Source organism: Streptomyces sp. NPDC001927, assembly GCF_053594455.1.
Genome location: NZ_JBSFEN010000006.1, coordinates 443,886 through 559,228 on the forward strand (window position 1 = coordinate 443,886; position 115,343 = coordinate 559,228).

Consider the following 115,343-nt stretch of genomic DNA (forward strand, 5'->3'; position numbering starts at 1 on the left):
TGCTCGGCCCCGACCACCCCAACGCCCTCGCTGCACGACACAACCTGGCCACTTCGTATTGGCAGGCGGACCGCATCCGCGAAGCCATCGACCTGCTGGAGCGCGTAGTCACGGACTGTGAGCGGCTGCTCGGCCCCGACCACCCCAACACTCTCACCGCCCAGAACAGCCTCGCCATCGCAGGACAACGGCGGCAGCCCGACCTTTAGGCAGAATGAGGCCAACTACCCCCGTAACCCAGGCACATGTTCAGGCAGACGCGGAAGCCCGGGCTCCGGGAACGGCGTGATCGGCACCTCCCTGAGCAAGTTCCAAAGCGCGTTGCCGGCCAAGGTGCTCTTCATCCGCAGTCTGGCGACGTGGCCCACCTCCTGTTGTCCAGTCCCTCGGCCGCCCTCGGGTGGTCCCTCCAGAACGGCAGCTGGCCCCGAGCTCGCCGACGTCCTCGCCACGATGATCCGCCGCGTCCGCGACCTCAAGACCGGCAAACGGCCTAGGTGGGGGTGCGGTATTCCTCGGCTGGGCCCAGATGGTCGGCCCTAGTAGAGCCAGGCTCGGTGGACCTGACCGAGCAGGAGCTCGCCGAGGCGATGACGCTGATGGATGTGCTCTCCGTAGACAGCCTCGACGAGCTGGAGCTGACCAACCAGTATCGGGAGGCGCTGGTCGAGGTGATCGAGGCGAAGGCCGAGCATCGCGCCCCGGCCGCCCCCGAGGGCGCGGAGGCCGCACCAGCCGGGCAGGTCGTCGACCTCATGGCCGCGCTGGAGGATACCGTCGCCAGGGCGAAGCAGGCACGGAGCGAGAGTGGTGGGCCCGCGACCCTGCACGAGATGCCAACGAAGAAGACCACGGCGAAGAAGGCGTCCGCGAAGGAGACGGCCGCCAAGGAGGCCACGGCCCAGAAGACGGCCCCGAAGGCGGCGACCTCGCGGCGCCGGAAGTCTGCCTTACCCGACGGCCGGGGGCACACGCTCTTAGCCGCGCATCCCCTGCCTGCGGAATATGTCGGGATTCGGCTGCGGGGCTCCCGCCCGGTTCCGCATCGTGAGGGCAGAGGCCCCGGCCGAGGGCCTCACGAGACGATGCGGGGCAGGGGTGGCTCGGTGAGCTGGCAACGTGAGGGGTTCGAGTCGCACGAGGGCGAAGTCGGCGCGCTGCTGGCCGACGGGAGCGAGCCGGGCCCGGTCTACTTCGACACGGGCAGCAGGGCCGACTTCCACGAGTCGACGTCGTGGTACCACTACGACGGCGAGATGCGCCGGCCGACGGCGGTGTCCCTGCGGGCGCGGTGCGCGTGTGGCTGGCGCGGCGAGGAGATTTACGTCCTCGACTGGGAGAAGGTCCGCGAGGACGGCCGGGACTTGCACGACACGTCCGGCCCGCTTGCGAACTGGTCCGCCCACATGGACCAGGTGGCGGCCCTACGGGTCCCCCTGCCCGAGGCTGTAACGGAGGCACTGGCGCAGCTGCGCAAGCTCCTCGACGAGCTCGTGGACGATCAGCCGCTGACCGCGCTCCGCGCTGCCAGGGAGATGGAGCAGGTGGTCACCTCGTTCGCCCCGTACGTGGCTCGAATCGTCGCTCAGGAGGACACACAGTTGCCGGAGGTCGCGGAGGCGCTCGGGGTCACGGAGAAGGCGGCCCACTCGTGCCTGTCGCGCTTCGAGCGAATGGTCTGACGCTCGCGGTCGCCCGTCGGTCAGTCCGCCGCCGGACCTCCGACGCCTCGGACAGGGGCTGCCGGCGGGCTCCATCCGGCCACGCGGCCCACCATCGCCCGATCCGGTGATGGCGCAACAGGCGTGAGCGTCCGAAGGGCTACGGGGAGCGAAGTGGGAGTCACACCCAACCAGCGACCGGGCCTGCGGCGGGTACCCGCTCACTTGGCGGCGGCGGCCAGGGCGGCCTTGAGGAGGGCGGTGCGGGTGCCAGGGCGCGGGTTGTTGTCGGCCACGGGGCGGTGCTCCTGCCGTTTGTGGAGGGGTCTGGCGGTGTCTCTTCTTCCCGCCCTGCGGCGAGAAGAGACACCGCAGGGTTGTGGGTATACCGGCCTCCGATGATCCTGGCGAAGGTGGCGAGGGAGAGAGGCTGTGGTGGATCACCGAGCCCGTCGCCCAGGCGGTCGCCGTGCTGGAGGCGCTCTCCTGGCACCCCACCCACCTGTTCGCCACCGCCCGCCCTCCCCCACGACACGCTGGCCGGCAGCCCGAAGGCCGACGGGGAATCCGCGCGGAGGAGCACTTCGACTTCTTCATCGCCCACGTCAACGCCCACCGCCACAACACCGATGTGACGCAGTGGCGGTCGATGCGGCTCGGGCAGCCCAAAGGAGGCGCCTGACCCTGGCTTTCACCCGGCAGGCGCCCTTTGCCGGGCACTCCGCCACTCCTCCTCAGGCTCACGAGCCCCCGCGTTCTGGTTGAACGCCCACAGGTACGGGAACGGCCCGCGCCGGCATGGCAGTGGCCACACGAGTCAACGATTGTCGGCCGGCCGGAACTCTGCGAATCAGTCGTCACGGTCCGCTCTGCGATCTTCCCGAGGGTGCGAAAGAGCACGTGGTGCCACCCTCACGGTGCTTCCCCTGGCAGGGAAGGGTTCTGCCCCACGGCCCCAGGACACCACGGACCATGCCCCGCGCAGGCGTGGAGGCCCAGGCCGGCGCTGTTGTCGAGCGCCCTGCCGGAGCAATGCCGAGCCCGGATGGGGGCCTCCGGGCGGGCTCGGAGTGCAGGGGAACGGTCGCCCGCCTAGCGTGATCGCCGAACGGAACAACCACGCAGCCCGGCGTGCCATCGGTCCAGACGGGCTTCGGCCATGTGGGCATCGGCGCGGCCTGCGCCGGGGCGCGCCACTGCTGCCGGGTGCGCGCCAGTCAGCATCCCCCACACCCTCCGGGAGTTCGGCATGGCCCGTATCACCATCAACGGCGTGACGGTGGACCCACTGGTCCAGTCCGAGGAGATGGTCGCCGCATCGCTGGTGTCCGAGGACGCCTCCGCGTCCAACTATCTGCTCGTGCAGACCACACACCCACCCACAGCCGAAGAGAAGGAACAACTCTCGGCACTCGGCGTGGTGATCCAGGAATACGTTCCGGACGACACCTATCTGTGCGGCTACCGGCCGAGCGATCTGGACGCCGTACGCGCACTGCCCTTCGTGGCCTGGGCGGACGTGTACCTCAAGGGCTTCAAGATCGGCCAGTCTCTCCGGTCGACCCGGCTGCGCACGGGCGTCTCCGAACTGACCGAGCCTCTGGGCGGTGGGGGTCCGCGACCCCGCCTCGTCGACATCGTCCTGCACGAGGACGTCGACATGAGCGAGGACGGACTGCGGGACCGGATCGCGGCGGCGGCCGGAGTCAGCCATGGCGACGTACAGCCCGACGGCGAGAAGGTCCGCATCACGGTCCGTGATGAGGACCTGTCCGCCCTCGCTTCGCTCGACGAGGTGAAGCAGATCGAGGAGGTCCCCGAGCGGGTCCTGTACAACACGGTCTCGGGCACCCTGCTCAACGCCCACGTGTCACTCAACGGCACGAAGTTCCGGGGCGAGGGCCAGATCGTGTGCGTTGCCGACACCGGCTTCGACAAAGGCTTGAACACCAATGTGCACCCCGCCTTCACCGGCCGGGTCAAGCGGCTCGTCGCCCTGGGCCGGACGAGCCCCCCGCGAACGGACGACCCCGACGGGCACGGCACCCATGTGGCGGGCTCGGTCCTCGGCGACGGTACGTCGGCGGTGATGGGCGAACCCGTCACCGGAACGGCTCCGGAGGCGAGACTGGTCCTGCAGTCCGTGATGGACGAGGACGGCTTTCTCTCCGGCATCCCGAACAACCTCCGCGAGCTGTTCGAACCGCCCTTCCTGGAGGACGGAGCGCGGATCCACACCAATTCGTGGGGCCCTGTCACCCCGGGGCTGCCCTACAACCAGGCCGCCAAAGAGGCCGATCGGATGGTCTGGGACAACAAGGACTTCGTCATCCTCTTCGCCGCGGGCAACTCCGGTACGGACCAGGACGGGGACGGACGCATCAACATGAGGTCCGTCAGCGGGGAGACCGCGGCCAAGAACGTCCTCACCGTGGGAGCAAGCGAGGGCCACCGGCCCGAGATCGCCAAGACGTACGGTCAGCTCAAGGGCGGACAGTTCCGTTGGCCGGTCCCGCCGATCAACGGCGACAAGATGGCGGACAACCCCCGCGGGATGGCGGCCTTCAGCAGCCGGGGCCCGTCCCAGGAGGGACGCTTCAAGCCCGATGTCGTCGCCCCCGGTACGTCGATCCTGTCCGCCCGCTCTCGGCTGGCGCCGGCGATCACGGACTTCGGTGTCTCCACGGACCCCGCGTTCTCCTTCATCAGCGGTACCAGCATGGCCACCCCGCTGGTGGCCGGCTGTGTGGCGGTGCTGCGCGAGACGCTTGTGAAGAACGGCACCCCGAAGCCCAGCGCCGCGCTCATCAAGGCCATGCTGATCAACGGCGCCGACGAACTGGCCGGTCAGTACGTCCCCACCGAGGCGGGCCCGTCGCCGAACAACAACTCCGGCTTCGGCCTCGTCAACCTCAAGCGTGCCGTCGTCCTGCCGACCGACGCCGGCCGGGCGGGCTTCACCGACGCCAAGGAACTGGACCAGGGAGAGGAGCGCACCTTCGTCATCACCATTCCGGAGGGAGCGGCCCGCACGCTGAAGGTGACCCTCGTCTGGACCGACCCCCCGGGGGCAGCCCTGCAGAACGACCTCGACCTGATCGTCCGGGCGGACGGTCAGGAACGCCACGGCAACATGGGCACGGGTTCCGGCTTCGACCGCGTCAACAACGTCGAGCAGGTCCACTGGCGAGACATCCCCTCCGGAGAGACCGAGGTCGTCGTGAGCGCTCACCGGATCACTCTGTTCGCCCAGCCCTACGCCGTCGCCTGGCGCATTCTCTGAAGCACATGCGGGCAATGTCCCGGCCCGTTCGGTCGGGCCAGGACGCCGAGGCCGGGGCGCAGACAGCAGTCGGCCGCGGTGACACTCTCCGCGTCCGCCCCCGCCGACCGTTGCCTCAGCGGCCCCGTTGAGACCGCCTCACCCGCACCAGCCCGCCTCGGTCATCCTGGGCTGGTGCGACACCGCGGCCGAAACGATCGCCACGGCAGGAGCTCCCACCGGGATCGCCAACAGCCTTACGTCGGCGATCAATTGGCTCGTCGCCGCAAGGGCGACGTGTCAGGAGCCGGCGCACGTGGATCGCGGCACGCGTTCCGGGACGCGGCAGCGCACCTCGGCCGTGGCCGAAGAACGTGCTGGTCAGCTACTCCCCCAGGAAGCTCAGGTGTTCTTCCCGAGCAATGACGTCCCGTGCAGGGAAAGGGCGTTGCCTTCCTCAGGCAACGCCCCCCACAGCCGCAGGAGGTCACCGGCGGCAAGGGCGCTTGCTCTTCGCGCGGGAAACGGACGACCAGCACACGAAAAACCTGCTGGTCAGCTACTCACCGAAGAAGCTCGGGTTCTTCTAGGAGCACAAAGAGAGGCGCCTGAGGGGTTTTGCCGGTCAGGCGCCTCTCGGCAGCCTCATCCACGTCACGCCTCGGCAGCGGGGGCGTGGTCGAGGGGCGGAGGTGTTGTGAGGGTGCGTGCCGCCCAGAGGGTCTTGCCTCGTCCTGTGGGCCTCACGCCCCAGCGCTGGGTGAGGTGGGCGGTGATGAACAGGCCCCGGCCGTTCTCGTCCGTGTTCAGGGCGCGGCGAAGGTGCGGACTGGCGCTGCTGTCGTCGGTGACCTCGCACACGAGCGTGCCGTCGTGGATGAGGCGCAACTGGATCGGACCTTTCGCGTAGCGCACGGAGTTGGTGACCAGCTCACTGACGACGAGGGCGGTGTCGTCGATGACGTCCTGGGCCAGTCCCCATTCCGCGAGTTGGTCCACGGCTCTCCTGCGCGCCTGGCCGGCGCTCTCCGGACTGTTGGGGAACGTCCACGCCTTCGTCCGGGAGTCGCCCAGCGTGCGGGTGCGGGCCAGCAACAGATAGGCGTCGCGAAGCGGCTGCTCGGGCGCGAGGGCCTCGGCAGACCTCTCGCACGCGGCCTGAAGTGAGGGCTGCGGTTCGGCGAACAGGTCGGTCAACCGACTCAGCAGCGACTCGCGGCCGCCGGCCGCGGTCAGCAGAGCGGTGTTGCAGATCAGCAGGGTGCTCCCTTCGGGCAGGACGCGTTCCGTGAGCGCGTACTCCGCGAGGCCCTGCCCGAGAGGCGGTCCGGCCGCGACATCCAGCAGTTCGACGGCGCCGCCCGGATGCACCAGAACCGGTGACGGGTGTCCCGCGCTCGCCGCGGTGCACAGGCGGGTGACCGGATCGTAGACGAGGCAGAGGCAGGTGGCGGGCGTTCCGTCGCCGCTGTCGGGTGCGGCCGTGTCCGGCGGGGTGCTCGGGCGACTGGCGAGGTCGTGAAGACGCTGGAGGATGTCGTCCGGCGGCAGGTCGAGGTCGGCCAGTGCCTCGATCGCCGCGCGAAGCTCGCTCATCGCCGCCGGACACGAAGTCCCGGACGTGGTGTCCCCGGCCACGAGGGCGACCCTGGCCCCGGAGAGGGCGATGGCGTCGGACCAGCCGCCGCCCGTGCCGACCGGCAGGTGGGTGCGGGCGAGCTCGACGGCCGTCACGACTGATGCCTGTGCCTGGGCGAATCCACCGGACAGGATGCGGGCGGCCGAGCGCTCACGCCCGTAGAGGCGAGCGTTGTCCAAGCACTGTCCCGCGAGCGTGGTGAGCTGCTGCGCGAGCCTCAGATGCCGGTCGTCGAACGGAGCCGGTTCGCGCCAACGGTAGAAACAGGCCAGGCCGAGCACCACTCCCCGCGCGCGGATCGGAACCAGCAGCATGGAATGCGCGCCCGCGCTCAGGATCCGGGAGTACCGCCGATGTCGGGGATCGAGCCAGGGGGCGTCCGGGCGCAGCCGTCGGATCAGCTGCGGGGCCAGGGTGTCCAGGACGGTTCGGTACGGCGTGCCGGGTGGATACACGTCCACCTCGCCGACGGCGGGGACGCCCTGCTGGTCCGGTCCGGCGACCGAGCGGTATCCCACGCGTCGCACGGTCTGATCCCGGTCGAGAGCGTCCGCGAGGGGAGCCCGGCCGCCCATGACCACGTCGTAGACGTCGACGGTCACGGTGTCGGCCAGAGCCGGTGAGACGACCTCGCAGAACTCGGCCGCCGTACGGAAGATGTCGAGCGTGGTTCCGATCCGCGCGGCCGCCTCGTTCTGCAGGCGCACCTCCGCTTCGGCCCGCACCCGGGCGGTGATGTCGGTCAGCGCGGTGGCCAGCCCCAGTACGGTGCCGTCGGCCCGCTGCAGGCGGAACGCGGACACCGAGAGGACGGTTTCGACCGGAGGGACACGGCGGTCGCGGAACCGGACGGTCAGGTCGAGCTCGGGCACCCCGGTCTCCAGCACCCGGTGAGCGGCCCGTTCCACGGCCGCGGGCTCGGTGATGTCGAAGGCCCGCACGATCTCCGGCAGCGTACGGCCGAGCAACCGGTCGACCGGGAACTCCGGTATCAACCGGGCCGCCGTGTTCACCCGTACCAGACGCAGCTCCCGGTCGTAGACGTGCAGGCCCAGGGGCGACTGGGAGAAGAGCGCGTCCAGCACAGCGCCCTCCAGCCCCTCGGGGACGGACCGGCTGTCCGGGTGATCTTCACCAGCCACTGTGTGAACGCCCATTCGACGAGACGGGTGGATCGCACTGCCTCCCATGCAACGCCCACCCCACCCACCCGGCCACCGCAGTGGAGTGGCCGGGTGATGGCGGCCCGGGCCCGCCGGACGGGCCTGCTGAGGCGCGGTCGGTCGGAGCGCTGCGTACGCTGGTCGGAGGGGGCCTCTCTCAGGACGAGGATCGGAAGGTCTGTGAGGCCGGAGATCGACCACGGTGCGTTGTTCGCCGCGACGCCCAGCCCGTATCTGGTGCTGGCACCGGATCTGGTGATCGTGGACGTCAACGAGGCGTACCTGCGGGCGACCGGCCGCACCCGGGACGATCTGCTCGGGCAGCACGTGTTCGACGCGTTCCCCGACAATCCCGCCGACCCGGGCGCGGACGGGGTGAAGAACCTCGGGGCGTCGCTGGGGCGGGTGCTGGCCACCGGTGAGGCCGACACCATGGCGGTGCAGAAGTACGACATCCCCGTCGCCTCGCAGCCCGGTGTGTTCGAGGAACGCTGGTGGTCCCCCGTGAACACCCCGGTCAAGAACGCGGACGGGCGGGTCGCGTGGATCATCCACCGCGTGGAGGACGTGACGGCGTTCATGCGGTCCCGCCGGTTCCGGGGCCGGACTGAGGGGCGGCGGATCACGGAGCGTGAGGAGGGGATGGAGGCCGAGCTGTATGCCCGCGCGCGGGAGCTGCAGCGGCTGAACGAGCAGCTACGGGCGGCGCACGCCCGGGAGCGGGAGGTCGCCGTCACCCTGCAGGAAGCGATGCTGCACTCCCCGGACCTGGCGCGGCACAGTGACGTGGCGGTGCGCTATCTGCCGGCGGTCGGTTCGCTGAACGTGTGCGGCGACTGGTACGACGCCGTCGACCTGGCCGAGGGGCGGTTCAGCGTCGCCGTGGGCGACGTCGTCGGGCACGGCCTTGAGGCGGCCACCGTCATGGGCATGCTCCGCAGCGCGCTGTCCGCGGCCAGTCGGGCGGTGGCCGGGCCGGCCGGGGCCCTGGAAGTGCTGGGCATGTACGCCCGCTCCGTGGAGGGCGCGCTGGCCGCGACCGCGGTCAGCGTCCTCGTGGACACCCGCTCCAAGCTGCTCGTCTACTCCAGTGCGGGGCACCCGCCGCCGGTGCTGCTGCACGGGGACGGCACGTGCGAGCTGTTGGACCAGGCCACCGACCCGCCGCTGGGAGCGAGACCCGAGCACGTTCCCCGGCCGCAGGCCGGCACCTCCTACCGCGCGGACGACACCCTCGTCCTCTACACCGACGGACTGATCGAGCGCCGCGACGAGGACATCGACACCGGCCTGGACCGGCTCACCACCGCCCTGGGCGACCTCGCCGGCCTCGACCCGGATCAGCTGGCCGACGCGCTGCTCGCCCGCCTCGGCGTCGCGAGCGGAGCCCGCGACGACATCGCCCTCGTCATCGTCCGGGTCTGATCCCGCGGGCCGCCGGCACCGGACGCGTACGGCACCCACACGCGGTCTACCTCCGTGGAGTGGGGACGAGGCGGAGCAGGCCGTGGAGGACGGCGTCGATGGTGTCTTGTGCGGGCTCATCGGTCACGTGGGTGAGCAGGCGGGCCAGGGTGCGCAGTGCGTGGGGTGAGGCCATCACACGGGGGTGCAGGACGGGCCGGAAGCCGTAGCGCGAGAAGACCAGGTCCCCGGCGACGTTGCCCAGCCGGTAGTAGCGCGCCCATCGGCGCCGGATCTCGGCCGGGTACTGGTGCAATGCGTGTTCCCGGCGCGGTCCTGCCGGGCGGGCCAGTGCCAGGGCGATGATGTCCGCCGCCACCTCGGCGGCCTCCATGGCCTGGGCGATGCCCTCGCCGCTCCACGGACTGACCATGCCGGCGCTGTCGCCCACGAGCAGCACGCCCCGCCGGTACTGCGGGCGTCGGTTCAGTCCCATCGGCAGCGGCGCGCTGCGCAGGGGCGAGTCGGCGGTCTCCTCGTCCAGCCCCCAGTCCGCGGGCAGGCGGGGCAGCCAGTGGTCCAGGGTCGCTCGCAGGTCCACCGGCCTGCGCCGCCGTTGCTGCGGCAGGACACCGAGGCCCACGTTGACCCGCCCGTCGCCCAGGGGGAACACCCATCCGTATCCGGGCAGGTCCCGTCCGGTACGAGGACAGCGCAGGTCGGCCCAGAGCTCCAGGTAGGGGTCGTGCGTACGGGCCTCACTGCGGTAGTACCGTCGGGCAGCGGCTGCGACGGGCCTCCTGTCGTCCCGTTCGAACCCGAGGCCGAGAGTCGTACGGGCCGAGGCGCCGTCGGCGGCGATCACCAACGGCGCCCGGTAGCGGACCGGCTCCTGCTCCGGTCCGCGGGAGGCGGACACGCCAATGACGTGTCCCGCCCGGTCGGTCAGCGGGCCCGTCACCTTCACGTGGGTACGGAGACGCGCTCCCGTGGCGCGGGCGTGCGCGGCGAGCAGGTCGTCGAAGTCGTGCCGGCTGCGGGTGAGTCCGAAATCGGGAAGGGCACCCAGGCGCGGCCAGTCGATCTCCGCCTGGTGGCCGCCGCAGACCCAGCGCATGCCCTTGTTGCGCATCCACCCCGGTGCGTCGATGTCGATGCCCATCCGCACCAACTGGTACACGCTGCGCGGTGTCAGGCCGTCGCCGCACACCTTCTCCCGGGGGAAACCGGACTTCTCCAGGAGCAGCACGTCCACGCCCGCTCTCGCGAGGTGCACGGCGGCGGCGGAACCTGCCGGCCCCGCCCCCACCACGATGACCTGTGCCTCTTCGTCACCGGCGCCTTCAGGACCCGACCTGCCGGCGTCGCGGCCGTCGCCGGCCTCGCCACTTTTGGTGATCACCCCACCACTATGCCCAGGGTGGGCGTCGGTGGAACGCGTGGCACGGCCGAACCGGCACGGCGCGGGACGCTACGCCGGGTCGATGCGGGCGATGGTGCCGCCCTGCGCGAGCACGTACAACTCGCCCTTGCGGCCCTGCACGAACGAGACGACCTCGCCGGCGTTGACGACGAGGTCGTTCACCGCGGTCACCCTGCCGTTCTTCATCTGGAGCGAGCGGAGGGTGCCGTCGCAGTAGTCGCTGAACACGTACTGGCCCTTCAGCGCCGGGATCGCGTCCCCTCGATAGACGAATCCGCCGGTCACCGCGCACCCGAGGCCGCCGCGGGCGTATTCGTGGATCGGGCGCACATGGTTCGCCGGCTCCGTGCCGCCCCGGAAGGGATGGTTGCCCTCCATCTGGGACCAGCCGTAGTTCTCGCCGCCCTTGTCGCGCGCCGGCGCCCAGTCGATCTCCTCCCAGTCGTTCTGGCCGACGTCGCCGATGAGCAGGTCGCCGGTGCTCGAGTCGAAGGAGAACCGCCAGGGGTTGCGCAGCCCGTAGGCCCAGATCTCGTCCTTCGCGTTCGGGTCGTTCACGAACGGGTTGTCCGCAGGAATCGCGTACGGCGTGCCACCGCGCGGGTCGATCCGCAGCATCTTGCCGAGCAGCGTGTCGAGGTTCTGCCCGTTCCCATGCGGGTCGCCGCCCGCGCCGCCGTCGCCGAACGCGATGTAGAGGTATCCGTCGGGCCCGAACTTGATGTCGCCGCCGTTGTGGTTCGAGTACGGCTGCGTCTGGGTGAGGACGGTGCGCCGGGTCTCCGGCCGCAGCTTGCCGTTCCGTACGGCGAACTCGTCGATGGTGCTGGTGCCTTCGAGATTCGTGTACGAGATGTAGAAGTGCGCGCGTGCGTTGTCGAACGCGATGCCGAGGAGGCCGCGTTCACCGTCGGTGGTGGTCTCGGCGGAGATGTCGAGCACGGGCTCGCCGAGCCCTTGGTCGCCCAACACCCGGACCGTACCGGCCCGCTCGGCGATCCAGACCTTGCCGCCGGGACCGGCGGCCCCTGCGATCGGGTTCTGTGCCGTGGCCACCTTGGTGAGCGCGATCTTGGCGACCTTGTGCCGGGGTGCGCGGTCTTCTGCGGACGCTGTGCTCAGGGCGAGGGAGGCGACGAGGCAGACGGCGCCGATGATCGCCGAGCTTGTCGTGCGAACTTTCACCGTGATCCTCCTGGAGGCGGCGAACGGGGGCACCCGGCTGCTCGAGGCGGTAGTAAGTCGGCGTCGCCCGCGCCAGCGCACAACCGGGGTGGGGGGAAGTCCGTACCACTGGCCACGGAGGAGACTACTGGGACCCGAGCAATTGGTATAGGCCAAGCACACGCGAGGGACGGAGTGGATGTGGCCCCATATGATCCACACGCGTACCGCACACCCCCAGGGAGCCCGCCCATGCACCGCTTCGATGTCGAGACACTGACCGCGGGCCGGTGGCGCAACGGCGGGGGCGCGACCAGGGAGATCGCCGCGTGGCCGGCGGGCACGGAGGAGTTCGGATGGCGCGCGAGCGTCGCCGACATCGACGGTGACGGACCGTTCTCGACGTTCCCGAGCGTCGACCGAACACTCACCCTGCTCGCAGGCGACGGCGTGCGGTTGATCTGTCCCGGGGTGTTCGACCGGCTGCTGTCGCGCGCGGGCGAGCCGTTCGCGTTCTCCGGGGACGACGTGCTGACCGCCGAACTGTCCGGCGGCGCCTGCCGGGTACTCAACATCATGGTGCGGCGCGGCCGCTGGACCATCCGCGTGGACCAGGTCGCCGGCCCCGTCGTGCCGCCCGCCGGGCACGCCGGGGTGCTCTATGTGCTGCACGGCCACTGGCGGACGCGCACGGACGGGTCTGTCCTGACGGCCGGCCAGGGCCTGTGGTGGGACCGAGACGACAACGCGCCGGGCGGAGCGGCCGCACCGCTCTCACCCGACGCCGCCGCCCTGTGGGCCGACATCGCGCCAGTGGGATGACCACGCGGGCGCGCTCAGGCTCCCCGATGTAGGCCTTCCTCGGCGAGGGCTTCGGTCCGGCGCCGGTCCAGTTCCTGCTGGACGCGGGTGACGTCCTTGGCGTACGTCCGGTACAGGAGGGTGAGCACGGCTCCGTTGACCCCCATCAGGACGACGAGGACCCAGAGGAAGACCACCCGCAGGCCGACGGCGTCACCGAGGAAGCCGGCGCCGAGGCTGAACGCGGCCCAGGCGATGGCTTCGAAGACGGTGATGTAGACCGCGAAGGCGGCGCCGCGGAGTTCGGGCGGCGTGATGGCCATGACCATCGGCCGGTTGACGCCCGGGTTGACGCCCTGGGTGAGGCCCATGAGGGCGAAGAAGAGGGCGAACAGCCCGATGCCGCCGTAGTCGACCTGGGTGCCGAAGTACGCGACGAACCCGAAGGCGAACTGAGCGACCTGAAGAACGGCTACCAGGCCGTGTCGCGGGCTGCGCCGGGAGGACCAGTCGGCCAGGACACCGCCCAGCAGCGTGCCGCCGAAGTATCCGATCCCCATCGGGAGCAGCACGATGGACGCCACCTGAGTGGAGAAGCCGTACACGTCGACGAGGAAGATCACGCCGAACGTGCCCACGAGGAGATGGCCGGACAGCAGCCTGGAGCCGAGGAGGATCACGAAGCTGGGGATGCGGAACAGGTCCCTGACCTGTCGGCGGGTCACCTTGGCCTGGTTCTCGCGCACCGTGCGGTCGAGGTCGGCGAGCTGGTGCTCCGACGCTCCGCGCCCCGGGTCACGCAGCCAGATCCACAGGGCGATGCCGAACAGGACGTTGATCGCCCCGATCGTCCACAGGCCCCATCGCCAGCCGTCCTCGACCCCCGCGAGCTGCCCCTTCAAAGCGGCGAAGACCGAGGACGCCAGGGCGAGGCCGCCGTAGAGCATGCCGATCGCGCGGCCTCGGGTCTTGCTGTCGAAGAGGTCTCCGACGACCTCGGTGGCGATCGGTCCGGCGGCCGCGTAGCCGGCCGCGAGGATCGTGCACAGGACGAGGAGCTGGGTGAAGTTCTGGGCGAATCCGGCGGCGATGCCGAAGGCTCCCCAGAACCCGGTGGCCAGGACGAGGACGCCCTTGCGGGACCAGCGCTGGGCGACCCAGACCCACAGCGGGCCGGCCAGTACGCCGACGATCTTCCCGGCGGCCGTCAGGATGCCGAGCGCGCCGAGCGAGACGCCGAGCGCCTGCCGGATCACCGGGAACAGGCCGCTGATCAGGCTCGCCTCGGTGTTGTCGACGAGCAGGGCACCGCCGAGCAGGGAGAGCTGCCGCCAGCGGCCCTTCACCGTGGTGCCGGCCGGGTCCTTCGTGGTTCTGGCAGGTTGCTCGATAAGCTCGGGCATCACGCCACCTCTTTTCTTCGCATCGTTCTTCGCAGGAGTTGTGAGAGAGGGGTGTCAGCCGGTGACGGGGTTGCCGCCCCGTCACCGGTATTGCGTACGGCTCGCCTCGCATGAGGGCCACCGCATACCGGCCTTGCGCACCGGTCTTCCGTACCCCCCGACGCGTCAGAGCTTCGCGAGCTCCTCGGCGACCAGACGGAGCTTCTCGGCGGGCAGCATGCCGCCGGCCATCGCGGCGATGTCGATCAGCGGGGTCGGCCCCAGGAACTGGAGCAGTTCGGAGTCGGCGATCCCCGGCAGGTGCCGCGTGAGGATCTCCAGCGCCACCGGGTCGCCGAGGAGCGTCGCGACGGGCGTGCGCAGGGACAGCTGTCCCTGCGGGTAGTCCTCGGCGCGCGGCAGCGGCACGGCCGCGCTCTCGGCCTGGCCCCGCTGGGCCCGTACCAGCAGGTGCGCGCCGGTCACCGGGCCTTCGGCGGGCAGTCCGAGCCGTTCGTACTGGCTGGGCGGGGCTTCGGTGCTCCGCATCAGTTCGACGAGCAGGGTCGCGAGCCGCAGCTCCGCCTCGTCGTCGACGAGCGGGCTGAGCTGCTCGGGATCGTCGTGCAGATCGAACAGCAGGCTGCCGTGGTGGTACGGGTTGACGAAGGTGCGGCCCGGCAACCGCAGGGTGCGGACGCCCTTGGTGAAGCCGAACGGCTCCGCGAGCTCCAGGTCCGCCAGCTCCGCGGGGGTGAAGCGGCCCCGCATGTGCGTCGGCATCAACGTGTGTTCCATCAGCGGGGCATTGGAGGCGGCGACCGGCGCGCGCATGTAGACGTACCGGCCGTCGGTGATGTTGACGTGGCCGCCGTGGATGCCGAACAGGCCTGCCTCGCGCAGGTCCGTGTCCCCTGCGACCGGCAGTGGAGTGCCTTGCATGTCGGCTGGGGGCTCAACGCCGAAGTACTCCAGAAGCGTGGGGGCCAGGTCGATGGTCTGTACGAGGTCGTCGCGCCGTTCGCCGGCGCCGCCGGACCGTGGATCCCAGGCGAACAGGGGCAGATGGACCAGCTCGTTGTACCAGGGCTGGACGGACTTGCCCCACCAGCCCTTCTCGCCGAGCAGCAGGCCGTGGTCCGTATTGACGATGAGCAGGGTGTCGTCCCAGAGCCCGTACTCGTCCATGGCGTCGAGGACCCGGCCCAGCGAGTGGTCGCACATGGAGAGCAGCGCGGCGTACTCGAACCCGGCGTGCGCGACCTGTTCGTCCGTCTCGACCACCCGCTTGTAGTCGGGCCAGTCGAAGTGAGGCCCTTCGTAGGCGTGCGGGTAGAGGTCCTTGTACCGCTGGTGGCTGAAGAACGGTTCATGCGGATCGAAGGTCTCGATCTGTACGAACCAGCGGTCCTCCGCGTAGTTGGTGCGGAGGAACTCAAGACCGGCGTCGAACGTGAGCGTCTGGGGATGCCGGTCCTCGGTGGCCATGTGGGGCCGGTTCACCCAGTCCTGCCGGTACACGGCCGAGCGCATCCGTTTCAGGTCCTCGGGGATCGCGGGATCGGCCACCTGCCCCTTCCACGGGTCGCCCTCCTGACCGCGGAAGAACTCCCAGGAGTTGTACCGGCCGTGATAGGTGGCGCCGCCGTCCTCCCAGTAGTGCGGATGGTCGCTGACCAGATGCGTGTACACCCCGTTCTGCTTCAGCAGCTCGGGCATCGAGTCGTCGAAGGGTTCCAGCGGTCCCCAACTGCGGTGCAGGAAGTTGTACCTCCCGGTGTGCAGTTCGCGGCGGGCCGGCATGCACGGCATCGACCCCGCGTACGCGTTGTCGAAGGTCACCGTCCGCTCGGCGAGCCGCGCGAAGTTCGGGGCGTGCGTCCAGTCGCCACCGTACGGCGGCAGCATCCGCCGGTTGAGACTGTCGAACATCACCATGATCGCCCTCATCGGATGGACTTCCCTTCCGTCACACGCAGCTCCATGCGCTCCAGCCACTCCACCCATCGGTCGACAGCCCGGGCCCCGAGCTGGTGCAGCTCCTCATGGACCTGACGGGTGAGTTCCTGGTCGAGTTCGGGCATGGGGTCCTCGAAGTGGAGCTCGCGGTCCCTGCCTCGGTTGCGGCCGATCTGCTCGCGCCGGTAGGCGAGTTCGGTGCGGATGAGCCGTACGGCGGCTTCCCGGTCCAGGGGGACCGTGATGGAGAACCGGGCTACGAAGTCGACCTCCTGGAACCGGCTGGTCGGCTCGTACGGGGAGCGCACCCAGGCGAGAAGAGTCCCTCGCCCGGTCTCGGTCATCCGGTACACCTTCGCGTCCGGCCGGCCTTCGCGCGGATCGACCTGGTGGACCACCCAGCCGCCCGACTCCATGGTGCGCAGCGCCCGGTAGATCTGGCTGTGGTGCGCCCGGGACCACAGGAACTGGCCTTCGGTCTCCAGCCATTTGCGCAGGTCGTACCCGCTGTAGGGCCGTTGTGCCAGCAAGGAGAGAAGGACGTACTCCAACTTCACGAACCACGCTCCTATGTGCAATGTTTCCTATGTGCGGCCATTCATATCCTCGCCACAGGGAGACGTCAATGCGTTGTTGCGCGCCGGAAACGGAAAGTTCGCATCGGGCGGGTCCGGTCGGCCTGGCCACCGCCCCACCCGCCCATGAGGAGGAGCGGCTGACGGGTGGGGACTTCCTCATGGGGGATGCCTTCGGTGAGGGCTACCCCGACGACGGGGAGGGCCCGGTCCACGACGTACGGATCACCTCGTTCTCGATCGACGTCACGACGGTGACCGTCGCCATGTACGCGGCGTTCACGAAGGCCACCGGGTACGTCACCGTCGCCGAGCGAGAGGGGCACTCGGCGGTCTTCCACCTCGCCGCCGCGGCCGAGCAGGCCGACATCCTCGGTGCCGATCCCTCGGTGCCGTGGTGGCTCCAGGTCCGCGGCGCCGACTGGCGCCACCCGCACGGCCCGTTGTCGGAAGCCGATCCGGACCACCCCGTGGTCCACGTGTCGTGGCACGACGCGACGGCCTACTGCGCGTGGGCGGGGCGGCGGCTGCCGACCGAGGCCGAATGGGAGTACGCCGCCCGCGGCGGGCACGAGAGCCGGCGGTTCCCCTGGGGAGACGAACTGACCCCGGACGGGCGGTGGCGGTGCAACATCTGGCAAGGACCGTTCCCCTACGCCAACACCGGGGCCGACGGGTGGCTGGCCACCGCTCCGGTCCGCTCCTATCCCCCGAACGACTTCGGCCTGTACGAGATGAGCGGCAACGTCTGGGAGTGGTGCGCCGACTGGTTCGCCGCCGACTCCTACACGCACGCACCGCGGCAGGACCCCCAGGGCCCCGAGCAGGGGATCCGCCGGGTCGTGCGAGGCGGCTCCTACCTGTGCCACGACTCCTATTGCCACCGCTACCGGGTGGCCGCCCGCTCGGCCAACACCCCTTCTTCCAGCAGCGGCAACTGCGGCTTCCGCACGGCGGCGATGGAGGCGGACAGCCCGGCGACCCCGGGCAGCGCGAACACGGTCCGCCTCCCGTCGGCCGGAGGCCGGCCGTGCGGGGCGGCCTAGGGTCGGATCCCGTCGCAGGCGATCCGTAGGTGGCGCGGCCCGCGCAGTACGGCGTTCTGACGGTACGGGGGCGGGTCGTCCAGCAGGCGCGGGTTCTCCAGTCTCCGGGCCAGCTCCGAAAGGGCGAGCTGGGCCTCCAAGCGGGCGAGTGGTGCACCGAAGCAGCTGTGGATGCCGCTGCCCAGGCCGAGGTGCTGGATGTCCGGGCGATCCGGGTCGAAGCGGTCCGGGTTCTCGAAGCGCCGCGGGTCGCGGTTGCCGGACGCCACGACCAGCCAGAGGCTGGAGCCCTTCGGGATGGTGACGCCGCGGACCTCGATGTCGGCGAGGGTGGTGCGCCCAGGCAGTAGTTGCACCGGCGGCTCGAAGCGGAGCAGTTCCTCGACGATGGGCACGGCCAGTCGCGGTTCGGTGCGCAGCCGCTGAAGGACGTCGGGATGGCGCAGCAGGGTCAGCATGCCGTTGGTGATGAGGTTGACCGTGGTCTCGTGCCCCGCGATCAGGAGCAGCGCAGCCGTGCTCAGCAGTTCCATCGTGGCCATCGGGCCGTCCGGGCCCTTCGCCGTCGCCAACTGGGAGAGCATGTCGTCCCCGGGGTTCTTGCGGCGCTCCTCGATCAGGCCGGCGAGGTACATGCCCAGCTGCATCCGGGCCTCGTGCGCCGCACCCTTGTCGCGCTCGGCGGGATCGGCGTCCGGGTCGGGGTCCAGGCTGGCGGCGAGGGTGTCCGCCCAGGTGTGGAAGCGTGCCTCGTCCTCGCGCGGCACTCCGAGCAGCCTGCAGATCACCGTCACCGGGAACGGGTAGGAGAACTCCTCCACCAGGTCGATCCGCCCCGGGTCGCCGAGACGGTCGATGAGGCCGGTGACGATGTCGTGGAGCTCCGGGCGCATGTCGTCGACCCGGTGGGGGGAGTGCGGCGGTCCGAAGTGGCGGTTCGTCATGCGTCGCATCCGGTCGTGCTCCGGCGGGTCGAGCCGTAGGAAGCTCGGCGGCAGGGCGCTCTCCTCGGGGGCCGGCTCCGCCAGCGGGTCGGCGCTGCCGGACGCCAGGTTGCGGGGGTCCGAGCTGATCCTCGGATCGTGGAGAAGGCTGCGGATCTCGTAGTACGTGCTGATCACGTACGGCCCGTCGGTCTCGTGATGGACCGGTGTTCTCCGCAGCTCCTCGTAGATCGGGTAGGGGTCGGCCCGGTTGGCGTAGTCCAGGATCTGGTGCAGCAGGGTTTGCGTCATGTCAGGTCCTTGTGGCCGTGCGGGTCAGTGCGCGGGGGTGAACGTCATCCGGCGGTCGGCCGGCGAGTATCCGCTGAGGGTCACGGTGGGGCCGTGGCTGGGGATCGACGGGTCGGGGAAGTCCGCGTCCATCGGCCGTTGTCCGTCCGCGTGCCGGTCGACCGTCGGGAACTGCGGCGGAAACGGCGCGGTGCGCTCGATGAGTTCCCGGTAGAACGGCAGCCACCGGCCGTGGTCGAAGGAGACGGCACCGATGACGCGCCCCTGGTACCCGTAGACCCCGACGAACCGACGGCTGTCCAGTGAGCCCTGCGCGATCAGGATCTCCGTCGCCATCGACGGCACTCCGACCGACTTGATGTTGACGCCGAACTGGGAGGACCAGAAGGCCGGCACGTCCATGTGCGGTCGCCGGTCGATGCTCTCGCTGAGCATGTTGTGCGCCGCGATCCCGGCCTGGGCGACGGCGTTGCCCCAGTGCTCCAGCGACAGGAACTGGTACCCGAACAGGGGATGGGGGCAGCGGGCGACATCACCCGCGGCGTAGATGTCGTCGGTGACGATTCCGCGGATGTCGAAAGCCCGGCAGCCCGCGTCGCAGGCGATGCCGCGGGGCCCGGCGCCGAGCCCGGAACCGTTCAGCCATTCGGTGTTGCGGAGGGCGCCGAGCGAGACGACCACCACGTCGGTCTCGACGGTGGAGCCGTCGGACAGATGCGCGGCGCGGACCCGTCCCGAGGCGTCGCCCTCCAGGGCGGTCACCATGACCCCGCACCGCAGGTCCACACCGTGCTCGCGCTGGAGATCGGCGGCGACCGCGGCGATCACCCCGCCGAGCGCGCCGACCAGGGGCGCGGCGCCGCGTTCGGCGACGGTGACGGGGATGCCGCGTTCGCGGCAGGCGGAGGCGACCTCCGAGCCGGCGAACCCTCCCCCGATGACGAGGACCCGTTTGGGTCCCGCGTCGAGCCGCCGGGCGAGCGCGGTGCCGTCGTCACGGGTCCGCAGCACGAAGACGCCGTCGAGTTCCGCCTCTTCCTCGCGCGGCCACGGCCGCGCCCGGACACCGGTGGCGATCAGCAGCCGGTCGTACGGCACCTCGCCGCCGTCGGCCAGCCGCACCGTCCTCGCGGCCATGTCCAGGCCGGTGGCGGGAACGCCGAGCCGCCAGGTCGCGTCGAGGGATCGGAGCCGGGGCAGCGCGGTGCGGTCGGCGCGCGCCCTGCCCAGCAGCACGCCCTTGGACAGCGGGGGCCGGTCGTACGGTTCGCAGGGCTCGTCGCCGATCATCGTCAGAGACCCCGCGAAGCCCTTGGCGCGCATGGTCTCCGCGGCCCGTAGGCCTGCGAGCGAGGCGCCGACGACGACGATGCGGCCCTCGCGTCTGAGCTGCTCCAAGGCCCCGTCACCGAGCACCGGGCACCGCCTCGGCCGGCTCGTCCACGGCATCGACGAGGATGGCCTGCACGGGGCAGGCCGCGGCGGCCTGGGCCAGCTTGTCGCGCAGTGCCTCGTCGGCGTCCGGGTCGTACAACAGCGCCTCGTCGCCGTGCATGGTGAAGATCTCGGGTGCGAGGAACGCGCACTGCGCGTACCCCTGGCAGCGGTTCAGATCGACGGCAATGCTCACCACGGGATCGGTTCCTCTCCAATGGCCCGGTCGAGCCCCCTGCGCCCACTCTCGTCGGCCGGGAGAGCCACAGCCACGGGAGCGGGGCGACCGAGTGACCGGTGCGGCCCGATCAGGTCGAGGCGGCGGACCGTGACGCGGAGGGATGCCGCCCCCACAGGCTGTGCAGGCTGAGAACGAGCACCCAGGCCGGGAAGACCAGCTCCGACCAGGGCACGTTCGCTCCCACCACGAGCAGCGTCAGGCCCGCCAGGTAGCCGACGACGGTGAGCGGGCGAGGCAGGACGCCGAGCCGGTGGCCGATGGTCGAGGCCGTGATGACGAACACCGCCGCCATCCGCATGGCGTAGGTGGTCAGCAGGGCGTAGGCGACATCGCGGCCGAAGGAGGAGCCCTGTCCACCCTCGTCGAGCACGCTCCAGGCCGCCGCCGCGGCGCCGAACAGTGTGGCGACGAAGACCAGACCGCTGCCCAGGAACACCGTGGCGACGAACTTGTCCTCGCGCTCGCCCGCCTGCTCGCGCAACGCGCCCATGAACCAGAGGAACGCGATCCCGGCGAACGGGATCAGCTCCAGCGCCGTCCGCACGGCGCTCCGCTGCCCTGCGTCCAGGGTTTCCGCCCCGTCGACGCCGCTCGGCACGGCGATGCGTACCAGGACGATCGCGGTGGCCGTCAGGATCGCGAACACCGTCCCCGCCACCCCGGCGGCCCACGGCGTCGCGAGGCGGTCGTGCTTCCGCTCCATGGTCTCCCGCTTCCTGCCTGTGCCCCCTTCGTCCAGACACCCGTGATCGCGGGACGCGCGCCACCGGAGTCACCCGACAGGAAGAGCTAGGTGCGCCATCCAGGCCAGGGGTCCCGCCCCGTCAGCCCGGCCCGGAGGTGTCCCACGTGAGGATCAGGAGGGAGACGTCGTCCTGGATCTTGGGGGCGAAGCGGCTCAGGTCGGCCCAGATCTCGTCGGGCAACTCGTCCATGCCGACACCGGTCATACGGGCCAGACGCTCGACGAACGGGTAGAAGGCGCCGGAGGCGTCCCGTGCCTCCAGGACACCGTCCGATGCCAGGAGCAGCCGGTCCCCGGGCTGCAGCGACACCGTTCCGGCGGTTCCTGGCATGACGTCGGCGAGGCCCAGTCCCAGGGGTGGCCCGGGGTCGAGTTCCAGGGTGCTCACGGCTCCGCCGCGCAGCAGGACCGGGGGCGGATGGCCGCAGGCCAGGACACGGACCTCCCGCCCGTACGGCGCGAAGTCCAGAAGGACGGCCGTGGCGAAGAGCTCCGCGTGCTCCGTCCGCGCCGAGTCGACCACGAGCCTGCGGTCAAGGCGCGCCGCGATCGACTCCGCGTCCACGTCGTCCAGCACGGCCTCGCGGAACGCCCCCAGGACGGAGGCGACCGTCGCGACGGCCGACAGACCGTGCCCCTGCACGTCGCCGAGGACCGCCCGCACCCCGTGGGGACCGGGCCGGACGTCGAAGAAGTCGCCTCCGACCAGCGTGCCGCGCTCGGCGGCGCGGTACAGGCTCGCGCAGCGCACGGGCCCGACCCGCGGCCGTACGTCCGGGACGATGGCCCGCTGGACCGTCTCGGCGACGGTACGTTCCAGGTCGAGCTGCTCGTCCCGGCGCCCGCGGACGAAGGAGACGAAGATGCTCAGGATCGCGACGAAGCCGAGGGTGAAGAGGTCGGTGTTGCCGGGCTGGTCCAGATGGAAGAGGGGAATGGTCAGCAGCGCGATCGTCGCGGCACCGAGGAAGGCCGTGGCCAATGGTCCGTAGGCCAGGACGGCCAGCGGAGGCACCGCGCCCAGCAGGAAGCCGATGTCCAGCGGCACGGATTCGGTGAGGGAGGCCGCTCCGACCCCGACGAGCAGCACCACGGGCAGGACGCGCACCCAGCGGGGCGGCGGGGCCCCGCGCAGCCAGCTCCGCCGGTACGCGCCGGTCGCCACCCTCCTCGGCTTCACCACGCCACCAGGCTCCTACGCGGGAGTGCGCAGCGCACTCCGCGGCCGTCGGTGTCGCCGGCGGGCATGACGCGCGCGAAAGGGGGTGCTCCCAGACACAACGCCTCGCCTCGCGCCTCCGGAGATCGGCATTCTCGGTAGCCTGACCAGGCTGCTGTACGCGGTGCCCATGGGTCGGGCCGGCTCGTGCGGGGCTTTCGCCGGAGACGGAAAGTGATGAGGCTGCCATGGGAGAACCGACGAAGCCCGAGGTCACCGTTCCGCACGGTGACGCTCCCACTGAGCTGACCGTCCGGGACCTGGTCGTCGGGGACGGGCCCGAGGTGAAGCCGGGCATGGTGGTCAAGGTCCACTACGTCGGGGTGACCTTCGCGTCGGGCAAGGAGTTCGACGCCTCCTGGGACCGGGGTGAGCCGTTCAAGTTCGCCCTCGGCGGTGGCAGGGTCATCAAGGGCTGGGACCGGGGGGTGAGAGGGATGAAGGTCGGCGGCCGGCGCGAGATCATCGTTCCCCCGCGTCTCGGCTACGGCAATCAGTCACCCTCGCCGTTGATCCCGGCCGGCTCGACCCTGGTCTTCGTGGTGGACCTGCTCGACTCGTACTCCAGCACGACCGGGTGGAGCAACACCTAGCGCCCGCGACGCGCCGCGCCGTCTCCCGGGCTCGGTGCCGCCGGGCCCTTCACCCCCTCTCCGGCTTCCGCCTCCGCAGCGTGGGACTCAGCCCAGCACCAGCAACACCGCCAGGGCGACGAGGAGGGAGTCGATTCGGTCCAGGAGACCGCCCGACCCGGCCAGCCAACTACCCGCGTCCTTCGCACGGGCGCCCCGTTTGACCATGGACTCCAGCAGGTCGCCGAGTGGGCCGCCGACCGCCACGGCCACCGCCGTCTGCCACGTCAGGGAGGACAGGACGGCGAGGGCGCAGAGTCCGGCCGCCGCCCCCGCCAGCGTGCCGCTCCACCGCTTGGCGGGTGACAGCGGGGAGAGCCGGGGGCCACCGAGACGGCGACCCGCCGCGTACGCGACTATGTCGGCGATCGACACGGCCACGAACAGGACGAGGCCGAGGGCACCCAGGTGCACGAGACCGGCCAGGAGCCCCAGCCACACGAGCCCGAGCAGGCCCGCCTGCATGCGGCGGAGCCCGTGCTCCGCGTCACCCGTCACCAGAGGCACCCCGGCGATGGCGAGCGCCCCGACCGCTGCCACCCGGAGCACCTCCCCCGGGGCCAGCCAGGCGGTCAGGACGAGCCCGACGACCGCCGCGCCGAGCACCACGCGGTCCACCGGGCCCAGCCGCAGCAGCCCGCCGAACTCCGCCACCGCGACCACCCCGACCACGGCCGCGAGGACCGCGATCCCCGGCGGACCGAGCCAGAACGCGGCGGTGACCAGCGGCACTCCGACCGCCCACACGCACCAGCGGAGCATCAGTTCACGCTGCCGGGTCGCCGCCACGGCGACCCCTCCGACGGCCAGTGCCCCGCCGAGGTACGGCACGAGACCGGCGACCGCCGTCACGAGGAGACCCGCGCCGAAGCGCCCGACAGCACCGCGGCCGGCGCGCGCAGCGCGTCCAGGGCGCTCCGGCACGCCGCCACGATCCGCGCGTTCTCCGCCGTGTCACGGACGGCGATGCGCACGGTCCGCCCCTCGTACGCCGGGGACATCGGCGACAAGTCCCGCAGGTACACGTCGTGGCGGCGGCACTCGCGCACCAGCCGGGCCGCGCTCGGCCCGCCCGTCGGCAGGGTCACCGTGAGGAAGTTCGCCACCCCCTCGTCGACCGAGGAGAACCCGTCGAGCTCCGCGAGCCCGGCGGCGAGCGACCGGCGCAACACCGCGGTGCGCGCCCAGCGTTCCGCGTAGTACGCGGGGTCACGCAGCGCCGTCACGGCGGCCAGCTGCGCCGGCAGGCTCACGGGCCACGGCGGCGTCCAGCGGCGCAGCTCCCCGGCCGTGTCCGGGGCGGCCACCAGATACGCGGCCCGCATCCCCGACAGCGCGTACATCTTCGACAGCGAGGTGCAGACCACGACCCGGGGGTCGACCGTGGCGAGCTCGGCCAGCGAGTCCGCCGGATCGACATAGCCGAGATACGCCTCGTCGATCCACCACCGGGTCCGCGCGGGCGAGGCCTCGATCACCGCGCGCAGCGCGTCGGCGGGAGCGTGCCGGCCGGTCGGGTTGTTCGGATTGACCACCACCACGAGGTCGTACCGTCCATCGCGGGTCGCGGCGGCGAGCCTGGCTGGGTCGAGCAGCCAGCCGTCCTCACGGCTCAGCCGGAGCCGGTCGACCTGACAGCCGATCACCCGCTCGGTGACGTGGGCGTACTCGCCGTAGCTCGGATCCAGCAGGAGCACCCGGCTCCCCGGTGTGAGCCACCGCCCGAACGCCCGGAAGATCAGGTCGGACGAGCCCGCACCGACGACCAGCGACTCCACGGGTAGCCCACGGACCCGGGCGATTTCCGCCAGCAGCCCTTCCGCACCCGTCGGCGGCGAGGTCCGCGCCGCCCACCCCGGATCCTCCGACAGGACCGCGCGGACCTCGGGGGACGGCGGGAACCAGGCGTCCAGCACATCGGCGGCGACGACCTCGTGACGGCGGGCCAGGGTCCGGAAGTCCGTACCGATCGCCGAGAAGAACGCGCCACCGTGCTCGCAGCCGTCCGCGCGCGGCGCGAACGGCACGTCCAACTGCCAGTCGAGCCCGGCCCGCAGCCGCTCCAGGGTCCGACCGTGCTGCTCCCCGACCCTCTTCGTCAGTTCGGCCACGGAGCCGCTCAGCACCTCGAACGAGACGGCACCCGAGCGGACCGTGCGCCCCACCGGCCGCAGTCCGGTGGCGAGGTACATGTCGAGCAGCTCCGTGCGCCCCATCGCCACGACCTGGCGTCCGCCATGCGCCGCGACCCAGCGCAGCGCCGCGTACATGAGCAGCGGCGCCGCCGCCGTGGAGCGCCAGCGCTCCTCGACGGTCAGGACGCGGATCTCGAACGGCGCCTCCTCCGTCAGGACCGGCAGCTCCTCGCGTCTCAGGTACTTGTCCAGCGAATAGCGGCCGACCCACGGCGGGGTGAGGCTGACGAAGCCGATCCGGGCCTCGCCGCGCGCGGCCACGAGATACACGTTCTCGCCGTCGAGCCCGTCGCTCAGCCGCCCGGACGGATCCACCGGATGCTGCCCCAACTCCTCCGCGTACACACGATGCCGCAGCTCGTGGATCCAGTCGCGATCGCCAGCCGTGGCAGCGCGCAGTTGAAGGGCTGGAGCCTGGTCCATACGTGTCCTCCTGAGACGGTCGGGTTTCGCGCACCAGCATCGTGGAGGCCGGCACATGACACCTGAGTATGCGTACTCACCGGATGACAGGGCTGGGCCGGGTCCGATCAGGTAGACGCTCGGATCGTCCTGGCCTCCTCGCGAGCCCGGAGTGCGGCGGTGGGGTCGCCTGACAGGTCGTGGGTCTTCGCCAGGGTGTCCAGGGCGGTGGCGAGCCAGGTGGTGGAGCCGATGGACCGCCACAGTCGGATGGCGGCTTCGGCTCGGCGGCGGGCGTGGTGCGGGCGGCCGACCGCGAGGTGGGCCTCGGCCAGGGCGTACAGGGTCGCGGCCTCGCCCCAGAGGTTGCCGAACTCGCGGTAGGTCCACAGGCTCTTCGCGAGCAGGCGGCGACCCTCGCCGTGTTCGCCGAGGCGGGTGAGGACGTCGCCCAGCCAGCAGGTGGCGTGGGTCGCGGTGAGGCGGTCGCCGAGTTCCTCGCTGATCGCGGCCGCCTGCCGGTAGGCCTCGGCGGCGTCCGCGTACGCTCCGCGCGCCCGGTGGCTCTGGCCAAGGCAGCGACGGGCCTGGGCCTCCCCCGGCAGGTAGCCCGCGCGCCGGCTGACCAGCAGGCACTCCGTGAACCGGGCCACGGCGGCGTCCACCCGGCCCTGCTCCAGGTCGATGACGCCGAGGCCGTTGGTCGCGTACACCAGACAGTTGACGTTCCCCGCCGACTCGGCCAGCCGGACGGCCGCTTCGAAGTGGTGGACGGCGGAGGCGTACTCGCCGAGCAGCCGGTGCACGTACGCGAGGCCGGCGGTCGCCCCGGCCCGATAGGCCGGTGCCTGCCCCTCGGCGAGCTGCAGGGCCCGCTCGAAGTGGTGCAGGGCTTCCGGGTACCGGTCCAGGATGGTGGTGAGTTCGCCGAGGCACCGGTGGAGTTTCGAGGCGCTGTGTTCGTCGCCGTTGCTCTCCGACACCTTGAGCGCCCGGCTCTGGAGCCGTCCCCAGTCGTCGAAGTGGCTGCCGACCTGGAAGAACGCCGTGAGCGCTGTGGCGAGTCCGGCGGCGGGTGCGGTCTCACCGCGGTCCAGGGCCTGTTCCACCACCCCGACGAGAAACTGACGTTCGTCGTCGAACCAGGCCGGCGGGTCGGCGAGCAGCGGACCGGCGTCGGCATCGGAGAGCCGCCAGGAGACCAGGTCCTTCTGCGGAATGCCCTGGAAGTCGACGCTGAGGGCGTCCGCCGCGTGGTCGGTGAGGTGCAGACTCGCCCCGAGCAACCGGCTGAGCGCGGCCGCGCGGTCGAGGGACGAGAGACCTCGTTCGACCTGCTCACGGGCGAACAGGCGTATCAAGTCGTGGAGTTGATACCGGATTCCCGTCGCGCCGACCGTTCCGGTCTGGACGAGGTGCACCTCGACCAGGTCGTCGAGAACGGCCTCCGCCTCGTCCAGGTGAACGTCGAGGAGTGCGGCGAGCGCCCACGCGGCGAAGGCCGGTCCCGGGAGCAGGGCCAAGGTCCGCAGCGCACGTTGGGCCGACGCGGACATCCCCTGGTACGTGAGTCCGAGACTGGCCCGTACGGCGATGTGGCCGACAGCGAGCTCGTCCAGCTTGCGCTGCTCGTCGGCGAGGGCTCGCGCCACCTTGCTCAGGGGCCAATGAGGTCGCGCGGCCAGGCGGGCACCGGCCACCCAGACGGCCAGGGGCAGCCCGCCGCAGGTCTCGACGATGGAGCGAGCCGCGTCGGGCTCCGCGTCGGTCCGCCCGGGTCCCAGCATCTCGCGCAACAGCGCGAGTGCCGTCGCGGAGCCCAGCACGCCGAGGGCGATGCGGCGGCCGCTCATCTCCGCCAGCGTCGTCCGGCTGGTGATGAGGGCGGCGCACTGCCCGCCGCTCGGCATGAGGTCGCTCAGCTGCTGCGCGTCGGCCGCGTTGTCCAGGACGACGAGTACCCGGCGCTGGGCCAGCAGGGTCCGGTAGAGGTGGACGCGGTCGGCCAGTTCACCGGGGACGCTCCCGCCACTCGTACCGAGGGCGCGCAGGAAGGTGCCGAGGACCGTGTACGGCTCGGCCGGCTCGTCGCCGAAGCCCCGCAGATCGGCGTGGAGTTGACCGTCGGGAAAGCGGGACGCGAGTCCGTGTGCCGCGCGGACGGCGAAGGCCGTCTTGCCGACTCCGGCGGGTCCGGTGACGAGCAGCGTCACCGGACCCGTCGTCGTCGCGTCACCGTGGAACGCCCGGTACACATCTGCCAGTTCGCGTTCCCGGCCGACGAAGAGCGACAGGTCCGGGGGCAGGAGACGGGGGACGAGCTGCCGTCCCGTCGCGTGCGGCGGGGAGACCGGTGCGGCGACGGCCGACGGTGCGGTGGTGAGGGGTGCGGCCGGGCCGCCCAGTGCCAGTTCGGGGTCCGCCGCGAGGATGCGCGCGTGCAGCCGTCGCAGTTCGGCACCCGGGTCGATCCCCAGCTCGTCGGCGAGTCGCCGGCGGGCGCGTTCGTAGCCGTCCAGTGCCTCCGCCTGCCGCCCGCATCGATACAGGGCCAGCATCAACTGCCCGACGACCCGCTCGTCGAGAGGGTACGCGGCCGCGCGGTCGAGCAGCTCGCTCACCAGGCGACCGTGCTGCGCGAGGCGTAATCGGACGTCGACCAGCTCCAGTTGGGCAGTCAGGCGTTCACCGTCGAGGCGGTCGCGCTGCGCGTTGAACCAGGGGGTGTCGACGCCGGCGAACGCGCTGCCCCGCCACAGGCCGAGGGCCTCGCGCCACACCGCCTCGGCCTGTTCGTCGGTGGCCGCCTTCCGGGCCAGGCCGGACAGCTCCCGGAAGCGGTGGACGTCCACCGAGGCGGGTTCGACGGCCAGCCGGTAGCCGCCGCCCCTCTCCCGGGTGAGGGGCGTGGCCGCGGGGGTGGGTCCGCCGCCATGGACGCCCGGGTCGCCCGAGTCGCCCGCCAGTACGTGTCGCAGGCGGGAGACGTATCCGTACAGTTTCGTACGGCCATGAGGTCCGTCGGCCTCTCCCCAGACCCGGTCGACGAGCGCGTCGGACGACACCACCCGGTCCGCGTCGACCAGGAGCGCCGCGAGGACCCGCCGCTGCATCGCGTGCCCCGCGTCGACGGGGACTCCGTTCCGCCGTACCTCGATCGGCCCGAGGACCCCGAAGCACGTGGCCATCGACTCCCCCTCGTGTTCCACCGATTGCCCCCTTGCGGCCACTCTGGGGGCCGCCGTTCTGCGGGCCAAGGCGGATTCCAGCATTTCCGAAGGTTTACCGACGGCCTCCCCCGCACGCTGGGATCCGAGGGGACCGCCCGGGACGGGCGGCTTCATCGGCCCCGACGAGTGCAGCGTCGCGGTGACCGACCGCATCAACAGCTGAACCACACCCGGGAGTTCCGGGATCCTCCATCAGAAGGGAACCTCGTGAAGAAGCGTCTCGCGGGCGCGGCTCTCGCCGCCGCCCTGCTCGCCACACCACTGGCCGTCGCGGCCCCCACGACCGCCAGTGCCGCGCCCGCCGCCTGTACGTCGCCGAGCTGGGGCCCGTACGACCCCGGCTACTCGTTCACGGTCGGCGGCAAGACCTCGCCGCTGCGCTCGGGTCCGAACGCGGACTGCGGCACGCGACTGACCGTGCCCGCGAACACCGAGTTCTCCATCGACTGCCAGTACGAGAACAGCGCGGGGAACCTCTGGTACCACGGTGATGTGTACGTCTCCGGCCGTACCGTCACGGGCTGGATGTACTCCGGCAACCTCGGCAGCGTGTACGAGTCCAACTACGCGTGGTGCTGACCGAGTTCACTGCGGAAGGACCATGCGCGTGCGGGTCATCGCGACCGGCGAACCCAGCACCCGGGCCCCGGGCCCCGGGACACGGGGCTCGGGGCTCGGGGCCCGGGGCCCGGGAAGCGGGCGGGCGCGCACGGGGCTTCCCGTGCGCGTCCGTCGGCGTACCTGAGGTGTGTTGAGTACGGCGTGGAGCGGGACCTGGGTACGGAGGCTCAGGCCACCGCGCGGGGCGCCGGGGAGCATGGCGGCAGACGCAGCCGCCGACCTCGGGGAGAGAACACGTGCTCAGCCGCCTCGCCAGAACCCTGGTGCCCGCCGTGGGCCGACTCACCGTGACCACGGATCCCCAGGCGGAGTTCGCCCCCGGCAGCATCGTCGTCGCGAACCACACCTCGCTCGCCGACCCGGCGATCGTTCTCGCCGCGCTGCACCGCCTCGGCATCGAGCCGGTCGTCGCCGCGACGGCCGGCCTGTGGCGTATCCCGTGGCTCGGCCGGGCGCTCGCCCGCGAGGGCCACATCCCGGTGTACCGCAACAGTGCCCGCGCCGCCGACGCTCTCGACCTCGCCGCCGAGGCCCTGTGCGCCGGGCGGCTCGTCCTCATCTACGGCGAGGGCGGCCTGCCCACGCGCAGGGACGCCGGCGAGGAGCCGCCGGAAGCCTTCCGCACCGGCATCGCCCGGCTGTCGCTCCGTACCGGCGCGCCCGTCGTACCGGTCGGCCAGGCAGGCGCGCGCCGGGTGGTCTCTGGCGGTACGGCCAAGCAGCTCGCCGGCCTCGCCACCGCGCCGGTGCGCCGGCCGGGGCTGCGGGTTCACGTCGGGACGCCGATCGTCCTGACCGGCGACGCGGCGTCCCGGACGGAGCAGGCCCACACCGCCGTGACCACCGCGTGGCGCAAGTCCCTGACGGTCTGACCCGCCACCTGCCACCGCGGGAATCACTCGGCCTGGGGCTCGTCCGAGGCCAGAATGGACGTCTCCAGCTTGCCCAGGAGGCGGGCGATCTGGCGGCGCTCGGCCGGTGACAGGCCCGCGAGCATCCGGCGTTCGTTGTCGAGGTGCTCGGCGAAGACGGCGTCCACCGTCGCCAGGCCCTTGTCGGTGAGACGGGAGTAGACGATCCTGCGGTCGTCGGCGTCGCGTTCGCGGACGATCAGGCCGTCCTTCTCCAGCCGGTCGATCCGCAGGGTCACACCGGCCGAGGAGACGAGGCCGGAGTCGGCGAGCTGTCCGGCGGTGAGCCGGTAGGGCTCGCCCGCCCGCCGCAGGGCGGTGAGCACGTCAAAGCCGGCCACGGACAGGCCGTGCCGCTCGATGGAGGTGGTGAGCCGGGTGCTGTAGCGGAGGAAGGAACGGTGCAGCCGGGCCAGTACTTCGAGCGGGCTCGTGTCCAGGTCCGGGCGTTCGCGCGCCCAGTCCTCGATCACCTTCGCCACGGCGTCCTGGTCCGCCGACTTCGATGCAGCCATCCCCAGCCCCTCGTGCGGGTTCTCACGGTGCTGAGAATCTTACCCCTGAGGGGTTGAGCGGAAAGGGGTGGCGGCCCGAGCGGAGATCACCGCTCGGGCCGCCACCCCCTTCCGGGTACGTCAGGCGTTCATCTCCTCCAGCGTCCTGCCCTTCGTCTCCACCGCGAACCAGGCGATCACCGCACCGACCGCGGCGACCACGGCGAGCTGCGCGAAGACCACCGAGAGGCTGCCGCCCGCGGCGATGACCGCGCCGACGGTGACCGGGCCGATGATCACGCCGAGGCGGTTCCACAGGCCGCCGAAAGCCGCCCCCTTGGCCCGGTTGGCGGTGGGGTACAGCTCGGGCGAGTACAGGTAGAGCCCCGCGTTGATCGCGTAGAGGAAGAAGGTCGTGCAGGACGCGAAGACGGCGACCTGGCCGCCCGAGGTCGCGCCCGCCAGGGCGAGCGCCCCCAGGGAGAGCCCGCCGCCGGTGAGCGCGGCGATCAGTGCGGGCCTGCGGCCGATCCGGTCGACGAGCAGCGCGACGACCAGGGTGCCCAGCAGGCCGGTGACGTTGCTGAGCAGGGTGTAGACGAGTGCCGTGGTCAGGTCGAGGCCGAACTGCTTCGTGTACAGGGACGGCAGCCAGGTCGAGATGCCGTGGTTGACGTAGTAGGCGACGAACCAGAGGCCGGACAGGACCGCCGTGCGCCGCAGATAGCGCCCGCGGAAGAGGTCGCCCCAGCGCCCCGGGGTGGTGCACTCCTCGCGAACGTCCGCGTCCGGCGCGGGCAGCGGCCGCGCGGTGGCGCGGGCGACCTCCGCCTCGATGCGGGCGATGGTCTCCTCGGCCTCCTGCGTACGCCCTCGGGAGAGGAGCCAGCGCGGCGACTCGGCGACATGGCGGGGCAGCAGGGCGGCGATCAGTACGGGAAGGGTGCCGATGACGAACATGGCACGCCAGCCGAAGTTCGGTACCACCCACACCGCGACCAGCGTCGCCGCGGCGAGGCCGGCCGGGAAGATCATCTCGTACAGCAGGACGAAGCGTCCGCGCTTGTCGGAGCGGGCGATCTCGTTGATGTAGGTGGCCGCGACGGGTACGACTCCGCCGATGCCGAGGCCCTGGACGAACCGGAAGAGCGAGAACGTCTCGATGGTGCCGGAGAAGGCGACGGCGAGGCTGGCGAGACCGGTGACGGCGACGCCGAGGGCGACCGTACGCACACGGCCGATCCGGTCGCCCATCCATCCGGCGGCCAGGGCGCCGATGAGCATGCCGAGGGAGGCGGAGGTCACCGCGAGGGTGGCCTGGCCCGTGGTCAGGTGCCATTCCTTCATCAGCACGGGCAGCGCGGAGGCGGCGAGGAGCTGGTCGAACGCCTCGAAGAAGGTGACGGCGCCGATGAGGAAGCGGACCTTGACGTGCCAGCGCGAGTGGGGCAGCCGTTCGAGTCGCGCGGCTATGGAGCCGAGGCCTGGCTTGCCGGCCACAGTCGTCATGGAGGGAGTCCTTCCGCGAACAGAGGAGTTGCCGAGACAGTAAGGGGCACTACCTAAGGGGTCAATGGTTAAGGCCTTAGGAATCTCCCCGTTACCCGATCGCCGTCGACGCGCTGCGCGATCGACACCCCGCTCAGGGCCACCACAGTAACGACTTTCCCTTCGGCTCTTGCGCGGAGATATTTAAGCCCTTAGATTTCAAGCGCTTCGGCAATCCGGGAATCCCTCTCTGCCGAAGCCCAACGTCCGCCGCCTCACCGGAGGTTCTGCCGTGCCTCAGTTCCCCACCGACATCCTCATAGCGGGCCAGTGGCGGCGCGGTGCCGGCGACCCGGTCGACACCGTCGACCCGGCGACCGGACAGGTGATCGCCACCGTCCACTCCGCATCGGCCGAGGAGGTCGCCGAAGCGGCCGAGGCCGCCGCGGAGGCGGTGGCGGACCCGGCCTGGCGGGACCTCCTCCCCCACGAGCGCGCCCGGCTGCTGCACCGGATCGCCGAGCTGACCGAGGAGGCCGCAGGCGAGCTCTCCGCCCTCCAGACCGCCGACACCGGCAAGACCCTCGCCGAGACCCGGGCGCTCGCCCTCAGCGCCGCGGGCACCTTCCGGTACATCGCGGCGGCCCTGGAGACGGCCGAGGACGCGCTCACCCCGCCGCGCGGGGCGTACCTGACGATGAGCGTGCACGAGCCGATCGGTGTCGTCGGGGCGATCAACCCGTGGAACTCCCCCATCGCAAGCGACGCGCAGAAGATCGCCCCGGCCCTGGCCGCCGGGAACGCGGTGCTCCTCAAGCCGGCCGCCTGGACGCCCCTGGTCTCCCTGGCCCTCGGCCGGCTGATCACCCGGGCGCTCGACGAGTTCGGCCTGCCCACCGCGCTCCTGTCCGTGCTCCCGGGAAGCGGCCGGGTGGTCGGCGACGCCCTCGTACGCCACCCCCTCGTCGCCCGTATCGGGTTCACCGGGGGCACCTCGACGGGCCGCTCGATCGCCGCGATCGCGGCGCAGAAGCTGATCCCCGCCTCGCTGGAGCTGGGCGGCAAGTCGCCGACCATCGTCCGGGCCGATGCCGACGTCGAACAGGCCCTGGCCGGTGTGCTGTTCGGGATCTTCTCGTCCAGCGGCCAGTCCTGCATCGCGGGCTCTCGGCTCTTCGTGGCCCGCGAGATCTACGACTCCTTCGTCGGCGAGCTCGTCGAGCGCGTCCGGAAACTGCGCGTAGGGCCCGGAACCGACCCGTCCACCCAGGTCGGCCCCCTCGTGCACCACCGCCACCGCGACGCCGTCGCCGCCTACGTCGACCTCGCCCGGTCCGAGGGCGCGCGCGTGCTGTGCGGCGGATCCGCGCCGGACGGTGAGCGCTACCGGGACGGCGCGTACTACCTGCCGACCGTCCTCGACGGCCTGCCGAACTCCTCCCGCACCTGCCAGGAGGAGATCTTCGGCCCGGTCCTCGTGGCGCTCCCCTTCGACGACGAGGACGACCTGGTCCGCCAGGCCAACGACTCCGTCTACGGGCTCGCCTGCGGCATCTGGACCCGCGACGCGCGAGCGGCCTGGCGGCTGGCCCGCCGGATCGACGCGGGCACGGTCTGGATCAACACGTACAAGCAGTTCAGCGCCGCCACCCCGTTCAGCGGCTGGAAGGAGAGCGGCCTCGGGACGGAGAAGGGCCGTGACGCGATCCGCGCCTACCAACGGCAGAAGTCCCTGTACTGGGGCACCTCCGACGCTCCCCTTCCCTGGGCCAACTGACCCGGCACGTTCCCTGGGCCACCAGTCCCGGCACGCCCGCCCCTCTGGAGAGACTCATGCACCGCACACCGCCCGGTCCGATCGCCCGGCTCCGTTCCCTGCGCTACGTCGAACTGCACACGCCCGCCTTCACCGAGGCCGCCGACTTCTACGAGGAGGTCTGGGGGCTCGAGACCGTCGAGTCCGACACCGGCGCGCGCTGGCTGCGCGGGACCGGCGACGAGCACCATGTCCTGCACCTCACCGAGAGCGAGCGCGTGGGCCTCGGCCGGATCGCGTTCTCCGTCGCCACCCCCGCCGAGGTGGACGAGGCCGCGCGGCGCCTCGAAGCCCGGGGCATCGTCCCCGTCCTCGGCCCCGGACCGCTGGACCAGGCGGGCGGCGGCTACGGGCTGCGGTTCACCGACCCCGAGCGGCGCCTGATCGAGATCAGCGCCCAGGTCGAGGCGGTGGCCCCGCGCGGCCGGGACGGCGCGGTACCCGTCGGCGTCACCCACGCGGTGCTCAACACCGTCGACATCGACGCTGCCGTCGCCTTCTACTGCGACGTCCTCGGGCTGCGCGTCTCCGACTGGTCCGAGCACCAGATGGCGTTCCTGCGATGCAACGCCGACCACCACTGCATCGCCTTCAACCAGGCCGAGTGGACCTCCCTCAATCACGTCGCGTACGAGATGAACTCGGTCGACCACTTCATGCGGGGCCTGGGGCGGCTGCGCCACCACGGCATCACCCCTCAGTGGGGCCCCGGCAGGCACGGCCCCGGCAACAACACGTTCTCCTACTTCACCGATCCGTCCGGCCTCGTCTGCGAGTACACCTCCGAGGTGGCCCAGATCGTCGAGGACGCCTGGATCGCCAGGGTCTGGCGCCGCGTGCCGGAGCTGTCCGACCTGTGGGGGACGGCCGGCCCGCCGTCGAAGGAGATCCGCTGCCACATGGCGGGCACGCCGGACCCCGGCCCGCTCGCCCCTGCCCCCACCGTCACCGACTCCCGGAAGGACTTCGCATGAGCACCGTACGCAAGGTGGGCATCGTCGGCTGGGGCGCGATCGGCCGCGTCGTCGGCACCGCGCTCACGCAAGGAGAGGTGAGCGGCGCCGCGTTGGTGTGCGTCGTCGACAACCGCCCGCTGGGCGAGGCCGCGCCCGCCCCTCAGGTCACCTTCGAGGAGGCCCTGGAACAGTGCGACCTCATCGTGGAGGCCGCAGGGCAGGGCGTCGTACGGGAGTGGGGCGAGCGGGTCCTCGCCTCCGGCACCGATCTGCTGGTCGCCTCGACCGGGGCGCTCACCGACGAGGAGCTCGCGAAGCGGCTGCTCGCGGCGGGCCCCGGCCGGGTGTACTTCACGGGCGGCGCGGTGGGCGGCCTCGACCTGCTCCAGGCCGTACGCTCCCTCGGTCCCGTGGACGACGTCCGGCTGACCACCACCAAGCTGCCCTCGACCCTCGAACAGCCGTGGATGAGCGAGGAGTTGCTCCTTCGGATGCGGACGGCGACCGGTCCGGTCGAGGTCATGTCGGGCACCGCGCGCGAGGTTCCGGTGAAGTTTCCCCGGTCGACGAACGTGGCGGCCTCGGTCGCGCTTGCCGTCGGCGACCTGGACGCTGTGCGGGTCCAGGTCGTCGCCGACCCGGCGGCGCACCGCACGCGGCACGTGATCGAGGCGTCAGGACCGCACGGGACGTACCGCTTCGAGATGGAGCACGTGCCGGACGCGGACAACCCGGCGACCAGCCAGGTCGTGCCGTACGCGGTGCTGCGCAGCCTCGCCGCGATCGCCGGGCGGACGGGGCAGATCCTGTGAGCGGCCGCGTCGACGTGCATGTCGAGGAGGCGGGCGAGCACGGTCCGCTCCTGCTGTGCCTGCACGGCATCGGCTCGTCGTCGGCCGCGTTCGCGCCGCAGCTCGCCGAACTCTCGTCGTACGCGCGGGTCGTCGCCTGGGACGCCCCCGGATACGCCAAGTCGCCCGACCCCGAAGTCCCGCTCACTCTCGACGACTTCGCGGACACGGCGGCCGGCCTCATCCGGGAGCGCGGCGGACGCGGCCATGTGCTAGGCGTCTCCTGGGGCGGCGTCATCGCCCTGCGGCTCGCCGCCCGTCACCCGGAGCTCGTCGCCTCGGTGATCGTCGCCGACTCCAGCCCCGGCTCGGGTACGGACGAGGACAAGGCGGCGGGCATGCGGGCCCGCGCCACCGAGCTGGCCGAACTCGGCCCACGGGCCTTCGCCGAGGCACGCGGACCACGCCTGGTGTCGCCCGGCGCCCCGGACGAGCTGGTCCGGCGGGTCGTGGACACCATGGCGGCCTCGGTGCGGCTGCCGGGATACGCGTACGCCGCCGAGTCCATGGCCGCGGCCGACCTCCGCGCCGAACTGCCCTCGGTCGCCGCACCCTCGCTGGTGCTCTGCGGCGACCAGGACCGGGTCACCGGCATCGAAGCGAGTCAGGCCATCGCCGGAGCCCTCCGCAGGACCGCCTTCGTGATCGTCAAGGACGCCGGTCACCTGGCCAATCAGGAGCAGCCCGGGCGCTTCAACGCCTGGGTCCTCTCCCACCTCCGTATCACCGCACGCATCCCGGAATCCCCGAACAGGAGCCGTTTCCCATGCCTCTGACCACCACCGCGTACGACAACGGCGGCGACCTCGCCGCGTACACCGACTCGCTCATCGCCACCAAGGCCTCCCGTGTGGCGGACTTCGGCACGCTGTCCTTCCAGGAGAAGGCGGGCCCGCAGTACCGCCGGGGCCAGATCCGCTACGTCGGTTCGGGCGCCACCGGCAACCACGAGAGCGACAGCCGCATCCTCCCGTCCGGCGGCTTCACCTTCTCCAACATGCTGCTCCCCCCCGGCGCCGAGGGCCCGGCCCACACCCACCACGACGTCGAGGAGGCCTTCTTCGTCCTGGAGGGCGAGGTCAAGGTCGGCATCCACCGCGGGCCCGACGAGGTCGAGTACCGCACCCTCGGCTACCGCGACATGATCGTCGTCCCGGCCGGCGTGACCCGTTCGCTGAAGAACGAGGGCGACACCGACGCCCTGTTCTGCGTCGTCATCGGCACGCAGAAGCCGCAGGTGCCGACGTACCCCGAGTACTCGCCGATGCACGGTGTCACCCGTGACTGACCCGCGGGTCGTCGTCGTCACCGGGGCGGGCCGTGGCCTGGGCATGGCCATGGCCCGCCGGGCCGGCGAGGACGGCTTCCGGGTCGTCGTCGCCGAGCTGGAGCGGGAGCGGGGAGAGCGGGCCGCCGCACTGCTCCGTGCGGAGGGCGTCGACGCGCGCTTCGTACGCTGCGACGTCGCCGACCCGGCGTCGGTGGACGGCCTTGCGGCGGCCGTGCGCGAGACCGGACCGCTGTACGGCCTCGTCAACAACGCGGCGCTCGCCAACGGAGTGGGCGGCAAAGAGTTCCAGGACCTCGACATCGAGGTGTGGGACCGGCTGATGGCGGTCAACGCCCGCGGCCCCTGGCTGGTGTCGAAGGCCCTGTACCCGCTCTTCGGCTCGCCGGGCCGGATCGTCAACATCGCGTCGGACGCCGCCCTCTACGGCTCGCCGCGCCTGGCCCACTACATCGCCTCCAAGGGCGCGGTCCTCGCGCTGACCCGGGCCATGGCCCGTGAGCTCGGCGACAAGGGGATCACCGTGAACGCGGTCGCCCCCGGGCTCACCGAGTGCGAGGCGACCGAGACCGTACCGGCCGAGCGGCACGACCTCTACCGCGCGAACCGGGCCGTCTCCCGGCCGCAGCAGCCCGAGGACCTCATCGGGGTCGTCTCCTTTCTGCTCGGCGAGGAGTCCCGCTATCTGACCGGACAGGTGATCGCCGTCAACGGCGGATTCACCATGAACTGAGCTGTAGGAGTGACGACTTATGGATCTGGGCCTCGCCGACCGCACGATCGTGGTCACCGGCGGCAGCTCGGGTGTCGGCCTGGCCACGGTCCGCGCCCTGCTCGACGAAGGAGCCCGCGTCGCCACCTGCGGGCGTGACGCCGACCGGATGGCCAAGGCCGCCGCCGGGCTCGGTGCCGGACGTGACCGGCTGATGACCGAGGTCTGCGACGTACGGGACCGTGACGCGGTCGACCGTTTCGTACGCCGTGCCGCCGAGGAGTTCGGGGGCGTCGACGGGCTCGTCAACAACGCCGGGCAGTCCCGGATGAAGGGGCTCGACGACGCGACGCCCGAGGACTGGCGCGACGAGCTGGAGCTCAAGTTCGCCGGGGTCCTCAACCCGCTGCACGCCGCCCGCCCGTACCTCGCCGCCTCCGACGCGGCGAGCATCGTCAACATCAACGCGGTCCTCTCGAAGCAACCCGAGACCCGCCTGATCACCACCAGCGCCGCACGCGCCGGCATCCTCAACCTCTCCAAGTCCCTGTCGATCGAGCTGGCCGGTGACGGCATCCGGGTCAACTCCGTGTGCCTGGGCCTCATCGACACCGGCCAGTGGACCCGCCGCCACGCCGCGGCCGGCACCGGGGAGAGCTACGAGGACTGGCAGGCCGAACTGGCCGCCGACCGCGGGATCGCGCTCGGCCGCCTCGGCAGGGCCGAGGAGGTCGCGTTCGCGGTCGTGACCCTGCTCTCGCCCCGCGCCTCGTACATCACCGGCACCGGCATCGACGTCTGCGGCGGCGTCGGCCGCTCCATCCTCTGAGGAGACACCATGCGTCACGACAACGGAGGAGACCTCCTCGTCGCCGTCCTGCGCGAGCTCGGCGTCGACACCGTCTTCGGCATCGTCAGCGTGCACAACCTGCCGCTGGTGGAGGCCGTCGACCGCGAACTGCGGTTCGTGCCCGTGCGGCACGAGGCCTCGGCCGTCAACGCGGCGGACGCCTACGGAAGGGCCCGCGGCTCGATCGGCTGCGCGCTGACGTCGACCGGTACGGGGGCGGGCAACGCCGCCGGTTCGCTGATCGAGTCGCTGAGCGCGGGCAGCTCCGTGCTGCACATCACGGGCCAGGTGGAGAGCCAATTCCTGGGCAGCGGGCGGGGGTTCATCCACGAGACCAAGGACCAGCTCGGCATGCTCACCGCCGTCTCCGCGTACGCGGCGAGCGTCCCGGACGCCGAGCAGGCGGGTCGGATCCTGCGCGAGGCGGCGCGGGCGGCGCTCGCCGCGCCGGGCGGTCCGGCCAGTGTCGAGTGGCCCATCGACCTCCAGTACGCGGCCCAGACGGACGCTCCCGCGGAGCTTCCCGCCCAGGTCCATCCCGCGCCCACGGCGGGTGAACTCGCGGTCGCCGGCGCCCTCCTGGCCTCGGCCCGCCGCCCGCTGATCTGGGCGGGAGGGGGTGCGGCAGACGCCCGCGACCAGCTCGTCCCCCTGCTTGAGGCGACCGGGGCCGGGCTGCTCACCTCCAACTCCGGTCGGGGCACGGTGCCCGAGGACCATGAGCAGGTCATCGGCAACTTCGCCGCCACCCCCGCCGTACGGGCCCTGCTCGCCGACGCGGACGTGCTGGTCACCATCGGCACCCACTTCCGCTCCAACGAGACCGCCGACTACACACTCGGGCTGCCCGCCGCACACATCCAGATCGACGTCGACGCGGCGGCGCTCGGCCGGGTGTACCCGGTCGCCCACCCGCTGCACGGGGACGCCGCGACCACCCTCGCCGGTCTGGCCACCTACGCCCGGCCCGCCGAGGCCGGCTGGCGCGAACGCGTCGCCTCGGTCCGTACCGAGGTACGAGAGGCACTCCACACCTCGATCGGCCCCCAGGCCGCGATCTGCGAGGCCATCCGCGCCGCCCTGCCCCGCGAGGCGGTCGTCGCACGCGATGTCACGATCGCGTCCAGCAGCTGGGGCAACCGGCTCCTGGAGATGTACGGCACGCGGAACAACGTCTTCCCACGGGGCGGCGGCATCGGGCAGGGCCTCGGCATGGGCATCGGTGCGGCGCTCGCCCGGCCCGACGCGCCGACGGTCGTCATGGCGGGCGACGGCGGGCTCGCCGTACACCTCGGGGAGCTCCTCACCCTCGCCCAGGAACGGCCCCGGCTCACCCTGATCGTCTTCAACGACGGCGGGTACGGCGTGCTGCGCAACATGCAGGACCGCTACGGCGAGCGCCGTTCGGGTGTCGACCTCACGACCCCCGACTTCGAACTCCTCGCGCGTGCCTGCGGGTTGCCCTATCTGCGGATCGCGGCCGAGGAGCACGCCGATCCCGTCATCCGCCAGGCCGTGGCCTCGGACGGGCCGACGCTCGTCGAGGTCGACCTCGCGGCCCTGGGGCCGATGAAGAACCCGTTCACCCCGCCGGTACGGATTCCGGGCCAGTAGCCCGCCCCCGTACCGCTCCCTCACCGGAAGGAGGCACAGACCATGAGTGAGAACGCGCTGAACGAGAGCGGGCTGCGGCTGATCGTCCGCCGTATGACCTGGGAAGCCGAGGGCGTCCTGTCCGTCGAACTCACCGACCCCGACGGCAAGCCCCTGCCCGCCTGGACGGCCGGCGCCCACCTCGACGTCCACGTCGGCGGGCAGGTCCGCCAGTACAGCCTGTGCGGTGACCCGCAGGACGTGGGCGCGTACCGCATCGGGGTGCTCAACGAGCCCTCCTCACGCGGAGGTTCGCGCTACGTGCACACGACGCTCCGTCCCGGCCAGACCGTCACGGTCTCGGAGCCGCGCAACCACTTCGCCCTGGAGGACGCCGACGCCTACGTGTTCGTCGCGGGCGGCATCGGGATCACACCGCTCCTCGCGATGGCCCGGGAGGCCGCGCGGCGAGGCACCCCCTGGCGCATGGTCTACGGCGGCCGGAGCCGGGCGTCGATGGCGTTCGTCTCCGAACTCACCGCGCTCGGCGGTGATGTGACGTTCGTACCGCAGGACGAGGCGGGCCACATCGACCTGGACGCCGCTCTGTCCGGGCTCTCGGACGGCACGCTCGTCTACTCCTGCGGCCCCGAACCACTGCTCACGGCCGTGGAGGCCCGGTGCCCGGAGGGCCGTTTGCGGCTGGAGCGGTTCGCCGCCCCGGCCGTCGAACGGGCCGGGGACGACGAGGCGTTCGAGGTCGAGTGCCGCAGGTCCGGCCTCACGCTCAGCGTCGGCGCGGACACCTCGATCCTCGACGCGGCGGAGAGCGCCGGAATCGCCGTCGACAGCTCCTGCCGCGACGGGATCTGCGGCTCCTGCGAGACCCGCGTGCTCGACGGGACCCCCGACCACCGCGACTTCCTGCTCAGCGAGTCGGAGCAGGCCGCGGGCGCCACGATGATGATCTGCGTCTCGCGGTGCGCCTCGGGGCGGCTGGTCCTCGACCTGTGACCCCGCCTCCCTGATTCCCGATCCCTGATCCCTGCCTGATCCCTGATCCCTGCCTGATCCCTGATCCCTGCCTGATCTCTGATCCCTGCCTGATCTCTGATCCCCTGCATTCTCAGGAGACACCGTGACCACCGACACCACGAGCGACGCGTGGCCGTACCTGGACGTCCACCAGTCCCGTACGCACGAACCCACCGCCTACGAGTACAAGCTCGCCGCGACCCTCGAAGAGGTCTTCACCCACGAGGGCCACGAGCTGGCCGACGTGGTGCGCGGGCTCAACGCCCGCAAGGTCCATGCCGCCGACGGCGCGCCGTGGACCGAGGAGTCCTTCCGCGCCGAGATGAACCGACTGGGAGCCTGACGTGACGCTGTCGTCCACCGCCACCGCCGACCACATCTACGCCACCGGTCTGCGCAACCAGTGGCACCCCGTCGTCCCTTCGCGCTTCGTCGCTCCGGGCGCGATGCGCAAGGTGACCGCGCTCGGTGAGCAGTGGCTGCTGTTCCGCCGTTCCGACGGCCACCTCTCCATGCTCGCCGACCGCTGCCCCCACCGGGGCGCACCTCTGTCGCTCGGGAAGCACCTCGGTGACCGGGTGGCGTGCTGGTACCACGGCGTCGAGGTAGAGACCGACGGGACGGTCTCCTCCGTCCCCGGGCTGCCCGGCTGCAACCTGGAGGGCAAGAAGCTCGTCACCTCGCTGCCCGTGCGCGAGGTCGGCGGCGCGATCCTCGCCTACTTCGGCGACGGGAACCACCCCGAGCCGGTGGACCTGACGCTGCCGGAGCCGCTGACGGACCCGGAGGTGGACGCGTTCCTGTGCTACGCCGAATGGGACGTGCCCTGGCGGTACGCCGTGGAGAACCTCCTCGACCCGATGCACGGCGCCTTCCTCCACCACGAGTCGCACACGATGTTCGACGGCGACACGACGGCCAAGTTCCGCATCCGGGAGACCGACCGCGGCTACTTCTTCGAGAAGACCGACCAGCGGGGCGTCAACTTCGACTGGGTCGAGCTGTGCCGTACCGGTGTGGACTGGGTCGACCTGTCCATCCCGTACCCGCCGTCGGCCGGCCCCGGCGGACCGTTCGGCATCGTGGGCATGGTCTGCCCGGTGGACGCCGAGCGCAGCGGGGTCTTCTTCTGGCGCTACCGCCGTGTCGCCGACTGGCAGCGCGCGACCTGGCGCTTCCTCTACCGGACGCTGATCGAGAAGCGGCACTGGGAGGTCCTGGAGCAGGACCGCGTGATGCTGGAGGCCATGCCCGCGGACGCCGACCAGCAGGAGAACCTCTACCAGCACGACCTCGGGGTCGTACGGCTCCGACGACTGTTCCGGGCAGCTGCGGAGGCCCAGTCGTCGGCGTCTTCCTTGGCCGGAGCCTGACCGAAGCGGCGCCATCCGCGATACGGGTGTGCCCCGCCAGCCCCGAGGCGGGACGAGGCACACCCGTCGGGAACAGCGCCGGGGCGAACCGGCGCTGCCGGCCGCTTCGAGTCGGTCGTGAGGGGTGACACTGGTGCACCGCACCGGAGTTGTGGTTTGCTCGACCCATGAGCCTTCTCGTGATGCGTCGACACGTGGACTACGTGCGCGTCACGACCATGGCCTGTTCCGGCTGACATCGAGGCCTCGACCCGGCGTCCGGACAGCCACGCGCTCACCCCGAACAGCTTCTGGGTGCCCCCTGACGGCCTCGTCCTGCCCCGCGGCCGCCGTTCCTTCCGCCTTGCCTTCTGGCAGTGGACGCGCGGCCGTGCACACACCATCCGTATCAGCAGGAGGAGACGCATGAGCGTCCGTGGCATCCCCGACACCCGCGAGACCGTCGACACCGACACCACCGGCACCCCCGATCCGGCGCGCTTCGCCGTGGAATGGGAGGAGTGGCACCAGGACAAGGACGCCCGGCTCGCCGCCGAGCACGGCTTCCTCGCGGTGACCGGTCTGCACTGGCTCTCCGAAGAGCCGCAGAGCTTCCCCGGCACGCCCGGCACCTGGTCGACGGGGCCCGAGGGCGTCACCGTCGACCTCGACGAGGGGACGGAATTCGTCGTCGACGGCACGGTGGTGCGGGGGAAGTACCTCTTCGGCGTCATTCCGGAGCGCGGCGGCATCAACGCCGTCTGGAACGACACCGTGATCGAGGTCGCCAAGCGCGGCGGCCACGACGTGGTCCGGCCGCGCCACCCCGACCACCCGCTGCGGACCGCCTTCACCGGGACGCCCGCGTACGCCCCCGATCCGCGCTGGGTGGTGACCGGCCGCTACGAGGCCTTCGACGAGCCGCGACCGACCACGGTCGGCGCCTCCGTCGAGGGACTTCGGCACGTGTACGACGCTCCGGGCCGTATCGTCTTCCGGCTGGACGGACGGGAGTTGAGCCTGACCGCGTTCAACGGGTTCACACCCGGCAGCCTCACGGTGCTGTTCACCGACGAGACCTCGAGTGTCACCACGTACGCGGCCAACCGCCAGCTCGGTGTGGACGAGCCCGGACCCGACGGGGCGGTCGTGCTCGACTTCAACCGGGCCACCAATCTGCCCTGCGCCTACACCGACTTCGCGACCTGCCCTCTGCCCCCGGCCGAGAACCGACTGCCCGTGGCGGTCGAGGCCGGGGAACGCATCCCGCGGGAGCGCGGCTCGGTCGACTGACGGAACGCGCACGTGTTGCCGCGGTATGGCGACGGCATGACGAACTCGTGGCGGCATCGCACGTCGTCCCGTTGTCGCCGTACCGCGCGCCTAGCATCTCGGGAACGGCCCTGTCACCTGCTCGGTGCAGGGCCACTCCCCCGTCGCTGCCAAGGGCAGGATCGCCATGAGCATCTCCCCCACTCCCACCGCCCCCCTCACCGTCGGCCAGGCTGAGCCGCAGCTCCCCGAGCTGTACGTGGTCGACGTCCGCACCCCGGGCGAGTTCGCGTCCGGCCACCTGCCCGGCGCCGTCAACGTCCCCCTCGACCGCCTCCAGGACAGCGTTTCCGATCTGCGGGCCGCCGCTGCCGACCAGACCCTCCTCCTGGTGTGTGCCTCCGGTGCCCGCTCCGAGAAGGCCGCCTCGGCGCTCGCCGCTCACGGGATTGCCGCGGCGAGCCTCTCCGGCGGCACCCGGGCCTGGGCCGCCGCCGGCCACGTGCTGGAGTTCCCGCCCGGCCCCGTACGGGCGGTCTGGGGGATGGAGCGTCAAGTCCGCTTCACCGCAGGCATCCTGGTCCTGCTCGGCCTGGCCCTCGGCCTGCTCGTCCACCCGGCGTTCCAACTGTTGTCGGCCGGAATCGCCGGAGGCCTGGTCTTCTCCGCCCTCACCGACACCTGCGGTATGGCCGCGGTTCTCAGCCGGCTTCCCTTCAACCGACGGGGCGCGGCACCTCACGCGTGACGAGTCGTCACAGAGGTGCGTCGCGCAAGTCCCTGACGTACCAGTCGAACCGTGCGGCCTCGTCGCTGCGCGGCTGCCTTCCGGGCGTGAATCCCGCCCGCCGCGCGACCGCGGCGGATGCGGGATTCTCCGGATCGACCTGGATCACCGCCTCCTGCCCGCCCTCGGTGGCCGCGTACCGGGCCGCCAGGACGACTGCGCGGGTAGCCAGGCCATGCCCTCTCCACGACGGATAGAGGCCGTAGGCAACATTCACCTGGCCGGGAGCCAAGCCCTCCCCTGCGAACCGCAGGTCGATCGTCCCCGCGAGCGCCTCGCCGGCAGCCATCCTGATCCCGAAAGCGCGCAGGGGGCCGGCCGTGCTCCACTGCTCCCTGCAGTGCCGGAAGTACGCTTCCACACCCTCGCGCGTGCCGGGACCGCCGTTGAGCCAGCGAACCAGCAACTCATCCTCGCCCGCGAGATGCGCCTCCACATCGTCCGGGCTCAGCGGCGACAGAGTGATGATCCCGTCGGACAGTCTCACTTCATGCATCCACCGATTCTTGACGCCGAACCCGCGTCGCACCATCGGATTCCGCACGACGTCCGCCCGGAGCCGTCCCACCTTTCGGGCCGGTTGTGAACGCCGTACTTCGCGCGTATGGCATGCGATTCAGTATGCGAGACGCGGCAGGACAAGATATTGACGTGTCCGGATTCCACTGCAAGTCTCTTGGCCGTGAGCAGTTCTGAGAACCTCGCCGCGCGGCTCCACGTCGATCTTCGACGTCAAGCCAGCGCCATCTGTGCTGTCGGTCGATAGACCCACCGGCAGGCCTCTTTCTCCTGCCCGCCGGATTTCCTCTCCGGCCAGTTTTCCTTTCCCGCCGTTCGGCGGTTCCCATTCCCTTGCTCGGAACCCTGGCACGCGCCTTTCCGCATAGGCGCCATCCAGCCGTTCCATCGAATGTGAACAGGATTCTCCATGACCACGATGGCGTCGACCCGACGACAGTTTCTCACTCTGCTCGGCCTTTCCGCGGTCGCGGTGAGCTGCGGCACATCCGCCGCAGGGACCTCCGGCAAGGGCCAGACGCGGACGCTGCGCTACCAGGGCTGGGCAGGGCAGGTCACCTTGCCGGAGCTGGCCGAGGACCTCGGCTATCTGGGGGATGTGAAGCTGGAGTGGGTCGGCAACACGATCAGTGGGCCGCAGGACATCCAGTCGGCGGCCACCGGCCAGACGGACTTCGGTGGCGCGTTCAACGGCGCGGTCGTCAAACTGGCCGCGAACAAGACCCCCATCAAGGCCGTCATCAGCTATTACGGCTCCGACCAGCACGCCTACAACGGCTATTACGTCCTCAAGGACAGCCCGATCCGCTCCGCCCGCGATCTCGCCGGCAAGAAGGTCGGGATGAACACGCTCGGAGCCCACGCGGAGGCGATGCTCGACATCTATCTCCAGCGCGGCGGCCTTTCCGGCGCGGAGATCGACAAGGTCGAGCCGCTGGTCGTGCCTCCGGTGAACACCGAGCAGTCGTTGCGCCAGAAGCAGATCGAGGTGGCCGTACTCGGCGGCATTCTGCGGGACAAGGCCCTCGCTACCGGTGGAATCCGGCCGCTCTTCACGGACTTCGAACTGCTCGGCGCCTTCAGCGCCGGCACGTACGTGATGACGGACCGCTTCCTCAAGCAGAACCCCGACACGGCTCGGACCTTCGTCACCGCTGTCGGACGGGCCATCGAGTGGTCGCGCACCACTCCGCGCGCCGAGGTCATCGCCCGGATGACGGACATCGTGAAGAAGCGCGGTCGCAACGAGGACACCTCACCCCTCAAGTACTGGCGGTCCTACGGCGTCGCCGAGACGGCGGGCCGGATCACCGGCAAGGAACTCCGACTCTGGATCGACTGGCTGGCCGAACGCGGCGACATCCAGAAGGGCCAGGTGAAGGTGGACGACCTCTACACCAATGAGTTCAACGCCTCACCGGCCACCTCACCGACCACCTCCCCGTCGACGAGCGGGAGCTGATCCCATGCCGACCTCCACTACACCCAAGATCGTGTTCGAGGACATACGGAAGGTCTTCACGGTCAAGGACTCCCCGAAGCCTAGGGAGTTCACGGCCGTCGACGGCATCGACCTGGAGATAGCGGCGGGCGAGTTCGTCGTCCTCGTCGGGCCCAGCGGCTGCGGCAAGTCGACGCTGCTCGATCTGCTCGGCGGTCTCGCCCGGCCCACCGGCGGACGGATCCTGCTGGACGGCGAACCCGTCACCGGTCCCGGCCTGAACCGCGGCATCGTCTTCCAGCAGTACGCGCTGCTGCCCTGGCGCACGGCGCAGGGAAACGTCGAGTTCGGCCTGGAGGCCACCGGCGTACCGCGCCGCCAACGCAGCGCACGGGCACGGGAGTTCCTGGATCTGGTCGGCCTGTCCGGGTTCGAGAACCGGCATCCGCATGAGCTGTCGGGCGGGATGCGGCAGCGGGTGGCGATCGCCCGCAGTCTGGCGTACGACCCTGACGTACTGCTCATGGACGAGCCGTTCGCCGCGCTGGACGCCCAGACCCGTGAGTTGTTGCAGGACGAACTGCTCCGCATCTGGCAGCGCACGGGGAAGACCGTCGTCTTCATCACGCACAGCATCGACGAGGCCGTCTATCTGGGGCAGCGCGTCGCCGTCATGACGTCCAGGCCGGGCCGCATCAAGCAGGTCGTGCCGGTCACCCTCGGCTCCCGCGCCGGTACGGACGACATCCGCTCCACTCCCGAGTTCGCACGCCACCGTCACCAGATCTGGTCGCTGCTCCACGACGAGGTGGCCAGGGCCCAGCAGTTGGAGAAGCAGGAGGCATCCGTATGAGCCTCACGACCCGCACCACCGCCACGCCCACCACCACGCCCACCACCACCGACAAGACTCCCCCGCCGGTCCCTGCCCGCCTCGACGAAGGCGACCACTCCCCCGCCCGGCCGGTCCCCGTCCGGCACGCGCTGCGACGGCTGACCTCCCTCATCGCGACCGGGGTCACCAAGTCCGCGGCGATCGTGGCCCTGCTCCTGCTGTGGGAGACCGCTCCCCGGCTCGGCCTCGTCGACCGGACCTTTCTGCCCCCGTTCAGTGAGGTCGCCGTCGCCTGGTGGGCGCTGGCGGCCGACGGGCAGCTCGCCGACAACACCTTCGCCAGCCTGGTGCGCTCGTTCAGCGGATTCGGTCTGGCCGTGGCCCTCGCCGTACCCCTCGGTCTGCTGATCGGCTGGTACCGGCCCGTCGCCGATCTGCTCGGTCCGCTGCTCGAGGTGTTCCGCAACACCGCCGCGCTGGCCCTGCTGCCGGTCTTCGTCCTGCTCCTGGGCATCGGGGAGACCTCGAAGATCTCCATCGTGGTGTACGCGTGCACCTGGCCGATCCTGCTCAACACCATCAGCGCCGTACGCAGTGTCGACCCCACACTCCTCAAGCTCGCGAAGTCGATGGACCTGTCCGCACCCCGGCTCTTCCAGAAGGTCATCCTGCCGTCCGCCGTGCCCGTGATGTTCACCGGCATCCGGCTGGCCGGAGCGGGGTCGATCCTGGTCCTGGTCGCCGCCGAGATGATCGGTGCCAAGGCGGGGCTGGGCTATCTGATCAACGCCTCGCAGTACAACTTCGCGATCCCGCAGATGTACGCGGGCATCGTCACGATCTCCGCCATCGGCGTGACCTTCAACCAGCTCCTGGTGGTCCTGGAGCGGCGCCTCAGCTCCTGGCGCGTGTCCGCCGGCGATTGATCCGGCCCTCTCGCCCTCATCCGATCGCCCCACCGCCCACGATCCGAGGAACCTCATGCCCGCGACCAGCCCCCGCCACCTCCATCTCAACGCCTTCCTGATGAACGCCGGCCACCACGACGCCGCCTGGCGCCACCCCCGTACCCAGCCCGCACGGGTCACCGATCTGCGCTACTTCCAGCACCTCGCGCAGACCGCCGAGCGCGGGCTGCTCGACTCGGTCTTCCTCGCCGACGGTCTCGCCCTGTGGGGGAACGCCCGCTACAACGCGCTCGGCGGCTTCGAACCCCTCACGCTGCTGTCCGCGCTCGCGGCGGTCACCGAGCACGTGGGACTGATCGCCACCGTCTCCACCACCTTCAACGAGCCCTTCCACACCGCCCGCAAGTTCGCCTCCCTCGACCACATCAGCGGCGGCCGCGCCGGCTGGAACATCGTCACCTCGGGCACTGTCAACGAGGCCCGCAACTTCGGCCAGGAGGAGCACCTGGAGCACCGGCTCCGCTACGAGCGCGCCCGGGAGTTCGTCGACGTCACCACCAAGCTGTGGGACAGCTGGGAGGACGACGCGATCCTGCTCGACCGTGAGGGTGGCGTCTACGCGGACACCGATCGGGTGCGGCAGATCGATCACCGCGGTGAGTACTTCGGAGTGCAGGGTCCACTGAACGTTCCGCGCAGCCCTCAGGGCCACCCGCTGCTCGTGCAGGCCGGTTCGTCGGAGGACGGGAAGGAGTTCGCCGCGCAGTACGCCGAGGCGGTCTTCACCGCCCAGCAGACCCTCGCCGACGGCCAGGCGTTCTACAAGGACCTCAAGTCCCGGCTGGCCCGCCACGGCCGCAGCGAGGACCAACTCCTCGTGCTTCCGGGCATCGCCCCCGTCATCGGCTCGACGGAGGCCGAGGCACGCGCGCTCGAACAGGAGCTGACGGAGCTGCAGATCCCCGAGTACGGGCTCGCCCAGCTGTCCGGGATGCTCGGCACCGATCTGACGGGACTGGCGCTGGACGGCCCGCTGCCCGAGCTGCCCGAGGAACGGGACATCAACGGCAACAAGAGTCGGTTCACGCTCGTCGCCGAACTCGCCCGCCGCGACGGCCTGACCGTACGCGAGCTCATCGCCCGCCTCGGCGCCGGGCGCGGTCACCGCGTCTTCGCCGGCACTCCGGAGCAGATCGCCGACGAGCTCCAGGAGTGGTTCACGGAGGGCGCCGCCGACGGCTTCAACATCATGCCGCCCCTGCTGCCGGGCGGGCTGGAGGACTTCGTCGACCACGTCGTACCGATCCTGCAGCAGCGCGGCCTGTTCCGGACGGAGTACAGCGGCCGCACGCTGCGCGAGCACTACGGCCTCGCCCGCCCCGCCAACCGGCTGGCCCTGGCGGCCGCGGCGCAGGAGCGACCCGCATGACCGGACCCGACCTCACCACGGACGTCCTGGTGGTCGGCGGCGGCCCCGCGGCGACCTGGGCGGCGCTCAAGGCGGCCCAGACCGGGGCGGACGTGGTCCTCGCCGACAAGGGCTACTGCGGCACGAGCGGCGCCACGGCCTCGAGCGGCACCGGAGTCTGGTACGTCCCGCCGGAACCCGCGGCGCGCGAGGCGGCCATGGCGAGCCGGGAGGCGCTGGGCGGGTTCCTGGCCGACCGGCGCTGGATGGCGCGGGTCCTCGACCAGACGTACGCGGGCATGAACGAGCTCGCGGTGGCAGCTCGCTACCCCTTCCCCACCGGGCCGGACGGGCAGCAGCTCAGGAACGGCCTGCAGGGTCCTGAGTACATGCGCAGGATGCGGATCCGCGTCCAGCGGTCCGGGGCGCGGATCCTCGACCACAGTCCGGTCACGGAACTGCTCACCGACCCCTCCGGGGCGGTCGCGGGCGCCCGGGGGCACCGGCGTCAGGCCGGACAGGCGTACCGGGTGCGCGCCGGGGCGGTCGTCCTGGCCACGGGCGGCTGCGCGTTCCTCAGCGGTGCGCTGGGCTGCAACGTCAACACCGGGGACGGTGCCCTGTTCGCCGCGGAGGTGGGCGCGGAGCTGTCCGGCATGGAGTTCTCGAACGCGTACGGCATCGCCCCTGAGGGCACCTCCGTCACGAAGACCGCGTTCTACTCCTTCGCCACCTTCTACCGCGAGGACGGGACGGTCCTGGAGGGTGCGGCCAGCCAGGGCGGCCGGTCCGTCATCGCGAGGACGCTGCTCAGCGAGAAGGTGTACTGCCGCCTGGACCGGGCGGACGCGGCCGCACGGCACGCGATGCGACTGGCCCAGCCGAACTTCTTCCTCACCTTCGACCGGCTCGGCATCGATCCCTTCACCCAGCGCTTCGCCATCACCCTGCTCGCCGAGGGCACCGTGCGCGGCACCGGGGGCATCCGTATCACCGGGGAGGACTGCTCGACCACCGTCCCCGGGCTCTACGCGGCCGGGGACGCGGCCACTCGCGAGGCGATCTGCGGCGGCTTCACGGGCGGTGGCAGCCACAACGCCGCGTGGGCCATCTCCTCCGGTACGTGGGCGGGCCAGGGCGCGGCGCGTCACGCCTTCTCGCTCGGTTTCCGCTCCGCGGCGCGCCGTACGGTCGCGGCGGGCGAGGCCGGGCTCCGGCCCAGCGGAACACCGGGCCCGGCCGGCGGCTTCCGTGCGGTGGTCACGGCGGTGCAGGGCGAAGTGCTGCCGTACGAGAAGAACTACTTGCGCCACGGTGAGCGGCTCACCGCCTCCCTCCGGGTCCTCGACAGCGTCTGGGAGGAGCTGCGGGCCACGCTGCACGCCGAGGGCGGGGACGTGGTGCGGGCCCGGCAGGCGGCGGCGATGGCGGCGCATGCCCGCTGGATGTACGCGGCGGCGCTCGCCCGCACCGAGACGCGCGGCATGGCGAAGCGGCTCGACTTCCCGGCGCAGGACCCCGGGCAGCACCACCGCATCGTCACCGGCGGTCTCGACCGGGTGTGGACCCGGCCCGAGCCCCTGACCACCACACCGGTGACCATCACACCGGACGTGCCCCTGGAGGTGGCCTCGTGATCGAACTGGTCTCGGCCGAACGCTGCATCACCTGCGACAAGTGCATCAAGGTCTGCCCCACCGACGTCTTCGACCGGGGCGAGGACGGCGTGCCGGTACTCGCCCGCCGCGACGACTGCCAGACGTGCTTCCAGTGCGAGGCGAACTGCCCCGCCGACGCGCTGTACGTCTCGCCCCGGACCCGTCCACTGCCCGCCGACGACCCCGCGCGCGACGAGGAACACCTGGCCCGTACCGAGCTCCTCGGCAGCTACCGCCGGCACATCGGCTGGGGACGCGGCCGCACACCCGGCGCGCTGCGCGCTGTCGGCCCTCCCCTCGGAACGCCCGGTTCCCAGGGCGGCCACTCACTGCCCATCACCTCCTGAACACCCCCTGCATCGCCTCCCGAAAGGACCCTTCCATGACCACCAGCACCGGCTTCGACGTCCGCAGGATCGGAGGCCGTATCGGCGGGGAGATCCTCGGCGTGGACCTCGGCGCCGAGCTCGCCCCCGCCGTCGTCACCGAGATCAACTCCGCGCTCCTGGAACACAAGGCGCTCGTCTTCCGCGACCAGCGGCTCGACGAGGCGGGCCAGCTCCGCTTCGCCTCCCTCTTCGGCGAACTCACCACCGCGCACCCGACCGTGCCGTCCGTCGAAGGCCAGCCCCAGATCCTGCCGGTCGACGGCGACGAGGGCATCCGCGCCAACCAGTGGCACACGGACGTCACCTTCGTCCGTACGCCGCCGAAGGCGTCCACCCTGCGCGGCATCGTGGTCCCGCCGTACGGCGGCAACACCCTGATCGCCAACTCGGGCGCCGCCTACCAGGACCTGCCCGAGCCCCTGCGGGAGCTGGCCGACAAGCTGTGGGCGGTGCATACGAACGACTACGACTACGCGGCCCCGAAGAGCGAGAAGGCGGCCGAGCACCGCAAGCAGTTCGTCTCCCGGAGGTACCGCACCGCCCACCCGGTCGTCCGGGTCCACCCCGAGACCGGGGAGCGGGGGCTGTTCATCGGCGGCTTCGCCCAGAGCATCGTCGGGCTCAGCCCCTCCGACTCCCGCGACCTGCTGCGCCTCTTCCAGTCGTACGTCACCCGCCCGGAGAACATCCTGCGGGTGGTCTGGCAGCCGGGCGACCTGGTCCTGTTCGACAACCGCATCACCCAGCACTACGCCCCCGACGACTACGGCGACCTGCCGCGCCTGCTGCACCGCGTGACCGTCGCGGGCGACGTCCCGGCCGGTGTCGACGGCACGCTCAGCCATGTCATCGAGGGCGACGACGCCGCCCACTACACCCCCGCGGCGGCCTGAGCCCCGGGGAAGCACGGATCTCCCTGAACACACGTCGAGGCGCCTGACCTGGGTTTCCACCCGTCAGGCGCCTCTCGTGCGTCCATCTACGGCTCCCCCGGACGCGTGTCCTCCGGATTCGGTTGCGTGATCACGATCACTCTTGTTCCTGGGTTTCCGTGTCAACCGGGGGACCCTCGGCAGGCGTATGCGGGGTGTAGTCGGAGATCCGGGAGTGTTCGTTGACCGTCGAGGAGTTCGAAGAGTTCTACGCCCACGCGGTGGCGCGGCTCACGGGCCAGTTGTACGTGATGCTCGGCGACCTGCACGAGGCGCAGGACGTCGTCCAGGAGGCCTTCGTCAAGGCGTGGAACCGGCGGCGGCAGCTCGACCGGGACGGACAGCCCGAAGCGTGGATCCGTACGGTCGCGTGGCGGCTCGCGGTGAGCCGTTGGCGGTTCCGTCGGCGTACGACAGAGGCGTGGCGGCGCGGCGGCGCGCCGCCGTCGGTCGAGGGCCCCGAGCCGGACCACCTCGTGCTCGTCGACGCGCTGCGGGAACTCCCGCCGCAGCAGCGGCGCACCCTCGCCCTGCACTACCTGTGCGACCTGAGCGTCGACCAGGTCGCCGCCGAGACCGGTCTGTCGACCGGCACGGTCAAGACCCACCTGTCCCGCGGCCGGGCGGCACTCGCCCACCGGATCGAGGACCCGCGCGGCGAGCGTCCCCGCGCCGAAGACCAGCGGGGCGAGCGCCCCGGTACCGACCACCCGTCCGGCGAGGAGGCACACGGTGAATGAGTCCCGCGACCCGTCCCACGACGGCCCGTCCCACGACCCGCTGAGGTCGCTCTTCGAGGCAGCCGCCGACGCGGGCCGGGCCCGCGCCTCCTACCCGCCGGCCGCCGAGATCAGCGCCCGCGGGCAGCGCGTCCACCGGCGCCGTCTCGCGGCCCTGGCCGTGGGCGCGTGCCTCGTCCTGGGCGGCGGGGGCGCCGCGCTCGCCACCCTGCTGCCCGGCTCCTCGCAGCCGGTCGTGCCCGCGATCACCCCGTCGGTGAGCGGCCCGACTCCGTCGAGTACGAGCACGAGCGACACCCGCCCGCCCGCCATCGGCACCACCACCTCCCCGCCGCCCACCCCTCCCGGCTCCGTCGCGCCGGGCGCCACGACCACCGCCCCGCCCGGCGGGGCCGACTAGGCCCGTACCCCACCCCGCCCTTCCGGGACCGCCACCGCATCTGAGGCCGTCCCGCGCCCCGCCACGCCCTCAGAGAGAAGCAGACGCCCCCCTATGACCCTCATAGAACGAGATGTCCGGCCCCCCGCACCGGCGGCGCCGGCAGCGGCCGTACGCGAGCCAGGCCGTGAGGGGGCTCGGCGCCTCCGCCTCGACGCGGGCGACCGTGACGTCCTGACGCTCTATCTGTTCACGCGCGTCGCCCTCCTCCTCACGGCGTACTGCACGGCCTGGCTCTTCCCGCGCGATCCCGAGTCCCACCACCCGGAGCCGTTCGGGGCCGTCGTCGGACAGTGGGACTGGAACCACTACCTGAACATCGCCCGCGACGGCTACTTCCCGGACGACCCGGCGGCCAGGCCCGCCGAGTGGGACAACAGGGAGGCCTTCTTCCCCGGCTTCCCGCTCCTCCTGAGGGCGTTGCACCCCTTCGTACGCGACTGGACCGCCGCCGGACTCCTCATCTCCTTCGTCGCCGGAGCGGTCGCCGTCCTCGCGATGGGCCGCATCGCCCGGCTCCACCTGCCCCAGGTGGCCGACGCCCGCCGGGCCGTCCTCCTCCTGCTCGTCTCGCCGTGCGCCGTCTTCCTCGCCGTCGGCTACACCGAGTCCCTCTTCCTCGCCTTCGCCCTGCCGGCCTGGCTCGCCGCACTGCGCCACGACTGGCGGCTCGCGGCGCTCCTCCTGGCCTGCGCGACCACCGTGCGCGTCAGCGGCCTCTTCCTCCTCGCCGCGCTCCTCGTCCACTTCGCCCTGACGGCCCGTCGGCGCGGCGAGCTGCGCCAACTGCCGTGGCTGGCCCTGCCGGCGCTCCCTCCACTCCTCTACTTCTGGTACCTGTACGGGCACACCGGCGACTGGATGGCCTGGAAGCACGCCCAAGAACGAGGCTGGTACCGGGAGTTCCACGCACCCTGGGAGGCCTGGAGCACCACGTGGGAGGCCGCCTTCGACCACGGCTACACCGCCCCGTACGCCCTCCTGTGGCAAGCCGAGCTCATCGCCATGGGCGTCGGCCTGGTCGTCGCCGTCCTCCTCGCGCGCGCCCGTCGTTGGCCCGAGACCGTCTACATCGCGCTCAGCCTGTGGGCCCTGGGCACCTCGTACTGGTACATGTCCATCCCCCGCGCCACCCTCCTGTGGTGGCCGCTGTGGATCGGCCTCGCCTGCTGGACGTCCCGCAGGCCCCGGCTCTTCGCTGCCTGGCTCTGCGTGTCGGTTCCGCTCTCCGTGGTCCTCGCCGTGGCCTTCTTCTCGGGGCGCTGGGCGGGCTGACCTGCTGCCGCTGCGGGGGCGGACCGCCTATCCGGTCCGGTCCGCCGCGCCGACGGGGTCGGACGCGCCGAAGGCGCGCCGGTAGGCGGCGGGCGAGACGCCGAAGGCCGTTCGCATGTGCGCGCGCAGGGAGTTGCCGGAGCCGATGCCCGCCCGGTGTGCCACGAGGTCGATGGGGAGGTCGGTGGTCTCCAGGAGCTGCTTGGCCAGTTCCAGGCGCTGCGCCGTGAGCCACTGCACGGGCGTCATCCCGACCTCGTCCCGGAACCGGCGGGTGAACGACCGCAGGCTCATCCGGGCGTGCTCGGCGAGTTGGCCGAGGGTGAGCGGCTCCCCGAGGTGTTCGAGGGCCCAGGCGCGTGTCGCGGTCGTGCTGGCGAGGGTCGGCTCGGGCACGGGCCGGTCGATGAACTGGGCCTGCCCGCCGTCCCGCCACGGCGGTACGACGCACATACGGGCCGCCCGGTTGGCCGCCGCGGCGCCGTGGTCGCGGCGGATCATGTGCAGGCAGAGGTCGACCCCGGCGGCCACCCCGGCGGAGGTGAGCACGTCGCCGTCGTCGACGAAGAGCACCTCCTCGTCGAGCTTGACCTCGGGATACGCCTGCCGGAACTCGGGGGCCAGATTCCAGTGGGTGGTGGCCGGCCGGCCGTCGAGCAGACCCGCGGCGGCGAGGACGTACGAACCGGAGCAGATGGACACCAGGCGCGTCCCTGGCCGAATCCCGGCGATGGCCGCGGCGACCTCGGGCGGCAGCGGGCCGCCGCGCCCCAGCTCGGGCATGGCGTGCGTCGGCGGTACGACGACGGTGTCGGCGGCGGCGAGCGCCTCGGGGCCCGCCGCGGGCTGGACGACGAAGCCGGCGTCGCTCAGGACCGGCGCGCCGTCGGCGGTGCAGACGGTGACCTCGTACAGGGGGCGGTCCTCGGCGTCCTGGACGCTGCCGAAGACGCGGGACGGGATGCCGAGCTCGAAGGGCGGCACTCCGGGCAGGGCGAGCACCGCGACGCGGTGCGGTGTCGGCGCTGTCGGGGTCGTCTCGTCCATGTCCAAGCCCATGGCCAAATCCTGGCACATAGTGGCCGGAGGGCCAACACCACGCGAGGCCGGGACGCGGGATCGTGAACGAGTCGCCGCCGGAGAGGTTCCGGCGGACGCCGATCGAGAAGGAACGAGGCGGAGAAGCATGCGTGCGGTGGTCGTGGAGCAGTGGGGCGGTCCGGAGAAGCTCGTGGAGCGCGAGGTGGAGCGCCCGGAGCCGGGCCTGAACGAGGTACTGGTGCGGGTGCACGCCGCCGGCGTGAACCCGGTGGACTGGAAGACCCGCGCGAGCGGCGCCCTCATCGAGTGGGGCACGCTGCCGATCGTCGGCTGGGACGTCTCCGGCACGGTCGAGGCGGTGGGCCCCGGCGTCGGGCACCTCCACCCGGGCGACGAGGTCTTCGGGATGCCGCTCTTCCCCCGGCAGGCGGGCGGGTACGCCGAGTACGTCGTGGCGCCTGCACGCCACCTCGCGCCGAAGCCGGCGTCCCTCACCCACGTGGAGGCGGCTGCCCTTCCGCTCGCCGCGCTGACCGCCTGGCAGGCCCTCGTGGACGCGGCGGACGTACAGCCCGGCGAGCGTGTGCTCGTGCACGCGGCGGCCGGCGGCGTGGGCCACCTCGCCGTCCAGATCGCCAAGGCACGCGGCGCGTACGTCATCGGCACCGCCAGCTCCGCCAAGCACGAGCTGCTCCGGGAGCTCGGCGCGGACGAGGTGGTCGACTACCGCGAGGCCCGGTTCGAGGACGTCGTCTCCGACATCGACGTGGTGCTCGACGGGCTCGGCGGCGAGACGGCCGAGCGTTCCCTGAAGGTGCTGCGGACCGGGGGTCGGCTCGTCACCCTCCCCGGCCCGGACGACGTGCCCACCGCGCCCGACGGGGTACGGGCCGCATGGGTCCTGGTCGAGCCCGACCACCTGGGCCTGCGCGAGATCACCGCCCTGGTGGAGAGCGGCGCGGTGCGGCCGGTCGTCGACACGGTCCTGCCGCTGTCCGAGGCCGCGAAGGCCCACGAGCTCGGCGAGCTGGGGCGTACGACCGGCAAGATCGTCCTGTCGGTCGTCTGACGTCCGGCGCGGCGGCCGGGCGGCTCACGCCTGCGGGGCGAAGGGACCGTGGAGGGCGGCCCATTGCAGCAGCAGGACGGTCTTGCCGTCGGCGATGCGTCCGTCGAGGGTCATGGCGAGGGCTTCGGTGAAGGGGAGTTCCAGGACCTCGATGTCCTCGCCCTCGGCCTCGACTCCGCCGCCGGCCCCGGTCCGGTCGGCCGGGGTGTAGGGGGCGGCGAAAAAGTGGAGGCGTTCGGTGACGGAGCCCGGGCTCATGTAGGAGTCGAGGACGTGCGTGAGCGGCCCGAGGACGACACCGAGCTCCTCGGCGCTCTCGCGCCGGACGGCGGTGTCCGGGTCGTCGGCGTCGAGCAGCCCGGCGGCCGCCTCGATGAGCATGCCGTCGGGGTGGCCGTTGACGTAGGCGGGGTAGCGGAACTGCCGGGTGAGCAGGACGCATCCGCGGCCGGTGTCGTACGGCAGGACGACCGCGCCGTTTCCCCGGTCGTACGTCTCGCGCTGCTGGGTCTCCCACCGTCCGTCGCGGCGACGGTAGTCGAAGGTGGTCCGCCGCAGGACGTGCCAGCCCTGCGAGGTGAGTTCGACATCCCGGACGACGACGTCCGGGTTGCGGCGCAGGTCGCGTCCGGCCCGGTCGAGACCGGTGCGGCCGCGGTGGTCGGGGGTGTCGATGCCGGGGCGGGCGGATGCGGTTCGGTCGGTCATGGGGCGCTACAGTACATGCAGAAACGTGCAGAAACAGGAGAGAGTGTGCATGCTGGCTGCTGAGCGACGTGACCACCTGCTCGCCCTGCTCGCCCGCGAGGGCAAGATCGTCGCCAAGGACGTCGCCGCCGAGCTGGGGATCTCCGAGGACAGCGTGCGGCGCGACCTGCGCGACCTCGCCGCCGAGGGGCTGTGCCAGCGGGTGTACGGGGGCGCGCTGCCCGTCTCCCCTGCGGTCGTCGACTACGCGGCCCGGCAGGCGGTCGCCCCGGACGGCAAACAGAAAGTCGCGTCGCTGGCCGCGGGCCTGGTGCGGCCGGGCGGTGCCGTGATCCTCGACGGCGGTACGACCGCCCTGGCCGTCGCCCGGGCCCTCCCGCAGGAGCTCGCCTGCACGGTGATCACGCACAGCCCCACGGTCGCCACGGCTCTCCTCGACCACCCACGGGCCGAGCTCTTCCTCCTCGGGGGCCGCGTCTTCAAGCACTCGGCGGTCACGTGCGGCGCCGCCGCCGTCGAAGCGGCGCAGAACGTCTCCGCCGACCTCTGCCTGCTCGGCGTCACGGGCGTCCACCCCGAGGCGGGGCTGACCACCGGTGACGCCGAGGAGGCGGCGATGAAGCGCGCCCTGTCCGCGCGGGCCGCGGACACGTACGTCCTCGCCTCCTCCGAGAAGATCGGCACGGCGTCCCGCTTCCGCGTCCTGCCCTGGCCGAAGGTCACCGCCCTCCTCACGGACGCCGCCCCGAGCAACCCCGTGGTGAAGCAGATCAAGGCACTCGGCGTGGAGGTCCTGACCGCCCACCGGTGACAGGCCCCGCGTCGGGGCTCGTGTTCGGGTCGGGTGCCGTCACATGTTCTTCATGGCGTGTGCATGGTCCTGGCGCCGCTCCCCCGCGCATGATCGGCGGAACGCCCGCCCTCCCGCACCCGGACCCGAGGAGCAGCCCTCCATGTCCAGCCGCCGTACCTTCCTGGCCGGTTCGACCGCCGCGCTCGGTCTGACCGCCGTCACCGCGACGGCCGGCCCGGCACGCGCGACGCCGTCCGTGACCGTTCCGGACCCGAGGGAGGGCTCGGCCACCCGGCCGCCGAACTTCGTCGTCGTCCTCGCCGACGACCTCGGCTACGGAGAGCTCGGCGCGTACGGCCAGAAGCTGATCACCACCTCCCGCCTGGACCGGCTCGCCGCCGAGGGGCTCCGCTTCACCGACGCCTACTCCACCGCCGCCGTCTGCGCCCCGTCACGCGGCTCCCTGCTGACCGGACTCCACACCGGCCACGCCACGGTCCGCGCCAACCCCTCCTCCGGCGGCCAGGGTTCGCTCACCGCCGACGACACCACCTTCGCCGAGGTGCTCCGGGCCCGCGGCTACCGCACCGCCGTGATCGGCAAGTGGGGGTTCGGACCGGAGGCCGCCGGCCAGGACAGTCACCCGGCAGCCCGGGGCTTCGAGGAGTTCTACGGCTACATCGACCACAGTCACGCGCACCAGTACTACCCCGCGTACCTCTGGCACAACGACGTCAAGGAACCCGTCCCCGCCAACGCCGGTGGCGTGAAGGCGGTGTACGCCCCGGACCTCCTGGAGCAGCGCGCGCTGGAGTTCATCGGCAGCCACGCCTCCGAGCCGTTCCTCCTCCTGCTCACCCCGAACGTCCCGCACGCCCCCAGCGACATCCCCGACTCCAGCGCGTACGCCGACCGGAGTTGGTCGGCCGCGAACAAGGGGCACGCGGCCCAGGTCACGTACTTCGACTCGCTCGTCGGCAAGGTGGTCGACCGGATCCGGGAGCTCGGCCTGGAGCAGGACACGATCGTCCTCGTCACCAGCGACAACGGACCGCACGAGGAGGGCGGGGTCGACCCCGACCTGTTCGACGCGAACGGCCCGCTGCGCGGCTACAAGCGCAACCTCTACGAAGGCGGCGTCCGCGTTCCCCTCGTCGCCTGGGGCCCCGGCCGGGTCCGGCCGGGCACGAGCGACCGCCCCACCCCGCTCACCGACGTCCTCCCCACCCTCGCCGAGCTCGGCGGCGCCCCCTCCCCCACCGACGTCGACGGGCTGTCCGCCGCGCCCGTGCTCGCCGGCAGCGCGAACGCGGCGCGCCATGGGCACCTGTACTGGTTCCGCGACGAGCGGGGCGTCACCGGCCGGGCCAACGCGCAGGACGGTGGGCGTGCCACCTGGCTCGCCGAGGCGGTCCGCAAGGACCACTGGAAGGCCGTACGCTTCGCCCCCGAGCGGGACCGCAACCTCCCCGACGCCCAGTGGCAGGTGGAGCTGTACGACCTGGCCACCGATCGCGGCGAGACACGGAACATCGTCGACAAGCACCCGGCCAGGGCGGCGGAGCTGGTGGCGCTGATGCGCTCCTCGTGGAAGGACGCCTACCCGCGCGTCCCGTTCGGGGCCCGGCTGACCCTGCCCGGTCTGGCCGTGCCCGGTCAGGCGTTCACTGTGACGGGCACCCTCGACAACGGCTCCTCCCGCCCGTGGACCGCGGCCTCGCTCGCTCTGCGCGCCCCCGCCGGCTGGACCGTGACCCCCACCTCCCCGGTGACCGCGGACCACCTCGCCGCCGGTGGTCGGCTCACGGCCTCCTGGCGGGTCACGCCGCCCGCGCACACCGCCCCGGCGAATACCTGGACACTCACCGCGGAGGGCGGCGCCCTCACCCCGGCCGGACCGGTGCGCTACCCGGCCACGGGTACGGTCCCGACCCCGCCCGCTGCCCCCACCCGCGACTCGTACCTCTCCGACCTCGCCTGGATCAGCGCCTCGAACGGTTGGGGACCGGTGGAGCGCGACACGTCCAACGGCAAGAACGCCGCCGGCGACGGCCCGTCGATCGCCTTCGCCGGTACGACGTACCCCAAGGGCCTGGGCGTCCACGCGCCCAGCGCCATCGCCTTCCATCTCGGCGGGCGCGCGGTCCGGTTCACCTCACTGGTCGGCATCGACGACTTCTCCGCCAAGCAGAGCACCCTCGGCGCCACCCGCGCCAAGGTGTACGGAGACGACCGTCTGCTGCTGACCACCCCGACCCTCACGGCGGCCACCGGCCCGGTCCAGCTCGACCTGGACGTGCGCGGCGTCCGCGTCCTGCGGCTCGTGGTCGAGGACGCCAACAGCCGCACGTCCTTCGACCACACCTCCTGGGCCCTGGCCCACGTCACGGTGGCCTGACTCTTCCCCGTGCTCGCGCTACGCGAGGTCGGCGGCCACCCGGAACCCGATGTTGCCGGTCGAACTGTCCGGTGTGTTGGAGCTCCGGGCGGCCACCCGGTAGCGGTTGCAGTACGAGTCGTGGCACAGGTACGAGCCGCCGCGCATCGCCCGTGACCTCTCCTCGCCGGGGGTGAACCAGTCCGCGCACCACTCCCACACGTTGCCGACCGTGTTGTAGAGCCCGAAGCCGTTGGGACGGAAGGAGGTCACGGGGGCGGTGCCCACGTGGCCGTCGGCGGCGGTGTTGAGGGTCGGGAACTCCCCCTGCCAGATGTTGCACATGTGGCGGCCGCCGGGCGTGAGTTCGTCGCCCCACGGGTAGCGGCGCTGTTCCAGGCCGCCGCGGGCCGCGTACTCCCATTCGGCCTCGGTGGGGAGGCGGGTGCCCGACCAGGCGCAGTACGCCATGGCATCGTGCCAGGAGACGTGGACGACGGGGTGGTTCTGCCGGTCGGTCACGTGTGAGCCGGGGCCTTCGGGACGGCACCACGAGGCGCCCTCCACCGCCCGCCACCACGGAACGCCCTGCACGGGCGGGGACACGGCGGACACCTCCTCTCCGAGGAAGGCCCCGAAGGTGAAGGAGAAGCCGAAGCGCTCGGCCTCGGTGACGTGTCCGGTCGCCTTGACGAAGGCGGCGAACTGGGCGTTCGTCACGGTCGTCGCCGCGATCCGGAAGGGTTCGACGACCGCCTCGCGGACCGGCCCCTCGGCATCGTCCGGAAACCCTTCCGGGTCGTCGGTGCCCATGAGGAAGCGCCCTCCGGGCAGGGTGATCAGCTGCCGGGCCACCCGGGAGGGCGGGAGCGGTCGGCGAGGAGGTGCGAGGGTCGCGACGGGGACGTCGGAGTGACCTGGGGTGCAGCATGCGGGCATGACGGCTCCGTCGGAACGAGGAAAGGCCGGCCCCCGCGCCTCGCGACACGGGTGCCGGCCGATGGTCGACGTGGCGGCGCGCAGTGAGGTTCCTGCTGCCACGACCCCGACGGTAGGCGAGCGGGAACGCCCGTTCCATGTACGGCGGATGAAATGGGGTACGCCGGCCCAGACGCCGTCGGTTGCGGACTGGCGGGGGGGAGGAGCTCCAAGCGCGCGCCAGCGTGGCGGTGTTGTGCCATGGCGGGATTCCGCCCCTCCACTTCCCTGTCGCGGCGGCGGCTCCTGGATTCAATGGGCTCCCTGTGAAGTTCCCGACACCTTCAGGGAGTTGGTACAGCGGATGAGATCGAGATCGAGGACCGCAGCCGTCGTCGTGGCCAGTGCCGCCGCGCTGCTGGCCACCGGGCTGCCCGCAGCCGCCGAGCCGGAAGCCCCACGGCCCGGGTCCGCTCACGCGATCCTGCCGGGGGGTGCCGTGCCCGGGCAGCGGAGCGTCACCCTGGTGAGCGGGGACCGGGTCACCTTCGCCGGGAGCGGGAGCGACCTTCAGGTCAGCGGCGTCACTCCGGGAAGGGGCCGGGAGCACATCGCGTTCACACGGGCCCGAGTCGAGGACCACGAGTACGTCGTCCCCGTCGACGCCACGCAGCCGCTGGCCGACGGACGGGTGGACCGACAGCTCTTCGACGTCACCGCGCTCGCCGCGCAGGGGTACGACGATGCCGCGCGAGCGGACATCCCGCTCATCGCGACGGCCCACGCCTCGCCCGCGTTGCGCGGCTCCACCCAGCGGGAGACGTATCCGGCGCTCGGGCTGACGGCCCGTACCGTACGCAAGTCGGAGGCGGCGACAGCCTGGCAGGGCTTCCTCGCGGCGACGGGCACGTCCGGCGGCGCAGCACGTACCGCCGCGGCCGGGAAGCTGTGGCTCGACGCCAAGGTGAAGGCGAGCCTGGACCGGTCCGTCGCCATGACCGGCGCGCCCGAGGCCTGGCGCAACGGCCTCGACGGCAAGGGCGTGAAGGTCGCGGTGCTCGACACCGGCTACGACCCGGCCCACCCGGACCTGAGGAACAAGGTCACCGCGGAGCGGAACTTCACCTGGGACGAGAGCGTCGCCGACCGCAACGGCCACGGCACGCACGTCGCGTCGACCGTCGCCGGAAGCGGCGCCGCCTCACAGGGCCGGTACAAGGGTGTGGCGCCGGGGGCCGACCTGCTCGTCGGCAAGGTCCTCGACGGTGGCGGCTCCGGTTACGTCAGCTGGATCCTGGAAGGGATGGAGTGGGCGGCCGGTCAGGACGCCGACATCGTCTCCATGAGCCTCGGCTCGAGTCTGCCGAGCGACGGCAGTGACCCGCTGTCGCAGGCGGTGGAGACCCTGTCGGCCGACGGCGGACCCCTCTTCGTCGTCGCCGCAGGCAACGACGGCGCTCCGCGCACGATCGGTGCGCCGGCGGCGGCGCCCAGCGCTCTGACGGTCGGGTCGGTGACGAAGGAGGGCGCCATGTCCTCGTTCTCCTCCCGCGGTCCCGCCGTCGCCGACGCCGGCGTCAAGCCCGAGATCACCGCACCGGGCAGCGCGATCACCGCGGCCCGCGCGGCGGGCACGCTCGGCGACGCCGCGAACAGCGCGTTCTACGCGACGCTCAGCGGCACGTCGATGGCGACCCCTCATGTCTCCGGTGCGGCCGCCATCCTCAAGCAGCGGTATCCCGAGTGGGACGCGTCGCAGCTCAAGGCGGCCCTTGTCGCCAGCGCCGACCCGGTCGCCGCCGCGGGTGTGTACGAGCAGGGCTCGGGCAGCGTCGACGTGCCCGGCGCGCTTGCGTCCCGGGTCACCACCGCCCCGGCCGCGGTGTCCGCCGAACTGCCCTGGCCGTACGCGGGCACGCCCACCCGTACGGTCACCTATCGCAACAGCGGCGCCAAGGACGTCCGGCTCAGCCTCTCCGTGCGCGGGAAGGCCCCGGTCACGCTCACCGCGCGGCAGCTGACGGTCCCGGCGGGCGGCACCGCTTCCACGACCGTACGGATCGACACGAGCAGGGTCTCCCCCGGCGCGCACAGCGCCTGGATCACCGCGCGGGGCAGCGACGGCAGCACGACGCGTACACCCGTCGGTGTGGACGCGGAGGGGCCGAGCGCCACACTCACCCTCGAACCCGCGGCGAAGCGGGCCGGTGTCGAGGCGGCGTACACGAACCTCGTCGTCCAGAACGAGAAGACGGGTGAGTCGCAGCTGGTCGGGCTCACGACGGAACCCGAGGAGATCCGGGTGCCGGTCGGCGACTACCGGGTCTTCGGCGGGGTGTGGGAGTACGTCGCGCACGGCGCGGCGAGCGTGCCCGAGACCTCCGTCGCCGTCGCCCACCGTGTCTCCCTGACCGGCGACCGGACGCTGAAGGTCGACGTGTCCGCGGCGAAGCCGGTGACCATGGGCATCGACGACCCGGAGATGCGGATCGACGAGCAGGGCTCGGCGACCGGGATCGTCTCGTCGACCGCGGCGGGCGCGCCCACGGGTCTTACCGCCCCGATCTTCGGCGGCGCATACACGTCGTACGCCGTGGGAAGCGCCCGGATACCCGGGCTCACGTACTTCTCGGCCGCCTCCTGGGAGCAGCCGTACGTCCTCGCCACGACGGTCGGCGGCGCCGCGGCCCCGGTGGACGTGCCGGTGCGTCTGGTGTCCTGGGGCCGCATGGACTGGGACCTGGAGAAGCGGGTCGTCGACGTGGGCGGCGGCGCGGACCTGACGGGCCTGGAGCTGAAGGACCGGATCGTCCTCTTCGAGGCGGGCTGGTCCGTGCCCTGGGAGGAGCGGGACCGGCGCTACGCGGCGATCAAGGCCCAGGCGCCGGCGGCGATCCTGATGTCGGGGTACGCGTCGTTCGACCCGGCGGATCCGCCGCTGGGCGTCGACGCGCTCGGCGTGGCGCTGCTGCGCGAGCGGCTCGCGCAGGGCGAGGTGACGCTGCGGATCAAGGGCGAACGCAACGGTGACCGCACCTACTTCACCTTCCACAAACAGGACGACGGTGTGCCGGCGGGAGCGCACTGGCAGGACCGTCGTCGTGACCTGGCCGCCGTGGAGCACAGCTTCCGCACGACCGGATTCCCGAACGATCCGAAGGGGATCTACGGCTGGGTGACCCACGAGGGCCTGCGGCTGGCGCAGCAGTCGACGCTGTTCCGCGCGCCGCACCGGATGACCGCGTACTACACGCCTGACGTGCCGTGGACGACGGCCACGTTCGAGTACGCGATCGACGCGGACGGCCCGCTCGGGGTGCAGTACTCGAACCCGACCGTGTACCGCGAGGGACGCACGGTCAAGGACAACTGGCTGACCGGCCCGTTCAACCCCTCACTGTCGGCGGAGGGCCCCGACGGCCGGGCGCAGGCCACCCGCGACGGGGACAAGCTCCGTCTCGCACTGCCGATGTTCTCGGACGCGGGCGGCCACCGTTCGGATCCGGCGCGGGATCTGGAGTCCGGCGAGACGGTGCTGCGCGACGGCTCGGGACGCGTGCTCGCGCGCAACGACGAGCCGGGGCAGGGCCTCTTCGACGTACCGCGTCGCGGGCAGTGGTACGAGCTGACGTCGACGGCGCACCGCGACCATCCCGACTGGTCTCTCGGTACGCATGTCACGGGCGTCTGGCGGTTCCGCTCGGAGCACACCGCCGACGAGCGCCCGCTGCCGCTGCTCGACACGCGCTACGACATGGCGGGCCTCGACGGCGACAACTCGGTCGCGCAGGACCGGGAGTTCACGTTCGGTCTGGGCATCGGACGCCAGGCGGGTGTGCGTGGCGGCACGGACGTGGACCGGGTGTCGGTGCGGTACTCCACGGACGACGGCGCCACGTGGCAGGAGGCGCGGGTCTCCGGGCGCGACGGCGAGCGGCGGGTGACAGTACCGGCGTTGAAGACCGGCTGGGTCTCGCTCGAGGTCACGGCCCAGGACCGCTCCGGCGCGTCGCTGACGGAGACGGTCACCCGGGCCTACCGGGTCGGCTGCCCGGAGTACTGGTGCTCGTACGCTCCGACCTGGCCGCACTGGCCGGCCGGATAGCGCGCAGGTGACGAGAGCACTGCGGGCCGGCCTTCCGAGGCCGCCCGCAGTGCGGCGTCAGGCCGGACCGCCCCGGGGGTCGCTCCGCCAACGCCGGATCACCTGCAGGCACACGGTCGCAGCGACAACGAGCCGCCGCTGCTCGCTCCCGGTCCGCCGGTCCAGCTCGACCCTGTACCCCTGCAGCCCGTCGAACGAGCGGACGACCGACACCGTGACCCGGCCGACCTCGCCGCCGCTGGAGTCCCGCACCAACCAGGTCTTGCCCAGGAGAGCCGTACGGGTGAGCCGCAACGCGCCGCTCCCGGCTCGTATCTCCAGCAGCTGGGTGTGGTTGATGCGGCCATGCGCGTGGACCTCGCCGATCGGCTGGCGGTCGGCGTCGGTCACCTGGAACCTCGGCCGGCCGAATGCCTTTCCGGAGACGAGGTCGACCCCCAGCAGGGGCCGGCCACCGAGGTCCCGGAGGGCGTACGCGAGCTTGCCGCACTCATGGAGGTGCGCCAGGACCGTGCCGTCCTCGGCCGCCAGGTGCATCTTCGGACCGCGATAGGCGCGCAACACGGACCGCCGCGGCTCGGCGAGGATCACCACGCCAAGCCCGAACACCTCAGGAACCGGCCACACTTCGCCGCCACCCATACCGACCCCTCCCGCAGGCGCTGCTCCCCACTCCCCATTGCCGCCGAGTATGACGCTCAACCCACGCCGACGACCCTGGAACGCTCATCGCCGAGGCGCTCGGCGGACCTCACCCGCCCGTGATCGCGACGACGAGCAGGGTGATGGAGAGCAGCACGACCACCACGCCCCCGACGACGAAGGCCCGTTCGCGGCCGAAGGGTTCGTGGCCCTGGACGACGACGTCGCGGGGGTCGGCCGGGTCGTAGCTGATCAGGAGGGTGTCGCCGTCGCGGATCGGGCGGCGGCCGGTCGGGCGGACGGGGCAGGCGACCTCCATCACCCTGTCGTCCTCCGTCACGAACTGGAGCAGCGTGGCGGGCTCCTCGCCGGGCCTTGCCGGGCGTCGCTTGACCAGGGCCGGAACACGGACGCCCGTCGCGCTCACGCGGCGCGCCTGGCGCAGGCCATAGGTGCCCGCGAGGGCGGCGAGCAGACCGCCGAACAGCATGATCCCCGCGAGCACGACCAGAGCCCCCGTGTCCACGCCACCTCCCTCGTCGGTGCCCACCACTCATTCTGGACACACCATCCCCCGGGCTCCGTCAAATTCATGACAACGTCGCGATCGAGTTCCATCAGGGCGCACCGCGTTTCCTCACGATGCCGTCAACGACCCCTATGGACGCACGGCCAACGCCTTACCCTCTGCGGTCATGGCACTGTGGACATGGCTACGGCAGCACTGGGACTGGCGACGGGAGACACTGCGCACCAACCTGTGGCTGATTCCCAGCCTCGAAGTGATCGGCGTCGTGCTGCTGTTCACCGTCACCTATCTCATCGACAGGGCGGCCTACCGCTCGGAGGTCACCCTGCCGTCGTGGGTGATGGCGGGCACCGCCGACTCAGGACGGCAGATTCTCATCGTCATCGCCGGAGCCCTCGTCACCGTGGTCGGCGTGGTCTTCTCCGTGATCATCGTGGCGCTGTCCCTGGCGTCCACGCAGTTCGGTCCGCGGATGCTGCGTACGTTCATCCGGGACCGCGGCGCCCAGTTCACCCTCGGCACGTACGTCGCCACCTTCGCGTACGTCCTCCTCGCGCTGATCAGCATCGCGCCGGGTCCCCAGGGCGACTTCGTCCCGCACCTCTCCATCACCGTCGCCATGGTGGGCATGGGGCTCGACGTGGCGATGCTCATCTACTTCATCCACCACATCACCGTCGAGATCCAGCTTCCGCGCGTCATCTCACGGATCGCGGCGGAGCTGTCGCAGGCCATCACCACCCAGAGCGCCAAGACGCGCGACGACGTGTCCGGCTCGGCCGCGGGGCCTTCGGCGGAGGAGCTGCTCGACCGGCTCGAGGGGTCGGACGGCGTCGTGTTCGTCCAGCAGAGCGGGTACCTGCAGTTCATCCGCCACCAGCACCTGGTGCGGATCGCGGCCGAGGCCGACGCCACGATTCTCCTGCCCTACCGCCCCGGTCACTTCCTCGTCGCGGGCAGCGGGATGGCGCGGGTCTGGCCGCCCGAGGCCGCGCCCGTCGTGCAGCGGGCCCTGGCCAAGGCCGAGGTGACCGGGCACTCGCGCACGCTGGCGCAGGACATCTCGTTCGGCGTGGACCAGCTCGTGGAGATCGCCATCCGCGCCCTGTCCCCTGCCATCAACGACACGTTCACGGCCATGACCTGCATCGACTGGCTCAGCTCCAGCCTGTGCAGGATCACCGATCACTGGGACCCCAGCGGTGTCCATCGTGACGCGGAGGGCGTGATCCGTGTGATCAGCACCGAGGTCGGATACGACCGGCTCGTGCAGCGGAGCTTCGAGAAGATCCGCCAGGCGAGCAGTGGCATACCCGCGGTGATGATCCGTCAGCTGGAGGCCCTGACCAAGATCATGGAGCGGGCCACCACCACCGAGCAGCGCGCGCTGCTGCTCCATCAGGCGGCGATGATCCACGAGGCATCGGGATCGATCCCGGAACCCTCCGACCGCGCCGATGTAACGCGCCGGTACGAGGCGCTGCGGGCTCTGCACGCCGATCGTGCGGCGGCACTGGTGGGCTGAGGGGCTGAGGGGCGCCTCCTCGCGCCTCCGGTCGGGGGAACCCTGACGCCTTGCGGGTCATCCCGACGGCGCCTTGTGGGTCATCCCGACCGGCTTGCGGGCCGTGCTCCCGCTCGGCCGCGTACCGGAGCAGTATCGTCCAGCGCGATGCGCCGGCACGCCGGGAACCGGCGCGCGCCGAGGAGGTGCGCTGTGACCGATCGCGGGCACGTAGCCGGTTCCGACGACGGATCGGCGTCACGGCCGTCCACGACTCCCGGTCCCGGCCCGCGTGAGGCGCTGCGCCTCGGTCTGGTGATCGGCGCTCTCGGCGTCGTGTTCGGCGACATCGGGACGAGCCCGATCTACACCCTCCAGACCGTGTTCAACCCGAGCGACCCGCACCCCGTACCGGTCAGCACGCAGAACGTGTACGGGGTGGTCTCGCTCGTCTTCTGGTCGGTGACGATCATCGTCACGGTCACGTATGTCCTCCTGGCGATGCGCGCCGACAACGACGGCGAGGGCGGCATCATGGCCCTGATCACTCTGCTGCGGCGGTGGAAGTCGCGACTGGGGCTGAAGACCGCCACCGTACTGGCGGCGCTCGGCATCTTCGGCGCCTCGCTGTTCTTCGGCGACAGCATGATCACCCCGGCCATCTCGGTGCTGTCCGCGGTCGAGGGGCTCAAGGTCGTCGAGCCGTCGTTGGAAGACCTGGTCGTGCCCATCACCGCCGTCATCATCGTGGCGCTGTTCCTGGTGCAGCGCAGGGGGACCGCGGCGGTGGGCCGGGTGTTCGGGCCGGTCATGATCGCCTGGTTCCTGGCCATCGGCGCGTGCGGTCTCGCCGGCATCCTCGACCATCCCGAGATCCTCAAGGCCCTGTCGCCGACGTACGCACTGGACTTCCTCTTCGGCCACTTCGGCACCGCCTTCTTCGCCCTGGCCGCGGTCGTGCTCTCGGTCACGGGCGCCGAGGCGCTCTACGCCGACATGGGGCACTTCGGCCGCCGGCCGATCACTCGCGCGTGGCTCGTCCTCGTCTTCCCCGCCTGCATCCTCAGCTACCTCGGCCAGGGCGCGCTGATCCTCGACGACCCGGCCAACATCAGCAGCCCGTTCTTCCTCCTGGTGCCCGACTGGGGGCGCTGGCCGATGATCCTGCTGGCCACGGCCGCGACCGTGATCGCCTCCCAGGCCGTGATCACCGGCGCGTACTCGGTCGCCTCCCAGGCGGCGCAGCTCGGCTACCTGCCGAGGCTGCGGATCGCGCACACCTCGGAGTCCGCCGTGGGCCAGGTCTACGTCCCGTGGATCAACTGGCTGCTGATGGTCTCGGTCCTCACCCTGGTCTTCGCCTTCCGCACCTCCACGGCCCTGGCCTTCGCGTTCGGCATGGCGGTCACCGGGACCATCACCATCACCACCCTGCTGTTCTTCTACGTCGCCCGGGCGAAGTGGGGGACACCGGTGTGGATCCTCGGCATCGGCGCCGCGGTCCTGCTCTCCGTGGACCTGCTGTTCGTGGCCGCGAACCTGACCAAGCTCGTCCACGGCGCGTGGCTGCCGCTGCTGATCGGCCTCATCGCGTTCACCGTGATGACCACCTGGCAGCGTGGCCGGGAGATCGTCACCAGGGAGCGGGCCGCACGCGAAGGCCCCCTGCGGGAGTTCATCGAAGAACTGCACAGTGGGCGGGCGTCCACCGTACGTGTTCCGGGAACGGCCGTCTTCCTCAACCGGGGCAAGGAGACCACGCCCCTGGCCATGCGGGCCAACGTCGACCACAACCACGTGCGCCACGAACACGTGGTGATCCTGTCGCTCGAGACCGAGCTCGTTCCCCGGGTTCCGGACGCCGAGCGGAGCGTCGTCGACGATCTCGGCCACTCCGACGACGGGATCATCCACGTCACCTCCCGGTTCGGCTACATGGAGACGCCGGACGTCCCCACCGCCCTCGCGACGCTGGACCCGACGACGACCGAGGGGAGTCTGCAGCTCGACCAGGCGTCCTACTTCCTGTCGAAGATCGAGCTGCGGCGCGGGAAGGCTCCGACGATGGCGCCCTGGCGCAAGCGGCTGTTCATCGCCACCTCCTACGTCACCGCCGATGCCGCCGAGTACTTCGGCCTGCCCCGCAACCAGACGGTCATCATGGGCTCGCACATCGAGGTGTGAGGGCGTGGCGTTGCCCACACAGAATGGCGATACGGAGAGATCTGGCGAGGTCTACGCGCGTCGGAATAGGCGCCGGTATATCGGAAAACACCATGCGGAATCCTTTCCGTTGGAGATATGAACACAACCGTTCGGCAAGAGGCGCGAATACCTCCCGGACCAGGAGAGAATTTCGGACGCACTGTCCAAAAAAGATCAAGAGGAAAAGATCCGTGCGACGAAGACTCTTCGGCATGACCGCCTCCGCGGCCGCATTCGGTCTCCTGGGCTCGCTCGTCACCGCCTGCGGCTCGTCCGGGAGCGACGGGACCACCTTGCGCCTCGTGGTTCCCGAGTACGGCAGCACTCCGGCCACCAGCTCCAAGGCCTACTGGGACGAGCTGACCGCCGCCTTCATCACCGCCCATCCCGACAAGAAGATCGAGGTGACGCTCTACCCGTGGGCCGACGTCGACCGCGAGGTCACGCGCATGGTCAAGGAGGGCAACGCTCCGGACGTGGCGCTGATGGGCGCGTACTCGGATTTCGCCGCGCAGGGCCGTCTTTACGCCGCCAACGAGGTCATGTCGATCAAATCGGAGGCGAACTTCCTGCCGCCGCTCGCCGAGGCGGGCTCGGTCGACGGCACCCTTTACGGCCTGCCCTTCGTGGCCAGCAGCCGACTGCTCTTCTACAACGAGAAGCTGTTCGACGAGGCCGGAGCGAAGCCGCCGCAGACCTGGTCGGAGCTGAAGGACGCGGCCGAGGCGCTGAAGAAGGAGGGCGTGCTCTACCCGTACGCGCTGCCGCTCGGCCCGGAGGAGGCGCACGCCGAGGCCCTGATCTGGGAACTGAGCAACGGCGGTGGCTACACCGACAGCACCGGTGCCTACAGCATCGCCTCCGAGCCCAACACGCAGACGTTCCGTTGGATCAAGGACAACCTGGTCGTGCCGGACCTGACCGGACCGGTCCCGCCGGCCCAGCTCAACCGGCAGGACGCCTTCGCGGCCTTCCTGCGCGGCGACGTCGGCATGGTCAACGGCTACCCGTCGCTCCTTCACGACGCGAAGGCGAAGGGCCTGAAGGTCGGCACCCTGCGCATGCCGGTGTCGGACGCGATGCGCGACGGGGAGGAGCCGCCAGCGGCGGGCATCGCCGACTGGATGATGGCCTTCAAGCACGACGGCAATCGCGAACTGGTGGGCTCGTTCCTGAACTTCGTCTACGAGGACAAGAACCTCAGCGAGTTCGCCGGGCGCTACCACCTGCTGCCGTCGACGGTGTCGGCCACCCAGGCGTCCCAGGACGCGGCGGCGGACCCCAGCGACGGGCAGTTCCTGGCGGCGCTGCGCAGTGCCCAGCTCTACCCGGTCAACGAACCGTCCTGGCTGCAGGTCAGCGACACCATCAAGCGGAACATAGGAAAGGCCGTCGCACCGTCCGCCGACCCGAAGAGCGTGCTGGAGCAGATCGCCCAGCAGGCCGCCCGGGACGAAGCTCAGAAGTAGCGGCGGCGCCGCGGTCCGCGGGGACCCATCTCCTCTCTCCCCGCCGCCAGTTGTCCCCTTCCGGCCCCTTCGGTCTTCACTCGACCTGGCCGAACGGCGTCGACCCGACGCCCCTCTCGTCGCTCGCGAGGCGCCCACAAGGTGCGCGGGGCGACGACCCTCCCCCTCCGGTGTCGACCGGGCCCGCACAGTAACGCGTAGAAACTTTGCGGCCGCTCTTGCCCGGCATAGCAAACGCTTACATCCTGTCGGGCAATCGGTGGCCGAACGCCCGCGCAGAGCCATGCCCGGACGCGGTTCCCCTCGGCACACCCCCCCCGCACGCCTTCGGAGGACACATGCCAGGACCGTTCGCACGAGTGCTCACCGGGCGGGTCACCGCCCTGCTGACCGCGTTCCTCGCGGTCGGCGCGATGGTCTCGTACGCGCCCGCCACCGCGGCGCCACCAGGGCAGGGCAGCACGCCCGCCGCCGCGGAACTGGCCGCGGGATACACGCTGGTGGAGAACGACTACCGGGCGGACGCCGGACTCGGGACCTGCCTGCGGACGTTCTCGGGCAGCAACGCCGTCGAGGTCGGCGACTGCACCGCCCTGGGCGGCCCCACCGACTACACCTCGATGCGCCAGTGGCAGGCCGTCGACCAGGGCAACGGATACTTCCTGGTGCAGAACAAGTACCGGGCCGACGCCGGGCTCGGGAACTGTCTGCGGACGTTCTCCGGCACCAGCGCCGTCGAGGTCGGTGAGTGCACCGGGCAGGGCGGCGCCACCGACTACACCTCCATGCGGCTGTGGCAGGCCGTCGACCAGGGCAACGGGTACGTCCAGCTCCGGAACAAGTACCGCGCCGACGCCCAACTGGGCAACTGCCTGCGGACGTTCAACGGCAGCAACGTCCCTCAGGTCGGCGACTGCGCCGCCCAGGGCGGTGCCACCGACTACGGCTCCATGCGCGGGTGGAGCGCCGACGCCTTCCTCGCGGGCTGGCCCGTGCGGCCGGTGACCGGTCAGAAGAGGGTGCTCCTGATGGCCACCCACTGGAACGACGCCACCCCCGTCGACCCCGCCCCCGTCGAGCAGGCGGTCCTCGGTGCCGGCTACCCCTCACTCCGCTCGTACGTCACCGAGGTGTCCGACGGGAAGCTGAACCTGACAGGTGATGTGCTCACGGGTGTGGACCTGGGCGCGCGTCCCGCCACCTGCGTGTCGGCGGACATCCGTGCGTCGGCACGGGCGGCGGCCCTCGCGCGGGGCGTGAATCCGGATGCGTACGACTACCTCTTCATCGACATCTCGCGCCATGCGGGCTGCTCCTTCGAAGGGCTCGCCTCCATGCCGGGGAACTGGATCATCTCCAACGGCGTGGGCCACAAGACGTGGATGTGGACCCACGAGTTCGGCCACAACCTGGGCTTTCAGCACTCCGACACGCTGCGCGCCTGCCCCGTCTCTGGCACCGTGACGCGGGTGAACGCCTCCTGCACGGCGGCGGGCGGGGACGACCCGACCGACACCATGGGCGGTGGGGGCATGCACCTCTACCCCGTCGACTACCGCCAGTTCGCCGGCTGGACCCCCGACGCCCAGGTCGTCAGGCCGACGAGCAGCGGCGCCTATCAGCTCGGAGTGCTCGGGGTGAGCGGGACCCAGGAGTTCCGTATCCCTCGCGGCGACGGCGGGTACCTGTCGCTCGAGTACCGCCGCGCCACCCCGCCGTACGACGACTACCTCTCGACCGATCCCCTGGTCAACGGCGTCATCGTCCGCATCGTGACCGCCGGCGGCACCGTGCACAACCGGCTCGTGGACGCCACACCGGGGACGGCGACGACCGACGACGCGCCGCTGGCCGCGGGCATGACGCTGACGGACGAGGTCGCGAACGCCGCCGTGAAGGTGTGCTCGGTCGGCGCCTCGGGGGCGGACCTGCGCATCAGCGTCGGCGGCACGACACCACCCGCCTGCTGATCCCTCACCTTCCCGGACCTCGGCCCGCACGCGTCTGACCGCGTTCGAAGTACGCGATCAGCTCCTGGTCGAGGTCCGGGACCTCGCGTGGCCTTCCGCCGTCCCGCAGCGACTCGGTGGCCCCCGCTCCCGTGGCGACGGCCATGCGGGCGGCCACCGGGGAGGTGTCCGTACGGCCTCCCTCGCGGGCGAAGCGCACGAACTCGTCGATCAGGAGCGGGTCGGCACCGCCGTGCCCTGCGTTGTCCTCGGCGGCGGGCACGGGGTACTCGGCGTCGGCGTCCGAACGGTAGCCGGAGCGGCGGGAGTTCCACACCTTCACCACTCCCCCGGGACCGTCGCCGAAGTTCTCCAGCCGGCCGCCGTCGCCGATGACGGTGTAGTTGCGCCAGTAGTCGGGGGTGAAGTGGCACTGCTGGTACGCGGCCAACACACCATTGTCGAGGCGCATGTTGACGAGGGACACGTCCTCGACGTCGATGACCGGGTTGAGCGCGCGCTGGGTGTGCGGTGGCCAGTGGCCGTCCTTGGTGTACCAGTCCTCGGCCTTGGGTTCGCCGGGCACTCGGCGGTGCGGGTTGTCCCCGTAGACCATCAGCTCCCCCATCGCCTGCACCTGCCGCGTCGTCCCGCCCGCGAGCCAGTGCAGGACGTCGATGTCGTGGGCGGCCTTCTGCAGGAGCAGTCCGGTCGTGCAGCGCCGTTCTGCGTGCCAGTCCTTGAAGTACCAGTCGCCGCCGTAGCCGACGAAGTGCCGTACCCACACCGTCTTGACCTCGCCGATCTCGCCGCGGGCGATGATGTCGCGCATCAGGCGGACGACGGGCATGTGGCGCATGTTGTGTCCGACGTAGAGGCGCGTCCCGGTCTCGTACGCGGTGCGCAGGATCCTGTCGCACCGCTCGACGGTGATGTCGAGGGGCTTCTCGACGAAGACCGGTTTGACCGCGCGCAGGGCCTCGCAGGCGAGGTCGGCGTGGGTGTGGTCGGGGGTCAGGACAAGGATCGCGTCGACGTCGGGATCCTCCACCACCTTCCGGTGATCGCCGCTGATCACGGCGCCCGGGAACGCGACGGCCGCCTCCGTCCGCGCCTGGGCGTCGTGCTCCGCGAGGGCGGTGACGCGGGAGCCCGCTCCCGGCCGGTGGGCGGTGCGCGCGAGGGAGCCGCGCAGTCCGTAGCCAAGGACTCCGAGACGGAGGTCGGTCATCGATCGGCCCTTCTCTTTCACGGTGCGTCAGGTCCAGTCCGGGTGGCCGGGCATGGGCGGGTTCTCGGTGCTGAAGAGCCAGTCCTCCAGGAAGGGCCGCAGGGTCGGGTCGTCGGTGACCTCGACGGCATTGTCGATGAAGTCCTGGGTGTCGGCGTTGCCGCCGCGGTGCTTCACGAGCCAGGACGTGATGACGGCGTCGAAGTCCGCCTGGCCGATCTGCCGCCGCAGCGCGTACAGGGTGACGGCGGCGCCGTCATAGATGTTGAAGCCGCCGAGCGCGGTGGGGAGCCCGGGCGGGCCGTCCGTCTTGCGGACGGCGTCGAGCTTGGCGTACGCCGTCCGCATCTTCTCCTCCATCGAGGAGAAGCCCTGCTGGTCGGCCCAGAGCGCGGCGTAGTACACCGCCGGGCCCTCGTTCAGCCAGGCGCTCTGCCAGGTGGTCGGGGTGACGGAGTCGCCGAACCACTGGTGGGTCAGCTCATGGATCATCACGTTGGTGTACGTCCGTGAGGTGGCGGCGTTCTTGAACCAGCCCGGCCCGAACAGGGAGAGCGTCTGGTTCTCCAGGGCGTCGCCGTAGCCGTCGCGGACGATCTGCATCCCGTAGGTGGAGAACGGGAAGCGGACGCCGAGCGTCTCTTCCAGCCACTCGATCTGTTCGCCGGTCTGCTCCACGATCGGCTGGTACGTGGCGACCTGGCCAGTGGGGACGTAGTGGCGCAGCCTGATGCCGTGCGGGCCTTCGCCGGTCAGCATGGTCTGCCGCGCCACGGAGATGCCGAGGAGCTCCGGCGCCATGCGCGAGCCGAGGACGAAGTCCCAGGCGGTCTTCTGGTCGGCGACGGCCCGGGAGCCGATGAGGGTGCCGTTGGCGGCCGGCGTCCAGCCGTCCGGGGCGGTGAGGTGGAAGGACCAGGTCGCCTTGTCCCGGGTGGTGTCGTTGACCGGCGCGAAGGTGTCGGCGCGGGACGCCTGGGCGGCGGAGACGAAGCCGCCGTCGCTCATGTACCGCCAGCCGGGCGCACCGACCGGCTTCGTCTTCCCGTTGCCGTGGTAGGCGACGGTGACCACGAAGGGCAGGTCGTCGTGGAGGGCGCGGGCGGGGGTGACCGTGAGCTCCTGGCCGCTCTTGCCGGGCGAGACGGCCCAGGTGGCGGCCTTGCCGTTCACCTTCACCTCGTCGACGGCGAGGGAGTCGATGTCGAGGTTGAAGGAGGACAGGTCCTGGGTCGCGGTCGCGTAGATCTTCATCACGCCGTCGAAGTCGTACGTGACGGGGGTGAAGTCGAAGGAGAGGTCGTAGTGGAGGACGTCGTAGCCGCCGTTGCCGAGCGTCGGGAACAGCGGGTCGCCCGCGCCGTCCGCACCGGGCTTCGGATCGAACGCGTCCTGGGCCCGCGCACCGGGCGCGGCGCAGAGGGTGAGGGCGACGAAAGCGGTGGCCGTGGCGACGGCCGTGCGCAGGGTGCGGGTCACTTGGCGGTCTCCTTCGTGCTCTGCTGGGCCGCTTCCTCGAACTCGGCGCGTGCCTTCTCGCCGCCCTTGGCCAGCCAGTCCTTGACGAGGACGTCGTAGTCCTTCATGGACTTGCGTCCGGCGATGATGTCCTTCAGACCGTCGCCCTTGAGCGTGCCGAGGCTGCCGCTGCCCTCGGAGTCCCAGGTCGGGGACGTGAAGTCGAGGTGGTCGGCGCGCACCAGCTTGGGGATGAGCCGCGTGTACGCCTGGTGGGCGTGGGTCACGGCGTCCTTGTTCGTGGCGGAGAAGAGCGCCGGGGTGCCGGAGGAGAGCTTCCCCCAGGGGACGCCGACCTCCAGCGAACCGCGCGCGGTGAGGACGGGGTTTCCGCGGGCGTCGCGGGTGTGGTCGGTGCCCTCCACCCCGAAGTTGATGAGGGTGTACTCCTCGGTGCCGAACGGCGCGGCGATGAAGTCGAGCAGGCGCAGGATCGCCTCGACCCGCTCCTTGGGCGCCTTCCTGATGTACGTCTGGCTGAGGGTGATGTTGTCGGACCAGGCCACGGCCGTCGGACCGAACGGCACCATCGGCCGGACGTCGAAGCTCTTGTCGACGGCGGCCATGGATTCGACGTATCCGGTGGAGGGTGCCAGGTAGGGCGGCATGCCGTCGTAGACGTACGCGCCCTTGCCGTTCTTGAACAGGTCCGTGTACTGCGCCTTCTGGGCTCCGCTCATCTGGAGCGTGCCGGGGTAGTAGCAGCCTGCCTTGTACAGCTCGGCGGCCGTCTCGACCGCGTGACGGTACGCGTCGGTCTCCAGGTCCGCGGTGAACTTGCCGGTCTTCTTGTCCATCGCCCACTGGTAGGGCGCGCCGGCCGACATCGCGAGCAGGTTGGTGGCGCCCGCGACGATGGCGTACCGCTTCTCCTTGGGGCGCGTCAGCTCCTTGCACACCTCAAGGAAGCGGTCGAGGCTCGAGATGGCGTCGAGGCTCTCCACTCCGACCTCGCGGAACAGGTCGTGCCGGTAGAAGCCCGCGCCCGAGGTTCCGTAGCGGGTGATGGGGACGCCGTACAGCTTGTCCCCGTACAGGCACTCCTGCCAGGCGCCGGCCGGGATCGCGGCGAGGTTGGGGTACGTCCTGACGTGGTCGCCGGAGAGGAAGGGGGTGAGGTCGGCGCACTGGGACGCGAAGAAGGCGGCCTTGTGGGCGACACCGCCCGTCTCCGGGTACATGAAGAGGTCGGCGAGATCGCCGCTCGCGACCATCGTGGAGAACTTGGTGCCGTAGTCGTCGGCCGGCACCGCGGTGATGTCGACCTGTCCGCCGAGCCGCTTCTCGATGGCCTGCCAGGCGGCGTTCTGCGCGCGGCCGGGCGCCGGGGGTACGAAGGTCTCCGTCATGGCCTTGATGGGTTGGACGCCCTTCAACGGGGTGCCCCGGACGGAGCGGACCGGGGACTTGGGGTAGCTGAAGTAGGCGTGCGGGACACCGGTGGTGGTACCCGCCAGGTCGGCCGTGACGGAGTTCGCGGCGACCGTACGGGGAAGGGCGCCGCGGCTCTTCGCGGCGGCCTTCCCCGCGGTGCCGCCGCCGTCGCCGCACGCGGAGAGGAGGGGCGCGGCGGCCAGTCCCAGGCCGAGGCCGAGGGAGGCGCGCAGGAGGGTCCTGCGGTCGAGCGACGCGGATCTACGGGCGAACGGCACGAGCGACTCCTTGGGGCGAGGGGTGATGGGTGTGTCGTGCGGGGAGGCGAGCGGGGCTCAGCCCTTGATGGCTCCGGTGAGCACGCCCTTGGTGAAGTAGCGCTGGAGGAAGGGGTACACGCAGAGGATCGGGACGACGGCGATCACCAGCACGGCCATCTGGACGGCCTGTTGAGGGGCGACGGACTCGCCGACCGAGGCGCCTTCCAACGACTGGCCCTGCAGGACGAAGGTGCGGAGCACCATCGCCAGGGGCCACTTCTCCGCGTCGTTGAGGTAGAGCATCGCGTTGAAGAAGGCGTTCCAGTAGGTCACCGCGTAGAAGAGGCCGATGACGGCGAGGACGGCCTTCGAGAGCGGCAGGACGATGCGGACCAGGGTGCGGAAGTCCCCCGCGCCGTCGACCTTGGCGGCGTCGTACAGCTCCTCGGGGAGGTTCATGAAGAAGGAGCGCAGGACGACGAGGTTGAAGGCGCTGACCATGGTGGGCAGGACAAGGGCGGCCAGGGTGTTGTAGAGGCCGAGCTCCTTGACGGTGAGGAACTTGGGGATGATGCCCGGGTCGAAGAGCATGGTGAACAGGGCGGTCATCAGGATGAATCGGGAGCCGACCACATCACGGCGGGAGAGTCCGTACGCCATGCCGATGGTGGCCACCAGGCTGCACGCCGTACCGACGAGCGTGACGACGAGACTGGTGAGGAGTGCGCGGGTGACGACCCCGCCGCTGAGGACCGTGCGGTACGCCTCCAGGGTGGGGTGGTCGGGCCACAGGACCAGCCCCGGGCTCCTGATGATGTCCGTCTGCGAGGCGAAGCTCGTACCGATCACCCCCAGCAGCGGGTAGGCGACCGCCGACACGACCAGGACCAGCACCACCCCCTTGAGGAGGAGGCCGAGGCGGGTGGGCTTCTCCATCCACGGGGGCCGTCCGCCGGAGGCCGCCGGCGAGGCGGAAGCCGGGCCCGCCTTCCGGGCGGGCGCCCTGTCGCCTTTCGAGTCAGAGCCGGCCGGGGGCTCCTGCCTGGTCTTCTGTGGGTCAGCGGTCAGCACCTCGGTACACCCCTTCGTGGCCGAGCCGGTGCGCGAACTTGTTCGCGCCGAGGACGAGGACGGTGCCGATGACCGCCTTGACGAGACCGACGGCGGCCGAGGTGCCCCAGTCGTTGTCCTTGATGCCGTGGAAGTAGACGTAGGTGTCGAGGACTTCACCGGCACCGGGGCCGACCGCGTCGCGCTGGAGCAGGATCTGCTCGAAGCCGACGGAGAGGATCTGACCGAGGTTGAGGATGAGCAGCAGGATGATGACCGGTGATATGCCCGGCAGGGTGACGTGCCAGAGCCGGCGCAGCCTGCCCGCGCCGTCGATGGCGGACGCCTCGTAGAGGCCGCGGTCGATGTTGAGCAGGGCGGCGAGGATGATGATGGTGCCCCATCCCGCGTCCTTCCACATCACCTGAAGGGCGAGCAGCCAGGGGAAGGCGCCGGGATCGGTCGTCATGTCGTAGCGGGGCAGGCCGAGTTGACCGAGGAGGTCGGGTACGACGCCCGCGCCGCCCAGGATCTGCTGGAAGATCGAGACGATGATGACCCAGCCGATGAAGTGCGGCAGGTAGACGACGCTCTGCACGAACCGCCGGACCTTGTCGCTCACGATGCTGTTGAGCAGCAGCGCGAGTCCGACCGGCACGGGGAAGAAGAACACCAGCTGCACGAGGGCGATCTTCAGGGTGTTGCCGGTGGCCGACCAGAACGCCGGATCGGCGAAGGCGGAGGAGAAGTTGGCGAAGCCGACCCATGCGCTCTGCGTGTAGCCCAGGTACGGCTGGTAGTTCTGGAACGCCACGACGTACCCGAGCAGCGGCACGTAGTGGAACACCACGAAGTACAGCAGTCCCGGCAGGGTCAGCAGCAGCATCACCTTGTCCCGCTTGAGCCGTTGCCGCAGGGAGAGACGGTGCACGGCGAGGGGTGGAGAGGGCGTTGTGTCTGCCATGAGGCGGCAACGTAGTAACCGCTTACCCCGGGCGTCAAGGGATCCGACCCACGCCGATGTGGCTTGATGCCGCCTGATACGGCCTGCCGATGCGGGTCGCCTGCTTGACGCTCCCTCGCGCAGTCCTTAGCGTTCGGTCACCTCATAGAACACGCTTACTGTCCGGAGGCAGGGTGCGAACCACTGATGAGGCGCCGGTACCCACCGGCCCCCTCGACGCCACACCGCCCCCAAGGCGGCCCCGTACGGTCCTGGCGATGGATGTCGCGTTCCTCGACGACGTCTTCCCGCCGGCCGTCCGCGCCCGCCTCGAGGAGATCGCGAACATCCAACCCCCTTACCTCCTCCAGGAATTCACCAGCCGTCGGGCCGTCGCCGCGCTCGCCGAATGCGAGGTGCTGCTGACCGGCTGGGGCTGTCCCCGCATCGACGCCACGGTCCTCGACCGGGCGCCGCGCCTCGAAGCGGTGATCCACTCGGCCGGCACCGTGAAGACGTTCCTCGACCGCGCGGCGTACGAGCGGGGGATCACGGTCTCCTCCGCGGCCGCGGCCAACGCCGTGCCGGTCGCCGAGTTCACGCTCGCCGCGATCATCCTGGGCGCCAAGCGCGCCTTCCCGCTCGCCCACCTCTACCGCGACCGCCGCTCGCACCGCACCGCCTCCGACCTCGACCGGTTCCGCTGGCTCGGCACCCACGGCATCACCGTGGGTGTGGTCGGCGCGTCGCGCATCGGGCGTCGCGTCATCCAGCTGCTGCGCTCCATCGACGCCGAGATCCTGCTGTACGACCCGTACGTCGACGCGGCGGAGGCCGAGCGGCTCGGTACGACCCTCACCGACCTCGACACCCTCGTCGCCACCAGCGACGTCGTCACCCTGCACGCACCCGCCACGGACGCGACCCGGCATCTGCTCGACGCGCGGCGCCTGGACCTGATGCGGCCCGGCACGCTCCTGGTCAACACCGCGCGGGGCCCGCTCGTCGACACCGAGGCGCTCACCGCCCATGTGGCCGAGGGGCGCATCGACGTCGTCCTCGACGTGACCGACCCGGAACCCCTGCCCGTCGACCATCCGCTGTGGGAGCTGCCCAACGCCTTCCTCACCCCGCACCTGGCCGGCGCGCAGGGCAACGAGGTGGGCAGCCTCGGGGCGCTCGCCGTCGACGAACTGGCCCGCTTCGCGCGCGGGGTCCCGCTCAACCACCCCGTACTCCTCGAAGACCTGGAGCGCATCGCATGAACGGGCCCACGGGAACGACTCCGGGTACCACCCCAGGCGCCGGTCCCGGTGTCGGCGGGCAGCGGCGGGCGACCGTCGTCGACGTGGCCCGTCACGCGGGGGTGTCGACAGCAACGGTCTCCCGCGTGATGAACCAGAACTACCCGGTCGCCACGGCCACCCGCGAGCGCGTCGAGGCGGCCATGCGGGAACTCGGCTATGTGGTCAACGCCCACGCGCGGGCGCTGGCCGGAGCCTCGGGCCGCACGGTCGGCATCATCGTCAACGACGTGGTCGACCCCTTCTACGCCTACATCGCCCGGGGCGTCGAACGCGAGGCGACCGCCGGGGACCGGCTGTGCCTGGTCTGCTGCACCCAGGGCGACCCACAGCGCGAGCTCGCCTTCATCGAGCTCATGCACGAGCGCCGCGCCGACGCGGTGGTGCTCGTCGGCGGGAGCTACGCCGACCGGGCGTACCAGTCCGAACTGGCGCGCAGGGCACACGAGCTGGACGCCGGCGGCGCGAAGCTCGTGCTGTGCGGACGGCCTTCCCTGGGCGAGAACGACCCCACGGTGGGCGTCGAGTACGACAACGAGGGCGGCGCCTTCGCCATCACCGACCACCTCGTCGCCCAGGGGCACGAGCGCATCCTGTATCTCGGTGGGCCCGTCGGCCTCTCCACGACCATCGACCGGCTCGCCGGCCATCGCCGCGCCCTGGAACTGCGGGGCGTCGAGCACGCCCCGGAGCTGGAGCAACCGGGTGCGTTCAGCCGGTCCTTCGGCTACCGCCGGATGACCGAACTCCTCAGGGAGGGTCTGGACTTCACCGCCGTCTTCGCCGCCAACGACATCGTGGCGGCGGGCGCGCTGCAGGCCATGGAGGAGGCGGGGGTGCGGGTGCCACAGGACGTCTCCCTGGTCGGCTACGACGACGTACCCGTGGCCCAGGAGATGCGGCCCCGGCTCACGACGGTGCGGGTGCCCCTGGAGGAGATGGGCCGTCAGGCCGTACGCGTCGCCCTCAACGGCGGCGACGAGGACGACTGGCGCGCACCGACCACGGGCCGGCTGCGCCTGGGGACGCACATCGTGGTGCGCGACTCCGTTGCCGCGCCGCGCCGGTGACATAGAAACAGGTAGTAACTCCTCGGGACCCCTTGCGACTTCATAGCAAGCGCTTACATGCTGGCGCCGCATCACCGCACCATCAGCAGCAGCACACCACCGCCTCCCTGCCCCAGGAGCCCGCGATGCGCCCCTCCTCCCCGCCCCCGTCCCCCTCCCGCCGTACGTTCCTCGGCGCGGCCGCGCTCACGGGCGCCGCGCTCGCGCTCGGTACCGAAGGTTCGGCCCACGCGGCCGGCGGCTGCTCCGTCACCGCCGTCGGCCGCCCGACCGCCGAGGCCGAGCGGCTGCGCCTCGGGCAGGCACTGCGGGCGAGCGAGTTCCAGCCCACCGGTCGGTACGTGCCCGCGGGGCGCGAACTCCGCGTGCAGGTGCGGCCGTACGACGGGCTCGTGCCGACGCTCTGGATCGGCCAGTGGGACTACTACCACGCCATTCTCAGGGCGCCCCGCTCCTACCCGCTCTCCCCCGGCACCCACACCGTCGTCGACCCGTACGGCGGCCCGGTCTACCTCACGCTCGCCGGCGACGGCGAGCGCGCGGGCGTCCGCCTCGTCTCCGGTGCGACGCCCATGCCGGTGTTCCGCCTCGGCCACACGCGGGAGGCGGAGTTCCAGCAGGCGCTCGACGCGCTCACCGACGTACCTGTGGTCGAACTCCACGGCCCCCGCTCGATCATGACGCTGACCAGGGAAGGCGCCCTGCTCCACCGCGACCAGGACCACGCGGCGCTCCTCCGCCTCCTGGAGACGATCATCGACGCCGAGGCGGCCGTCAGCGGTCTCGACGGATCGAAGCCGGTTCACCGGCGCCAGGCCGGGCGCTTCCACTTCACCGAGGTGTCGGTGGTCCCCTCGGGCGTCGGCGCTTACGCCACCCACGGCTACAACGGCTTCCCGCGCGCCTACCTCGACCGCGCGATCACCGTCGAGGGGCTCCGCACGCGCGGCTGGGGCCTCTACCACGAACTCGGCCATCTCCATCAGCAGATGGCGTACAAGCCCGCCGGCCTCACCGAGGTCACGGTGAACATCTACTCCCTCGCCGTGCAGCGCGCCCTCGGCCAGACCTCGAACCTCCTCACCGTGAACCCCACCACCGGCCTGAACCACTTCCAGTCCGCCCTCGCCAAGTTCGGTACGGCGGGCCTCAGCTACGAGAAGTCCTTCGGCGCGTACGAGAAGCTGGTGCCGCTGCGGCAGCTGGAGCTCGCGTTCGGGGCCGACTTCTGGCCGCGGATGCACCGGCTGGTCCGGGAGGAGAACCCGCAGTCGGACCCCTCGGAGACCGCGAAGAGGTACCGGAACCTCGCCGTCTACGCCAGCCGTGTCGCCGGCCACGACCTCACCGACTTCTTCGCGCACACCTGGGCGTTCCCCCTCGACGCCGAGGCCCGGGCGGCCCTCGCCGCCCTCCAGCTGCCCACCCCGGCCGTGGACCCGGCCACCCTGACGGACTGAACCGAAGGGCCACGCGATCATCATGGATCTCACCAGACGCCAGACCCTCGCCCTCTCCCTCTCCCTCGCCGGAGCGGCAGGCGCCGTCGGAGCCGTCGCGGCCTCGACCGTACTCACGCTCCCCGGCCCGGCCGCGCACGCGGCCGAACCCACGGCGGCGGACGACCCCTTCGAGCCGTGGCTCGCCCGGGCCGAACAGCAGCTCACGGGCGGCCCGTTCGATCCCGCCGACCCCGACTTCGCGGCGGCGCTCAGCGCCCTGGACGCCCAGGCCACCGCCTGGCTGCGGACCCTGGACACCTCCGCGGGCCGGGTCGCCCTGTGGCCCGACCTGTCCCCCGCCTCCAGCCCGGACAAGTTCGGCCAGAGCTACCCCCGGCTGCGTACGATCGCACTCGCCTGGGCCACGCCCGGAACCTCCCTCACCGCACGCGCCGACGTCCTCGACACCCTGATCACGAGCCTGCGCTTCCTCCACACGGTCGGCTACCACCCGAACCGCACCGAGTCGGGCAACTGGTGGTTCTGGGAGATCGGTTCGCCCCGCGCCCTGATGGACACCTGCGTCCTGCTGCGCGCGCACCTCCCGGCCGAGGACCTCGCCGCGTACCTCGCCACCGTCGCCCGGTTCGTCCCGAACCCCGACCGGCGCACCAACATCCCGACGCTCGCCGAGACCGGGGCCAACCGCGCCGACAAGGCGCTCATCGTCGCCCTGCGCGGTCTGCTGGCCCGGGACGGGGCCGTGGTCGCGCTCGCCCGCGACGGCCTGTCCGACGTCCGCGACGGCGGGCGCAACAGCCTCTTCGCCCATGTCACCTCGGGCGACGGCTTCTACGCCGACGGCTCGTTCGTCCAGCACGGCTCCGTCGCCTACACCGGGACCTACGGCTCCGTCCTCCTGGGCGGCGCGGGCCAGCTGATCGCCCTGCTCGCCGGGTCCGGGTGGGCCGTGACCGACCCGCGCGTCGACGTGCTGTACGAGGCGGTGGACCGGTCCTTCACGCCCGTTCTCTTCGACGGCCTGATGATGGACGCCGTGCGCGGCCGTGCCGTCTCCCGGGAGCGCGCCCGGGACCATCAGGACGGCGCGACCACCGTGAGCCACATCGTCCAGTTGGCCGCCGGCGCCCCGGAGCCGTACGCCGCGCGGTGGCGCTCCGTCGCGCGGGGCTGGATCGAGCGCAACCGTGAGACCCCGTACGTCGGCCTCGTGGGCATACCCGCCCTGGCACGCGCCAAGGCGCTGCTCGCGGACCCGGCGGTGCGGCCGGCGGAGCGGCTGACCGGCCACCACGTCTTCGCGGACATGGACCGCGTGGTCCACCGGCGGCCCGGCTGGGCGTTGGCGCTGTCCCTGTCGTCGCGGCGAATAGCCGCGTACGAGGCGGGCAACGGCGAGAACCTGCACGGCTGGTACACCGGCGACGGCATGACGTACCTCTACGACGGCGACGACCTCGACGCCTTCGGTGATGCCTTCTGGCCCACGGTCGATCCCTACCGGCTGCCGGGGACGACGGTGGACACCCGGCCGCGCGCGGACATCGGCACCGGCGGCGGGACGGGCACCTTCCGGCCCGCCAACACGGTCGCGGGCGGCGCCGCGCTCGGCGGCCGCTACGGGGCCTCGGCGATGGAGCTGATCGCGGACGGCAGCTCCCTGCGCGCCAAGAAGGCGTGGTTCTTCCTCGACAACGCGGTCGTGGCGCTCGGCGCGGACATCACGGCGAGCGACGGGCGCACGGTCGAGACGATCGTCGAGAACCGCAACCTGCACGCCGACGGCTTCCCGGAGCTGCGGGTCGACGGGCGGCGACAGCCCCGGGATCAGGGCTGGTCCGCGGCCCTCGCGGGCGCGGGCTGGGCCCATCTCGAGGGGGTCGGCGGCTACGTCTTCCCCGACCACCCCGGCCGGGAGGCCGCCTCGGTGGTGCGCGCGCTGCGCGAGGAGCGCACGGGAAGCTGGCGGTCGCTGAACATCGGCGCGGACACCGGAGGAAGCACCGCACCGGTCACCCGTCGCTACGCCACCCTCTGGTTCGACCACGGCGTCTCCCCGACGGCCGCCTCGTACGCCTACGTCCTGCTCCCGGGAGCGTCGGCCGTGGCCACCGGCGTCTGGCACCACGCGCGTCCGGTGCGCGTCCTGGCCAACGACGCCACCGTGCAGGCGATCGAGGCGCGCAGGGACGGCCTGCTCGCCGCGCACTTCTGGCAGCCCGGTTCCGTCGCCGGGCTCACCTCCTCCGGCCCTGCCACGATCCTGGTGCGCCGTCACCGGGACGGCGTCTCCGTCTCGGTCGCCGACCCGGGCCGTACGGCCGAGACCCTGACCGTGGAGCTTCCCTGCTCGGTCCGCCGAGTCGTGCGCGCCGACGACTCCGTCACGGTCGTCCCCGGCCGGCGTCCCGTCCTGACGGTCCGGGTCGGCGGCTCCCGGGGACACAGCCACACCGCCGAGCTCTCCTGAGAGGAGACCCCGCAGCCATGCCCGCACCCGACCCCGCACCGTATCTGCGCCTGCCGCCCACCGACCGCGTCCGCTCCCCGCTGACGGGCTGGACCCGGGCGCACTGGGAGGCCCTCGCCGACCGGCAGCTGGACGCTGTGCTCCCGTACGCGACACCGGGATTCGCGCAGTACCGGCTGCCGGGACGGGCCAGTTGGTCGGGGGTGGTCCTGGACGGCCTCGAAGGGTACGCACGGACATTCCTGCTGGCCTCCTTCCGGATCGCGGGCGCGGTCGGGCACGGTGGCGGGGACGTCTCTCCCCACCTGATCGAAAGGTATACGGAGGGTCTGACAACGGGCACGGACCGTGACAGCGCCGAGGCCTGGCCGGTCCTCACCGACTGCTCCCAGCAGATGGTGGAGGCCGCGTCGATCGCGATCGGTCTGCACGAGACGCGCCCCTGGATCTGGGACCGGCTGGACGTCCGGGTCCAGGAGCGGGTCGTCGACTGGCTGTCGGGCTTCGTCTCCGCGCGCACCTGGGACAACAACTGGCGGCTGTTCCAGGTCGTGTCGGAGCAGTTCCTCGCCTCGGTGGGTGCTCCGCACAGCCGGAGCGACATCGACGACGGCCTCGACCGCATCGAGGACTGGTACGTCGGCGACGGCTGGTACACCGACGGCGACGGACGGAACTTCGACTACTACAACGGCTGGGCGATGCATCTTTACCCGCTGATGTGGGCCCGCATCGCCGGGCCGGACGGGGACGGCGGGCGCGCCGCCGTCTACCGCGACCGGCTGGCCCAATTCCTCTCCACGTACCCGCAGTTCTTCGGCGCGGACGGCGCGCCCGTCCACCAGGGGCGCTCGCTGACGTACCGCTTCGCGACGACCGCGCCCGTCTGGATGGGGGCACTCGCCGACTGCACGCCGCTCGCCCCGGGCCTGACCCGGCGGCTGGCCTCGGGCGTGGCCCGGCACTTCGTGGAGCGCGGAGCTCCGGACCGGCGGGGGCTCCTGCCGTTGGGCTGGTACGACACGTTCCTGCCGGCGACCCAGCCGTACTCCGGGCCCGCGTCGCCGTACTGGGCGAGCAAGGGGTTCCTGGGGCTGCTCCTCCCGGCCGACCACCCGGTGTGGACGGAACGCGAACTCCCCCTGCCCGTCGAGCGGTCCGTGCAGTACACGGCGTTGCCGGCCCCCGGCTGGCTGCTGCACGGCACCCCGCACGACGGCATCGTCCGGCTCGTCAACCACGGCAGCGACCACAATCCGCCCGAGGGCCCCGCCACGGACGACCCGCACTACGCCAAGCTCGCCTACTCCACGGCCACCGCGCCGGAATCCGCGCCGCACGCCTGGGCCCGCACCACGGACAGCCACCTCGCGCTCCTCGCCCCCGACGGCACCCCGTCACGCCGGCTGCGCATCCACCCCCTCACCTGCGAGGGCCGCCGCGCCTCCTCCCGCCACGACGCCCACATCCCAGGCCGGGAGGAACCGTTCCCTGTCGAGTCGACGAGCGTGCTGCACGGCCCCTGGGAGCTGCGCGTGCACCGCGTACGGGCTCCCGCGGGCATCGCGGTCCGCGAGGGCGGCTACGCGGTCGCGGACAGCACACGCCCCGAGTCCGCGCGGGGGGCCGGCCGGGCCCTGACCCGCACGGAGAGCGGCCTGACCAGCGTCATGGTGGGGCTGCACGGGTGGGACGAGGAGACCGCGATCGCGGAGGAGGCGGAGTCCAACGCCTTCGGCCCGTACTCGGCGACTCCCGTCCTGCGCGGGACGACCCGTGCGTCCGACGGCCCGAGCGTCCACGTCTCCCTGGTGGCTCTGACCCGCGACTCCGTCCATCCGGAGGCATTGCGTACGAGGATCACGTGCGCGGTCCGGGACGACGGAACCGTGGACGTCACGTTCCCGGAGGGCGAGACGCTGACGATCTGAGGGGATGGATCTCCTGGGCGCTCCACCGTCACCTTCGTCAACACCGGCGACGACGAAGGTCACGGTTCTGTGCCGTGCGGGGTGCCGACCATGGAAGGGAGGCACGGTGCGGTGCCTCGTGCCCTCTCGCGGCGGGCGCCGCGTCGCGCCGCCGCCCCCTTCGCGCCTGAAGGACGTCCATGCTGAGGATCCTGTACCTGGTGGGGGTCTCCTCCTTCGCCGTCAGCGGCGTGCTCGCCGCCCACCGCGCCCGCCTCGACCCCTTCGGCGGCCTCGTGCTCGCTCTCGCCGCCTCGGTCTCGGGCGGGACGCTGCGCGATCTGATCCTGGACCGGCACCCGCTCTACTGGACGCACGACTGGATACTGCTCGCCGTCATCGGCACGGTCGCCGTCACGACGATGGTCTATCTGCGCCGCTGGGAGGTGCCGCACCGCGCGCTGATGATCGTCGACGCGATCGGGCTCGCGGTCGTGACCGTCATCGGGGCCAAGGCCGCGGTGGACGCGCACGTGACTCCCCTCGCGGTGATCATCCTTGCGGTGCTGACGGGCGTCACCGGTGAAGTCGTCCGTGACGTGCTGTGCGGACAGTCCCCTCCGCTTCTGCTCCGCGAGGAGGTGTACGCGACCGCCGCACTGGCGGGGGCCGTCTGTTACCTCGTACTGGAATCGACCGGAGCAGGGGCCACGACGACCACGTTGACGGCTGCCGCGCTGGTGTTCGTCCTGCGCCTGGCGGCGATCTTCCGGGGACTGAACCTGCCGACGTTGCGGCCGGCCGTCAGAGACGCCGATGCCGATCGTTGATCATTGATCGTTGATCGCTCGAACGTCCCTGCGGCCCGGTCAGTCGGTCAGTCGGTCAGTCGGTCAGGGCATGTCCACGAGGACGCGCCCGTCGGTGGGAACGCGGGCGGCGGCGCCGTTGGCGTAGGCGGACTCCACCCGGGCGCGCTCCGTCGCGTTCGGGACCGCGTTCGTGCACGCCGTGCCGGCGCTCGAACCGGACATGAGCTGCGAGCACGGGCCCGGTTTGGTGTCGGGGAGGCCCAGGCTGTGGCCGAGTTCGTGGGCGGCGATGCGGGTCTTGTCGTAGCCCTGGGTCACCGCCTGGCTGCCGAGTTCGACGCGGACCTGCCGGCCCGGACGGACCGGGCCGAGGGTGGCCTGGGGCCAGCCGCTGGTGGCGACGATCACGATCTCGGCCCGGGTGCCCGGCGCGGCCTCGACCAGCTCGACGTTGTCGACGCTCGCGTTCCAGGAGGCGACTCCGGCCGCGATCGCGGCCTCCCAGCCACCGGCCCGACTGTCGTCGTAGCGAAGGGTCACCACGGCCGACGCGCTCGGCGCCGACGGCTCGGGCGCGGATAAGGAGGTGGGCGCTGCGTAGGCAGCGGTGGTCGTGGCGAGGATGACCGACGCGGTCGCCGTGCCCGCCTTCAGCCATGTGCAGAGCGGCATTGCTTCTCCTTCACTCGTGGGGGCTCGGTACCTGGCGGGACCGAGAGTGCGGGAAGAGCTGCACCGGACGGTCGACGCTCCGGGGCCATTCGACGTCATGCCCCCGAGCAGGGGTCGCCATGCACCTGTCATTCACTTCCTCGTGTCCACCGCTTGCCGTGCGCCCGCGACGGTCGCATAGTCCGAGGTATGGACGCGCGCGAGGTGGCGCTCCAACAGGCGTACGCGCATGCGGTCCGGTGGCTGGCGAGTCTGCCCGACCGCGAGGTGCCCGCCCGTGCCTCGGTCGACGAGATCGTGCGCACGCTCGGCGACGAACTGCCCGCCGGCCCCTGCCCGCCCGCCGAGGTCGTCGACCTGCTGGCCACGGCCTGCGAGCCCGGGCTCACCGCGTTCCCCAGCGGACGCTTCTACGGCTTCGTGGTCGGCGGCACCGAGCCCGCCGCCCTCGCCGCCGACTGGCTGGTCAGCGCCTGGGACCAGAACTGTGTGATGCGTACGGTGACGCCCGCGTACACGGCGGTGGAGGAGATCGCCGGCGCCTGGCTGCTCGATCTGCTCGGCCTGCCGGGCGACGCCTCCGTCGGCTTCACCACGGGCGCCACGATGGCGAACTTCACGTGCCTCGCCGCCGGTCGGGACGCGGTACTGCGGGACGCCGGCTGGAACGTCGCCCGCGACGGCCTCACGGGTGGCCCTGCCGTACGGGTCGTCGCCGGCGAGTCCCGGCACATGGCCATCGATCTGGCCCTGCGCTATCTCGGGCTCGGAAAGCCCGAGTTGGTGCGGGCCGACGGTCAAGGACGCCTCGAGCCCGACGCGTTGCGGCGGGCGCTGGGCGACGGCAGGCAGGAGGGCCCTTCCCCCACGCTCGTCGTCCTCCAGGCCGGTGACATCCATTCCGGCGCCTTCGACCCCTTCGCGGAGTGCGTCGGCATCGCGCGCGAGGCGGGCGCCTGGGTGCATGTCGACGGCGCGTTCGGGCTGTGGGCGGCCGCCTCACCGCGGTACGCCCACCTGACGGCGGGCTGTGCGGACGCGGACTCCTGGGCGACGGACGCCCACAAGACGCTGAACGTCCCGTACGACTGCGGACTCGCGATCGTGCGCGATCCCTCGGCGCTCCGGGCGGCGATGGGCGAGCAGGGCGACTACCTCATCCAGCACGAGCACGGCGACCCCATCGACAAGGTTCCCGAACTGTCGCGGCGCGGCCGGGCGTTCACCGTGTGGGCCGCGCTCAGGTCCCTGGGCCGGTCGGGCGTGGCCGACCTCGTCGAGCGGCTGTGCCGTCACGCCTCCGCGTTCGCGGCCGGCATCGCCGACATCGACGGCGCCACGGTGCTCAACGAGGTCGCCTTCACGCAGGTCTGCGCCGACTTCGGCGGCGACGCCCGTACGGACCGGGTCCTGGCCCGGCTCCTCGACGACGGCACGGCGTGGATCAGCGGCTCCACCTGGCACGGCCGACGCGTCATGCGCATCTCGGTGAGCAACTGGTCGACCACCGACGAGGACGTACGGCGCACGCTGGACGCGATCCGGCGTGCGGCCGCCGCCGACTGACCGACCGCCGCGCCCGGCGGATCAGGCCTCGGGCACATCGCGGCGCAGGAGGTCCTCGAAGGTCTCCCGGCGGACCACCGTGCGGGCCTGGCCGTCCCGGACGAAGACGACCGGTGGGCGGCGGGCGCCGTTGTAGTTGTTGGAGAGCGAGTAGCAGTAGGCCCCGGTGACCGGGACGGCGATGACGTCGCCCGCCGCGGGGGCCGGCAGGTGGACGCCGCGGATGAGGGTGTCGCCCGACTCGCAGTGCCGGCCGACGAGGTCGCACGGTTCCCCGCCGCCCACCCGCGAGGCGACGACGGCCTCGAATCGCTGGCCGTAGAGCATGGGTTCGAGGTTGTCCGCCATGCCTCCGTCGACGGCGACCAGCGTCCGCTCGCCCGGCTTCACCGTGACCACGCGGTACAGGGTCGTCGCGGCCTCGGCCACGAGGGAGCGGCCGGGCTCGATGACGAGACGGGCGCCGGCCGGGAGGTGCTTGCGGGCGCTGTCGGTGAGGGTGCGGACGTACTCCTCGACGGTCGGGGGGCGGTCGTCGTAGGTGTAGCGGACGCCCAGGCCGCCGCCGAGGTCGTACACCGCGTGCTCGCCGAGGTCGTCGAGCCGGGCCAGCGCTTCGACGGCGCGCTGGAACGGCTCGGTGTCGAGCAGCTGCGAGCCCACGTGGACGTGCAGCCCGTCGAGCCGGAGCCGGTCGCTCGCGCGCAGCCGTTCGGCGGCGCGCACCGCGTCGGGGACGGACAGGCCGAACTTCGAACCGCGCTGGCCCGTCGCCATCGCCTCGTGCGTGTCCGCGTCGACCTCGGGGATGACCCGCAGCAGGACCCGCTGCCCGCTGTCGCCGACGAGGCGTTCCAGGCGGTCGATGTCGTGGAAGTTGTCCACGACGATCGTCCCGGCGCCCGCCTCCACCGCCATCGCCAGTTCCTCGTCGGTCTTGGCGTTGCCGTGCACGACGAGCTGCGCGGGGTCGACGCCGGCCGCGAGCGCCGCGACGAGTTCACCGCCGCCGGCCACGTCGACTCCGAGGCCCTCCTCGACGAGGGTGCGGACCACGGCCGTACAGGGGAAGGACTTCGAGGCGAAGACGGCTTGGCTGTTCGGCCAATGCTCGGCGAGCGCCCGCACGTACTGGCGCGCCCGCGCGCGCAGCGCGTTCTCGTCGACCACGACGGCCGGGGTGCCGAACTCATCCGCGAGGTCGCTTGCGCGGCACCCGCCGATCACCAGGTGACCCTCTTCGTCCAGGTGGGAACCCTGCGGGAAGAGGGAGACGAGGTCGGCGGCGGAGGCGGGCGAGGGTGCGGGCACGTTCATCAGCGAGGGTTCCCATCGTCGTCGGCGGTACGGTGCACGGCTATCCTGGCAGCCGCCGAGGAGGCCTGAGATGGCCGATCAGCCCATGAAACGAGGTCTGCGTTGTCCGAGCCGACAATGATGGCCGCCGCCGAGGCGGCCGGGGAGACGGGCACGCTGAGAGGGCTCGTGGACGGCTTCGGCCACGCCCCCGCGCGGGCCCTCGTGGCGCCCGCCGGTCTCGACGTCCCGGTGCGGGGCACCGTGATCCACGACGCCGAGGAGGACCTGGTGCCCTCGCCTGGCGCCCTGCTCCTCCTCGTCGGCGTCAACGTCCTGGACGTCCGTGCCTCCGGGCTGCTGCGCCGTGCGGCGGACCGGGGCTTCGCCGGAGTCGTGGTGAAGCAACGCGGCCGGGACGTGTCGGCGCTCGTCGAGGAGGCGCGGTCCTGCGGCATCGCCGTCCTCGCCGTGGCCGACGACACGTCGTGGCGGGATGCCGACGCCGCCCTGAGTGCCCTGCTCGCGGCGCACGGCAGCGGGGTCCCCACCGGTTCCGCGCCGGCCGGCGGCGAGGAGCTCTTCGCGCTCGCCGACGACCTCGCGGCCGTCGTCGGCGGCTCGGTGGCGATCGAGGACCTGGACCAGAACATCGTCGCGTACTCGAAGGTCGCCGGGGCCCGCATCGACGCCGTACGCGAACGGGGCATCCTCCAGCGCCGTGTACCGGACGTGCCGGAGCAGCGGCGGCAGTACCGGCAGGTGCTGGCGGCCTCGGGAGCGGTCCGATTCCCGGCCATGGGCGAGGAGTTGCCCCGGGCGGCCGTGGCGATCCGGGCGGGATCCCTGCCGCTGGGCACCCTGTGGGCGATCGAGCCGGAGGAAGGGCTGACCGCGGCCGCCGAGAAGGCGCTGGTGGAGGCGGCGAGGCTCGCGGCGCCGCACCTGCTGCGCGCGCTGAATCTCCCGGAGGCGGAGCGGCGCATGCGGCGGGACACCCTGCGGGCCGTCCTGAACAACTCCGGCCCCTCGGCCGAGGAGGCGGCGGAACTGCTGGGGCTGCGCCCCGGCGGGGAGTTCTGCCTGGCCGCCTTCGCCCCGCCCGCCGGGCCGGACCGGGTCCCGGTGGACGGTCCCCGGGGCGCCGTCGAGTCCGCGCTCCTGACGCACATCGAGCTGGTGCTCGTGCGGCACTGCGCCGCTCATCGCGCGGAGGCCACCGTCGCGGCCACGGCCGGCGCCGTCTATGTCCTGCTGCCGGCCACGGGGCCCGGCGCCGGCCGGCGCTTCGCCGATGCCGCGCTCGCCACCGTACGGCGGGCGGTCGGGGACGGTGTGTGCGCGGCGGTGACACGGCCGTACGCCGACCTCGGCAATCCGGCCGTGCTGCGCCGTGAGGCGGACGGCGTCCTGCGCGCCGTCGCGCAGAACGGTCCGAGCGGGCCGAACCCTCCGGCCGCCACGGCCGAGGACGTACGGCACCAGATCCTGCTCGACCGGTTGGGGGACGAGCTCGAACGCGACCCCTGGCTGCGCCTCTCCGCCGTGGACGACCTCGTGGCCCACGACGAGACCCAGGGCACGGAGTACGCGCGCACGGCCACGGCCTGGCTCGACGCCGTGGGGGACGTCGCCTCCGCCGCGGCACGGCTGCAGGTGCATCCGAACACCTTGCGCCACCGGCTGCGGCGGATTCGCGAACTCTTCCGCATCGATCTCGACGACCCCGATGTGCGCCTGGTCGCCTGGATCGAACTCAGGCGTGCGGCGGAGCGGGCTCGTTCCGATCGGCCGGCGGCGGGCCCTCGTCGGCGTCCGTAGCCACGGCGCCGTCCGCTCCGGAACGGGGCGCGGGCACGGGCGCGTCCGCTCCGGGGCGCAGCCGCGCATGCCGCCGCCCGAAGCCGAGGTAGAGGCCCGCCGCGAGGAGCAGCCAGAATCCGAACAGCGTCCAGGTGAGCCCGGGCAGCAGCCACGCCAGGTACAGGCACGACACCGCGGAGAGGACGGGGACGACGGGGTAGAACGGCACCCGGAACGGGCGTGGGGCGTCCGGGGCGATCCGGCGGAGCACGACGAGCGCGCCGGCGACGGCGATGAAGGCGATCAGCGTGCCCAGGCTCGTCAGGTCCGCGAGGTGCTGGAGCGGGACGAACGCGGCGAGCAGCCCGACCCCCGCGCCGACGATCCAGGTGTTGCCGACCGGGGTGTGCCGCTTGCGGTCGACGCGGCGGAAGATCTCCGGTACGAGCCCGTCGCGCGCCATCGAGAAGAGGATGCGGGTCTGGCCGAACAGCGTCACGAGCACGACGCTGAAGATGGAGACGACGGCTCCGGCGGAGAGCAGCAGCGCGGGCCATCCGGCGCCGGTCACGTCACGCAGGATCTCGGCGAGCACGGCCTGGCCGGCGTCCGCCTGCTTCCCGAACTCGCCCGTCGGCTGGGCGCCGACACCGGCGACGGCGACGGCTATGTAGAGGGCGGTGACGGTGAGCAGGGTGAAGAGCAGCGCGAGGGGAATGGTGCGGTGCGGATTGCGCACCTCCTCACCGGCCGTGGAGACGGTGTCGAAGCCGATGAAGGAGAAGACGCCCGAGGCGGCGACGGCCACGCCGCCCATGCCGTGGGGCGCGAAGTCGGAGAAGTGGTCGCTGTCGAACGCGGTCAGAGCGACGGCGACGAAGAAGACCAGCACCCCGATCTTGACGCAGACCATGACCGCGTTGACGACGGCGGACTCCCGCGTCCCTCGGGCCAGGAGCACGGAGCACAACAGGACCACGACGAGGGCGGGGATGTTGACGTAGCCCCCGGCGCCCGGCGGCTGGCTGATGGCGTCCGGAAGCGTGAAGCCGAAGAGGCTGCTCGTGACCTCGTTGAGGTACTGGCCCCAGCTGACCGCCACGGTGGAGACGGCGACGCCGTATTCGAGGACCAGGCAGGAGGCGACGAGATACGCGGCGCCCTCGCCGAGGGAGGCGTACGCGTACGAGTACGTGCTGCCCGCGACGGGCACGGCGCCGGCGAGTTCGACGTAGCAGAGCGCGCCGAGCCCGGCCACCACCGCGGCGAGGGCGAACGACAGGATCACGCCGGGGCCTGCCTTGGGCACGGCGGTGCCGAGGACGAAGAAGATCCCCGTGCCGACGACCGAGCTGATCCCGAGCAGGGTGAGCTGCCACAGCCCCATGCTGCGCCGCAGCGGAGGCCCGGCGGTCGCGGACTCTGTCGCGGAGCCGGCCTCCGCGATCATCAGGTCGAGCGGCTTGCGCCGCGTCAACTCCCTGGCCAGTGAGCCCATGGCGTCTCCTTCGGATCCCTGTGCACCCGCTCGTCCGCGGGTTCCGTGTGAGCCTGAGGCCAGGGCTCACCTGGAACAACGGGGAAGAGGCGCGTTCACGGACCGTCGGATTGGCCGATTCGACAAAGACAGGCGAAGGCAGAGTGCGCCAACCGGAGGTGGGCCCCGGCGCGTCGGCGGTTACGGCAGGGCGGCGCCGCGGGCGGAGATCCACAGGGCGTACCACTCGTCGTGGCTGAGGGCCGGCTCGGCTGTCGCGGCGTCGCGGCAGGCGCGGATGCGCCCGGGGTTGGTCGTGCCGATGACGGGGGCGATACGGGCCGGGTGGCGCCGCAGCCACCAGAGGACGATGGTCTCCGGCGTGGTGCCCTTGGCGGCGGCGAGCGAGCTGACGAGGTCGGCCGTGGCCGACTCCTGCGGCGTCTGCTGGGCCCCCGCGTACCTCCCTTGCGCCAGCGCGCCCCAGGCCTGGAGCGTGATGCCGTGGGTCAGGCAGTGCTCGACGGTGCCGGCGGGGAATCCGTTGGCGGCGGACTCGGGGGTGTTGACGAGGACGCCGTCCTCCAGCCAGGCGCGTCGGTGGAGGCTCATCTCCAGCTGGTTGGCCACGAGCGGCAGATCGAGGTGGGCCTGGAGCCGGGCGATCTGCGCGGAGTTCATGTTCGAGACGCCGAACCGGCGGACGAGCCCCTGCCGGTGAAGGGAGGTCAGGGCGTCGCCGATGTCGGCGGGGTCCGCCAGCGGGTCGGGGCGGTGCAGGAGGAGGACGTCGAGGACGTCGGTGCGCAGCCGCTCCAGGCTCTCCTCGACGCGGTGGACGATGGAGGTGCCCCGCAGGTCGTACGTCCCGGCCCGGTCCCCCTCGGCCAGGCGGATGCCGCACTTGGTCTGCAGGGTGATCCGCTCGCGCAGCCCGGTCGAGCGGGCCAGGACCTCGCCGAAGACGGCTTCCGACTTCCCGTGCCGGTAGATGTCGGCGTGGTCGAAGGCGGTGATGCCGCTGTCGAGGGCCGCCTCGACGGCGGCCTCCGCGGCGTCGATGTCGGCGGCCGTGTGGGGGCTCGTGTCCCAGCTTCCGCCCAGGCCCATGCAGCCCAGGAGGAGTCGGTGGTCGGTGGTCTCGGTCTTCTCCGGCGTGGTCACCGGGGCACTTTCGCACAGGCGGCGAGCAGCCGCGCGGCCATTACGCCGCGTCCGCCTCTGGCTCCTTCGCCGGGCCGCGTCGACGGGCCCGTACGAACCGCACCAGGCGGGTGATGACGTAGCCGAGGAGCCACGGCAGCACCGTGATGCCGACGACGTACACGAGCAGATAGCCGAGGAGGTCGTCCAGGGCCGGCGGCGGGTCGAGGCCGCCGTCCACCCGCCTCGGCCGCTCCCACTTGCCCAGGGGGAAGATCATGACGACCGCCGAGGTCAGTACCGGTATCAGCGGGACGAGGACCGACCAGAGCCGGGGCCGCCGGCCGGGCGCCGAGGCGCACCACACCCCCAGCGAGACCATGGCGAACGGCCCGAACAGCACCCACAGGAGTGTCGGGAGCATGAGCAGCGCCCACCAGTCGTCCGAGTACCCGAACATCATCGGCGTCGCCCCCCTGCTTCGCCCACCCCTCACCCAGCAGGGTCAACCTACCGTCGGCGGGCCCCCACGGCATCCGCGTTTCGGCCGCGTAGATGTCAATCTACGCAGAGCTGACAGATCGCCACGAAAGGAAGCCTCATGCCGTCCCGACTCAACCCGTACCTCACGTTCGACGGAGACGCCCGGCAGGCCATGGAGTTCTACAAGGAGGTGTTCGGCGGCACCCTGGCGCTGAACACCTACGGCGAGTTCGGCGAGAAGGAGGCCGGGGACGCCGCCGACAAGATCATGCACGGCATGCTGGAGACCGACAGCGGCTTCACGCTCATGGCCGGTGACGTCGCCCCGGGCATGGAGTTCCGGCCCGGGAACACCATCTCCGTGAGCGTGAGCGGGGAGGACGACGGCGAGCTGCGCGGGTACTGGGCCAAGCTCTCCGGCGACGGCACGGTCGCCGTCCCGCTGGAGATGCAGATGTGGGGTGATGTCTTCGGCATGTGCATCGACCGCTACGGCATCACCTGGCTCGTCAACATCAGCGGAAAGCAGTCCTGACCCTGCGCCAGGCGCCCGGTGAGGGGTGGTGAGTCACGTCTCACCGGGGCGGCCGGGCTTGCCTATGCAACGAGTTGCATAGAAGGATTCCTCCGTGGCGATCGAGCACGCGATTCTTGTCTCCCTGCTGGAGAAGCCGGGTTCCGGTTACGAACTGGCCCGGCGTTTCGAGCGGTCCATCGGGTACTTCTGGACCGCCAGCCATCAACAGATCTACCGCGTCCTCAAGCGGATGGAGAGCGACGGCTGGATCGACGTCCGGGACGTGCCACAGCAGGGCCGTCCGGACAAGAAGGAGTACTCCGTCGCCGGTCCGGGACGGGCCGCCCTGTCCACCTGGCTGCACGAGCCCATCGAGCCCGAGAGCGTCCGGCACGACCTCGCCGTGAAGATCCGCGGCGCGGCGTTCGACGACCCCGCCGCGCTGATCAGCGAGGTGGAGCGGCACCGGCAGGCGCACACCGAACGCCTCGCCCACTACCTCGCGGGCGAGGAGCGGGACTTCACGGGAACGGGACCCGGGGCGTCCGACGACCCGGGCGATGCGGGCAGGGAGCTCCAGCACGTCGTGCTGCGCGGCGGCATCGCGTACGAGCGGATGACGCTCGCCTGGCTCGACGACGTCCTCGCCACGCTCCACCGGCTCGATTCCGCACGCTGAACCACCACCCCTCATCCCTCACCGCACCGAAAGACGGGGCTCATGGCCGACTCGCTGCTGTTCAATCCGCACACCTACGACCCGGCACACTTCGACGCCGAGACCCGTCGGCTGCTGCGCGCGACCGTCGACTGGTTCGAGGAGCGCGGCAAGCGCAAGCTGATAGCGGACTACCGGTCCCGGGCCTGGCTTGCCGACTTCCTGGCCTTCTCGGCCAAGGAGGGCCTGTTCGCGACCTTCCTGACGCCGTCCTCCGCGGCGGAGGGTGAAAGTGAGGGCGCGGGTGACAAGCGCTGGGACACCGCGCGCATCGCCGCCCTCAACGAGATCCTCGGTTTCTACGGACTCGACTACTGGTACGCCTGGCAGGTGACCATCCTCGGCCTCGGCCCGGTCTGGCAGAGCGAGAACCCCGCCGCCCGCGCTCGCGCGGCCGAACTCCTCTCCCAGGGTGAGGTGTTCGCCTTCGGCCTGTCGGAGAAGACCCACGGCGCCGACATCTACTCCACCGACATGCTCCTCGAGCCCGACGGCAGCGGCGGGTTCCGCGCGACCGGGTCGAAGTACTACATCGGCAACGGCAACGCCGCCGGGCTCGTCTCCGTCTTCGGCCGCCGCACCGACGTCGAGGGCCCCGACGGCTACGTCTTCTTCGCCGCCGACAGCCGGCACGAGGCGTACCACCTGGTGAAGAACGTCGTCGACTCGTCGAAGTACGTCAGCGAGTTCCGCCTCGAGGGCTATCCGGTAGCGCCCGAGGACGTCCTGCACACCGGCCGTGCCGCCTTCGACGCCGCCCTCAACACCGTCAACGTCGGCAAGTTCAACCTGTGCACCGCCTCGATCGGCATCTGCGAGCACGCGATGTACGAGGCGGTCACCCATGCCCACAACCGGATCCTCTACGGCCGCCCCGTCACCGCCTTCCCGCACGTGCGGCGCGAGCTGACCGACGCCTACGTCCGGCTGGTCGGCATGAAGCTGTTCAGCGACCGCGCCGTCGACTACTTCCGCTCCGCGGGACCCGACGACCGCCGCTACCTCCTCTTCAACCCGATGACGAAGATGAAGGTGACCACGGAGGGCGAGAAGGTCATCGACCTGATGTGGGACGTCATCGCCGCGAAGGGCTTCGAGAAGGACAACTACTTCGCCCAGGCGGCCGTCGAGATCCGTGGCCTGCCGAAGCTGGAGGGCACGGTCCACGTCAACCTGGCGCTGATCCTGAAGTTCATGCGGAACCACCTGCTCGACCCGGTCGCGTACGAGCCCGTCCCGACCCGTCAGGACGCGGCGGACGACGCCTTCCTCTTCCGCCAGGGACCGGCCCGGGGCCTCGGGTCCGTACGCTTCCACGACTGGCGCACGGCGTACGACGCCTACGCCCACCTGCCCAACGTCGCCCGTTTCCGCGAGCAGGCCGACGCCCTGTGCAGGTTCGTCGCCACCGCGGCCCCCGACGAGGAGCAGAGCCGCGACCTCGACCTGCTGCTCGCCGTCGGCCAGCTCTTCGCGCTCGTCGTCCACGGCCAGCTGGTCCTGGAGCAGGCCCGCCTCACGGAGCTCGACGAGGACGTCCTGGACGAGCTGTTCGCCGTGCTCGTACGGGACTTCTCCGCGCACGCCGTCGAGCTGCACGGCAAGGACTCCGCCACCGACGAGCAGCAGCGCTGGTCGCTGGGGGCCGTCCGGCGACCGGTCGTCGACGAGGCGCGTTCGGGCCGGGTCTGGCAGCGCGTCGAGGCGCTGTCGGGCTCGTACGAGATGGCACCGTAACGGCGCCGCACCACCCCTTCCCTGCCCGTCCTCGGCTCCACTGGGCCGAGGACGGGCAGGCGCGCGTCAGGGCGGCGGACGCTCGGGAGGCAGCTCGGGTGGCGGCTCGGACCCGGACTCGGGCGGGTCGTCGTACGCCTCGGGCCGCGGTTCCATCCGGGCCACCATCTCCGCCAGCCGCGCGCAGACCTGCTTGATCTCGTCATGCGTTTCGTCACGTTCCGTGATGACGGCCGCGAGCAGCAGGGCCGTCAGCGCCGTCGTGCCGTTGAAGGCCTGCAGCGTCACCATGTCCGCGAAGACGTCCTCGCCGTCGAAAGGGCCCCGGTGGGCAGCGGCGGCCAGGATCGCGAGGATCGACACCGCGAGCGCGCAGGGCGCCGCGCCCGCCAGGCGGAAGCGGAAGGCCGCCCAGATCAGGAACGGCGAGACGAGGAAGAGCAGGCTCGAGTCGGGCGTACGGGTCGCCAGGAGCGTGACGAGGACCGTACCGAGCGCCAGCGCCACCGCCTCGATCCAGCGGCCGGGTCCGGCCCGCGCCGGCCACCGGGCCCTGCGCAGTACGAACAGGAACGGCGTGACGACCAGGATTCCCATGGCGTCGCCGGTCCACCACACCGACCAGGTCGACCAGAAGTCGTCGCCGTCCAGTGCTCCGGAGAGGACCAGGACGCCGCTGCCGATGGTTGAACTGATCAACATTCCGGCGAGTGCGCCGAGGAAGATCAGGGCCAGTACGTCCCGCAGGCGGTCCAGCTCGGTCCTGAACCCCACGCGGCGGAGCATCAGGAAGGCGCAGACCGGCGCGAGGGTGTTGCCCAGGGTGATGACCAGGACGGAGAGCAGCGAGGGCCCGAGGGACACATTGGCCAGGAACGCGCCCAGCGCGATGCCCGGCCAGACGCGCAGCCCCAGCATGAACAGCGCGGCCAGCGCGACGCCGGTCGGCGGCCACAGGGGCGTGACCTGGTCGCGTACCAGCTGCTGGAGCAGGCCGACCCGTGCGGAGGCGTAGTAGACGGCGGCGACGGCGAGGATGCGCAGAGCGGCGGACCCGTGACGACCCATCTCCACACTGCGCACGACAGCAGTCTGCACGCGGAGCCCGCGACCGGCGACCCAGCGCCGTCCATCGGTCAGCCGGGGTCCGGCGGGCCGTCGTCGTCCCGCGGGCCGTCGTAGCAGACGGCGAGGACCGCGGCGTCGTCGCGGTGTCCCGTCAGGTCGGCCACCTTGACGACCGCGGACGCCAGCACGTCGGGGTCGGCGTCGAACCCCGCGCGGACCAGCGCGGCCACCTCGGCGAGGCCTGACTCCATCGGGTAGTGCGGGCCCTCCACAACGCCGTCGGTGAGCAGCACGAGCGCCCCTGCCTCGGTCAGGCGCCGGTGGGTCACCGGGTACTGCTCGCCCGACACGATGCCGAGCGGCGGCCCGCCGTTGTCGAGGGCGATGCCGTACCGGCCGCCGGCCGTGGCCCAGACCATCGGGACATGGCCGGCCCGGGAGACCGTGAGGTCGCGCGTGGCCGGGTCGAAGCGGAGGAAGCAGCAGGTCGCGAAGCGGCCGACGCCCATGGCGATCAGCAGGTCGTTGGCGCGGCCCAGGACCTCGCGGGTGTCGCTCGTCGCCTGGGCGAGGGCGCGCAGGCTGGTCCGCACCTGCCCCATGAAGGCGATCGCCTCCACGTCGTGGCCCTGGACGTCGCCGATCGTGAGCCCCAGCGACCCGTCGTGCATGACGAAGGCGTCGTACCAGTCGCCGCCGACGTCCAGACCGTCTCGTGACGGTGAGTACCTGGCCGCGAGATGGAGCCCGGGCAGTTCCGGAAGAGCGGGCGGCAGCATGTGGCGCTGCAGGGCCACGGCCAGCTCGACACGGGCCCGCTGGAACTCGATCCGTTCCACGGCCTGGTCGACGAGCTGCCCGAGAGCGACGAGAAGCTGCTGCACGCTGTCGGGCGGCTCGGGACGGTGTCCGCGGTCTCCGCGCTCTCCGCGCATGACGGCTCCCGGCTCCCGGCCTCCTCACCTCACCCTAGCCGCCGCTGTCGCGTGCCTCCACAGGGGTGAGATCCGGGTACGGGCCGGTTCGCGGGGGACGAGGCCACTCCCGGCACGGCGGCCCGAGGTACGTGCGAGGGCCCTGAGGGGGCGCACCCACTTGTGGTGCGCCCCCTCAGGCGATCGGTGGGCCGGTAGACGGTGAGGGGTCAGCCGGTCGGCAGGCCCAGGCCGTAGTACGTGATGTCGTAGCCGTTCACGTACCCCGCCTCACCGCCGACGATCAGGTCGGTGGGCTCGCTCACCCCGGCCGCCCTGGCCGTCGCCACGATCATCTCCGCGAGTGCGCGGCCCTTCGGCTCGCCGGGGCCGCCCGCGTCCACGCGCCACACCGGATCCTCGTCGTCGAAGACCGACGCGGTGTGCGGGTGTTCGGCGACCGTGCCCCAGCCGAGTGCGGCGGCATCCATGTCGTCCGGGGCGAAACAGCCGATCGAGAGCCGCTCGCCGCACGTCACCTCGAAGAGGAGCGGCGCGCTCTGCGCGTTGCGCCCGTAGAACGGCATCCCGAGCCGGATGCCCAGGGCGGTGGTCTCGGCGGGCAGCGCGCCGAGGAAGTCCCCGAGCGACCGGGTGACGGTCTCCCAGCTCTGGGCGGTCCAGCCGCCGGGGAAGCCGAGGCCGACGTTGGCCCGGTCGCGGTTGCTGCCGAAGAAGCCGCTGATCGCGTGCTCCTCGCCGTGGCCCTGACGCCAGAACCAGTTCTCCGCCGGACCGGTCGGCTGCAGCACCAGCTCCGGCCCCGCCTTCCCGGCGCGCAGTTCGAGCGTGTCCGATTCGCCGCGCCAGCGCAGGAACGGCGCGCCCCAGAGCGGTTCGCTGTCGTAGAACGGGCCCATCTCGCCGTGCGAGCCCATGATGGACGGCGTACCCAGCGCCTCGGTCAACTCCTCCTTGGCGGCCCGGAAGGCGGCTGCCTGCGCGGCGTCGTCCGGAGCGGGAACCGCCACCGGTACGGCGATCTCCACGTACGACTCACCGAAGACGTACCGCTTCTCGTACTGGCCGACCGGGCGCAGTCGAGCATCGCCCGCGGCGCGACCGGTGGCCAGCACCGGGGCCTCCGGCGTGCCGCCCCAGGCCCACCCCAACTCGGCCGCGACCGCCTGCATTCCCTCCGGCGTCCAGCCGTCGGTGTCCGCCGCGAGCAGCCGCCGGGCGAGGTCGCCGATCGATTCTTCTGTTGTGCTTCCCCGTTGTGCGTTCATCCGGCCATGGTGTCGCATCCCGGACTCCGCGCATGTCACCGGGGGTGGCGGTCGTCGAACTTGTCCGTAATGACGGGGGGTTGGGTTTGCAGCGCGGGGCTTGTGGTGTGGCCGGTGCGGTAGGCGGTGACCGAGGAGAGGGTGCCGCCGCCCTGGAAGCGGACGCGGAGTTCGCTCGCCGTCGTGGTCCGGGTCGCGTGGACGCGTCGTACTCCGACGGTGCCGCCCTCCGCGACGGGGTCGCCGTCGGCGAATACCTCGTGCCCGGTGATGTGTTGGCCCCATGCCAGCCCCTCGCCCAGCTGAAGGTGGTCGAAGGTGACCGGGCCGGGGAAGCGGACACGGATCTCACCCTCGCCGGTCGGGCTCAGCTCGCCCCGCAGGGGTTCGGCGAACCGGCGTCGCAGCTCGGCGGTGAAGTCGAGCAGGCGGGTGCGGTCGGCAGCATCGATGAGGCCTCGACGGTCCGGGGGGACGTTGAGCAGCAGACCTGCGCCGAGGCCCACGGACCGGTACCAGATCGCGAGCAGGTGTTCCGGGCTCTTGAGGGTGTGCAGATCGTCGGGCTGCCAGAACCAGTGCCGCCGGATGGGTACGTCGCACTCCGGCGGCAGGTAGCGCACCTCGTCGAGGCCCTGGGCGCCGCCGTCGTAGATGCTGATGCCAGTGGCGTCGGTGGCGTACCAGCAGGGGTCGGCGGCGAGACCGTCCTCGTTGCCCGCCCAACGAAGGGTGGGCCGCCCCATGTTGAAGACCATCGCCTCGGGCTGGTGGGTGTCGACGACGGCCATGAAGGCGTCCCAGTCGTAGCGGCGGTTCTCCGATCCGGCGCCGTCGAACCACAGCTCGGTGAGTGGTCCGTAGCGAGTGCAGAGTTCGGTCAACTGCCGGACGTAGAAGGCGTCGTACGCCTTCGGATCGTCGTAGCAGGCCGCGTTGCGGTCCCACGGCGAGAGGTAGAGCCCGAGCCCGATGCCCACCTCGCGGCAGGCCTCCGCCAGCTCCGCGACGACGTCCCCTCGGCCGCCGCGCCACGGCGACGAGGCCACGGAGTAGGCGGTCGTGTCGGTGGGCCAGAGGCAGAATCCGTCGTGGTGCTTGGCGGTCAGGATCACATGCCCCGCCCCCGCCTCGGCCGCGGTCTCCGCCCACTGCCGGGCGTCCAGCTCCGTGGGGTCGAACGTCGCGGGGTCGAGCGTCCCGTCGCTCCACTCCTTGCCGTGGAACGTGTTGACGCCGAAGTGCAGGAAGATCCCGAAAGCGCTTTCTTGCCATGCAAGCTGTGCGGCGGTGGGGATGACCGTCATGGGGCTGTCCTCTGGCGGTGTTCAGTGAGGGCGGGTAGGTCGTACAGCCAGGCCCGGAGGCCGGGACCGTCGGGACGGCCGTACTCTACGCCCAACACATCGAGCCGTTCCAGGGGTTCAGCAAGCGCTTTCTGAACCCCTGGCCCTCTGTCGCGGCCGGCCTCCCGCTAACCACCGGCTACAGCGGTCCTGGGACGCCGGGCGTCGAAGAGCTCGATGGGATGGGTCGTGGCGCCGTCGGTGGCGAGGTCGGCGAGGATCTCGCCGATGACCGGGACGAACTTGAAGCCGTGGCCGGAGAATCCGCAGGCCACGGTGACCTCGGGGTGGCGGGGGTGAGCGGAGACGACGAAGTGCTCGTCCGGAGTCAGGGAGTACGTGCAGGCCGCCCCCTTGAGGAGGTCCCCGGCCAGTGTGGGGATCCGCGTACGCAGGTAGGTGCGCATCTCCTCCACCTCGTGCGGGTGGACGTCCCGGTCGAGCGTGTCCGGGTCGACCGGGGCGCCGACGCCCTCGTGGAAGGCGACCTTGGCTCCGCCGTCCGGGCCGTCCAGGGCGGGGAATCCGTAGATCGAGGTGCCCGTTCGGTCCTCCCAGACGTACACGGGATGCCGCCCCGGTACGAAGGGCTCCGTGCCGCCCTCGGGGGCGAACCAGTACATGACGCGGCGCTCCACGCGCACGGGGACTCCGAGGTCCGCCAGGAGCCGCGGTGCCCACGCGCCGGGGGCGATGACCAGGCGATCCGCCAGGTAGGTCGCCCGGGCGGTGACGACCCGGACTCCGCCGCCGGCGTCGACGTCCCAGCGCAGGACCGGCTCCTCGAAGTGCAGTTCGGCGCCGCGCGCCGCGGCGAGGTCGAGGTGGGTGGAGACGGTCAGCTCGGGCCGGGCGACCCCCGCCTCACGCTCGAAGAAGCCCACCTCGTCGGCGGCCGGAGCGAAGGTGGGGAAACGGCGCCGGATCTCCGCGCTGTCCAGCACCTCGTGCGCCAGGTCCCACGCCTTCGCGCTCCGCACGCTGCCGGCGACCATCCGGCTGTTCTGCTCTCCGATGACCAGCCCGCCCGTGGTGGTGAACACCTCTCGCCCCGAGTCCACGTTCAGCTGCTCCCACAGCTCACGAGCCCTCAGGAGCAGCGGGACGTACGACTCCCCCTCGGCGTAGCTCTGCCGGTAGATGCGCGAGCCGCCGTGGCTGGCACCGAGCGCGTGGGCCGGCCCGAACCGTTCCAGACCGAGGACCCGCCGGCCTCGGCCGGCGAGGTGGTGGGCGGCGGCGCTTCCCATGGCGCCGAGGCCCACCACGATGACGTCGTAGGAACGGGTCACGTCATGCCTCCCGGGGCACACGAACGAACGAGAAATCTGGGTCACCGTACCCTTCACTCCCCCCGGGCCGCCGACTCGCCGGTGCAGGTCACGGCGGTCGGGGCGGGCCGCGCCGTGTTGGGATGCTCACGGGCGGAATCGGCGGGTACGGTGCCTGCCGACCGCCGGCTGCGAGGGACACCATGGTGCGCAAGCGGATCGCGATCGGTCTCCTGGCGGTGCTGCTGCCCGGGCTCGTGGTGGTCGAGTACCTGTGGGTCGACAACGAGTCGGCCGCGGAGCGCACGACCGGTCTGGTCACCGGTCTACTGGTCTGTCTGTGCGCGCTGCCGGTACGGCGGGTACGGCTCGAGGTCAGGGCGGCGACGGCGGCACTGGTGTCGCTCGGGGCGACGGTCGGACTGCTGCTCGCGGGCCTGCCCCTGCGGAACTGGGGCGTGGGTGAGTCGATCGCCCTGCTGTTCCTGCTGTGGCCGGTGCTGCGGCGGAGCGAGGTACGGACGGCGGCACGCCTCGGCCCGCTGCTCGCGGTGGCGGCGGTCGCCGTGCCGCCGCGTGATCTGCACGCGCTGAACCTGCTGGAAATGGCGGCGACGGCGGGTGTCGCGGCCAACGCGCTGTCCCTGCGGGTGCACGACAGCCGGCGGGCCGCCGACCTGGCGGCCGTGCGGTCCCACGAACGCCGAGACCTGGCACGGGAATTGCACGATCTGGTGGCCCATCATGTCGCGGGCATCGTGGTGATGGCCCAGGCGGGCCACTGGACCGCCGGCGCATCGGAGGCGGACGCGCGCGCCGCGGAGGCGTTCACCCGGATCGCGGCGGAGGGCGACGAGGCGCTGACGGCCATGCACCGCCTGGTCGGCATGTTGCGGGAGGGAACCCAGCTGGAGCCGGTCGCCGGGATGGAGCAGGTCCGCGAGCTGGTGGAGTCCTTCTCCCGGAGCGGACCGCGAGCGGTCCTGGAGGTGGAGCCGGGGGTGGGGGAACGCCTCGACGAGCTGCTCGCGGTGACGGTGCACCGGATCGTGCGCGAGTCCCTGACCAATGTCCGCAAGCACGCGGTCGGCGCGACCGAGGTACGGGTGTCGGTGCGGGTCGAGGGGACGACCGGGGTACGTGTCACGGTCCGCGACGACGGCCGGTCGGCACCGCACGCGGACAACCGGCGGCGCCGGGGCGGGTTCGGGGTGGTCGGCATGACGGAGCGGGCGGAGGTGCTCGGCGGCCGGCTCACGGCGGGCCCCATGCCCGAGGGCGGTTGGCAGGTGGACGCCCTGTTCCCGGGCGGGGAGACCTGGCGGTCGTGACCGCGCGGGGCGGAACCGGATCGGGTCATCGTGACAACCTGCGACCACGACGAGTGCGTCCATCCGAGCCACTCACCACGCGCGAGCGGCAGGTCGTCACGCTCCTCGCCCGGGGAGCGACCAATCAGGAGCTGGCAGCCACCCTGCACCTGTCCCTCTCGACCATCAAGACTCACCTCACCCACGTCCAGCTGAAGCTGGGCGCGAGGAATCGCGTCGAGATCGCGGCCTGGGCATGGGAGAGCGGCCTCATCACACCGGCCTGATGGGCCCCGCCCGGCGATGACGATCGTCACTCCCCCTTGTGACGTGAGTACCGCGAGGCGAGGGAGAAAGTGAGCGGATCGGCGCCCTTTTCGCGGTCACGCTGGAAGAGGAAGCCAGGGGGGCCGACCACTTCGATGTGGAGAGCCATCATGAACGAGCTGTGCGGTACGGCCGTCCTGTCCCGTCACCCGCGTGCGGCCGCCGAGGCCCGTGTGGTGCTGAAGGCCGTCGCCCCCGGCGACCACAGCGGCAGCGACACCGCCGAGCTCCTGCTCTCCGAGGTCGTGGGCAACGCCGTCCGCTACGCCACGGGCGAGGAGATCCAGGTCGCGGTCGGCTTCGACGAGGGGACCGGGGTCATCACCGGTGCGGTCTTCGACGCGGAGCCCGGTCTGGGGCGCGGCGTCCGCTCCTGCCACGTGACCGCGGCCGAGGAGGAGGGCCTGGAGACCGGGCGCGGTCTCGACCTGCTCGACATGCTGGCCGAGGCCTGGGGTGTGGCGACGGTGGGTGCTCAGGGGAAGTGGGTCTGGTTCCAGGTCCCTGCTGCCGCGTGACCGGGTGGATGCGGCTCCTCCTCATGCCGGGCCTGACGTCCACCCTTCGGCTCGGCGCGCCGCCTCGCCCGTACCCAGAGCCTGCCTCGACTCCATCCGTATCCCTGTCCGGACCCCTCAGTCCTCCAGGCCCGCCCGGTACGCCAGGCGGGCCGCCTGTACGCGGTTGTCCGCGCCGATCTTGGCCAGCAGACGGCTGACCTGGTTCTTCACCGTTCCCTCGCTGGCGTGGATCTCCTCGCCGATCCCCGCGTTCGACAGCCCACGGCCGATCAGGCCCAGCAGTCGGCGTTCCTTGTCGCTCAGGCCGTCCAGCAGCCCCTGCTCCTCCACCGTGAGCCGGGTGCTCTGCTGGGCCACCTGCTCCATCACCCACCCCGTCACCGCGGGGTCGAGGATGCCCTGGCCTGTCGCGACGTACCGGACGGCCCTCAGCAGCTCCTCAGGAGGGCTGTTCTTCAGCAGGAAGCCGCCGGCACCGGCCGCGATCGCCTCCTCGACGTACTCGTCCGCCCCGAACGTCGTGAGGATCAGGACGCGGGGCGCCGCGGGCAACGCGCGCAGTTCCCGGGTGGCGGCCAGGCCGTCCATGCCCGGCATGCGGATGTCGACGAGAGCCACGTCCGGGCTCATCCGGCGTGCGAGGTCGACGGCGCTGTGACCGTCCCACGCCTGGCCCACGACATGGATGTCGTCGGCCGACGCGAGGATCTCGCTCAGTCCCCGGCGAACGATCTCACTGTCGTCGGCGACCAGCACACTGATCACCGCGGGCTCTGATCCCTCACCAGTCACCGAGTCACCTCTCGCCGCCGCGCCACATTCCCATTAAATGGGGCGGGGGCATTCCGCGCGCGTGAACACCCATGCGGTCCCTATCGCTCGACAAAGAGACAGCAAAAGGGGACGGCTGCGGCCTTTCCGCTCGATGGCCGAGGAAACCGCAGGTCAGAAGCGTGAAATCGCCCTTTCGGCCGAGGAGTCGTCGCGACTTTCGTCATCCTCCGCGCCGCTCGGGCGTGGCTACGGTCGATATGTCGCCGTGCCGCGTGAGCAGGCCGAGGCGGCACTTCTGTCGGTACGGAGCAAGGAGGTGTTCGGGATGAGTCCCGAAGGAAGTCCTTGCCGTACCTCGCCGGTCGCCTGAGCGTCTCACCAGCCGCCTGACCGGCCGCCTGACCGCCCGCATGCCGCGCCGACGCGCCACGTCCCGTCGGCCGCCCGGCGGACCACCACGTCTTCTTCCGCGCCCGCGATGCGGGGCGCGTCGCCCGCTTGTCCTCACGATCACTCCCTGAGCCGCGCCCGGCCGTGCCGCGCCCGGTTCTCGGGAGGGAGGCTCACCATGACCCTGCTCACCACCCAGAAGAAGTCCTCGTCCCGCCGTCCGGGCGCGCCCCGCCGTCCCGGCACGCTGCGCCGCGAGCGTGGCTTCGCCGAGCTGCAGGCCCGTACGAGTGCCGCCGCCGGACGGCTGCACGAGGTCGGGGGCCGGAGCTCCGCCGACGTGCTGGCCGAGCTCGCCGCCGGCCGCGAAGGTCTGGAGCACCGCGAGGCCGCCCACCGTCTGCAGGTCCACGGCCGCAACGTCGTCGCCGAGGAGCGGACGCCCGGCTGGCCCACGCAGCTCGTGAAGGCCTACTGCAACCCGTTCATCGCGGTACTCCTCTTCCTGGCCGCCGTCATGTACTGGCAGGACCCCGCCGACCCCGGTGTCATCATCCTGTCGACGATGGTGGCGATCAGCGGGCTGCTGCGCTTCTGGCAGGAGTACCGGTCCGGCCGGGCCGCGGACGCGCTCAAGGCGCTCGTCACCACGACGACCGCCGTCCAGCGGCGGGCCGGGCGCGGTGCGGAACCCACCACCGTCGAGATCCCGATCGACCAGGTCGTCCCCGGTGATGTGGTGCGGCTCGCGGCCGGCGATCTCGTCCCCGCCGACCTGCGCCTGCTGACGGCCAAGGACCTGATGGTCTCTCAGGCCTCGCTCTCCGGCGAGTCGCTGCCGGTCGCCAAGGCCGACACCGGGACGGCGCCGGACGCCGGCCGTCGTACGGGCTTCGACCCCGCCGAGGCCGACAACCTCTGCCTGATGGGCACGTCCGTCACCTCCGGCACCGCGACCGGCGTCGTCGTGGCCACCGGCTCGGACACGTACTTCGGCTCCATGGCCGGATCCCTGGTCGGCTCGCGCCCGCAGACCACCTTCGACATCGGCGTCCGCAAGGTCAGCTTCCTGCTGATCCGGTTCATGCTGGTCATGGTCCCCGTCGTCTTCGCGATCAACGGTGTCACCAAGGGCGACTGGCACGAGGCCTTCCTGTTCGCGATCGCCGTCGCCGTCGGGCTGACCCCCGAGATGCTGCCCATGGTCGTCTCCACCAACCTGGCGCGCGGCGCGGTGGCCATGGCGAAGAAGAAGGTCGTCGTCAAGCAGCTCAACGCGATCCAGAACCTGGGCGCGATGGACGTGCTGTGCACCGACAAGACCGGCACGCTCACCGAGGACCGGATCGTCCTCGCCCGCCACCTCGACGCCCACGGCGCCGAGAACGCCGACGTGCTCGAGTACGGATACCTCAACGCCCACTTCCAGACCGGGCTGCGCAACCTGCTCGACCAGGCCGTCATCGACCGCGTCCACGAGGCCGAGGAGGTCGTCGTCGACTCCCGCTTCACCCTCGTCGACGAGATCCCCTTCGACTTCGCCCGCCGTCGCATGTCCGTGGTGCTCCGCCGCAACGCCCTCACCCCGGACGAGGCCGCCGCGCCGCCCGGCCACGTCCTCATCACCAAGGGAGCCGTCGAAGAGGTCGTCGGCCTCTGCACCCACCTGCGCGACGGCGACCGTACCGTCGCCCTCACGGACCGGCTTCGCCGGCGCGTCACCGCAACCGCGCAGGACCACAACCGGCAGGGCCTGAGGGTCCTCGCCGTCGCCACCCGGACCATGGACGCGCGTCGCGAGACGTACGGCGTGGCGGACGAGGCGGAGCTGACCCTCGTCGGCTTCCTCGCCTTCCTCGACCCGCCGAAGGCGGACGCGGCGGACGCCCTGCGCGGCCTCGCCGACAACGGCATCACCGTCAAGGTCGTCACCGGCGACAACGAGCTGGTCGCGGCCCGGGTCTGCGCGGAGGTCGGCCTGGACGCCGGCCGTGTCGTCACGGGGGCCGACCTGGACGCCCTCGACGACGCCGCGCTGCGCGAACTGGCCGCCCGCACCACGGTGTTCGCGAAGGTCAACCCGGTTCAGAAGGCCAGGGTCGTACGGGCGTTGCAGGCCGAGGGGCACACGGTCGGTTTCCTCGGCGACGGGATCAACGACGCGGCGGCGCTGCGCGACGCCGACGTCGGCATCTCGGTCGACACCGCCGTCGACATCGCCAAGGAGTCCGCCGACATCATCCTTCTGGAGAAGGACCTCACCGTCCTCGAACAGGGCGTGATCCAGGGCCGGACGACCTTCGGCAACACCATCAAGTACATCAAGATGACGGCCTCGTCGAACTTCGGCAACGTCTTCTCGGTCCTGGTGGCGAGCGCGTTCATCCCGTTCCAGCCGATGCTCGCGATCATGCTCCTGGTGCAGAACCTGGTCTACGACATCTCCCAGCTGGCCACGCCCTGGGACCGGATGGACGAGGAGTACCTGCGTAAGCCGCGTACCTGGGACGCGAAGGGGATCGGCCGGTTCATGCTGACGATCGGGCCCATCAGCTCGATCTTCGACATCGCGATGTTCCTGATCATGTGGCACGTCTTCGCCGCGAACACGGTGGCCGAGCAGTCGCTCTTCCAGTCCGGCTGGTTCATCGAGGGCCTGCTCTCGCAGACCCTGGTCGTCCACATGATCCGGACCCGGAAGATCCCGTTCATCCAGTCCCGCGCCTCGTGGCCCGTCCTTGCCATGACCGTGCTCGGGGTGGCCACGGGGCTGTTCCTGCCCTTCTCGCCGCTCGCGGGGAGCCTGGGGTTCGTCGCCCTGCCGCTCGGCTACTTCCCGTGGCTGGTCGGTGTCCTCCTCGCGTACTGCGCGCTCACCCAGCTCGTGAAGACCTGGTACGTCCGCCGCTTCGGCACCTGGCTGTGAGCGGAGGCGGAGGTGCGCGTCAGGGGAGGACGGGTAGAGCGAACTCGTACCCGACCTCCCCGCGCTGCGGGTCGATGTTCAGGTCCGTGACCTCCAGGAGCCGGTTGTGCTGGTCGTGCACCAGCTTCCGTATGGAGAGCCAGAGTTCGCCGCACTGGCGCGGGTTCACCCGCACCCGGTCCCGCCGTACGGGGCGCAGGCCGGCCTCCGCCATCCACAGGTAGAGGTGGCGCAGGTCGGGTTGGGGGCCGTGCGGCTGACGGCGGACCCGGCGGACGCGCCTGCTCAGTTTGGGCACGGTCGAGAGCGCGGTGGGCGAGAAGTACGAGACCGCCCGCTGCACCGTCTCGCCCGAGCCGATCACGAGCTGGTGGCGGTGCACGAGCGTGGGCCGCTCCGGGTCGAGCCCGAGCAGCGCCTCGATGGGCGGTGGTACGGGTTCGTACGAGAGGGTGGCGGCGGCCCGGACGGTCAGGCCGCTGAAGTCGGCTCCGCCGGGGTACTGCGGCTGTGCGCCGAGACCCTCGGCGGGCCGGTCCGGTGCGCCCTTTCCGGTGTACGCGTAGGTGCCGCTCCGGTCGGTGCGGATCAGCCCGCTCGTCCGGAGGTGTTCCAGGGCGCGCCGCACCGTCTGGCGGTTCACCCGCAGCGAGGAGGCTAGGTCGCGTTCGCTCGGAATTCTGCGTAGCCCGGATCCGCCGCCGGCGTGATCGCGGGCGTCCCGCATGATCTGCTCGGCCGTGCGGATGTACAGCGAGGTCATGACGCGACCATATTGATCGCTCTTTCGATCGTCAAGATCGCTTGAGCGATGGTATGAAAACACGCAGTTTGATCGGAAGAAGTAGGGTGATCGCTCGGAGCCGAGCACGGAGCTGAGGCGCGGAGTCAGCGCGGAGTCACGGAACGCGGGGAGACGGTGTGCGATACACGGTGGACGAACGTCACGAGCGGATCGTGGAGCTCGTGCGGGAGCACGGCAGTCTGCGCGTCGCCGACCTCGCCCACCACCTCGGCATCTCCCTTGTCACCGCCCGTCGGGACGTGGAGACGCTGGCGTCGGGCGGCCGGCTCGACCGGGTGCGCGGAGCGGTCCACTGGCCGGGCACCCCGGCGCCGCGGGGCCAGACGCCGCAGCCGATTCCCGACCTCCGTCCGTCCACCGCGCCGGAGCCCGAAGCTCCGGTGATCGGCATGGTCGTCCCGCAGTCCCAGCACTACTTCGGAGAGATCATCCGGGGCGCGCGGGAGACCGTCGCCGCGGTCGGCGGCCGGCTCATCCTCGGCTACTCCGGCTACCGGCCCGAGCAGGACTCGGCCCAGGTGGACCGCATGCTGGAGTCCGGTGTCCACGGGTTGCTCCTGACGCCCAGCTGGCCGACCGGCACCGGCGGGGCCGGGGACACGGGCGGGGCGGACGCCAAGAGCGGCGAGCTCACGCTGCCGGCGGTCCTGGTGGAGCGCCGCGGCGAGGTGGGCACCCGCGTGGCCGGGCTCGACCACGTCTGCACCGACCACGCGGCGGGCGCGGGCGTGGCGGTGCGCCACCTGGTCGAGATCGGGCACCGGAAGATCGCCCTGATCGCCGGGGAGAGCCCGACCGCGGTGCAGGTGCGGCGCGGTTACGAGGCGGCGCTGCGCGCCTTCGGCGTGTCCGGCCCGCCGGTCGAACCCCTCGCGCTGCAGGGCGGTGAGGTCG

95 protein-coding genes and 1 pseudogene (1 of these 96 only partly in view) are annotated in these 115,343 nt (G+C 71.5%); 57 read left to right on the forward strand and 39 right to left on the reverse strand.

All coding sequences use genetic code 11. The features are described from left to right. The 4 genes from ACWCO8_RS19255 to ACWCO8_RS19270 form a co-directional block, all read left to right on the forward strand. Positions 1-209, forward strand: a 209-nt coding sequence (locus ACWCO8_RS19255) for a tetratricopeptide repeat protein (RefSeq protein ID WP_451033218.1), incomplete at its 5' end; no start/stop codon positions are given. 348 nt (positions 210-557) lie between these two features. Continuing rightward, complete coding sequence (locus tag ACWCO8_RS19260) at positions 558-1,682, forward strand: hypothetical protein (protein ID WP_451033219.1); 1,125 nt, start codon at positions 558-560, stop codon at positions 1,680-1,682. A 358-nt stretch (positions 1,683-2,040) separates the two neighbouring features. Further along, positions 2,041-2,343 (forward strand): hypothetical protein, encoded by a 303-nt coding sequence (locus ACWCO8_RS19265; protein ID WP_451033220.1) that lies wholly within the window; start codon positions 2,041-2,043, stop codon positions 2,341-2,343. Positions 2,344-2,910: 567 nt separating this feature from the next. Then, positions 2,911-4,944 (forward strand): S8 family serine peptidase, encoded by a 2,034-nt coding sequence (locus ACWCO8_RS19270; protein WP_451033221.1) that lies wholly within the window; start codon positions 2,911-2,913, stop codon positions 4,942-4,944. Positions 4,945-5,577: 633 nt separating this feature from the next. Here ACWCO8_RS19270 and ACWCO8_RS19275 read toward each other — a convergent pair. Then, positions 5,578-7,704 (reverse strand): SpoIIE family protein phosphatase, encoded by a 2,127-nt coding sequence (locus ACWCO8_RS19275; RefSeq protein WP_451033222.1) that lies wholly within the window; start codon positions 7,702-7,704, stop codon positions 5,578-5,580. Between the two features lie 201 nt (positions 7,705-7,905). Here ACWCO8_RS19275 and ACWCO8_RS19280 point away from each other — a divergent pair, with 201 nt between their 5' ends. Continuing rightward, on the forward strand, positions 7,906-9,150 hold the full coding sequence (locus ACWCO8_RS19280) for a PP2C family protein-serine/threonine phosphatase (RefSeq protein ID WP_451033223.1): 1,245 nt from the start codon (positions 7,906-7,908) through the stop codon (positions 9,148-9,150). Positions 9,151-9,196: 46 nt separating this feature from the next. Here ACWCO8_RS19280 and ACWCO8_RS19285 read toward each other — a convergent pair whose 3' ends face one another. Together ACWCO8_RS19285 and ACWCO8_RS19290 are read right to left on the reverse strand one after the other, a co-directional pair. Further along, a complete protein-coding gene (locus tag ACWCO8_RS19285; protein ID WP_451033224.1) occupies positions 9,197-10,531 on the reverse strand; it encodes a geranylgeranyl reductase family protein in 1,335 nt (444 codons plus the stop codon). Between the two features lie 69 nt (positions 10,532-10,600). Then, positions 10,601-11,737 (reverse strand): PQQ-dependent sugar dehydrogenase, encoded by a 1,137-nt coding sequence (locus ACWCO8_RS19290; RefSeq protein ID WP_451033225.1) that lies wholly within the window; start codon positions 11,735-11,737, stop codon positions 10,601-10,603. A 231-nt stretch (positions 11,738-11,968) separates the two neighbouring features. Here ACWCO8_RS19290 and ACWCO8_RS19295 point away from each other — a divergent pair, with 231 nt between their 5' ends. Further along, positions 11,969-12,538 carry a HutD/Ves family protein gene (locus ACWCO8_RS19295; RefSeq protein WP_451033226.1) on the forward strand — a complete coding sequence of 190 codons (570 nt, stop codon included), beginning with the start codon at positions 11,969-11,971 and terminating at the stop codon, positions 12,536-12,538. Positions 12,539-12,552: 14 nt separating this feature from the next. Here ACWCO8_RS19295 and ACWCO8_RS19300 read toward each other — a convergent pair whose 3' ends face one another. The 3 genes from ACWCO8_RS19300 to ACWCO8_RS19310 form a co-directional block, all read right to left on the reverse strand. After that, positions 12,553-13,920, reverse strand: coding sequence for an MFS transporter (locus ACWCO8_RS19300; RefSeq protein WP_451033227.1), 1,368 nt, complete (start codon positions 13,918-13,920; stop codon positions 12,553-12,555). A gap of 165 nt (positions 13,921-14,085) precedes the next feature. Beyond that, a complete protein-coding gene (locus ACWCO8_RS19305; protein WP_451033228.1) occupies positions 14,086-15,849 on the reverse strand; it encodes a sulfatase in 1,764 nt (587 codons plus the stop codon). Beyond that, positions 15,846-16,415 (reverse strand): PadR family transcriptional regulator, encoded by a 570-nt coding sequence (locus tag ACWCO8_RS19310; protein ID WP_451033229.1) that lies wholly within the window; start codon positions 16,413-16,415, stop codon positions 15,846-15,848. Before ACWCO8_RS19310 ends, ACWCO8_RS19305 begins: the two co-directional genes overlap by 4 nt. 68 nt (positions 16,416-16,483) lie before the next feature. Here ACWCO8_RS19310 and ACWCO8_RS19315 point away from each other — a divergent pair, with 68 nt between their 5' ends. Beyond that, on the forward strand, positions 16,484-17,479 hold the full coding sequence (locus tag ACWCO8_RS19315) for a formylglycine-generating enzyme family protein (protein WP_451033230.1): 996 nt from the start codon (positions 16,484-16,486) through the stop codon (positions 17,477-17,479). Here ACWCO8_RS19315 and ACWCO8_RS19320 read toward each other — a convergent pair. The 5 genes from ACWCO8_RS19320 to ACWCO8_RS19340 all read right to left on the reverse strand — a co-directional run bounded on the left by ACWCO8_RS19320 (position 17,476) and on the right by ACWCO8_RS19340 (position 22,317). Beyond that, the gene (locus ACWCO8_RS19320) at positions 17,476-18,714 is read right to left on the reverse strand and encodes a cytochrome P450 (RefSeq protein WP_451033231.1); all 1,239 of its coding nucleotides are present in this window, start codon (positions 18,712-18,714) and stop codon (positions 17,476-17,478) included. The genes ACWCO8_RS19315 and ACWCO8_RS19320 overlap by 4 nt on opposite strands. Before the next feature lie 24 nt (positions 18,715-18,738). After that, positions 18,739-20,163, reverse strand: coding sequence for an NAD(P)/FAD-dependent oxidoreductase (locus tag ACWCO8_RS19325; RefSeq protein WP_451033232.1), 1,425 nt, complete (start codon positions 20,161-20,163; stop codon positions 18,739-18,741). Then, positions 20,120-20,344: a ferredoxin gene (locus ACWCO8_RS19330; protein WP_451033337.1), complete on the reverse strand. Its 225-nt coding sequence runs from the start codon at positions 20,342-20,344 to the stop codon at positions 20,120-20,122. The genes ACWCO8_RS19325 and ACWCO8_RS19330 overlap by 44 nt, the downstream gene beginning before the upstream one ends. 112 nt (positions 20,345-20,456) lie before the next feature. Continuing rightward, entirely contained in the window at positions 20,457-21,092 is a 636-nt protein-coding gene (locus tag ACWCO8_RS19335) for a hypothetical protein (RefSeq protein ID WP_451033233.1), read from the reverse strand. Positions 21,093-21,213: 121 nt separating this feature from the next. Further along, a complete protein-coding gene (locus tag ACWCO8_RS19340; RefSeq protein ID WP_451033234.1) occupies positions 21,214-22,317 on the reverse strand; it encodes a PP2C family protein-serine/threonine phosphatase in 1,104 nt (367 codons plus the stop codon). Positions 22,318-22,541: 224 nt separating this feature from the next. Between ACWCO8_RS19340 and ACWCO8_RS19345 the strand changes: the two genes are divergently transcribed. Then, on the forward strand, positions 22,542-22,946 hold the full coding sequence (locus ACWCO8_RS19345) for an FKBP-type peptidyl-prolyl cis-trans isomerase (protein WP_451033235.1): 405 nt from the start codon (positions 22,542-22,544) through the stop codon (positions 22,944-22,946). 87 nt (positions 22,947-23,033) lie between these two features. On the opposite strand, the gene ACWCO8_RS19350 is transcribed toward ACWCO8_RS19345, so the two are convergent. The 3 genes from ACWCO8_RS19350 to ACWCO8_RS19360 all read right to left on the reverse strand — a co-directional run bounded on the left by ACWCO8_RS19350 (position 23,034) and on the right by ACWCO8_RS19360 (position 28,791). Beyond that, complete coding sequence (locus ACWCO8_RS19350) at positions 23,034-23,837, reverse strand: phosphatidate cytidylyltransferase (RefSeq protein WP_451033236.1); 804 nt, start codon at positions 23,835-23,837, stop codon at positions 23,034-23,036. Further along, positions 23,834-25,603 carry an aminotransferase class I/II-fold pyridoxal phosphate-dependent enzyme gene (locus ACWCO8_RS19355; RefSeq protein WP_451033237.1) on the reverse strand — a complete coding sequence of 590 codons (1,770 nt, stop codon included), beginning with the start codon at positions 25,601-25,603 and terminating at the stop codon, positions 23,834-23,836. The genes ACWCO8_RS19350 and ACWCO8_RS19355 overlap by 4 nt, the downstream gene beginning before the upstream one ends. A 107-nt stretch (positions 25,604-25,710) precedes the next feature. Further along, complete coding sequence (locus ACWCO8_RS19360) at positions 25,711-28,791, reverse strand: AfsR/SARP family transcriptional regulator (RefSeq protein ID WP_451033238.1); 3,081 nt, start codon at positions 28,789-28,791, stop codon at positions 25,711-25,713. Between the two features lie 228 nt (positions 28,792-29,019). On the opposite strand from ACWCO8_RS19360, the gene ACWCO8_RS19365 reads away from it, so the two are divergent. Both ACWCO8_RS19365 and ACWCO8_RS19370 read left to right on the forward strand, forming a co-directional pair. Next, entirely contained in the window at positions 29,020-29,391 is a 372-nt protein-coding gene (locus ACWCO8_RS19365) for an SH3 domain-containing protein (RefSeq protein WP_451033239.1), read from the forward strand. Between the two features lie 278 nt (positions 29,392-29,669). Continuing rightward, positions 29,670-30,305 carry a lysophospholipid acyltransferase family protein gene (locus ACWCO8_RS19370; protein ID WP_451033240.1) on the forward strand — a complete coding sequence of 212 codons (636 nt, stop codon included), beginning with the start codon at positions 29,670-29,672 and terminating at the stop codon, positions 30,303-30,305. Positions 30,306-30,328: 23 nt separating this feature from the next. Here the strand turns inward: ACWCO8_RS19370 and ACWCO8_RS19375 are convergent, their stop codons facing one another. Both ACWCO8_RS19375 and ACWCO8_RS19380 read right to left on the reverse strand, forming a co-directional pair. Continuing rightward, complete coding sequence (locus ACWCO8_RS19375) at positions 30,329-30,859, reverse strand: MarR family winged helix-turn-helix transcriptional regulator (protein WP_451033241.1); 531 nt, start codon at positions 30,857-30,859, stop codon at positions 30,329-30,331. Between the two features lie 120 nt (positions 30,860-30,979). Then, complete coding sequence (locus ACWCO8_RS19380; protein WP_451033242.1) at positions 30,980-32,347, reverse strand: MFS transporter; 1,368 nt, start codon at positions 32,345-32,347, stop codon at positions 30,980-30,982. A gap of 271 nt (positions 32,348-32,618) precedes the next feature. Between ACWCO8_RS19380 and ACWCO8_RS19385 the strand changes: the two genes are divergently transcribed. The 13 genes from ACWCO8_RS19385 (at position 32,619) to ACWCO8_RS19445 (ending at position 44,799) form a co-directional block, all read left to right on the forward strand. After that, on the forward strand, positions 32,619-34,103 hold the full coding sequence (locus ACWCO8_RS19385; RefSeq protein ID WP_451033243.1) for an aldehyde dehydrogenase family protein: 1,485 nt from the start codon (positions 32,619-32,621) through the stop codon (positions 34,101-34,103). Between the two features lie 56 nt (positions 34,104-34,159). After that, entirely contained in the window at positions 34,160-35,116 is a 957-nt protein-coding gene (locus tag ACWCO8_RS19390) for a VOC family protein (RefSeq protein ID WP_451033244.1), read from the forward strand. Beyond that, the gene (locus tag ACWCO8_RS19395) at positions 35,113-35,910 is read left to right on the forward strand and encodes an aspartate dehydrogenase domain-containing protein (protein ID WP_451033245.1); all 798 of its coding nucleotides are present in this window, start codon (positions 35,113-35,115) and stop codon (positions 35,908-35,910) included. The genes ACWCO8_RS19390 and ACWCO8_RS19395 overlap by 4 nt, the downstream gene beginning before the upstream one ends. After that, the gene (locus ACWCO8_RS19400) at positions 35,907-36,725 is read left to right on the forward strand and encodes an alpha/beta fold hydrolase (protein ID WP_451033246.1); all 819 of its coding nucleotides are present in this window, start codon (positions 35,907-35,909) and stop codon (positions 36,723-36,725) included. The genes ACWCO8_RS19395 and ACWCO8_RS19400 overlap by 4 nt, the downstream gene beginning before the upstream one ends. After that, complete coding sequence (locus tag ACWCO8_RS19405; protein WP_362009287.1) at positions 36,716-37,237, forward strand: cupin domain-containing protein; 522 nt, start codon at positions 36,716-36,718, stop codon at positions 37,235-37,237. The genes ACWCO8_RS19400 and ACWCO8_RS19405 overlap by 10 nt, the downstream gene beginning before the upstream one ends. Further along, positions 37,230-37,970, forward strand: coding sequence for an SDR family oxidoreductase (locus ACWCO8_RS19410; RefSeq protein ID WP_451033247.1), 741 nt, complete (start codon positions 37,230-37,232; stop codon positions 37,968-37,970). The genes ACWCO8_RS19405 and ACWCO8_RS19410 overlap by 8 nt, the downstream gene beginning before the upstream one ends. Before the next feature lie 19 nt (positions 37,971-37,989). Continuing rightward, positions 37,990-38,778, forward strand: a complete 789-nt coding sequence (locus ACWCO8_RS19415) for an SDR family oxidoreductase (protein WP_451033248.1) — start codon at positions 37,990-37,992, stop codon at positions 38,776-38,778. A gap of 9 nt (positions 38,779-38,787) precedes the next feature. After that, positions 38,788-40,413: a thiamine pyrophosphate-binding protein gene (locus ACWCO8_RS19420; protein WP_451033249.1), complete on the forward strand. Its 1,626-nt coding sequence runs from the start codon at positions 38,788-38,790 to the stop codon at positions 40,411-40,413. 42 nt (positions 40,414-40,455) lie between these two features. Continuing rightward, positions 40,456-41,406 (forward strand): PDR/VanB family oxidoreductase, encoded by a 951-nt coding sequence (locus ACWCO8_RS19425; protein ID WP_451033250.1) that lies wholly within the window; start codon positions 40,456-40,458, stop codon positions 41,404-41,406. Between the two features lie 124 nt (positions 41,407-41,530). Further along, the gene (locus tag ACWCO8_RS19430; RefSeq protein WP_451033251.1) at positions 41,531-41,770 is read left to right on the forward strand and encodes a recombinase-like helix-turn-helix domain-containing protein; all 240 of its coding nucleotides are present in this window, start codon (positions 41,531-41,533) and stop codon (positions 41,768-41,770) included. 1 nt (position 41,771) lies between these two features. Next, entirely contained in the window at positions 41,772-42,800 is a 1,029-nt protein-coding gene (locus ACWCO8_RS19435; protein ID WP_451033252.1) for a Rieske 2Fe-2S domain-containing protein, read from the forward strand. A 405-nt stretch (positions 42,801-43,205) separates the two neighbouring features. Continuing rightward, positions 43,206-44,072 (forward strand): DUF1684 domain-containing protein, encoded by an 867-nt coding sequence (locus ACWCO8_RS19440; RefSeq protein WP_451033253.1) that lies wholly within the window; start codon positions 43,206-43,208, stop codon positions 44,070-44,072. A 166-nt stretch (positions 44,073-44,238) separates the two neighbouring features. Next, positions 44,239-44,799, forward strand: a complete 561-nt coding sequence (locus ACWCO8_RS19445) for a rhodanese-like domain-containing protein (RefSeq protein ID WP_451033254.1) — start codon at positions 44,239-44,241, stop codon at positions 44,797-44,799. Positions 44,800-44,806: 7 nt separating this feature from the next. Here ACWCO8_RS19445 and ACWCO8_RS19450 read toward each other — a convergent pair whose 3' ends face one another. Beyond that, positions 44,807-45,334, reverse strand: coding sequence for a GNAT family N-acetyltransferase (locus ACWCO8_RS19450; protein ID WP_451033255.1), 528 nt, complete (start codon positions 45,332-45,334; stop codon positions 44,807-44,809). Between the two features lie 432 nt (positions 45,335-45,766). Between ACWCO8_RS19450 and ACWCO8_RS19455 the strand changes: the two genes are divergently transcribed. The 10 genes from ACWCO8_RS19455 to ACWCO8_RS19500 all read left to right on the forward strand — a co-directional run bounded on the left by ACWCO8_RS19455 (position 45,767) and on the right by ACWCO8_RS19500 (position 55,382). After that, positions 45,767-46,819 (forward strand): ABC transporter substrate-binding protein, encoded by a 1,053-nt coding sequence (locus tag ACWCO8_RS19455; protein ID WP_451033256.1) that lies wholly within the window; start codon positions 45,767-45,769, stop codon positions 46,817-46,819. Between the two features lie 4 nt (positions 46,820-46,823). Further along, positions 46,824-47,651: an ABC transporter ATP-binding protein gene (locus ACWCO8_RS19460; protein ID WP_451033257.1), complete on the forward strand. Its 828-nt coding sequence runs from the start codon at positions 46,824-46,826 to the stop codon at positions 47,649-47,651. Beyond that, positions 47,648-48,559, forward strand: coding sequence for an ABC transporter permease (locus ACWCO8_RS19465; protein WP_451033258.1), 912 nt, complete (start codon positions 47,648-47,650; stop codon positions 48,557-48,559). The genes ACWCO8_RS19460 and ACWCO8_RS19465 overlap by 4 nt, the downstream gene beginning before the upstream one ends. A gap of 55 nt (positions 48,560-48,614) precedes the next feature. Continuing rightward, positions 48,615-49,970 (forward strand): LLM class flavin-dependent oxidoreductase, encoded by a 1,356-nt coding sequence (locus ACWCO8_RS19470; RefSeq protein ID WP_451033259.1) that lies wholly within the window; start codon positions 48,615-48,617, stop codon positions 49,968-49,970. Next, complete coding sequence (locus ACWCO8_RS19475; protein ID WP_451033260.1) at positions 49,967-51,586, forward strand: FAD-dependent oxidoreductase; 1,620 nt, start codon at positions 49,967-49,969, stop codon at positions 51,584-51,586. The genes ACWCO8_RS19470 and ACWCO8_RS19475 overlap by 4 nt, the downstream gene beginning before the upstream one ends. Next, complete coding sequence (locus ACWCO8_RS19480; protein WP_451033261.1) at positions 51,583-51,954, forward strand: 4Fe-4S dicluster domain-containing protein; 372 nt, start codon at positions 51,583-51,585, stop codon at positions 51,952-51,954. Before ACWCO8_RS19475 ends, ACWCO8_RS19480 begins: the two co-directional genes overlap by 4 nt. Positions 51,955-51,989: 35 nt before the next feature. Continuing rightward, positions 51,990-52,889, forward strand: a complete 900-nt coding sequence (locus tag ACWCO8_RS19485; RefSeq protein ID WP_451033262.1) for a TauD/TfdA dioxygenase family protein — start codon at positions 51,990-51,992, stop codon at positions 52,887-52,889. A 221-nt stretch (positions 52,890-53,110) separates the two neighbouring features. After that, positions 53,111-53,668, forward strand: coding sequence for a SigE family RNA polymerase sigma factor (locus tag ACWCO8_RS19490; RefSeq protein ID WP_362009336.1), 558 nt, complete (start codon positions 53,111-53,113; stop codon positions 53,666-53,668). Beyond that, a complete protein-coding gene (locus ACWCO8_RS19495) occupies positions 53,661-54,068 on the forward strand; it encodes a hypothetical protein (RefSeq protein ID WP_451033263.1) in 408 nt (135 codons plus the stop codon). The genes ACWCO8_RS19490 and ACWCO8_RS19495 overlap by 8 nt, the downstream gene beginning before the upstream one ends. Before the next feature lie 93 nt (positions 54,069-54,161). Continuing rightward, on the forward strand, positions 54,162-55,382 hold the full coding sequence (locus ACWCO8_RS19500; RefSeq protein ID WP_451033264.1) for a mannosyltransferase family protein: 1,221 nt from the start codon (positions 54,162-54,164) through the stop codon (positions 55,380-55,382). Positions 55,383-55,409: 27 nt separating this feature from the next. On the opposite strand, the gene ACWCO8_RS19505 is transcribed toward ACWCO8_RS19500, so the two are convergent. Further along, positions 55,410-56,441, reverse strand: coding sequence for a GlxA family transcriptional regulator (locus ACWCO8_RS19505; protein WP_451033265.1), 1,032 nt, complete (start codon positions 56,439-56,441; stop codon positions 55,410-55,412). A gap of 127 nt (positions 56,442-56,568) precedes the next feature. On the opposite strand from ACWCO8_RS19505, the gene ACWCO8_RS19510 reads away from it, so the two are divergent. Further along, positions 56,569-57,492, forward strand: a complete 924-nt coding sequence (locus ACWCO8_RS19510) for an NADP-dependent oxidoreductase (protein WP_451033266.1) — start codon at positions 56,569-56,571, stop codon at positions 57,490-57,492. Between the two features lie 24 nt (positions 57,493-57,516). On the opposite strand, the gene ACWCO8_RS19515 is transcribed toward ACWCO8_RS19510, so the two are convergent. Next, positions 57,517-58,200 carry an NUDIX domain-containing protein gene (locus ACWCO8_RS19515; RefSeq protein ID WP_451033267.1) on the reverse strand — a complete coding sequence of 228 codons (684 nt, stop codon included), beginning with the start codon at positions 58,198-58,200 and terminating at the stop codon, positions 57,517-57,519. Positions 58,201-58,249: 49 nt separating this feature from the next. Between ACWCO8_RS19515 and ACWCO8_RS19520 the strand changes: the two genes are divergently transcribed. Next, positions 58,250-59,011: a DeoR/GlpR family DNA-binding transcription regulator gene (locus ACWCO8_RS19520; protein ID WP_451033268.1), complete on the forward strand. Its 762-nt coding sequence runs from the start codon at positions 58,250-58,252 to the stop codon at positions 59,009-59,011. A 142-nt stretch (positions 59,012-59,153) separates the two neighbouring features. Next, entirely contained in the window at positions 59,154-61,391 is a 2,238-nt protein-coding gene (locus ACWCO8_RS19525; RefSeq protein WP_451033269.1) for a sulfatase-like hydrolase/transferase, read from the forward strand. A gap of 18 nt (positions 61,392-61,409) precedes the next feature. Here ACWCO8_RS19525 and ACWCO8_RS19530 read toward each other — a convergent pair whose 3' ends face one another. Beyond that, positions 61,410-62,309, reverse strand: a complete 900-nt coding sequence (locus ACWCO8_RS19530) for a formylglycine-generating enzyme family protein (protein ID WP_451033270.1) — start codon at positions 62,307-62,309, stop codon at positions 61,410-61,412. Positions 62,310-62,652: 343 nt separating this feature from the next. Here ACWCO8_RS19530 and ACWCO8_RS19535 point away from each other — a divergent pair, with 343 nt between their 5' ends. Further along, positions 62,653-66,393, forward strand: a complete 3,741-nt coding sequence (locus ACWCO8_RS19535; RefSeq protein ID WP_451033271.1) for a S8 family serine peptidase — start codon at positions 62,653-62,655, stop codon at positions 66,391-66,393. Between the two features lie 57 nt (positions 66,394-66,450). Here the strand turns inward: ACWCO8_RS19535 and ACWCO8_RS19540 are convergent, their stop codons facing one another. Both ACWCO8_RS19540 and ACWCO8_RS19545 read right to left on the reverse strand, forming a co-directional pair. After that, positions 66,451-67,035, reverse strand: a complete 585-nt coding sequence (locus tag ACWCO8_RS19540) for a hypothetical protein (protein WP_451033272.1) — start codon at positions 67,033-67,035, stop codon at positions 66,451-66,453. A 109-nt stretch (positions 67,036-67,144) separates the two neighbouring features. Next, positions 67,145-67,561, reverse strand: a complete 417-nt coding sequence (locus tag ACWCO8_RS19545; RefSeq protein WP_451033273.1) for a hypothetical protein — start codon at positions 67,559-67,561, stop codon at positions 67,145-67,147. A 169-nt stretch (positions 67,562-67,730) separates the two neighbouring features. Between ACWCO8_RS19545 and ACWCO8_RS19550 the strand changes: the two genes are divergently transcribed. The 4 genes from ACWCO8_RS19550 (at position 67,731) to ACWCO8_RS19565 (ending at position 74,712) form a co-directional block, all read left to right on the forward strand. After that, positions 67,731-69,089 (forward strand): DUF2254 domain-containing protein, encoded by a 1,359-nt coding sequence (locus tag ACWCO8_RS19550; RefSeq protein WP_451033274.1) that lies wholly within the window; start codon positions 67,731-67,733, stop codon positions 69,087-69,089. A gap of 192 nt (positions 69,090-69,281) precedes the next feature. Further along, on the forward strand, positions 69,282-71,252 hold the full coding sequence (locus ACWCO8_RS19555) for a potassium transporter Kup (RefSeq protein WP_451033275.1): 1,971 nt from the start codon (positions 69,282-69,284) through the stop codon (positions 71,250-71,252). 212 nt (positions 71,253-71,464) lie between these two features. Next, positions 71,465-72,742 carry an extracellular solute-binding protein gene (locus ACWCO8_RS19560; protein WP_451033276.1) on the forward strand — a complete coding sequence of 426 codons (1,278 nt, stop codon included), beginning with the start codon at positions 71,465-71,467 and terminating at the stop codon, positions 72,740-72,742. 338 nt (positions 72,743-73,080) lie between these two features. Continuing rightward, positions 73,081-74,712, forward strand: coding sequence for a hypothetical protein (locus tag ACWCO8_RS19565; protein ID WP_451033277.1), 1,632 nt, complete (start codon positions 73,081-73,083; stop codon positions 74,710-74,712). A 4-nt stretch (positions 74,713-74,716) separates the two neighbouring features. Here ACWCO8_RS19565 and ACWCO8_RS19570 read toward each other — a convergent pair whose 3' ends face one another. The 5 genes from ACWCO8_RS19570 to ACWCO8_RS19590 all read right to left on the reverse strand — a co-directional run bounded on the left by ACWCO8_RS19570 (position 74,717) and on the right by ACWCO8_RS19590 (position 81,088). Then, positions 74,717-75,922, reverse strand: a complete 1,206-nt coding sequence (locus ACWCO8_RS19570; protein WP_451033278.1) for a Gfo/Idh/MocA family protein — start codon at positions 75,920-75,922, stop codon at positions 74,717-74,719. 27 nt (positions 75,923-75,949) lie between these two features. Continuing rightward, a complete protein-coding gene (locus ACWCO8_RS19575; RefSeq protein WP_451033279.1) occupies positions 75,950-77,401 on the reverse strand; it encodes a M1 family metallopeptidase in 1,452 nt (483 codons plus the stop codon). Next, the gene (locus tag ACWCO8_RS19580) at positions 77,398-79,092 is read right to left on the reverse strand and encodes an extracellular solute-binding protein (protein WP_451033280.1); all 1,695 of its coding nucleotides are present in this window, start codon (positions 79,090-79,092) and stop codon (positions 77,398-77,400) included. The genes ACWCO8_RS19575 and ACWCO8_RS19580 overlap by 4 nt, the downstream gene beginning before the upstream one ends. A gap of 57 nt (positions 79,093-79,149) precedes the next feature. After that, positions 79,150-80,010, reverse strand: a complete 861-nt coding sequence (locus ACWCO8_RS19585) for a carbohydrate ABC transporter permease (protein WP_451033281.1) — start codon at positions 80,008-80,010, stop codon at positions 79,150-79,152. A 121-nt stretch (positions 80,011-80,131) separates the two neighbouring features. Beyond that, positions 80,132-81,088 carry an ABC transporter permease gene (locus ACWCO8_RS19590; RefSeq protein WP_451033282.1) on the reverse strand — a complete coding sequence of 319 codons (957 nt, stop codon included), beginning with the start codon at positions 81,086-81,088 and terminating at the stop codon, positions 80,132-80,134. Between the two features lie 257 nt (positions 81,089-81,345). Here ACWCO8_RS19590 and ACWCO8_RS19595 point away from each other — a divergent pair, with 257 nt between their 5' ends. The 6 genes from ACWCO8_RS19595 (at position 81,346) to ACWCO8_RS19620 (ending at position 90,114) form a co-directional block, all read left to right on the forward strand. Beyond that, complete coding sequence (locus tag ACWCO8_RS19595; RefSeq protein WP_451033283.1) at positions 81,346-82,332, forward strand: hydroxyacid dehydrogenase; 987 nt, start codon at positions 81,346-81,348, stop codon at positions 82,330-82,332. Further along, a complete protein-coding gene (locus tag ACWCO8_RS19600; RefSeq protein WP_451033284.1) occupies positions 82,329-83,441 on the forward strand; it encodes a LacI family DNA-binding transcriptional regulator in 1,113 nt (370 codons plus the stop codon). Before ACWCO8_RS19595 ends, ACWCO8_RS19600 begins: the two co-directional genes overlap by 4 nt. A 125-nt stretch (positions 83,442-83,566) precedes the next feature. Further along, the gene (locus ACWCO8_RS19605) at positions 83,567-84,901 is read left to right on the forward strand and encodes a M60 family metallopeptidase (RefSeq protein WP_451033285.1); all 1,335 of its coding nucleotides are present in this window, start codon (positions 83,567-83,569) and stop codon (positions 84,899-84,901) included. A 22-nt stretch (positions 84,902-84,923) separates the two neighbouring features. Next, positions 84,924-87,374 (forward strand): polysaccharide lyase 8 family protein, encoded by a 2,451-nt coding sequence (locus ACWCO8_RS19610; protein WP_451033286.1) that lies wholly within the window; start codon positions 84,924-84,926, stop codon positions 87,372-87,374. Positions 87,375-87,391: 17 nt separating this feature from the next. Beyond that, positions 87,392-89,305: a DUF2264 domain-containing protein gene (locus ACWCO8_RS19615; protein ID WP_451033287.1), complete on the forward strand. Its 1,914-nt coding sequence runs from the start codon at positions 87,392-87,394 to the stop codon at positions 89,303-89,305. A gap of 179 nt (positions 89,306-89,484) precedes the next feature. Then, positions 89,485-90,114, forward strand: a complete 630-nt coding sequence (locus tag ACWCO8_RS19620; protein ID WP_451033288.1) for a trimeric intracellular cation channel family protein — start codon at positions 89,485-89,487, stop codon at positions 90,112-90,114. A 63-nt stretch (positions 90,115-90,177) separates the two neighbouring features. Here ACWCO8_RS19620 and ACWCO8_RS19625 read toward each other — a convergent pair whose 3' ends face one another. After that, on the reverse strand, positions 90,178-90,768 hold the full coding sequence (locus ACWCO8_RS19625) for a snapalysin family zinc-dependent metalloprotease (protein ID WP_451033289.1): 591 nt from the start codon (positions 90,766-90,768) through the stop codon (positions 90,178-90,180). A 189-nt stretch (positions 90,769-90,957) separates the two neighbouring features. On the opposite strand from ACWCO8_RS19625, the gene ACWCO8_RS19630 reads away from it, so the two are divergent. Further along, entirely contained in the window at positions 90,958-92,334 is a 1,377-nt protein-coding gene (locus ACWCO8_RS19630; RefSeq protein WP_451033290.1) for a pyridoxal phosphate-dependent decarboxylase family protein, read from the forward strand. A 21-nt stretch (positions 92,335-92,355) separates the two neighbouring features. Here the strand turns inward: ACWCO8_RS19630 and lysA are convergent, their stop codons facing one another. After that, the gene (gene lysA / locus ACWCO8_RS19635) at positions 92,356-93,651 is read right to left on the reverse strand and encodes a diaminopimelate decarboxylase (RefSeq protein ID WP_451033291.1); all 1,296 of its coding nucleotides are present in this window, start codon (positions 93,649-93,651) and stop codon (positions 92,356-92,358) included. Between the two features lie 102 nt (positions 93,652-93,753). Here lysA and ACWCO8_RS19640 point away from each other — a divergent pair, with 102 nt between their 5' ends. Further along, entirely contained in the window at positions 93,754-95,451 is a 1,698-nt protein-coding gene (locus ACWCO8_RS19640; protein WP_451033292.1) for a PucR family transcriptional regulator, read from the forward strand. Here ACWCO8_RS19640 and ACWCO8_RS19645 read toward each other — a convergent pair. The 3 genes from ACWCO8_RS19645 to ACWCO8_RS19655 form a co-directional block, all read right to left on the reverse strand. Continuing rightward, positions 95,387-96,931, reverse strand: coding sequence for an APC family permease (locus ACWCO8_RS19645; RefSeq protein ID WP_451033293.1), 1,545 nt, complete (start codon positions 96,929-96,931; stop codon positions 95,387-95,389). The two genes, ACWCO8_RS19640 and ACWCO8_RS19645, sit on opposite strands and share 65 nt — an antisense overlap. 180 nt (positions 96,932-97,111) lie before the next feature. Then, on the reverse strand, positions 97,112-98,074 hold the full coding sequence (locus ACWCO8_RS19650; RefSeq protein ID WP_451033294.1) for an aldo/keto reductase: 963 nt from the start codon (positions 98,072-98,074) through the stop codon (positions 97,112-97,114). A 40-nt stretch (positions 98,075-98,114) separates the two neighbouring features. Continuing rightward, positions 98,115-98,516 carry a hypothetical protein gene (locus tag ACWCO8_RS19655; protein WP_451033295.1) on the reverse strand — a complete coding sequence of 134 codons (402 nt, stop codon included), beginning with the start codon at positions 98,514-98,516 and terminating at the stop codon, positions 98,115-98,117. A gap of 138 nt (positions 98,517-98,654) precedes the next feature. Here ACWCO8_RS19655 and ACWCO8_RS19660 point away from each other — a divergent pair, with 138 nt between their 5' ends. The 3 genes from ACWCO8_RS19660 to ACWCO8_RS19670 all read left to right on the forward strand — a co-directional run bounded on the left by ACWCO8_RS19660 (position 98,655) and on the right by ACWCO8_RS19670 (position 101,508). Next, on the forward strand, positions 98,655-99,071 hold the full coding sequence (locus ACWCO8_RS19660; protein WP_362009420.1) for a VOC family protein: 417 nt from the start codon (positions 98,655-98,657) through the stop codon (positions 99,069-99,071). Between the two features lie 94 nt (positions 99,072-99,165). Beyond that, positions 99,166-99,732 (forward strand): PadR family transcriptional regulator, encoded by a 567-nt coding sequence (locus ACWCO8_RS19665; RefSeq protein WP_362009423.1) that lies wholly within the window; start codon positions 99,166-99,168, stop codon positions 99,730-99,732. Between the two features lie 42 nt (positions 99,733-99,774). Next, on the forward strand, positions 99,775-101,508 hold the full coding sequence (locus ACWCO8_RS19670; RefSeq protein ID WP_451033296.1) for an acyl-CoA dehydrogenase family protein: 1,734 nt from the start codon (positions 99,775-99,777) through the stop codon (positions 101,506-101,508). A 66-nt stretch (positions 101,509-101,574) separates the two neighbouring features. On the opposite strand, the gene ACWCO8_RS19675 is transcribed toward ACWCO8_RS19670, so the two are convergent. The 5 genes from ACWCO8_RS19675 to solA form a co-directional block, all read right to left on the reverse strand. Continuing rightward, positions 101,575-102,576: an MASE1 domain-containing protein gene (locus tag ACWCO8_RS19675; protein ID WP_451033338.1), complete on the reverse strand. Its 1,002-nt coding sequence runs from the start codon at positions 102,574-102,576 to the stop codon at positions 101,575-101,577. Between the two features lie 68 nt (positions 102,577-102,644). Further along, the gene (locus ACWCO8_RS19680; RefSeq protein WP_451033297.1) at positions 102,645-103,511 is read right to left on the reverse strand and encodes a PP2C family protein-serine/threonine phosphatase; all 867 of its coding nucleotides are present in this window, start codon (positions 103,509-103,511) and stop codon (positions 102,645-102,647) included. Positions 103,512-103,720: 209 nt separating this feature from the next. After that, a complete protein-coding gene (locus ACWCO8_RS19685; RefSeq protein WP_451033298.1) occupies positions 103,721-104,779 on the reverse strand; it encodes a hypothetical protein in 1,059 nt (352 codons plus the stop codon). Positions 104,780-104,814: 35 nt separating this feature from the next. Then, on the reverse strand, positions 104,815-106,086 hold the full coding sequence (locus tag ACWCO8_RS19690) for an alpha-L-fucosidase (RefSeq protein WP_451033299.1): 1,272 nt from the start codon (positions 106,084-106,086) through the stop codon (positions 104,815-104,817). 167 nt (positions 106,087-106,253) lie between these two features. After that, the gene (solA, locus tag ACWCO8_RS19695; protein WP_451033300.1) at positions 106,254-107,417 is read right to left on the reverse strand and encodes an N-methyl-L-tryptophan oxidase; all 1,164 of its coding nucleotides are present in this window, start codon (positions 107,415-107,417) and stop codon (positions 106,254-106,256) included. Positions 107,418-107,599: 182 nt separating this feature from the next. Here solA and ACWCO8_RS19700 point away from each other — a divergent pair, with 182 nt between their 5' ends. The 3 genes and pseudogenes from ACWCO8_RS19700 (at position 107,600) to ACWCO8_RS19710 (ending at position 109,551) form a co-directional block, all read left to right on the forward strand. Continuing rightward, the gene (locus tag ACWCO8_RS19700; RefSeq protein WP_451033301.1) at positions 107,600-108,727 is read left to right on the forward strand and encodes a sensor histidine kinase; all 1,128 of its coding nucleotides are present in this window, start codon (positions 107,600-107,602) and stop codon (positions 108,725-108,727) included. A 59-nt stretch (positions 108,728-108,786) separates the two neighbouring features. Beyond that, positions 108,787-108,993 (forward strand): annotated as a pseudogene (locus ACWCO8_RS19705) (response regulator transcription factor); the annotation flags it as partial. Between the two features lie 150 nt (positions 108,994-109,143). Continuing rightward, positions 109,144-109,551, forward strand: coding sequence for an ATP-binding protein (locus ACWCO8_RS19710; RefSeq protein ID WP_362009449.1), 408 nt, complete (start codon positions 109,144-109,146; stop codon positions 109,549-109,551). 117 nt (positions 109,552-109,668) lie between these two features. Here ACWCO8_RS19710 and ACWCO8_RS19715 read toward each other — a convergent pair whose 3' ends face one another. Next, the gene (locus ACWCO8_RS19715; RefSeq protein WP_362009452.1) at positions 109,669-110,319 is read right to left on the reverse strand and encodes a response regulator transcription factor; all 651 of its coding nucleotides are present in this window, start codon (positions 110,317-110,319) and stop codon (positions 109,669-109,671) included. A gap of 577 nt (positions 110,320-110,896) precedes the next feature. Here ACWCO8_RS19715 and mgtA point away from each other — a divergent pair. Beyond that, complete coding sequence (mgtA, locus tag ACWCO8_RS19720; RefSeq protein ID WP_451033302.1) at positions 110,897-113,644, forward strand: magnesium-translocating P-type ATPase; 2,748 nt, start codon at positions 110,897-110,899, stop codon at positions 113,642-113,644. Positions 113,645-113,663: 19 nt separating this feature from the next. Here the strand turns inward: mgtA and ACWCO8_RS19725 are convergent, their stop codons facing one another. Further along, complete coding sequence (locus ACWCO8_RS19725) at positions 113,664-114,407, reverse strand: GntR family transcriptional regulator (RefSeq protein WP_451033303.1); 744 nt, start codon at positions 114,405-114,407, stop codon at positions 113,664-113,666. A gap of 158 nt (positions 114,408-114,565) precedes the next feature. Between ACWCO8_RS19725 and ACWCO8_RS19730 the strand changes: the two genes are divergently transcribed. Next, positions 114,566-115,343, forward strand: partial view of a substrate-binding domain-containing protein gene (locus ACWCO8_RS19730; RefSeq protein ID WP_451033304.1) — the 5' portion only. It continues 395 nt past the right edge of the window; only the first 778 of its 1,173 coding nucleotides appear in the window; its start codon is at positions 114,566-114,568; the stop codon falls past the right edge of the window.

Excerpts from the sequence above, each read along its gene's own strand:
- ACWCO8_RS19675 (WP_451033338.1), bottom strand. The coding sequence starts at position 102,576 with ATGGGTCGTCACGGGTCCGCCGCTCTGCGCATCCTCGCCGTCGCCGCC.
- ACWCO8_RS19510 (WP_451033266.1), top strand. The coding sequence starts at position 56,569 with ATGCGTGCGGTGGTCGTGGAGCAGTGGGGCGGTCCGGAGAAGCTCGTG.
- ACWCO8_RS19725 (WP_451033303.1), bottom strand. The coding sequence starts at position 114,407 with ATGACCTCGCTGTACATCCGCACGGCCGAGCAGATCATGCGGGACGCC.
- ACWCO8_RS19660 (WP_362009420.1), top strand. The coding sequence starts at position 98,655 with ATGCCGTCCCGACTCAACCCGTACCTCACGTTCGACGGAGACGCCCGG.
- ACWCO8_RS19680 (WP_451033297.1), bottom strand. The coding sequence starts at position 103,511 with ATGCGCGGAGAGCGCGGAGACCGCGGACACCGTCCCGAGCCGCCCGAC.
- ACWCO8_RS19325 (WP_451033232.1), bottom strand. The coding sequence starts at position 20,163 with ATGCCGTGGACGAGCCGGCCGAGGCGGTGCCCGGTGCTCGGTGACGGG.
- ACWCO8_RS19595 (WP_451033283.1), top strand. The coding sequence starts at position 81,346 with ATGGATGTCGCGTTCCTCGACGACGTCTTCCCGCCGGCCGTCCGCGCC.
- ACWCO8_RS19295 (WP_451033226.1), top strand. The coding sequence starts at position 11,969 with ATGCACCGCTTCGATGTCGAGACACTGACCGCGGGCCGGTGGCGCAAC.
- ACWCO8_RS19390 (WP_451033244.1), top strand. The coding sequence starts at position 34,160 with ATGCACCGCACACCGCCCGGTCCGATCGCCCGGCTCCGTTCCCTGCGC.
- ACWCO8_RS19525 (WP_451033269.1), top strand. The coding sequence starts at position 59,154 with ATGTCCAGCCGCCGTACCTTCCTGGCCGGTTCGACCGCCGCGCTCGGT.
- ACWCO8_RS19335 (WP_451033233.1), bottom strand. The coding sequence starts at position 21,092 with ATGGAGCGGAAGCACGACCGCCTCGCGACGCCGTGGGCCGCCGGGGTG.
- ACWCO8_RS19445 (WP_451033254.1), top strand. The coding sequence starts at position 44,239 with ATGAGCATCTCCCCCACTCCCACCGCCCCCCTCACCGTCGGCCAGGCT.
- ACWCO8_RS19305 (WP_451033228.1), bottom strand. The coding sequence starts at position 15,849 with ATGAGGGCGATCATGGTGATGTTCGACAGTCTCAACCGGCGGATGCTG.
- ACWCO8_RS19655 (WP_451033295.1), bottom strand. The coding sequence starts at position 98,516 with ATGATGTTCGGGTACTCGGACGACTGGTGGGCGCTGCTCATGCTCCCG.
- ACWCO8_RS19455 (WP_451033256.1), top strand. The coding sequence starts at position 45,767 with ATGACCACGATGGCGTCGACCCGACGACAGTTTCTCACTCTGCTCGGC.
- ACWCO8_RS19625 (WP_451033289.1), bottom strand. The coding sequence starts at position 90,768 with ATGCCGCTCTGCACATGGCTGAAGGCGGGCACGGCGACCGCGTCGGTC.
- ACWCO8_RS19405 (WP_362009287.1), top strand. The coding sequence starts at position 36,716 with ATGCCTCTGACCACCACCGCGTACGACAACGGCGGCGACCTCGCCGCG.
- ACWCO8_RS19380 (WP_451033242.1), bottom strand. The coding sequence starts at position 32,347 with ATGACGACTGTGGCCGGCAAGCCAGGCCTCGGCTCCATAGCCGCGCGA.
- ACWCO8_RS19710 (WP_362009449.1), top strand. The coding sequence starts at position 109,144 with ATGAACGAGCTGTGCGGTACGGCCGTCCTGTCCCGTCACCCGCGTGCG.
- ACWCO8_RS19585 (WP_451033281.1), bottom strand. The coding sequence starts at position 80,010 with ATGGAGAAGCCCACCCGCCTCGGCCTCCTCCTCAAGGGGGTGGTGCTG.
- ACWCO8_RS19690 (WP_451033299.1), bottom strand. The coding sequence starts at position 106,086 with ATGACGGTCATCCCCACCGCCGCACAGCTTGCATGGCAAGAAAGCGCT.
- mgtA (WP_451033302.1), top strand. The coding sequence starts at position 110,897 with ATGACCCTGCTCACCACCCAGAAGAAGTCCTCGTCCCGCCGTCCGGGC.
- ACWCO8_RS19395 (WP_451033245.1), top strand. The coding sequence starts at position 35,113 with ATGAGCACCGTACGCAAGGTGGGCATCGTCGGCTGGGGCGCGATCGGC.
- ACWCO8_RS19530 (WP_451033270.1), bottom strand. The coding sequence starts at position 62,309 with ATGCCCGCATGCTGCACCCCAGGTCACTCCGACGTCCCCGTCGCGACC.
- ACWCO8_RS19420 (WP_451033249.1), top strand. The coding sequence starts at position 38,788 with ATGCGTCACGACAACGGAGGAGACCTCCTCGTCGCCGTCCTGCGCGAG.
- ACWCO8_RS19600 (WP_451033284.1), top strand. The coding sequence starts at position 82,329 with ATGAACGGGCCCACGGGAACGACTCCGGGTACCACCCCAGGCGCCGGT.
- ACWCO8_RS19320 (WP_451033231.1), bottom strand. The coding sequence starts at position 18,714 with ATGACGCAAACCCTGCTGCACCAGATCCTGGACTACGCCAACCGGGCC.
- ACWCO8_RS19375 (WP_451033241.1), bottom strand. The coding sequence starts at position 30,859 with ATGGCTGCATCGAAGTCGGCGGACCAGGACGCCGTGGCGAAGGTGATC.
- ACWCO8_RS19485 (WP_451033262.1), top strand. The coding sequence starts at position 51,990 with ATGACCACCAGCACCGGCTTCGACGTCCGCAGGATCGGAGGCCGTATC.
- ACWCO8_RS19270 (WP_451033221.1), top strand. The coding sequence starts at position 2,911 with ATGGCCCGTATCACCATCAACGGCGTGACGGTGGACCCACTGGTCCAG.
- ACWCO8_RS19565 (WP_451033277.1), top strand. The coding sequence starts at position 73,081 with ATGCCAGGACCGTTCGCACGAGTGCTCACCGGGCGGGTCACCGCCCTG.
- ACWCO8_RS19500 (WP_451033264.1), top strand. The coding sequence starts at position 54,162 with ATGACCCTCATAGAACGAGATGTCCGGCCCCCCGCACCGGCGGCGCCG.
- ACWCO8_RS19345 (WP_451033235.1), top strand. The coding sequence starts at position 22,542 with ATGGGAGAACCGACGAAGCCCGAGGTCACCGTTCCGCACGGTGACGCT.
- ACWCO8_RS19670 (WP_451033296.1), top strand. The coding sequence starts at position 99,775 with ATGGCCGACTCGCTGCTGTTCAATCCGCACACCTACGACCCGGCACAC.
- ACWCO8_RS19645 (WP_451033293.1), bottom strand. The coding sequence starts at position 96,931 with ATGGGCTCACTGGCCAGGGAGTTGACGCGGCGCAAGCCGCTCGACCTG.
- ACWCO8_RS19515 (WP_451033267.1), bottom strand. The coding sequence starts at position 58,200 with ATGACCGACCGAACCGCATCCGCCCGCCCCGGCATCGACACCCCCGAC.
- ACWCO8_RS19630 (WP_451033290.1), top strand. The coding sequence starts at position 90,958 with ATGGACGCGCGCGAGGTGGCGCTCCAACAGGCGTACGCGCATGCGGTC.
- ACWCO8_RS19470 (WP_451033259.1), top strand. The coding sequence starts at position 48,615 with ATGCCCGCGACCAGCCCCCGCCACCTCCATCTCAACGCCTTCCTGATG.
- ACWCO8_RS19605 (WP_451033285.1), top strand. The coding sequence starts at position 83,567 with ATGCGCCCCTCCTCCCCGCCCCCGTCCCCCTCCCGCCGTACGTTCCTC.
- ACWCO8_RS19570 (WP_451033278.1), bottom strand. The coding sequence starts at position 75,922 with ATGACCGACCTCCGTCTCGGAGTCCTTGGCTACGGACTGCGCGGCTCC.
- ACWCO8_RS19620 (WP_451033288.1), top strand. The coding sequence starts at position 89,485 with ATGCTGAGGATCCTGTACCTGGTGGGGGTCTCCTCCTTCGCCGTCAGC.
- lysA (WP_451033291.1), bottom strand. The coding sequence starts at position 93,651 with ATGAACGTGCCCGCACCCTCGCCCGCCTCCGCCGCCGACCTCGTCTCC.
- ACWCO8_RS19355 (WP_451033237.1), bottom strand. The coding sequence starts at position 25,603 with ATGGACCAGGCTCCAGCCCTTCAACTGCGCGCTGCCACGGCTGGCGAT.
- ACWCO8_RS19315 (WP_451033230.1), top strand. The coding sequence starts at position 16,484 with ATGCGTTGTTGCGCGCCGGAAACGGAAAGTTCGCATCGGGCGGGTCCG.
- ACWCO8_RS19615 (WP_451033287.1), top strand. The coding sequence starts at position 87,392 with ATGCCCGCACCCGACCCCGCACCGTATCTGCGCCTGCCGCCCACCGAC.
- ACWCO8_RS19700 (WP_451033301.1), top strand. The coding sequence starts at position 107,600 with ATGGTGCGCAAGCGGATCGCGATCGGTCTCCTGGCGGTGCTGCTGCCC.
- ACWCO8_RS19415 (WP_451033248.1), top strand. The coding sequence starts at position 37,990 with ATGGATCTGGGCCTCGCCGACCGCACGATCGTGGTCACCGGCGGCAGC.
- ACWCO8_RS19460 (WP_451033257.1), top strand. The coding sequence starts at position 46,824 with ATGCCGACCTCCACTACACCCAAGATCGTGTTCGAGGACATACGGAAG.
- ACWCO8_RS19610 (WP_451033286.1), top strand. The coding sequence starts at position 84,924 with ATGGATCTCACCAGACGCCAGACCCTCGCCCTCTCCCTCTCCCTCGCC.
- ACWCO8_RS19550 (WP_451033274.1), top strand. The coding sequence starts at position 67,731 with ATGGCACTGTGGACATGGCTACGGCAGCACTGGGACTGGCGACGGGAG.
- ACWCO8_RS19425 (WP_451033250.1), top strand. The coding sequence starts at position 40,456 with ATGAGTGAGAACGCGCTGAACGAGAGCGGGCTGCGGCTGATCGTCCGC.
- ACWCO8_RS19440 (WP_451033253.1), top strand. The coding sequence starts at position 43,206 with ATGAGCGTCCGTGGCATCCCCGACACCCGCGAGACCGTCGACACCGAC.
- ACWCO8_RS19300 (WP_451033227.1), bottom strand. The coding sequence starts at position 13,920 with ATGCCCGAGCTTATCGAGCAACCTGCCAGAACCACGAAGGACCCGGCC.
- ACWCO8_RS19520 (WP_451033268.1), top strand. The coding sequence starts at position 58,250 with ATGCTGGCTGCTGAGCGACGTGACCACCTGCTCGCCCTGCTCGCCCGC.
- ACWCO8_RS19450 (WP_451033255.1), bottom strand. The coding sequence starts at position 45,334 with ATGCATGAAGTGAGACTGTCCGACGGGATCATCACTCTGTCGCCGCTG.
- ACWCO8_RS19540 (WP_451033272.1), bottom strand. The coding sequence starts at position 67,035 with ATGGGTGGCGGCGAAGTGTGGCCGGTTCCTGAGGTGTTCGGGCTTGGC.
- ACWCO8_RS19505 (WP_451033265.1), bottom strand. The coding sequence starts at position 56,441 with ATGGGCTTGGACATGGACGAGACGACCCCGACAGCGCCGACACCGCAC.
- ACWCO8_RS19475 (WP_451033260.1), top strand. The coding sequence starts at position 49,967 with ATGACCGGACCCGACCTCACCACGGACGTCCTGGTGGTCGGCGGCGGC.
- ACWCO8_RS19685 (WP_451033298.1), bottom strand. The coding sequence starts at position 104,779 with ATGAACGCACAACGGGGAAGCACAACAGAAGAATCGATCGGCGACCTC.
- ACWCO8_RS19590 (WP_451033282.1), bottom strand. The coding sequence starts at position 81,088 with ATGGCAGACACAACGCCCTCTCCACCCCTCGCCGTGCACCGTCTCTCC.
- ACWCO8_RS19535 (WP_451033271.1), top strand. The coding sequence starts at position 62,653 with ATGAGATCGAGATCGAGGACCGCAGCCGTCGTCGTGGCCAGTGCCGCC.
- ACWCO8_RS19465 (WP_451033258.1), top strand. The coding sequence starts at position 47,648 with ATGAGCCTCACGACCCGCACCACCGCCACGCCCACCACCACGCCCACC.